General features: G+C 42.0%; 75 protein-coding genes and 1 pseudogene (2 of these 76 cut by a window edge). 55 read left to right on the top strand and 21 right to left on the bottom strand.

Going from position 1 to position 115,343, the window contains the following annotated elements; all coding sequences use genetic code 11:
* From BLU33_RS13350 to BLU33_RS13305, 10 genes are all read left to right on the top strand, one after another.
* Positions 1-1,143, top strand: partial view of a DUF5690 family protein gene (locus BLU33_RS13350; RefSeq protein ID WP_197684502.1) — the 3' portion only. 174 nt of this gene lie to the left of the window's left edge; 1,143 of the gene's 1,317 nt are visible here — the last part of the coding sequence; its start codon lies off the left edge, out of view; the stop codon is at positions 1,141-1,143.
* Positions 1,140-2,270 carry a TIGR03364 family FAD-dependent oxidoreductase gene (locus BLU33_RS13345; protein ID WP_091373601.1) on the top strand — a complete coding sequence of 377 codons (1,131 nt, stop codon included), beginning with the start codon at positions 1,140-1,142 and terminating at the stop codon, positions 2,268-2,270. Before BLU33_RS13350 ends, BLU33_RS13345 begins: the two co-directional genes overlap by 4 nt.
* A 44-nt stretch (positions 2,271-2,314) precedes the next feature.
* The gene (locus tag BLU33_RS13340) at positions 2,315-4,870 is read left to right on the top strand and encodes a phosphocholine-specific phospholipase C (RefSeq protein WP_091373598.1); all 2,556 of its coding nucleotides are present in this window, start codon (positions 2,315-2,317) and stop codon (positions 4,868-4,870) included.
* 137 nt (positions 4,871-5,007) lie between these two features.
* Positions 5,008-6,237 (top strand): hypothetical protein, encoded by a 1,230-nt coding sequence (locus BLU33_RS13335; RefSeq protein WP_091373595.1) that lies wholly within the window; start codon positions 5,008-5,010, stop codon positions 6,235-6,237.
* A 161-nt stretch (positions 6,238-6,398) separates the two neighbouring features.
* Positions 6,399-7,550 carry a Gfo/Idh/MocA family protein gene (locus tag BLU33_RS13330; RefSeq protein ID WP_232009273.1) on the top strand — a complete coding sequence of 384 codons (1,152 nt, stop codon included), beginning with the start codon at positions 6,399-6,401 and terminating at the stop codon, positions 7,548-7,550.
* A 16-nt stretch (positions 7,551-7,566) separates the two neighbouring features.
* The gene (locus tag BLU33_RS13325; RefSeq protein ID WP_091373591.1) at positions 7,567-8,622 is read left to right on the top strand and encodes a sugar phosphate isomerase/epimerase family protein; all 1,056 of its coding nucleotides are present in this window, start codon (positions 7,567-7,569) and stop codon (positions 8,620-8,622) included.
* Between the two features lie 23 nt (positions 8,623-8,645).
* Entirely contained in the window at positions 8,646-9,041 is a 396-nt protein-coding gene (locus BLU33_RS13320; RefSeq protein ID WP_091373588.1) for a c-type cytochrome, read from the top strand.
* A gap of 178 nt (positions 9,042-9,219) precedes the next feature.
* Entirely contained in the window at positions 9,220-9,987 is a 768-nt protein-coding gene (locus BLU33_RS13315; protein WP_091373585.1) for a 3-keto-disaccharide hydrolase, read from the top strand.
* A 150-nt stretch (positions 9,988-10,137) separates the two neighbouring features.
* Entirely contained in the window at positions 10,138-12,312 is a 2,175-nt protein-coding gene (locus BLU33_RS13310) for an outer membrane protein assembly factor BamB family protein (protein WP_091373582.1), read from the top strand.
* Positions 12,313-12,322: 10 nt separating this feature from the next.
* Positions 12,323-13,342 carry a nucleoside hydrolase gene (locus tag BLU33_RS13305; protein WP_091373579.1) on the top strand — a complete coding sequence of 340 codons (1,020 nt, stop codon included), beginning with the start codon at positions 12,323-12,325 and terminating at the stop codon, positions 13,340-13,342.
* 50 nt (positions 13,343-13,392) lie between these two features.
* On the opposite strand, the gene BLU33_RS13300 is transcribed toward BLU33_RS13305, so the two are convergent.
* From BLU33_RS13300 to BLU33_RS13285, 4 genes are all read right to left on the bottom strand, one after another.
* Positions 13,393-14,694, bottom strand: a complete 1,302-nt coding sequence (locus tag BLU33_RS13300; RefSeq protein ID WP_091373576.1) for an MFS transporter — start codon at positions 14,692-14,694, stop codon at positions 13,393-13,395.
* A 78-nt stretch (positions 14,695-14,772) separates the two neighbouring features.
* Positions 14,773-15,531, bottom strand: a complete 759-nt coding sequence (locus BLU33_RS13295) for a ThuA domain-containing protein (RefSeq protein ID WP_091373573.1) — start codon at positions 15,529-15,531, stop codon at positions 14,773-14,775.
* Positions 15,532-15,709: 178 nt separating this feature from the next.
* A complete protein-coding gene (gene xylA, locus BLU33_RS13290; protein WP_091373570.1) occupies positions 15,710-17,041 on the bottom strand; it encodes a xylose isomerase in 1,332 nt (443 codons plus the stop codon).
* A gap of 14 nt (positions 17,042-17,055) precedes the next feature.
* Complete coding sequence (locus BLU33_RS13285; protein WP_091373567.1) at positions 17,056-18,540, bottom strand: xylulokinase; 1,485 nt, start codon at positions 18,538-18,540, stop codon at positions 17,056-17,058.
* Positions 18,541-18,674: 134 nt separating this feature from the next.
* Here BLU33_RS13285 and BLU33_RS13280 point away from each other — a divergent pair, with 134 nt between their 5' ends.
* Positions 18,675-19,703, top strand: a complete 1,029-nt coding sequence (locus BLU33_RS13280; RefSeq protein WP_091373564.1) for a LacI family DNA-binding transcriptional regulator — start codon at positions 18,675-18,677, stop codon at positions 19,701-19,703.
* A gap of 168 nt (positions 19,704-19,871) precedes the next feature.
* On the opposite strand, the gene BLU33_RS13275 is transcribed toward BLU33_RS13280, so the two are convergent.
* Positions 19,872-20,660, bottom strand: a complete 789-nt coding sequence (locus BLU33_RS13275; RefSeq protein WP_091373561.1) for a peptidoglycan recognition protein family protein — start codon at positions 20,658-20,660, stop codon at positions 19,872-19,874.
* Entirely contained in the window at positions 20,660-21,283 is a 624-nt protein-coding gene (locus BLU33_RS13270) for a hypothetical protein (protein WP_157682142.1), read from the bottom strand. The genes BLU33_RS13275 and BLU33_RS13270 overlap by 1 nt, the downstream gene beginning before the upstream one ends.
* Positions 21,284-21,801: 518 nt before the next feature.
* Here BLU33_RS13270 and BLU33_RS13265 point away from each other — a divergent pair.
* From BLU33_RS13265 to BLU33_RS13230, 8 genes are all read left to right on the top strand, one after another.
* A complete protein-coding gene (locus BLU33_RS13265; RefSeq protein ID WP_091373556.1) occupies positions 21,802-22,407 on the top strand; it encodes an RNA polymerase sigma factor in 606 nt (201 codons plus the stop codon).
* Positions 22,408-22,497: 90 nt separating this feature from the next.
* Complete coding sequence (locus BLU33_RS13260; RefSeq protein WP_091373553.1) at positions 22,498-23,703, top strand: FecR family protein; 1,206 nt, start codon at positions 22,498-22,500, stop codon at positions 23,701-23,703.
* 205 nt (positions 23,704-23,908) lie between these two features.
* A complete protein-coding gene (locus tag BLU33_RS13255) occupies positions 23,909-27,283 on the top strand; it encodes a TonB-dependent receptor (protein WP_197684501.1) in 3,375 nt (1,124 codons plus the stop codon).
* Between the two features lie 20 nt (positions 27,284-27,303).
* Positions 27,304-28,965: a RagB/SusD family nutrient uptake outer membrane protein gene (locus tag BLU33_RS13250; protein WP_091373548.1), complete on the top strand. Its 1,662-nt coding sequence runs from the start codon at positions 27,304-27,306 to the stop codon at positions 28,963-28,965.
* A gap of 9 nt (positions 28,966-28,974) precedes the next feature.
* Positions 28,975-30,186, top strand: coding sequence for an IPT/TIG domain-containing protein (locus BLU33_RS13245; protein ID WP_091373543.1), 1,212 nt, complete (start codon positions 28,975-28,977; stop codon positions 30,184-30,186).
* Between the two features lie 139 nt (positions 30,187-30,325).
* On the top strand, positions 30,326-32,035 hold the full coding sequence (locus BLU33_RS13240) for an alpha-L-arabinofuranosidase (RefSeq protein WP_232009272.1): 1,710 nt from the start codon (positions 30,326-30,328) through the stop codon (positions 32,033-32,035).
* A 157-nt stretch (positions 32,036-32,192) separates the two neighbouring features.
* Positions 32,193-33,020, top strand: coding sequence for a formyltetrahydrofolate deformylase (purU, locus tag BLU33_RS13235; RefSeq protein WP_091373538.1), 828 nt, complete (start codon positions 32,193-32,195; stop codon positions 33,018-33,020).
* Positions 33,021-33,151: 131 nt separating this feature from the next.
* Complete coding sequence (locus BLU33_RS13230; RefSeq protein WP_091373536.1) at positions 33,152-33,931, top strand: RMD1 family protein; 780 nt, start codon at positions 33,152-33,154, stop codon at positions 33,929-33,931.
* A 17-nt stretch (positions 33,932-33,948) separates the two neighbouring features.
* Here BLU33_RS13230 and BLU33_RS13225 read toward each other — a convergent pair whose 3' ends face one another.
* From BLU33_RS13225 to BLU33_RS13205, 5 genes are all read right to left on the bottom strand, one after another.
* Positions 33,949-35,226 (bottom strand): metallophosphoesterase family protein, encoded by a 1,278-nt coding sequence (locus tag BLU33_RS13225; RefSeq protein ID WP_091373533.1) that lies wholly within the window; start codon positions 35,224-35,226, stop codon positions 33,949-33,951.
* A 12-nt stretch (positions 35,227-35,238) separates the two neighbouring features.
* Positions 35,239-37,572, bottom strand: a complete 2,334-nt coding sequence (locus BLU33_RS13220; protein ID WP_091373530.1) for a GMC family oxidoreductase N-terminal domain-containing protein — start codon at positions 37,570-37,572, stop codon at positions 35,239-35,241.
* A gap of 55 nt (positions 37,573-37,627) precedes the next feature.
* Positions 37,628-38,518 carry an acetoacetate decarboxylase family protein gene (locus tag BLU33_RS13215; RefSeq protein WP_091373527.1) on the bottom strand — a complete coding sequence of 297 codons (891 nt, stop codon included), beginning with the start codon at positions 38,516-38,518 and terminating at the stop codon, positions 37,628-37,630.
* Positions 38,519-38,528: 10 nt separating this feature from the next.
* A complete protein-coding gene (locus BLU33_RS13210; RefSeq protein ID WP_091373524.1) occupies positions 38,529-39,536 on the bottom strand; it encodes an alpha/beta hydrolase family protein in 1,008 nt (335 codons plus the stop codon).
* 480 nt (positions 39,537-40,016) lie between these two features.
* Entirely contained in the window at positions 40,017-40,907 is an 891-nt protein-coding gene (locus BLU33_RS13205; protein WP_091373521.1) for a hydroxypyruvate isomerase family protein, read from the bottom strand.
* A gap of 208 nt (positions 40,908-41,115) precedes the next feature.
* On the opposite strand from BLU33_RS13205, the gene BLU33_RS13200 reads away from it, so the two are divergent.
* From BLU33_RS13200 to BLU33_RS13150, 11 genes and pseudogenes are all read left to right on the top strand, one after another.
* Positions 41,116-42,267, top strand: a complete 1,152-nt coding sequence (locus BLU33_RS13200) for a permease (RefSeq protein WP_091373517.1) — start codon at positions 41,116-41,118, stop codon at positions 42,265-42,267.
* Positions 42,268-42,295: 28 nt separating this feature from the next.
* Positions 42,296-42,859 (top strand): helix-turn-helix domain-containing protein, encoded by a 564-nt coding sequence (locus tag BLU33_RS13195; RefSeq protein ID WP_091373514.1) that lies wholly within the window; start codon positions 42,296-42,298, stop codon positions 42,857-42,859.
* Positions 42,860-42,890: 31 nt separating this feature from the next.
* Positions 42,891-43,406 (top strand): DUF3347 domain-containing protein, encoded by a 516-nt coding sequence (locus tag BLU33_RS13190; RefSeq protein WP_091373511.1) that lies wholly within the window; start codon positions 42,891-42,893, stop codon positions 43,404-43,406.
* Positions 43,407-43,450: 44 nt separating this feature from the next.
* On the top strand, positions 43,451-43,828 hold the full coding sequence (locus tag BLU33_RS13185) for an HYC_CC_PP family protein (RefSeq protein WP_091373508.1): 378 nt from the start codon (positions 43,451-43,453) through the stop codon (positions 43,826-43,828).
* A 139-nt stretch (positions 43,829-43,967) separates the two neighbouring features.
* Positions 43,968-44,219, top strand: coding sequence for a heavy metal-binding domain-containing protein (locus BLU33_RS13180; protein ID WP_091373504.1), 252 nt, complete (start codon positions 43,968-43,970; stop codon positions 44,217-44,219).
* A gap of 54 nt (positions 44,220-44,273) precedes the next feature.
* On the top strand, positions 44,274-45,548 hold the full coding sequence (locus BLU33_RS13175) for an efflux RND transporter permease subunit (RefSeq protein WP_091373501.1): 1,275 nt from the start codon (positions 44,274-44,276) through the stop codon (positions 45,546-45,548).
* Positions 45,545-47,438, top strand: a pseudogene (locus BLU33_RS13170) (efflux RND transporter permease subunit). The gene BLU33_RS13175 and the pseudogene BLU33_RS13170 overlap by 4 nt, the downstream one beginning before the upstream one ends.
* A 4-nt stretch (positions 47,439-47,442) precedes the next feature.
* Entirely contained in the window at positions 47,443-48,681 is a 1,239-nt protein-coding gene (locus BLU33_RS13165) for a TolC family protein (protein WP_091373496.1), read from the top strand.
* Positions 48,668-49,927, top strand: coding sequence for an HlyD family efflux transporter periplasmic adaptor subunit (locus BLU33_RS13160; RefSeq protein ID WP_172829251.1), 1,260 nt, complete (start codon positions 48,668-48,670; stop codon positions 49,925-49,927). The genes BLU33_RS13165 and BLU33_RS13160 overlap by 14 nt, the downstream gene beginning before the upstream one ends.
* Positions 49,920-51,137, top strand: a complete 1,218-nt coding sequence (locus BLU33_RS13155) for an efflux RND transporter periplasmic adaptor subunit (protein ID WP_091373488.1) — start codon at positions 49,920-49,922, stop codon at positions 51,135-51,137. The genes BLU33_RS13160 and BLU33_RS13155 overlap by 8 nt, the downstream gene beginning before the upstream one ends.
* Positions 51,138-51,214: 77 nt before the next feature.
* Complete coding sequence (locus BLU33_RS13150) at positions 51,215-52,591, top strand: aspartate kinase (protein WP_091373485.1); 1,377 nt, start codon at positions 51,215-51,217, stop codon at positions 52,589-52,591.
* Between the two features lie 312 nt (positions 52,592-52,903).
* Here the strand turns inward: BLU33_RS13150 and BLU33_RS13145 are convergent, their stop codons facing one another.
* Positions 52,904-53,647 (bottom strand): LytR/AlgR family response regulator transcription factor, encoded by a 744-nt coding sequence (locus BLU33_RS13145; RefSeq protein WP_091373481.1) that lies wholly within the window; start codon positions 53,645-53,647, stop codon positions 52,904-52,906.
* Positions 53,644-54,717 (bottom strand): sensor histidine kinase, encoded by a 1,074-nt coding sequence (locus BLU33_RS13140; RefSeq protein ID WP_091373478.1) that lies wholly within the window; start codon positions 54,715-54,717, stop codon positions 53,644-53,646. The genes BLU33_RS13145 and BLU33_RS13140 overlap by 4 nt, the downstream gene beginning before the upstream one ends.
* A gap of 208 nt (positions 54,718-54,925) precedes the next feature.
* Here BLU33_RS13140 and BLU33_RS13135 point away from each other — a divergent pair, with 208 nt between their 5' ends.
* Positions 54,926-57,757: a TonB-dependent receptor gene (locus BLU33_RS13135; protein WP_091373476.1), complete on the top strand. Its 2,832-nt coding sequence runs from the start codon at positions 54,926-54,928 to the stop codon at positions 57,755-57,757.
* A 51-nt stretch (positions 57,758-57,808) separates the two neighbouring features.
* Here the strand turns inward: BLU33_RS13135 and BLU33_RS13130 are convergent, their stop codons facing one another.
* On the bottom strand, positions 57,809-59,266 hold the full coding sequence (locus BLU33_RS13130; RefSeq protein ID WP_232009271.1) for a sialate O-acetylesterase: 1,458 nt from the start codon (positions 59,264-59,266) through the stop codon (positions 57,809-57,811).
* A gap of 243 nt (positions 59,267-59,509) precedes the next feature.
* Here BLU33_RS13130 and BLU33_RS13125 point away from each other — a divergent pair, with 243 nt between their 5' ends.
* On the top strand, positions 59,510-60,223 hold the full coding sequence (locus tag BLU33_RS13125) for a DUF3826 domain-containing protein (RefSeq protein ID WP_232009270.1): 714 nt from the start codon (positions 59,510-59,512) through the stop codon (positions 60,221-60,223).
* 59 nt (positions 60,224-60,282) lie between these two features.
* Here BLU33_RS13125 and BLU33_RS13120 read toward each other — a convergent pair whose 3' ends face one another.
* From BLU33_RS13120 to BLU33_RS13100, 5 genes are read right to left on the bottom strand one after another with little or no spacing between them, the layout of a single operon-like run.
* Positions 60,283-61,854 carry a sodium:solute symporter gene (locus BLU33_RS13120; protein ID WP_091373469.1) on the bottom strand — a complete coding sequence of 524 codons (1,572 nt, stop codon included), beginning with the start codon at positions 61,852-61,854 and terminating at the stop codon, positions 60,283-60,285.
* 20 nt (positions 61,855-61,874) lie between these two features.
* Positions 61,875-63,032: a four-carbon acid sugar kinase family protein gene (locus tag BLU33_RS13115; RefSeq protein ID WP_091373467.1), complete on the bottom strand. Its 1,158-nt coding sequence runs from the start codon at positions 63,030-63,032 to the stop codon at positions 61,875-61,877.
* Complete coding sequence (pdxA, locus tag BLU33_RS13110) at positions 63,032-64,075, bottom strand: 4-hydroxythreonine-4-phosphate dehydrogenase PdxA (RefSeq protein WP_091373464.1); 1,044 nt, start codon at positions 64,073-64,075, stop codon at positions 63,032-63,034. The genes BLU33_RS13115 and pdxA overlap by 1 nt, the downstream gene beginning before the upstream one ends.
* A complete protein-coding gene (locus BLU33_RS13105) occupies positions 64,068-65,006 on the bottom strand; it encodes a dihydrodipicolinate synthase family protein (protein WP_091373462.1) in 939 nt (312 codons plus the stop codon). The genes pdxA and BLU33_RS13105 overlap by 8 nt, the downstream gene beginning before the upstream one ends.
* A 6-nt stretch (positions 65,007-65,012) precedes the next feature.
* Positions 65,013-66,173, bottom strand: coding sequence for an iron-containing alcohol dehydrogenase (locus BLU33_RS13100; protein WP_091373460.1), 1,161 nt, complete (start codon positions 66,171-66,173; stop codon positions 65,013-65,015).
* A gap of 507 nt (positions 66,174-66,680) precedes the next feature.
* Here BLU33_RS13100 and fbp point away from each other — a divergent pair.
* A complete protein-coding gene (gene fbp / locus BLU33_RS13095) occupies positions 66,681-67,730 on the top strand; it encodes a class 1 fructose-bisphosphatase (RefSeq protein ID WP_091373458.1) in 1,050 nt (349 codons plus the stop codon).
* A gap of 74 nt (positions 67,731-67,804) precedes the next feature.
* Here the strand turns inward: fbp and BLU33_RS13090 are convergent, their stop codons facing one another.
* Entirely contained in the window at positions 67,805-69,460 is a 1,656-nt protein-coding gene (locus tag BLU33_RS13090; protein WP_091373455.1) for a pectate lyase family protein, read from the bottom strand.
* Positions 69,461-69,719: 259 nt separating this feature from the next.
* Between BLU33_RS13090 and BLU33_RS13085 the strand changes: the two genes are divergently transcribed.
* The 8 genes from BLU33_RS13085 (at position 69,720) to galB (ending at position 88,004) form a co-directional block, all read left to right on the top strand.
* Positions 69,720-70,736 (top strand): zinc-binding alcohol dehydrogenase family protein, encoded by a 1,017-nt coding sequence (locus BLU33_RS13085; protein WP_091373454.1) that lies wholly within the window; start codon positions 69,720-69,722, stop codon positions 70,734-70,736.
* A gap of 22 nt (positions 70,737-70,758) precedes the next feature.
* On the top strand, positions 70,759-72,306 hold the full coding sequence (locus BLU33_RS13080) for an MGH1-like glycoside hydrolase domain-containing protein (RefSeq protein WP_091373450.1): 1,548 nt from the start codon (positions 70,759-70,761) through the stop codon (positions 72,304-72,306).
* 285 nt (positions 72,307-72,591) lie between these two features.
* The gene (locus BLU33_RS13075; protein WP_091373447.1) at positions 72,592-75,261 is read left to right on the top strand and encodes an alpha-d-galacturonidase; all 2,670 of its coding nucleotides are present in this window, start codon (positions 72,592-72,594) and stop codon (positions 75,259-75,261) included.
* A gap of 5 nt (positions 75,262-75,266) precedes the next feature.
* Positions 75,267-78,104 (top strand): glycoside hydrolase family 95 protein, encoded by a 2,838-nt coding sequence (locus BLU33_RS13070; protein WP_091373444.1) that lies wholly within the window; start codon positions 75,267-75,269, stop codon positions 78,102-78,104.
* 68 nt (positions 78,105-78,172) lie between these two features.
* The gene (locus tag BLU33_RS13065; RefSeq protein WP_232009269.1) at positions 78,173-81,682 is read left to right on the top strand and encodes a malectin domain-containing carbohydrate-binding protein; all 3,510 of its coding nucleotides are present in this window, start codon (positions 78,173-78,175) and stop codon (positions 81,680-81,682) included.
* A 20-nt stretch (positions 81,683-81,702) separates the two neighbouring features.
* The gene (locus BLU33_RS13060; RefSeq protein ID WP_091380507.1) at positions 81,703-84,456 is read left to right on the top strand and encodes a family 78 glycoside hydrolase catalytic domain; all 2,754 of its coding nucleotides are present in this window, start codon (positions 81,703-81,705) and stop codon (positions 84,454-84,456) included.
* Between the two features lie 14 nt (positions 84,457-84,470).
* Positions 84,471-85,595 (top strand): glycoside hydrolase family protein, encoded by a 1,125-nt coding sequence (locus BLU33_RS13055; protein ID WP_091373441.1) that lies wholly within the window; start codon positions 84,471-84,473, stop codon positions 85,593-85,595.
* Between the two features lie 3 nt (positions 85,596-85,598).
* A complete protein-coding gene (gene galB, locus BLU33_RS13050) occupies positions 85,599-88,004 on the top strand; it encodes a beta-galactosidase GalB (protein WP_091373437.1) in 2,406 nt (801 codons plus the stop codon).
* 6 nt (positions 88,005-88,010) lie between these two features.
* On the opposite strand, the gene BLU33_RS13045 is transcribed toward galB, so the two are convergent.
* The gene (locus BLU33_RS13045) at positions 88,011-88,910 is read right to left on the bottom strand and encodes an AraC family transcriptional regulator (RefSeq protein WP_091373433.1); all 900 of its coding nucleotides are present in this window, start codon (positions 88,908-88,910) and stop codon (positions 88,011-88,013) included.
* 417 nt (positions 88,911-89,327) lie between these two features.
* Between BLU33_RS13045 and BLU33_RS13040 the strand changes: the two genes are divergently transcribed.
* The 14 genes from BLU33_RS13040 to BLU33_RS12975 form a co-directional block, all read left to right on the top strand.
* Positions 89,328-89,999 carry a DUF3826 domain-containing protein gene (locus BLU33_RS13040; protein ID WP_091373430.1) on the top strand — a complete coding sequence of 224 codons (672 nt, stop codon included), beginning with the start codon at positions 89,328-89,330 and terminating at the stop codon, positions 89,997-89,999.
* 88 nt (positions 90,000-90,087) lie between these two features.
* Positions 90,088-93,345 (top strand): SusC/RagA family TonB-linked outer membrane protein, encoded by a 3,258-nt coding sequence (locus BLU33_RS13035; protein ID WP_091373426.1) that lies wholly within the window; start codon positions 90,088-90,090, stop codon positions 93,343-93,345.
* A gap of 11 nt (positions 93,346-93,356) precedes the next feature.
* Positions 93,357-95,246: a RagB/SusD family nutrient uptake outer membrane protein gene (locus BLU33_RS13030; RefSeq protein WP_091373422.1), complete on the top strand. Its 1,890-nt coding sequence runs from the start codon at positions 93,357-93,359 to the stop codon at positions 95,244-95,246.
* A gap of 60 nt (positions 95,247-95,306) precedes the next feature.
* Entirely contained in the window at positions 95,307-96,974 is a 1,668-nt protein-coding gene (locus tag BLU33_RS13025) for a polysaccharide lyase (protein ID WP_091380505.1), read from the top strand.
* 17 nt (positions 96,975-96,991) lie between these two features.
* On the top strand, positions 96,992-100,147 hold the full coding sequence (locus BLU33_RS13020; RefSeq protein ID WP_091373419.1) for a DUF6298 domain-containing protein: 3,156 nt from the start codon (positions 96,992-96,994) through the stop codon (positions 100,145-100,147).
* 6 nt (positions 100,148-100,153) lie between these two features.
* Positions 100,154-101,524: a glycoside hydrolase family 140 protein gene (locus tag BLU33_RS13015; RefSeq protein ID WP_091373416.1), complete on the top strand. Its 1,371-nt coding sequence runs from the start codon at positions 100,154-100,156 to the stop codon at positions 101,522-101,524.
* Between the two features lie 15 nt (positions 101,525-101,539).
* Positions 101,540-102,481 (top strand): glycoside hydrolase family 43 protein, encoded by a 942-nt coding sequence (locus BLU33_RS13010; RefSeq protein WP_091373413.1) that lies wholly within the window; start codon positions 101,540-101,542, stop codon positions 102,479-102,481.
* A 5-nt stretch (positions 102,482-102,486) separates the two neighbouring features.
* A complete protein-coding gene (locus tag BLU33_RS13005) occupies positions 102,487-104,331 on the top strand; it encodes a sialidase/neuraminidase family protein (RefSeq protein WP_091373410.1) in 1,845 nt (614 codons plus the stop codon).
* A complete protein-coding gene (locus tag BLU33_RS13000; protein ID WP_091373407.1) occupies positions 104,331-105,797 on the top strand; it encodes a sialate O-acetylesterase in 1,467 nt (488 codons plus the stop codon). Before BLU33_RS13005 ends, BLU33_RS13000 begins: the two co-directional genes overlap by 1 nt.
* An 8-nt stretch (positions 105,798-105,805) precedes the next feature.
* Positions 105,806-108,616 carry a glycoside hydrolase family 2 protein gene (locus BLU33_RS12995; RefSeq protein ID WP_091373404.1) on the top strand — a complete coding sequence of 937 codons (2,811 nt, stop codon included), beginning with the start codon at positions 105,806-105,808 and terminating at the stop codon, positions 108,614-108,616.
* 72 nt (positions 108,617-108,688) lie between these two features.
* Complete coding sequence (locus BLU33_RS12990) at positions 108,689-111,388, top strand: glycoside hydrolase family 78 protein (protein WP_232009268.1); 2,700 nt, start codon at positions 108,689-108,691, stop codon at positions 111,386-111,388.
* A complete protein-coding gene (locus tag BLU33_RS12985; RefSeq protein WP_091373397.1) occupies positions 111,378-112,523 on the top strand; it encodes a sialidase family protein in 1,146 nt (381 codons plus the stop codon). The genes BLU33_RS12990 and BLU33_RS12985 overlap by 11 nt, the downstream gene beginning before the upstream one ends.
* An 11-nt stretch (positions 112,524-112,534) precedes the next feature.
* The gene (locus BLU33_RS12980) at positions 112,535-113,950 is read left to right on the top strand and encodes a DUF4974 domain-containing protein (RefSeq protein WP_157682141.1); all 1,416 of its coding nucleotides are present in this window, start codon (positions 112,535-112,537) and stop codon (positions 113,948-113,950) included.
* A 20-nt stretch (positions 113,951-113,970) separates the two neighbouring features.
* Positions 113,971-115,343 carry the 5' portion of a right-handed parallel beta-helix repeat-containing protein gene (locus tag BLU33_RS12975; protein ID WP_091380498.1) on the top strand. Its footprint extends 553 nt past the window's final position, so the window shows 1,373 of its 1,926 coding nt (coding positions 1-1,373); its start codon is at positions 113,971-113,973; its stop codon lies beyond the right edge, outside the window.

Genomic DNA, 115,343 nt, shown 5'->3' with positions numbered 1-115,343 from the left:
TGGCTGGTAATTGCGCAGATCATAGGCTATACCATGAGCAAGTTTTATGGCATAAAATTTATTGCTGAGTTAAAACCTGGTCAAAGGGCAAAAAGTATCCTGGTTTTAATAGGAGTGGCGTGGCTGGCGCTGTTGTGTTTTGCCATTGTTCCAGCGCCTTACAATATCATTTTCCTGTTTATAAACGGTTTCCCACTGGGCTTGATATGGGGCCTGGTATTCGGATATCTTGAAGGCCGTAAATCAACCGAATTTATGGCGGCGGTATTATCCATCAGCCTCATTTTTGCTTCAGGTTTTGTGAAAACAGTAGCACGCACATTAATGGCCTCATTCCACGTGAGTGAATACCAGATGCCATTTTTGACCGGGGCTTTATTTGTATTGCCGCTGCTTTTATTTGTATTCTGTTTGGAGTTGATGCCACCGCCAACAGCCGAAGATGTTAAGCTGCGTACCAAACGCCTGCCAATGGATGCGGAGGAACGTAAAAGATTCCTGCGAACTTTTTTACCGGGTATTATTCTCACGCTTGTTATCTATGTGCTGCTAACAATAATGCGCGATGTAAGGGATAATTTTGAAGTTGAAATATGGTCGAGCCTGGGTGTAAAGGATAATACCATCTTCACAAAAATTGATTCTATTATATCGGTAGTGGTATTAATAGCCATGAGCTTGCTCATTCTTATCAAGAAAAACCTTAAGGCTTTCAGTGTAATACACTTCATGATCATAGGCGGTTGCATACTTATTGGTGGGGCCACTATATTATTCGCCCTGAATGCAATAAACGCCATGACCTGGATGACTTTAGCCGGCCTTGGGCTTTATTTTGGCTATGTGCCTTATAACGCTGTATTTTTTGAACGTTTGCTGGCATCCTATCATTACAAAGGCAATGTAGGCTTCCTGATCTACGTGGCTGATTCCATGGGATATTTAGGCAGCGTAAGTGTTTTATTGATAAGAGAACTGGGACATCCTAACATTAGTTGGGGAACATTTTTTAAAGAGGGGGTGATGACGGTAGCCATCGTAGGCGGTATTTGCGCCATACTATCGTTAATTTATTTTTTAAGGATAGCCCGCAGTCAGGGTAAAAATAAACCCGCCGACCAGCTTAATATAGCAACAACATGAAACAACCATCAGCAATAGTAATTGGCGCAGGCATTGTGGGCCTGGCAACAGCCCGGGCTTTGGCCATCCGTGGTTATAAAGTAACCATATTTGAACGTAATGAACGTGCGGTAGGCGCATCTATCCGCAATTTTGGGATGATATGGCCCATAGGGCAGGCAACAGGTCCGCTGTTTGACCGTGCCATGCTGTCGCGCAGTATCTGGAAAGAAATTTGCACCGAAGCTAATATATGGCATGATGAGGTAGGCTCGTTACACATGGCTTACCATGATGATGAACTACAGGTAATAAAGGAATATGTGGACGTTAACCACTTACACCGTGACTGTAGCGTGCTTACACCTGAACAAACTTTAGCAAAATCACCGGCGGTTAACCCGGATGGTTTAAAAGGCGCGTTGTTCAGCAGTGAAGAGATGATCGTTGAATCGCGTGTGGCAGTAGGGCAGGTGGCAAAGTACCTGGCAGATAAATATGATGTGGAGTTTCATTGGAACACAGCCATCAGCGAAATACAGCACCCCAAAGTAATATCCGGCAACCGCAATTGGGAAGCTGATGAAATATTTGTTTGCAGCGGTGCAGATTTTGAAACACTTTATCCCGAGCTTTTTTTAAGTTTGGAGATCAGCAAATGCAAACTGCAGATGATGCGCCTGGTTAGTCAGCCCGGCGATTGGCGTATTGGTCCGGCGTTATGCGGTGGTTTATCCATGATCCATTATCCCGGTTTCCAGGCGGCGGCATCATTGCCTGCATTGCGCAAAAGATATGAGGAGCAATATGCCACACAATTAAAATGGGGGATACACGTAATGGCCTCTCAGAATGGTAGCGGTGAGCTTACCATAGGCGATTCACACGAATATGGCCTGGTGCATGACCCATTTGATAAGGAATTTATTAATACCATGATAACAGCGTACTTACATACCTTCGCTAATTTTAAGGATTGGAAACTGATGCAGTCGTGGCATGGTATTTACCCTAAAATGATGAACGGCGAAACAGAACTGATAAGAGATATTGAACCGGGTGTAACGGTAATAAACGGTGTCGGCGGTAATGGTATGACCTTGTCATTCGGCTTATGCGAACAATACTTTGCATCAAGGGAGAAATAAAATTATAAAACGGTAATTCTTAATACAACAACCTCAATATTATAATGGATAACAGGAGAGATTTTTTAAAGAAAGCTGCATTGTTAACTGGCGCGGCAGGTGTTACCAGCGTTTTACCCGCATCAATACAAAAGGCATTAGCTATAAATGCACCTGAAGGCAGCACTTATATGGATGCTGAGCATATTGTAATTTTAATGCAGGAAAACCGCTCTTTCGACCATTGTTTCGGCACATTGAAAGGTGTACGTGGTTTTAATGATCCACGTGCTATTGATCTGCCAAACAAAAATAAAGTATGGCTGCAGTCAAATGCTGAAGGTGAAACTTACGCGCCATTCCATCTGGATATAAAAAATACGAAAGCTACCTGGATGAGCTCGTTACCACACTCGTGGAAAAACCAGGTTGATGCCCGTAACGATGGCAAATTCGACCAGTGGCTTAACGTAAAAAAGAATAGCATAAAGGAATATAGCCACATGCCTTTAACCATGGGCTACCATAATCGCGAGGATCTTCCATTCAATTACGCGTTGGCTGATGCGTTCACTGTTTGTGATCAGAATTTTTGTTCATCGCTTACCGGTACTAATCCTAACAGGCTTTATTTCTGGACGGGTACAGTGCGCGAAGAGCAAAATGAGAACTCAAGGGCCAATGTTTGGAACGAGGATATGGACTATGGTACTTTGAAATGGGCAACTTTTCCTGAACGTTTGGAAGATAACGGCATCAGCTGGAAATGCTATCAGAATGAAATGAGTATTGATGTTGGTTTTGAAGGGGAGGAAGATCCATGGCTATCAAATTTCCAGGATAACCCGCTGGAGTTTTTCGCCCAATACAATATCCATCTGCACAAAAAACATTTGGAAGCATTGGACAAAAGATTGGTGCAATTGCCTGTAATGATAGATGATCTAAACAAGAAAATAGCAGCTCTTCCAGCAGGCGATGCGCATATTGACCACCTGCAAAAACAGGTTAAAGAGATGCAGTATTATCTTGATCAGTTTAAAAAGGAGAAGGAAACTGTTGATCCTAACGGCTTTGATAAACTATCAGATCGTGAAAAAAGCATCCATTTAAAAGCCTTCAATACCAATACAAACGATCCGGATTATCATACGCTTACTAAGTTAACTTATGATGATAATGGCACACAACGTGAAGTGCAGGTGCCTAAAGGAGATGTATTGCACCAGTTCAGGCAGGATGTAAGTAAGGGAAGCCTGCCAACGGTATCATGGCTTACCGCTCCTGAAAACTTTAGTGATCACCCATCAGCAGCGTGGTATGGCGCCTGGTATGTATCCGAAGTGTTTGATATCCTTACCAAAAATCCGGAGGTGTGGAAAAAGACCATCTTCATCTTAACTTATGATGAAAATGATGGCTACTTTGATCACGTACCGCCGTTTACAGCACCACATTCACATAAAGAGGGTACCGGTAAAGTGTCAAAAGGGGTAGATACCCGTGTGGAATTTGTAACGCTTGAGCAGGAACAGGCACGTAAGGATTTTCCTGAGAAATTTGATAAAGAAAACTCAATAGGCTTAGGTTTCCGTGTGCCAATGGTGATCGCTTCACCGTGGAGCAAGGGTGGTTATGTAAATTCAGAGGTATTCGATCACACTTCAACCCTGCAATTCCTGGAAGATTTCCTGAGCAAAAAAACAGGTAAAAAAGTACTTGAACCCAATATCAGTGATTGGAGGCGGACTGTTTGCGGTAACCTTACCTCTGCGTTCAGGCCATATAATGGTGAAGCTATACCTAACCCTGAATTTTTAAAGAAGGACCCTTTTATAGAGGGGATTCATAACGCGAAGTTTAAAAAATTACCATCCGACTATAAGTTGCTTACCCGGGCTGAGATCGACCTGATCAATACCAATCCGGTTAATGCACCTTATATGCCGCAGCAGGAAAAAGGCATTCGCCCGGCATGTGCATTGCCTTATGAGATGTATGCTGATGGTAAATTAAGCGCTGATAAAAAGTCGTTTGAAATAAAGTTTACCGCGGGTAATAAGGTATTTGGTAATAAGGCAGTAGGTGTGCCATTTAATGTGTACGCGCCGGGCAAATACCTGCAGCAAGCAGATGGCGCATTAGGCGATGTACGCACCTGGGCATACGGTTTAACTGCCGGTGATACGCTGGGCGATGCCTGGCCACTGAATGAGTTTGCCGACAACCAGTATCATTTAAGAACTTATGGCCCTAACGGTTTCTTCCGCGAGTTTAAAGGCAATGCGCAGGACCCGGATATTAACATCCATTTTGACTATCAGCGAAGCCTGACCAGCAATAAGCTTACCGGCAACGTGATATTGAAATTGAGCAATGCCACCAAAAGTGGTCAAATGGTAGAGATAATTGACAACGCTTATAAAACCAATAACTACAAAAAGCTGGTATCACCATCTGGCGAAAGCAGCCTGGTTTTAAACCTTGAAAAAAGCCATAATTGGTATGATTTCAGCGTGAAGGTTACCGGTCATAACTCTTTTGAAAAACGCTATGCAGGCAGGGTTGAAACCGGTAAGCCAGGTTACAGCGACCCTTTTATGGGCAGAATAATAGTTTAATGAACTGAAACAAATATAGAAAGGCGGGCTCCGGTATTTATGCCGGGGCCTTATTTTTTGTGAGGTATTCTATATCGGAGAAAATGTATTCAATTTAATGTAAATTAGGCAAGTATATTATTAATAAAATCTTATTTATGCGGCTGAGGCTATTATTTGTTTTACTTCTGTGTGTATTTTTATGCGGATGCTTCACCTCTTATAATAACCAAACCTATTTCAGAAAAGTACAGGTCAAAAACCAGCCTAACCCCACTAATGATGTTATACGTATCTATATTGATAAGTATGGTTATTTCTACCCCAATATAGCCGTTCCAATCAACAGGTCTGTTTTTATGCACCCTTATAATCATGTAAAGGATGCCGATACAACAGGGGCTAATTTGTATTATTATTTCACAACCAACACCAGGCCGCTGGATTCATTAGCAAGATTTTATAAGGTTAACGGTTCGGGTATTCCGGACAGAATATATAACGATGTGGAAAATAAGATAGTAGCCGCTTATGCTGATAAAATCCACCAGATGGTAGTAAGGCTGCATGCTGATAGATATGTTGTTTTTGTACACGGCTTTAATGTAGAGGATGCTACCGAAGATTATGACCTGTTAAAAAAGAAAATAGAAGAAGGGCATTATAATGACCATAAACATATGGTGTTTATTGAGATCTATTGGGATGGCTTAAAGAACTTGAATAATAAAGTAACATCCGCCATAAAAATATGGGAGCATGCGCAAAACAATAGCCGGTACGTAGCCCTGGCCCTGCGCAAATTGCTGGATAATTTACAGGATCCCATCCCGTTGGTAATAATTACGCATAGTTTGGGTGCAAGCGTTGGCACGGGTGCTTTATTCAACTGTACATCAAAATGGGCCCAGATGAAGAATGAACGTGATCAATTGCAATTAGACAATTTGATGAAGCTGAGAACACCAACTTTTCCTGATATCCACCTGGGCATGCTTGCGCCAGCTATGCCCGGGGTTGAAACATTTATTGATTTTAACAAGCGCTCGCCTGATATTGAAGCAAAGGATAACCGTATTTATCCTATTGTTATTGGCTATAACCCTTATGATTTCGCGGTTAGCAAATGGTTCCTGTCGGCACAAATGGGTGCAACTACTTTAGGTTGTAATTACATTACTAAAAACCAGGCAGAGATTGACCGGGTTAAGAAAGTATTGGCCGATAGCCTGAAATATGATACCGCTTATGTCAGTAAATTGATAGTCCCAATTAAATTTAGAACAAAGCAAAAATTCCCCATAATACATTTGGAGGAACATGGTTTGCCTTATTATTTGAAAGATACCGTGAATATTAAGAAGTTTATGGATGATCTCTTTCTGTAGATAAACTCGATTTAGCAATAGTATTGTTACAAGCATTTTCGTTTATTTGTGCAATAATTGCGGCTACAATGGCAGGTATTAATTTGAAATTATACTATCTTGGCTTGCGAAAATAAATGTAGCTTTCCCTCGGGTTTGCGGTATTTCACCAGTATAAACAAATGAAGTTAAAACTAGGAATGATAGGTGGCGGTCAGGGTGCTTTTATAGGCGCTGTACATCGCATTGCCGCCCGTATAGATGATGAATATGAACTGGTTTGCGGTGCTTTCAGCAGCGATCCGGAAAAAGCTAAAGCAAGTGGTGTATTACTTGGCTTACCTGCAAACAGGGTATATACCTCCTATAAAGAGCTTATTGCGAAGGAAAAACAACTACCCGAAGATGAACGTGTTCAGGTGATCAGCATAGTTACCCCTAATCACGTGCACTTTGAGCCAACCAAATTGGCTTTGGAAAATGGTTTCCATGTCATACTGGATAAGCCTATGACCTTTTCACTGGCTGAGGCTAAGGAACTAGAGAAAATAGTTAAAGCCAGCGGCAAGCGCTTTTGCCTTACTCATACTTATACCGGCTACCCTATGGTTAAAGAGGCGAAACAATTTGTAAAGTCTGGTAAACTGGGCAAGATCAGAAAGGTGTATGTTGAATATCCACAAGGCTGGTTAAGCACGTTCCTGGAAGGTGATAATCAAAAACAGGCCTCATGGCGCACCGATCCGGGTAAAAGCGGCATAGCAGGTGCTATGGGCGATATAGGTACACATGCCTTTAACCTGGCTGAATATGTAAGCGGTTTACAGGTTACTAAAATTTGTGCTGATATCAATATTGTAGTGGAGGGCCGCCAGCTGGACGATGATGGCGCGGCACTGCTTAAATTTAATAATGGAGCAAGCGGTGTGCTTATGGCTTCACAAATTGCGGCCGGTGATGAAAACAATGTTAAGGTAAGGGTTTATGGCGAAAAAGGCGGCTTGGAATGGCAGCAGGATGTGGCCAATACCTTATTGGTGAAATGGCTGGATAAACCCGCCGAAATATACCGTACAGGCGGCGGTTATGTGAGTTCGTTCTCCTCTCACAATACGCGTGTACCCGCCGGGCACCCCGAAGGATATTTAGAGGCTTTTGCTAACTTGTACCGGAATTTCGCGTTATGTGTTAAGGCTGATATAGAAGGCAAAACACCAGAGCCGGAATGGCTGGATTATCCCGGCATTGAAGATGGTGTAAGAGGGATGGCCTTTGTGGAGAATGTGATCGCCTCCGGCAAATCGGATACTAAATGGACAGATTTTATTATATAATCTATCATAAAAACAAATGACAACTATTAAAGGCCCGGCCATATTTATAGCGCAGTTTATGGGGCCGGATGCTCCGTTTAACAATTTGAGAAATATTTGTGAGTGGGCAAGCGGCTTAGGCTATAAAGGTGTTCAATTACCTACGCTCGATGCCAATTTTATCGATCTGCAAAAAGCTGCTGAAAGCAAAACTTATGCCGATGAGCTAAAAGGTATAGCAGGCGAATTTGGTTTGGAAATAACCGAACTATCAACCCATTTACAAGGCCAGTTAGTAGCAGTAAACCCGGCTTACGATCTGCTGTTTGATGGTTTTGCACCTGAAGCATATCGTAATAACCCAAAGGCAAGGCAGGAATGGGCCGTACAGCAGTTAAAATATGCAGCTAAAGCATCACAAAATTTAGGTTTAAACGCCAGTGTTACCTTCAGCGGGGCATTAATATGGCAAATGATGTATCCATGGCCGCAGCGCCCTGCTGGTTTGGTTGATACCGCTTTTGATGAATTGGCCAAACGCTGGGAACCAATATTAAATGTGTATGACGAGTGTGGTATCGATCTGTGCTATGAGATCCATCCCGGCGAAGACCTGCACGATGGAATTACCTACGAAATGTTTCTGGAAAAGGTAAACAACCATCCACGGGCATGTCTATTGTACGATCCATCGCACTTTGTGCTGCAGTGTTTGAATTATTTGGAATATATCGACAATTACCATGAGCGCATAAAAATGTTCCATGTTAAGGATGCGGAGTTTAATCCAACCGGTAAACAGGGCGTATATGGCGGCTATCAGAACTGGGTTGACCGTGCGGGCCGTTTCCGCTCATTAGGGGATGGACAGGTTGATTTTAAATCTATTTTCAGCAAATTAGCCACTTATGATTTTAAGGGTTGGGCCGTACTGGAATGGGAGTGTGCCATTAAAAATTCAGCTGATGGTGCTAAAGAGGGAGCCGGATTTATAAAAGATCATATTATAAGAGTTACAGACAAAGCTTTTGATGATTTTGCATCATCAGGCGGTAACGACGATTTTAACAAAGCACTATTAGGAATTAAGTAATTATCAATAAAAAACAAATATCAATGAAAAGAACCTTCATTATTTTAGGACTGGCATTAGCATTTGCCGCTTGTAATGGCAACAAATCAAATAGCAGCACCGATACTACAACTACTACAACCACCACTACTTCAGCAAGTTCATCAACAACTACCGTTAAGGATACTGTTGGTAAAGCACTGATAGCTAAAAATGATTGTTTAACCTGTCATAAGCTTGATCAAAAAATTGTTGGTCCGGCCTACCAGGATGTGGCTAATAAATACACTGCTTCGGCAGATGTTATTGACACTTTAGCTAATAAAGTAATTAAAGGTGGTTCAGGTAACTGGGGATCAGTTCCAATGTCGGCGCACCCTGATCTGTCAATGGATGACGCACGCGAGATGATCAAGTATATTCTATCGTTAAAAAAATAAAATGCCTTTTTGTCATTTCGACGAGGTACGAGGAGAACTCTTCTGCGACTTGCATCCAGACTTTGCATATTAAAGAAGATTTCTCTCTATCGTTCGAAATGACAGAACGTTATTAAACATGCGTATACGCTAAAAGCGTACAGCGCGTTTTATAAGATATAAACCAACTATAATTAACATGAAATATAAAATTGTATTAACAGCATTATTAGCCGGGAGCTTTTTTATGGCTAACGCGCAAAATGCTAAACCCGAAGATACAGAAACGTGGAGCCCTGAACCGGCAGTAGTAACTCCCGGCAAAACAGGTGCGGATGCACCGTCTGACGCTATTGTATTGTTTGATGGAACCAACCAGGAACAATGGGTATCGGCACAGGACAGATCACAGCCGGCTAACTGGATAATTAATAAAGGCATCTGGACGGTAAATAAAAAGGTAGGTAATATTGAAACCAAAAAGCTATTCACCAATTACCAATTGCATATTGAATGGCGTATCCCTGCTGATATAGCTGGCAGCGGACAGGCACGTGGCAATAGCGGTGTATTTTTAGCATCATTAGGCTCAGGCGATTCAGGTTATGAATTGCAGGTATTAGATGCCTACAAAAACAAAACCTATGTTAACGGTATGGCAGGCAGTATTTACAAACAGTTCATCCCGCTGGCTAACCCTGCAAGGCCTCCCGGCGAATGGCAGTCATATGATGTGATATGGACCGCCCCAACTTTTAATACTGATGGTTCATTAAAAACACCAGCACGGGTAACAGTTATCTATAATGGTGTTTTGGTTGAAAATAATGTAGAACTAAAAGGCCCAACCTTATACATAGGTAAACCTGAATATAAAGCACACGGCCCCGCAGCCATTAAATTGCAGGCACATGGTGATGACAGCAAGCCAATCAGCTACCGTAATATTTGGGTAAGAGAGTTGTAAAATTGAATATCATTTAAAAAGAACAAAATGCTGGATGTAAATAGTCATCCGGCATTTTGTTTTTAAGGGATTTAGTATCATTTTTATCGTGAAGTCAGTTTAACCCGACAGAACAATCTTTATAAACCAATTTTTTACCTTTCCTAATAAATGAGAATCTCAAATACCAAAGCTCTTTGCGGGGTATTGCTGGCTGTAGCCGTTATTACTGCTTGCAATAATAGTTCAAAACCAGATTATGGCGGCTGGGGAATGGCCGGGGGGAATTCAACAGGGAATAAATATTCATCACTTACCCAAATAGATACCGATAACGTTAAAAACCTGCAAGTGGCCTGGACCTACCATACCGGCGATGCGGATACCGCGGCATCATCACAAATACAATGTAATTCTATTGTTGTTAACGGCGTTTTGTACGGCACATCGCCCCAACTGTCGTTATTCGCTCTTGATGCCGCTACAGGGCAGCAAAAATGGGTATATAAGCCAGTTATTCATATAGAAGGTTCAAGAGCAGGGCATTTCGGTATGAATAACAATCGGGGCGTAACGTACTGGACAGACGGAAAGGATGATGAACGCATTCTATATGTCACCGGGCAATATTTGCAGGCTGTTGATGCCAGAACCGGGAAACTGATAGAAAACTTTGGGAAACAAGGCAAGGTAGATCTCCATGTTGGATTAGGTGATAATGCAGCCGATCTGTATGTTACCGCTACCTCACCCGGCAATATTTATAAGGATCTGTATTTAACCGGTACCCGTGTATCCGAAAGTATGGATGCGGCTCCGGGTTATGTCCGTGCCTTTGATGTGCGTACGGGCGAAATGAAATGGATCTTCCATACCATACCGCAACCCGGTGAGGCAGGTTATGAAACCTGGGGAAATAAAGATGCCTGGAAACTTACAGGCGGTGTAAACAACTGGATGGGCATGACCATTGACCAGAAAAGGGGTATTGCCTATATCCCGCTTGGTTCAGCTTCCATGGATTTTTATGGCGCTAAAAGGCCGGGAAATGATCTGTATGCTGATTGCCTGGTGGCACTGGATGCTGCAACAGGTAAGGTATTATGGCATTTTCAATATGTGCACCATGATACCTGGGATCGTGATCCATCATCGGCTCCGGTTTTGGTCACCGTAAAGCATGACGGGCAAATGGTTGACGCTGTTGCGCAAACTACCAAGCAAGGCTTTGTGTATTTGTTCGATAGGGTAACGGGCAAATCACTGTTCCCAATAAAAGAAACGCCTGTTGACACCGTAACCGAGCTTAAGGACGAAAAGCTGTCGCCCACACAGCCTATCCCGCAACTGCCAAAGCCTTATGTACGGCAATCATTTTTAGAAAAGGACATTAACCCTTATCTGACCGATTCAGCAAAAGATGATATCAGGAAACAGCTGGCAACTTACCATACCGGGCACCTGTTTACACCGCAATCAAAAGAGGGTACTATCATATTCCCCGGCTTTGATGGCGGGGCCGAGTGGGGTGGGCCATCGGTTGATCCAAACACAGGGCTACTATATGTAAATGCCAGCGAAATGGCCTGGATATTGAAAATGTACGATGTAAAACAAGCCGCCACCGGTGCCGAAAACTATGGGCAGGCAGGAGTACGGTTGTTTCAGCAAAATTGTATGTCGTGCCATGGTGCCGATAGAAAGGGCGGAGGTAATTACCCGTCGTTAATAAATATCGGCCAAAAGCTAAATGAAGCAAGTTTTATCGATTTTATAAATAACGGGCGCAGAATGATGCCTGCTTTTCATCACCTGCCGCAACAGGAAAAGGAAGCGATCGCTAGTTATGTGCTGAATTTGCCCGAGGAGAAGAAGAAGCCATATGTGCAACATATGTCGGCTAAAGAAGAATTCAGAAATGTGCCTTACAGTATATCTGGCTATAACAGGTTTGCAACAAAGGATGGGCTACCGGCTATTGCACCGCCATGGGGTACATTATCGGCTATCGATTTGAATACAGGCCAATATGTTTGGCGGGATACTTTGGGACAGGATGAAAAATTCAAGAACGTGAAAAATACCGGTACCGAAAACTACGGCGGCTCGGCTATAACAAAGGGTGGATTGCTGTTTATAGCTGCCACAAAGGATGGTATGTTTCGGGCGTTCAACAAAAATACGGGCAAACTACTGTGGCAGGTTAAATTGCCGAATGCGGGCTTTGCCACACCATCTGTTTACGAGGTGAATGGTAAGGAGTATGTGGTAATTGCCTGCGGCGGAGGGAAACTAAACACCAAATCGGGAGATTCATACATAGCCTTTGCTTTACAGGCCAAATAGAGTCATCAAAATGAGACATACAACCACAAATAAATTGCCTGGAGTAGTTAAACAAGTAGTGCTGATAATAATATCGTTATATGCGATAAGTACGCATGCCCAGGCAAGTAAAGGCAAGTCTGTACACGTGATCTTTGATACCGACATGGCTACCGATTATGATGATATAGGCGCGATAACTTTATTGCATTATTATGCTGACCAAGGCAAGGTTAACATATTGGCTACCATTGCAAGTACTAAATATCCGCGCGTAGCTGGGGTTTTAAGTGTGATGAATACTTATTTTAACAGGCCGGATATCCCTATCGGCGTACCAACCGGGGCTGCATCAGCTGATCCTGACTGGCAGAAATGGTCGGATACGCTGGTGGCAAAATATCCGCATAAAATAAGATCGAATGATGAGGCGATGGATGCTGTAAAGCTGTACCGTAAAATATTAGCTAAGCAGCCGGATAACAGCGTTGCCATCATAACCATTGGCTTTTTTACCAATGTGGCGAATCTGCTGAGGTCAGCTGCGGACGAGTATTCACCATTAAGCGGACAACAATTGGTTGATAAAAAAGTGATCAAAATGGTTTCTATGGCCGGGAAATTCCCTGTGGGATGGGAGTACAATATGGATAATGATTCCCTGGCCTCGAAATGTGTTTTCTCGCATTTTACAAAGCCAATTATATTCAGCGGATTCGAGATAGGAGAAAAGATCCATACTGGCATACCGTTGATCCATAACGAAAAGATTATCAACGACCCTGTAAAGGATGTGTTCAGGATATCTATACCGCAAGCCAAAGAAGATGTAAACGGACGTATGAGTTGGGATGAAACCGCGGTATACATTGCTGTGAATGGCCCCGCTCCATACTATAAATTAGTGCCGGGGAAAATTCAGCTTAATGCTAATGGAAGTGACAATTGGGTAGAAACTGGAAATCAATATTATTTGCTTGCCATACGGCCACCATCGGAAATGGAGGCTATCATCAATAATATATTGATATACCAACCCACAAAAAAATAGCGATAAAATTATCTTTTACCGCTATCCATATTTTCTAATATACCTGCAAACTATGCTGCAGCCATAGTTGCTTTTTTGCGTGAGCGCATGTACAATACTAATCCTCCAAAAGCTACAATAAGCATAATAGGGATAATCAAAGTAGCGTGTAACACATCAGGTCCTGCCTGACTTTTGGCTTGTGCCAGGGCTTGTGCCATTGGTGTGCCATCGGCGGCTTTCAGGTAGCTGCCCAGGTCGGCGCCCGCAGGTAAATATTTAAGGGTTAACTGATCATAATGACCGCCCATAAATATCATGTATAATGATACCGCGAACATACCCGCGCCACCCATCAGGTTTAGTCCAACTGCGCCTGTACGGGGCAGGTTTTCGGCCACGAAGCCTATCATACAAGGCCAGAAGAAAGCCACACCTAAGCCAAATATAATAGCGCCTAAGAATATAGCATCACCATGTAGGTTAATCAGCAGGTAAATACCCAGTGCTGATAATATCGCCGAAATAAATAAAACACCCTGTGGCGCCAGTTTATGCACAATCGGACTTGCAAATGCCCTGCCCAATACCTGTACCGATGCTACGAAGGTGAGTATCAAAATGGCATTGTTGGTTACAGTTTTAAAGAGTACATCCATCCACTGGTTAGTGAACAGCTCTGTAATAGCTGTACCGAACATACAAAGGATCATAAAGCCAAATAGCGGGTTGAAGAGCGCCTTGTACATATCGCCGGTACTTACACCCGATGCAACTCTTTCCGTTACCGGGAATTCCAGTTTGGAGAATAAATAACCGTATATTAAAGTAGGGATCAACATAACGCCGATTTCCACCTGTGAGATCCAGTATGGTTTAGGTGATATGCCATGTGCCAGCATGCTATCCAAACCAAAAACCACCAATGTACCAATAACAATACCTGCCGGGAACCATAAGTGGAAGTGGTTTAATTTGGTGGTCTTATTATCGGTAAACAGCGATGCTACCAGCGGGTTACAGGTTGCTTCAACAGTGCCGTTGGCAATGCCTATAAGTAGGGTTGATGCAAATAATGTCCAATATCCATTAGCGAAAATGGTAAGCACAATGCCTAACAGGTGAAATATAAAAGCAAATACCAGTAGTTTCTTCATGCCGATGATATCGACAATAAAACCACCAACAATAATGGCCAGAGGAAATCCCCAAAAGGCGGTAGCCGCGATGGTGCCCAGTTCTGAAGCATCCAGGTGGAATCTTACGGCCTGGTCGTTTAATATCCCGGCACGTATACCAAATGATAGGGAGGTTACTAAAAGCGACAAGCAGCTGGCTACAAATAGCTTATTTGTTTGAATGGTTTTTTGCATATAATCGGTTTAATCTGTTTGTTATAATTGGCTGTTATAAATTGCAATATACTATAGTTATTGTTTAAAAGGCAACACCTATTTTACTGTTCCCATGGCATACTTTATCCCGCCCAAAAGGTGCTGTAAATAAAGCGGATCGGAGTAGGATTCATTGGTATGGCCCAGCTCAGTATAAAAAGCCCTGCCACCATCATAGTTGTGGTACCATGCCATTGGATGATAAGCCGGGTTCTTGCCGCCGGTATAGCTAGTCTCATCAATGGTTAACAAGATATGAAGGTTGGGTTCTATCCATTTAAAGTTGTACCATTCGTCAAATCTTTTCCAGTGTGTGGGTAAATGTTTGGTGGCGATATTGTCGGGGTCAACCACATCAATAATGGCATCCTGTTGTGCCGGGTGACTATCAAAATAAGCGCCTACTAAATTACCGTACCATTGCCAGTTGTACTCGCAATCGGTAGCAGCGTGTACACCCACAAAGCCGCCGCCGGCCTCAATGTATTTCATGAATTCCTTTTGCTGGGCATCGTCCAGAACATCATGTGTGGTGCTTAAAAAGATCACTGCCGCATATTGTTTTAGGTTGTCATACGTGAATTTACGGCTGTCGGTAGTGCTGTCGGCTTCAAATCCGTTTTCAGTCCCCAGTTTTTTAATGGCCACAACTCCTGCCGCGATGGATTCATGATGATAGCCCGCTGTTTTACAAAATATAAGCACTTTAAGCTTCTGCTTTGCCGAAACGGGATTGATACTTAGCAATATTAGCGCAGCTATACTGCATAAAGTAACAAGGCAACTATGGAAGTTAATTCTTTTTTGAAGTCTCATTTTTTGCCGGTTTGAATTTATAATAGGTTTATACTACAATCGATTTAGCAGCAGGACATATTTACAGATTATTTTTGTGGATAGCAATAATTATTAAAATTGTTACGCGAGGAAACGATCGGAAATAAAAAAGGCCCGCTTTTCAGAAGGCCTTATAGATATGTAATAAGCTTTAAAACTATATAAAGTTATTAATGATATTCTCATAATATTCCTGTTTGCCACTGATAGCTTTAGGTTCGCCATTGTCAATAGCATACTGGCGCAGGTCTTCAAGGGTAAGTTTCCCGTTCTCAAAGTCCTTACCGCTGCCACTGTCGTAGGAAGCATAACGGTCCTTACGCAGTTTTTTGTAGTCTGATTTTTGCAGGATATTATCCGCAGTGATCAGCGCCCTTGCAAAAACATCCATACCACCAATGTGGGCATAAAACAGATCCTCAGGATCGGTTGAGTTTCTTCGGATCTTGGCATCAAAGTTTATACCGCCGCCACCAAAGCCACCGGCTTCCAGGATGATCAGCATGCCCTCGGTCACTTCATTGATATCATTCGGGAACTGGTCGGTATCCCAGCCGTTCTGGTTATCACCACGGTTGGCATCAATTGAACCCAGGATTCCTGCATCAACAGCTACCTGCAACTCATGCTGAAAGGTATGGCCCGCCAGGGTAGCGTGGTTTACTTCCAGGTTCAGTTTAAAATCATTCAGCAGGTCGTATTTCTGCAAAAAGCCTAATACGGTGGCTGCATCATAATCATACTGGTGTTTGGTGGGTTCGCATGGTTTTGGCTCGATAAAGAAATTGCCTTTAAAGCCTTGCTTGCGGGCATAGTCTTTTGCCGTATGCAGGAATTTGGCGAAATGTTCCTGCTCGCGTTTCATGTCGGTATTTAGTAAGGACATATAGCCTTCTCTTCCTCCCCAGAATACATAGTTCTCACCACCCAAAGCAATCGTAGCATCCAGCGCTGCCTTTACCTGTGCTGCAGCATGGCTCAAAACATGGAAATCCGGGTTGGTGGAGGCACCGTTCATATACCTGCGGTTGCTGAACAGGTTGGCGGTACCCCAAAGCAGTTTTACACCGCTGGCGGCTTGCTTTTGTTTGGCATAGTCAACCAAAGCCTGCAGGCGGCGATCGTTTTCTTTTACATCATTGGTATAGTCCACCACATCCACATCATGGAAACAGTAGTACTCCATACCTATTTTGGTGATGAACTCAAAGGCGGCATCCATTTTATCTTTGGCGCGTTCCACGGCATCTGTTTTTGCATCCCAGGCAAAGATGTGGGTGGGTTCGCCAAAGGGATCGGCTCCATTACCTACAAAGGAGTGCCAGTAGGCGCAGGCAAAGCGCAAATGATCCTTCATGGTTTTTCCGGCCACTACTTTATTCTCATCATACCATTTAAAGGCTAAGGGATTAGCTGATTGTGCCCCCTCGTATTTTACCTGACCTATCCCCTTGAAAAACTCTTTTTCACCTGTTATTATGCTTCCCATAATTTATATACTTGTTAATTATTTAGTAATTGTTTGTTTAGTAGTGTTTTCCATTCCTGGTAAACCGCCTGAATTGATTCTGTATTTGTTGGTACAATAAGCTGTACCGGGTGCATGTGCTCAAATGCAGCCTCCGGTGATGCGAATATCCCCGCGCCAATGCCTGCACCAAGCGCCGCGCCAACGCTGCCGTCATTTTTATAAAGCTCAACCGGTACGCCTGTCACATTCACAAATGTTTGGGCAAAGAGATCGCTTAAAAACAGGTTATTCTTTCCTGCTCTTATGATGGTAGGGTTCATGCCGTTTTCGCGCATAATATCCAATCCGTAGCGGAATGAGCAGGCAATGCCTTCCTGTACAGCCCTGAACAAATGTGCCTGTGTATGTAAATTAAGATCGATGCCATGTAGATGTGCGCCAACCTGTTTGTTATTAAGCATACGCTCGGCACCATTGCCAAATGGTAGTACCCGTAAACCATCGCTGCCAACCGGTGCTTTTGCGGCTTCGTTGTTCATTTGCTGATAGCTGGGGTTTGCACCAAAACTATTTTTTGCCCAGCGGTACATGCTGCCTGTGCCATTTATACATAGCAATACGCCTAAGCGCTTTTCATCGGTTGCATAATTAACGTGGGCAAAAGTGTTTACGCGAGATTGCTTATCATACGCCAACTGATCGCTTACACCGTAAATTACACCTGATGTGCCTGCAGTAGCGGCTACCTCGCCAGGGTTCAATACGTTTAATGATAAAGCATTATTAGGTTGATCGCCTGATTTATAGCTTACCGGGATACCCGCCTTTAATTTCAGTTTTTCAGCAACTGACGCCAGCAGATAACCATGTGGTGAGAATACCGGGTTTATTACCGGGAACAAACCTTCATCAAAACCAAAATAATCAACAATATCTTTTGATACCTGGTTGGTTTTAAAATCAAAGAAAATGCCTTCGGATAGGGCGGATACTGATGTGGTAATATCACCCGTAAGTTTCATGGTGATGAAATCGCCCGGCAGCATTATCTTATCTATCTGCGCGTATATTTTAGGTTCGTTTTCTTTTACCCATGCTAATTTTGATGCAGTAAAGTTGCCGGGTGAATTTAACAGGTGCGATAAACATTTGTCATGGCCTATGACATCAAAAGCTTTATCACCAATCTCCACAGCACGGCTATCGCACCAGATAATACTATTTCGTAATACTTTTTGTTGTTTATCAACCAAAACCAGCCCGTGCATTTGGTAGGCAATGCCAATGGCTGCAATATCATCGGCATTATAAGTGCCTGTGGCATGGCATAAAGCAAGCGCCTGCTGAGCTTGCTGCCACCACATATCCGGCGATTGCTCGGCCCAGCCCGGTTTTAGCGCTATGATAGGGGATTCTTCATCCGGGTATTGAGCCGATGCTACAGATTGTTGCGTAACCGCGTCAACAATACTAACTTTTACCGATGACGTACCTATATCTATTCCTAATAATAACATATTAAAGTTTGCGATTTTGTATAAATGCCTGTAGTTTATAAATTGGTCGATAATTTACTTCACGAAATTATGCTAATTTTTTTATTCTGCAATCGATTGCAGAAATTATTTTTATTATCTTTCACAAATAAGCCATGAGAAAGAAACGGACTACCATTTACGACATAGCCGAAAAGCTGAATATTACAGCCTCATCGGTATCGCGTGCATTAAATAATAGCAATTATGTTAATGAGAATACCAAGAAACTGATCCTTAAAACAGCTGCGGAACTTAATTATAAACGCAATACCATTGCCTCAAACCTGCGTAGTGGCCAGTCAAAAACTATAGGCATTGTTGTGCCGCGTATCAATCAGAACTTTTTCGCGAATGTAATAGCCGGGATTGAAGACGCCACTTATGAAAAAAATTACAACCTCATCATCTGCCAATCCAATGAGCAGGAGGAGAAAGAAGTAAAATGTGTTAATACACTTATAAATCAACAGGTTGATTGTATCGTAATATCTGTATCGGCTGATAGTCACGACCATACACACCTTAAAAATGTAATAGAGCATGGTATTCAACTTATTCAGTTCGACCGTGTAGTTGATGAACTGGAGACCTTAAAGGTTATTAATGATAATGAACAGGCATCGCTTGAGGCCGTATCGCACCTGATTGAGCAGGGGTATAAGCGTATTGCTTTATTGGAAGGACCTCAAAATCTGGATATTTTCAAACAGCGAAAGGCTGGTTATCTTAAAGCTTTAAAAAAGCATAAGATCCCGGTTGTTCATGACCTGATCATTGAAAATGCATGGACAAAAGAACTAGGCGCAGAAGGTACCCGTAAATTGCTGAGCATGCCCAAACCTCCCGATGCCATATTTGCATCCACCTCTGATTTTTCGGCCCTTGGTGTATTGGAGGTTGCTACAGCCATGGGCTTTAAGGTACCCAGCGAATTAGGCATCTGTGGTTATTCAAATGAGGCTTTTACTGAAATAACCAGTCCGTCTATTACTACTATAGATCAGTTTAGTATTTATATGGGCAAAACCATTGCTAACCTTTATTTCCAGGAAATGGAAAATAAGGAAACGGAGGTTATCCCTAAAATTATCAGTATAAAACCTAAGTTAATTATACGTTCATCAACCAGTAGAAAAGGCTGATAAGGTATAATACGCTGGCTGATCCGCACTAGTTCGTGTCAATCATAAAATATCGCTAGTCGTAAGCCTAAAGTCTTGAGTCAAAATTCAAAAAGAACGAAATCTGGCTTTAGACTTATAACTAAAGACTATTGACTTGACACTAGTATATTGCTGGTATAAAGGAGATCACGATGTTATTAATGCCCATGTTTTCGGACCCACAATACCATCAGGAACAGCGCCATGGGCTAATTGAAAAGCACGTACAGCGGCTTCGGTTTTTGGCCCGAAATTGCCATCAGGTGTTACACCAACCTTGGCTTGCACTATCTTAACTAAAACAGGATCATTTGGTATGCCGCGGCGAAGCGTGGCCCTGCCGGGTGCTGTTGGTTCAACCACGGGTATTAATACAGGCGCAGGGGCTGTTCCGTTTAATATAGCGCTTACAGCTGCACGAAAAACAACCATATCAAAATCCGGGTCAGTTTTACGACCTACAGGCAAAGCATATTCTTTATGGCCTGCGCAAAATTCAACACCTTTGCCAATATGTGTTAATATAGCGGCTACCCCACGCTGATAAGCATCCATTTGTACTGCCGGCCATGGAGAGTCATTGCGGCCTCCTGTATTTTCGGCTTCAATGCCTATGAAGCTGGTATTGCCTGTAGTAATACCCTGCCATTTACCTGCACCGGCATGGTAACACCGGCCGGCTGCAACCACATAATAAGTCCCATCCCTGCCAAGGCCAAGCTGTGAAAGCGGACCCGCAAGATCAGGCCTGCCATTAATCAGCACATCTAATGAGGGCATATTTTGGGTTAGATTGGTAGTACCTGTATGATGACAGAGTACGCCCAATACTTTGCCCATATCACCATGTCCCCGGGTTTCCCATCCGGGCTGTAAAGCTACTTTCAGGCCCGCGTTTGTTAAAACATCCGGTAACCATGTTAATGAATAAGCCATTATTGCATTCCTCCTTCCGATGCCGGCAGATCGGCATTCCCTGTTAAAGTTGTTGACTGGATACCGCAACCATCCAAATTTTCATCATTGTAGATGGTTGATACGGGAGGTGTGGCAATTGATGTAATTGGTGATGACATAGTTGATGTGGTTGTTGTTACCGGTGCAGATATTGGTGGAGGTGTTAATGTAGTTGTTGTCATTTGTGTTGATTGAAGGGTAGAGGATACGGCAGCCAATTTGCTTTCAAAGTATGATTGTGTTGCTTTAGCGCCAAAAACGAAGGCTATAACACCCATCCAGTATTCGTCAAGCCCTATAGCTTTTAAATCGTGTTTTTCCCAGCCTATCTTTAGCAGTAACATGCAAATAACATTGATCATCATAAATACCGCAATACGCATAGTGCTTATCCCTTTATTTGAATCGCGTAATAATTCAGGAAAAGCGAATGAAAATCCCAGCATTATAGTGAAAAATACAATTGCAATGTTCGCACCGGTTATTGTGCCGAATATTTGCTCATAAAACATATAAAGTAAGCAGAGCAGGATCGTGCTGAATCCTATGATCTGAAGATAGGAGACTTTATCTTCAGAAACGTGTAATAGTTTTCGCAGCATAAGGTTGGTTTAATATTTGGTTGATAATTAATATAAAAATACCTCTAAAATTTTAATTATCAATTTATTAAATCAATTAATATATTTTTAGAAAAATGTATTAATTAATCCGTGTGGTAACAAGTTTTAAAAGCATTTAGCTTCTTGTAGAAGTAATAATATATATAAATATTTATAATACTTCTATGTAATATTAAATGGCTTTATATATCTTTAACAATCGGTTTCTTTTCAGTTTGTTAAATGAATCAGGCAAAACACATTTAACAAATTTGTTAGAGAACTTAACAAATTTGCTATTGCTTAACCGGCAACAGCTATAATTTTACTTTACAATTATACTGCGTTTTTACAAACAGCAGCAAAACCTATTTAATAAAATTTAAAGAGCTCAAATTTCCAGAGGAGTTGGTATCTCCGTATGGTTTAATCCTTAGCCGTTATTATTTAAGAACGGAGAGGTATTGGCTTATTTAAATAAAACTTATTGATACCAGTGAGGTAATAGATGATTATTTATGATGCCAGTTATACCCTTTGATACAGACAAGGTTGTAGTTAATAATAATCAAATTCAAAAGCTAATTTTGGGTGATGAAGATGCATTTAAAAAAATCTATGATCAGTATGCTCAAAAAGTTTACAGGCTTGCATTCCATTATTTAAAGGGTAAGGACTGGAGTGAAGAAATTGTACAGGAAACCTTTATAAAGCTATGGCTTAATAGGGAATCGCTTGATACCGAAGGTGATATATGGTCATATCTGTCACTTATCTCTAAAAGATTATCGTTAAATTTAATAAGGGAGATCTCCCGGTCAACCAGTCTTACCGATAAACTGATTTCAAATATTGAGGAAGTATATAATGCTACTGAGGAAAATATATATGCAAATGACCTGGAACAGATCACCGAAAAACTAATTAATCAGCTCCCAAGGCAACAACAGCTAATATATAAGCTAAGCCGTGTTGATGGCCTTTCGCACAAGGAGATTGCCGATCAGTTGAGCATATCGCCCAATACGGTAAAAAATCATATGGTACAGGCGCTTAAAACTATAAAGGCTAATCTTAACTTTTCGTACCTCATATCTATTATAATAGTATTATTTTCAAAATAATTTCTAATTCCACTAGTCCTATCCCATAAGTTCCGTGTTCTATATATAACCAGCCCTTCAAAAGGGCCCAATTATAAACATTGAATAATCATGGATGAGGATAAACTTAAGCGTTTACTGTATCAGTATTTTAATAACTCAATAGATCCTGAGGATTGCGTGGAGTTAATTAAATATATAGATGCTAATCCTGAAAAAGTTACTGAACTATTAGACCATCACCGGTTTAACCTTAATAACGGCCCGGCACTTGGTGAAACAGAGGCAACCCAGGTTTTTCAACGCATAAAATCTGATAAAAGATTTCATATCCCTCAAACTGAGTACAGGCAACAATCCCTTGTAATTAAATTTTTTAAAAAACAGTGGTTCAGCGTAGCTGCTATACTTTTAATCTGTATTTCAATTGCCTTATTTAAAACACTTAATACACATCGTACAGACAATAACAAGCTGGCAAGCAATACCAATAAAGCTATTATAGTACCGGGGGGTAACAGGGCTACCTTAACCTTGTCGAATAATAAAATTATAGTACTTAATAACTCAGCAAACAGGGTTCTTGCAAGTTTAGGGTCATCCAATGTCCGCACAATCCATAATGCCCAACTTGTTTACAAAAATAGCCCGGGCAGTAACAGCTCATCAGCCGACGAAAATGCGATAAATACCTTATCAACTCCGAGGGGTGGCCAATACCAGGTTGTATTATCTGATGGCACTAAGGTTTGGTTAAATTCAGCTTCTTCAATAAGTTATCCGGTTGCATTTACCGGTAACGAACGCCGCGTTAAGTTAACCGGCGAAGCATATTTTGAAGTAGCGAAAAATAAGGAGAAGCCATTTTATGTAAGCATGAATAACGTACAGGTAAGGGTGTTGGGTACGCATTTTAACATAGCGGCCTATAATAATGATGATAATATAACAGCTACACTGCTTGAGGGATCGGTACAGGTAACAAAAAATAATTCATTGTCATTATTAAAGCCAGGCCAGCAGGCTGTTGTGCCTGAAGGTAATAATGATATTCATATTTTGCCTGCTGATATTGAACAGGTTATGGCCTGGAAAAATGGTTATTTCAGTTTTAATGATGAAAACATAACCGATATTATGAAAAGGGTTTCGCGCTGGTATGATGTGGATGTGGAATATAAAGACAATATAAAAGATCAGCAGTTTGGCGGGATATATGACCGTTCAAAAAGCCTTGCCGATCTGTTGCATTATCTGGAAAAATTAGGAAAAGTTCACTTTGAGATTGAGGGAAGGAGGGTGATAGTAATGAAGTAACTCTACTCAAAACTCTTCTTTTCTGAATAATAAAACCAGGAGCGTTCGTACCGCCCCTGGCTTAAGCCAATGCTGGCATTCAGACCATTAATCAAATTGTAGTTGAAACAATCAATAATTATTAATCCAAACTCAAATGTATAAAAATTTTACTGAATTTATGTGCAGCAAGCCTCGTAGCTGTATTTATAAAACTCTGCTTGTCATGAAGATAACGCTAATTTTACTAATGACCACTTTTTTGCAGGGCTTTGCCACAACCTATGCTCAAAAGGTAGTTTTGCGAGTTAATAATGCTTCTTTAAAAGAGGTGTTCGAAAAGATACACAAACAAACCAATTACGACTTTTTGTATAATGCCGATGACCTAAAATCAGCAAAAAAAGTAAGCCTTGATCTCAAAGATGCATCACTAAAGCAAGCGCTTGACGAATGCTTTAACGATCAGGCATTAACCTATGTGATTGATAATAAAACCATTTTAATAACAAAAAAGGTAAACGCCACAAATGAACTGCCTGTTGCTATAGCTGTTACAGGTAAAATAACGGATGATAAAAACTCATTATTACCGGGGGTAACAGTAAGGGAAAAGGGTACCCAGAATTTTGTTACCAGTGATAGCCGTGGAAATTTTAAGATCATAGTGGCGAATGAAAATGCTATACTGGTTTTTACCTATGTAGGTTTTGCCCCGCAGGAAGTACCTGTAAATAAAAGCACGCAACTGAACATTATTTTAAAGGAAACCACTCAAAATTTAAATGATGTTGTTGTTATTGGTTATGGCCAGCAAAAAAGGGGTGATGTAAACGGTGCAATATCATCAGTTACGGCTAAAGATATACAGGATGTACCGCAGGTTAGTATTGATCAGATGCTGCAGGGCAGGGCTGCCGGTGTTACAGTTACCGAAGGTACCGGTGCACCGGGTAGTGCTGCTTCGGTGCATATAAGGGGTATAGGTAACCTGTCGGGCTCAAATGAACCATTGTATGTAATTGATGGTATTGAAGTATCAGGCGATGCTAATAATTATTCTACCAGTGGCCAAACTGCCAATCAAAACCAAAATAATGGCGAAAACGCTGTTAGCCCGCTATCGTTACTTAACCCTAATGATGTTGCATCAATTGATGTATTAAAAGATGCATCTGCAACCGCAATTTATGGTAGCCGTGCCTCAAATGGTGTAATTATTATTACTACTAAGCGTGGTAAAAAAGGTAATGCTCATCTTAATTACGATGGCTATTATGGTGTACAGCAACAAGGCCATTTCTTAAAAATGATGGATCTGCAGCAATATGCAAGTCTTGAAAACCAGATGGCTGCAATTTACCAGGTTGCACCCAGAGGTGAATTTGCCGATCCAAGCGTATTAGGCCCCGGAACCAACTGGCAGAAAGCAGTATTCCAGACGGCACCAATGCAAAATCATAATCTGTCTGTATCAGGAGCTACTGATAAGGTTGATTATTACTTATCCGGTGGGTTTCTAAAACAGGATGGAACAATTCTTGGATCAAATTTTAAGCGTTATTCGTTCCGCACAAATGTAAATGCTACTGTAAAGGACTGGCTTAAACTGGGCGAAACTATGGCATTGAGCCGTACTGAAGAAAACCAGGGGTTAAGTGATAATGGCGGTATAGTGTATAATGCTTTACTGAGTGCGCCCGATCAGGCGGTTTATAATCCCGATGGAACATTCGCGGGCCCACAGGCTAACCAGTTATATGGTACAATTAATCCGGTAGCCCAGGCCTTACAAAGAACAAATAACCTGGTAAGGAACGAGGTGAACGCAAACTTTTATGGTGATATCCGTTTTATCCCGGATCTGACCTTAAGATCAGAGCTAGGTGGTGATTTTAATTTCTCAGATAGCCGTTTATTTAACCCAACCTATGTTTATGGTATTTTAACCAATCCAACCGCAACATTGAGCGAAAGCTGGCAGCAGAGCCTGTACTGGTCATGGAAAGAGTACTTAACCTATAACCATACCTTCGGTAAAAGTAATTTAACAGCGTTATTAGGTCACGAAGTAAGTGAATCAACCTGGAATGGTATAAGCGGCTCCCGCCAAACATTTTTCAGCAATGAACTGCAAACACTTAATTTAGGCGATGCCGCAAGCGCACAAAATAGTGAATATAAAGGCAGCGGTGTACTTGAATCAGCATATGCCCGCGGTATTTATACCTATAACAATAAGTATAGCTTAACCGCAACTATCCGTTCTGATAAATCATCAAACTTTGCTCCGGGGCACCAAACCGGTTATTTCCCGTCAGTTGCAGGTTCATGGCGTATATCTGATGAGCCATTTATGGCAGATACCAAAAAGATTGCTGATAACATCAAATTCAGGGTAGGCTGGGGTGAAGTAGGTAACCAGGATATACCCGGTTATGAATACGGAGCGGCACTTACGCCTGTTACCACGGGCCTTGGAACCGGTTTCTTTATTGATAAATATCCAAATCCAAACCTGAAATGGCAAACATCCATCCAAACAGACATTGGTGTTGATTTTAGTTTGATCAACAGAATTGATGTGTCTTTTGACTGGTATAACAAAACTTCTAAAAACTTCCTTTTCCAGGAGCCACTACCAACTTTCTTAACCGGCGATGCTACTTACCTTGGCGGTATATCATCAGAGTATGTTAACGGTGGTCAGGTTAATAATAAAGGGTTTGAATTTAGCATCAATAGCAGAAATATAAATACAAAGGATTTTACCTGGAACACTACTGTAACGTTCTCACATTACACCAATAAGGTAATATCGCTGGTGGCTAATACACCTATTATTGGGCAAATAACTAATGGTTACCTGCAATTACCTGTTACACAAACAGCGGTTGGTGAGCCTATCGGCGAGTTTTATGGCTATAAGGTAAAAGGTATTTTTAAAACTGCGCAACAGCTATTAAGTGCACCTGTACAGTTTGGCCAGCCAATTGCGAATGGCACATCAGGTACATGGTTGGGTGATATACAATATGTTGATGAAAACCACGATGGAAAGATTGATGCAAGTGACCGTACTTACTTAGGTAATCCCAATCCAACTTTTACATATGGCTTTACAAATAACTTCAGCTATAAGGCATTTTATTTAAACATCTTCTTCCAGGGATCGTATGGTGGTAAAATATTAAACGCCCTGGATTATGCTATTGGCAGTTTAAATTCATTATATGTAAACCAGCTGGCTTCTTCAGCTAATTACTGGACCCCTAGCAATCCAAACTCAAATATACCGGCACCAAAAGGCGGACAAAATTATAACCTTGAAATGTCTGACAGGTTTTTGCAAAGCGCTTCTTACCTGCGGCTGCAAAACGTTCAGTTAGGATATAATTTACCCGAGGCCTGGGCAAAATATGTTGCTATGAGCAAGCTAAAAGTTTATTGCAGCGCTCAAAATGTGTTGGTAATAACCGGTTATAAAGGTCTGGACCCTGAAGTAGGCCAACAAAATCAAAATGTGTTCTTAACGAATGTCGACTTAGGACGATACCCTTCGCCAAGAACGATCACATTCGGTATTAACGCTGAGTTTTAACATAAAAAGGAATTTTTGACATGAAAACAAATATAAAATATTTAATCGGCGCCGCGTTGATGAGCATTTTTGCTGTCACAGGCTGTAAAAAGGATTTCTTTAACCGCCCGCCCGAAAGTGCCATAACGCTCGATAACTTTTATCAAACAGATGCACAGGTAGCAGCCAGCACCAATGGCCTTTACAACTCGGTGTGGTTCAGTTATGCCGCTAAAGCAGGTTGGGCAGTATGCGAAATGACAAGTGGAAACGGGCGCAGCTATTCAAGCGACGTATCTGATTTTGGGCAGTTCACGGTAACTAACCTGAATACACAAAACGGAGCTGCATGGGCCTCATTATGGACAGTGGTTGAGCAATCGAACGCTTTGATCAATTACATGCCTGCCAAGGTAGCATCAACTGTTACCAAATCGGTAGTGAATAACGCGCTTGGCGAAGCGCATTTTATGCGTGCAATGGGCTATTTTCATATTGTCAGGTTATGGGGAGCTGTTCCTATAATTGAAAATGGAAGCGATTTTCTAGGTAATTTCCAGGTTCCCAGAAACAACATTGCTGACGTGTACAAGTTCATTATCAATGATCTGAAATTTGCCGAAGCTAATTGTACAGCAATGATCAGGACAGGTTCAACAACCCAGGGCCATGTATCAAGCGGATCGGCATCAGCTATGCTTGCAAAAGTTTACTTGTACATGCAGGATTATACCGATGCACTTGCTGAAGCTCAAAAGGTAATACAAAGCGGCGAGTTTAAATTATATGGGATAGACATTGCTGGCAAAACCTATAATGATTTATACAAAACCGCTAATAATAACAACGAAGAAAGTATTTGCCAGATACAATGGGCCGGTGGGGCATCATATGGCCACGGAAACCCGCAACAGGCTTCCTTAGCTTACAGTACCGTTATTACTGGTACTGGAGACGGTTATGCCGTGCTTGGGCCAACACCCGATCTGCAAAATGCATATGAAGCGGGCGATGCCCGTTTGCACGGTACATTAATGGAAGCCGGTGATTTTTATCCTGAACTTGATGCAGCATCTGGCGGGTACACTGTTCCGGCTACTGTTGATGCACAAGGCGGCGATGGTGCTATAAAAAAATATGTGGTTGGTACGCCTGCTGATAACGGTGGTATTGGTGCAGCTCAGTCTGCAGCCAATAATACCTATTTAATGCGTTACGCCGAGGTTTATTTAATAGCGGCTGAAGCTATAATGGGTAACAATACTACCTCAACAGATCCAAATGCGCTGGGTTATATCAACACCATCAGAAAGAGGGCAAACCTGGCACCTATCACGGAAATCAATAGAAATCATACTGTACAAAACCCTAATTATGATGCGACATACAACCCTACAGTTCCAACAACTATAGTAAGGGATGATATTCTGGCTGAAAGAAGGATCGAGTTTGCTATTGAAAATGACTACTGGTATGACCTTGGCCGTTTGGACGGATGGAATGGTATCCTTACCAATCAGCATCCAAAAGCTATTACCATCATCAGCCAGCAGGAGAGGGGTACTTATGCAAGTGATCGCAAAACTATTTATCACCAGGCATATACGCCAAGTAATGCAGATTTCCAGCTGCCTATACCAGCCACAGAAACCACCAGCGATCCTAAATTATTAGACGCACCAGTACCTTACGTATTTAAATAATTTAAAGACATGAAACAGATGAATATAAAATCAATTATACTTTACCTGGTACTGGCCGCTTCGGCAGTATTTAGTATAGCATCTTGTAAAAAAAGCGGGGAAGGTAATGGCGCACCTGTTATAACACGTGTGCGCACCGTATATAAAAGTGTTACTGATTCAAATGTTGTTCACCAGATCACACTTGATTCAAGCAGTACATATAACCAGGCTGGTGTTACTGCCTTTGATTCAACAACTACCGATGGCCAAATAGGTACGCTATATGCCATAATAGGTGAAAATTTGAATACTACCACCGCGGTATACTTAAATGGTGTTTCCATCTATTTTAACCCGGCATATCTGTCAAATACCACTATGCAGATCACCATACCATCAAATGTACCTTACAGTAGCAGTACTACCAGCAATGTGCTTACAGTGGTTAACCCGCATGGCAGGGCCAATTTTAATTTTATAATTGAGCAGCCCCAACCAATCATTACAACAGCTGATCAGTTGGCCGGTAATCCGGGGGATGTTATTACGCTCACCGGAACTACATTTAACGGATTATCAGGCGTATCTTTTGGTGCCATACCCGCTACAGTAGTTTCAAGCTCACCTACCGAAATAAAAGTTAAAGTGCCATCAGGAGTTACAGCCGGGCGTATCCTGGTTACTACTGTGGCTACAAAAGGCGGTGGTGTTGGAACCGGGCCGTTGTTATCAGCAGGTACAAGTGAATTAAGTAATAATGTATCAGCGAGTCACCAGGCCAACGGCGTATTTGGTTTCAGTACACCAATATTTGAAGATCAGTTTGAAAGCGGCTGGTATGATTACGGCTGGAGTAACTCCCCAACTATTGATCAAACCGTAGCTAAAAGAGGTACATCATCTATAAAAGTAGCCTATGGTGGCGGTTATGATGCCTTTGTACTCGGGCCAAGCAATAACGCTCCCGTAGGGCCTTATACTGCATTTAAATTTTCAATATATGGCGGTAAAGGTACCAACGGCAAGCTTGTTCGCGTTTCGCTTAACTATAATTTTAATGTTTCTGTTCAAATTATACTTACTGAAGGCGCGTGGACTGATTATATCATCCCTATAGCAAATTTGGTTGATTCGAACAATCCTTTGCCATCATCAATAAGCGCTATAATTTTCCAGGAGTTTAGCGGAAATGCCAGCGTATTTAATATAGATGATATTGGTTTGGTTGATGTAAAATAATAAATAACAGTAAGTTAATGGGTTAATATGGCCGCCACCGTGGGTTTCGGTGGTGGCTTTTTTCTAAAAAAAAACAGAATATATGCAGATGATGACGAGGACAGTTAGCGCGATAATGTTTATTGCGTTGATAGCGATAATGGCATGCAAAAAAAGTAACAATAATACGGGTACAACGACGACCACTACAACTACCGATCAGGGTAATGGCGGGGCAATCGGTCCAATTACGTCGCCCACTGATCCGTCAGTTGCGGCAACACAGGGATTTTTTTTGAATGATTGGCAGGCCAGAACTTTTACTGCACCATCTACACAGGCTGCTGCCAAGCCATCGGCAACAACATCAATTACGGTAACAGCCGATTATAGCCAGGTAGTATCAAAAGTTTCAAAGTATATGTTTGGTAATAATATTAATCCATTTACCGGGCAATATACAGGTGCCGGGGTTGTTACCGATATAACCAATCTTTCGCCCAACATAATAAGGGCGCCGGGTGGGAGTTTATCTGACGTTTATTTCTGGAATTCCCCATCAGGCGGGCACCCGGCAGATGTTCCTGCCCAATTATTAAATGCTGATGGAACACCCAACACCACTACCGGGTATTGGAGCGGACAGGTTACCGATAGCTGGTCGCTTAGCCTTGATAATTATTATAGCCTATTACAAAAAACAAAAAGCACCGGCATAATTACTGTTAACTATGCTTATGCCCGTTATGGTACCGGGCCAACCCCTGTGCAAACTGCCGCGCATTTGGCAGCGCAATGGGTTAGGTATGATAAAGGTCGTACCAAATTTTGGGAAATTGGTAACGAGTGCTATGGTAACTGGGAAGCATGTTACCGTATTGATGTAACCAAAAATCAGGATGGGCAGCCCGCAATACTTACCGGGGCATTATACGGGCAACAGTTTTTAGTTTTTGCAGACTCTATGCGGAATGCGGCTGCTCAGATAGGCGCCACCATACAAATAGGCGCAGTATTGCATGAAACTCCAGATGCGAATAACGCAGAGGGAGTGAGCAATTGGAACCCCGGAGTACTTGGCGCAATTGGTAACGCGGCTGATTTTTTCATCGTGCATAATTATTATACAAATTATAATGAAAACTCGAGCGCGTTAACCATTTTTAATACGGCAGCGGCATCATCATCAACATTAATGAATTTTGTGAAAACTTCTATTCAAACAGCTGGTGTAACACAAAAACCAATCGCTTTAACGGAGTGGAATATTTTTTCAACCGGATCGCAGCAGCAAATATCAAATGTTGCGGGTGTACACGCGGTAATGGTATTGGGCGAAACAATCAAAGACCAATATGGTGAAGCCAGCCGCTGGGACCTGGCGAATGGCTGGAGCACCACATCTCCTGGCGATGACCAGGGGCTATTTAGTTACGGACAGCCAAACGTTACGGATTTTACGCCGCGCCCGGCGTTTTACTACATGTACTATTTCCAGAAATTTTTTGGTGATAGGATGATCAGCTCATCAGTTTCGGGCAGCTCAAGTATAGTTAGTTATGCTTCCTCATTCAGCTCAGGGCAAGCAGGGGTAGTAGTAGTGAATACTAGCGAAAGTGATGCGACTGTAAATGTGAGCTTTAAAAACTATTATACGGGCAGTAACTATTATTACTACACACTGCATGGCGGTACCGATAATGGCGATTTCTCGGGCCAGGTATTGGTGAACGGTAATGGCCCGTCAATAAATTATGGTGGCCCGAGCAGTTATGCATCCCTGGCTGCATACTCAACAAGTACAAGCGGAGGTATAAAAGTTACTGTACCCGCAAGGGGAGTAGTGTTTTTAGTGGTCGATAAAAAATAATGGGTTAAATAAATGTGTATGAGCAGGAGGGGAGTTAGTAAAATAACTGCCCTTTTTTTATGATAATATTCCTGAATTATTAGATAAAAATTGAACAGCTAAATACATCGTTTTAATAAATAGCAGTTTATATATTTACAGCTTTCTTATTCATCACATGATAATAGTTATTCAGTGCAAAGACCAGGTTGGCCTGGTTGCATCCATCTCAGCAATCCTGGCGAAACATCAGCTTAATATTATTTCCATGCGCGAACATGTGGACAAGGTAGAAAACATGTTCTTTATGCGCCTTAATATTGATGATGGGAAGGATGAACTATTGCTTGAAAACTATATTAAAGAGGTATTGCCGCCAGATGCAATTGTATCCATAAACCCCAAACCCAGCAAAAAGGTAGTGGTTATGGTAAGTAAGGAATACCATTGCCTGGCTGATATATTGATCCGTAATTATTTCGGCACCTTTGGCGCTACCGTGCAATGTGTAATCGGTAACCATGCCATATTACAAGGCATATGCGAGCGTTTTGATATGCCATATTACACCGTTTCGCATGAAAATATCAGCAAACCTGAATTTGAGGAAAAGGTAGCCGCGATAATTGACCAATATAACCCTGATTATATTGTATTGGCGAAATTCATGCGCATACTTTCCCCGGCAATAGTTGCAAAGTTTTCCATGCGCATCATTAATATACATCATTCGTTTTTGCCCGCATTCATCGGTTCAAACCCGTACAGGCAGGCTTTTGAGCGTGGTGTTAAGCTGATAGGGGCAACCGCGCATTTTGTTTCAGATGAACTGGATGAGGGCCCTATCATTGCGCAGCAGATCATCCCGGTAAACCATTCCTTTACCGCTGCAGATATGGTACAGGCCGGTAAAGAAATTGAAACCGCCGTATTAGCCAAAGCGCTAAAGCTTGTGTTTGAAGACCGGGTATTTGTTTACAAAAACAAAACAGTGGTATTTGAATAACAGGATAGGACATTAAATTCCGTATTAACCGTTTGTGACGAATAGGTTTCGTAACTTTATAGTAATACCGCTTATTTATTATTGCAATTAGTATTGCGTAACAATGCGAGGTATTACTACAACCTAATAATATGTTACAACAAGTTTTATCATATCAGGTGGCTGATGGCATTGACATAAAAATGCTGAAGTCTGTTTTTAAGTCGGAATTATATTTTAGCGATACGGATGAGTTGTTTTATATTACCGGCGACGGGCAATATATCTACGTGTTTAAATATGGCGTAGTTTGCTTTTTAAATTATGATGCGGTTAAGATCTCAGAGTTTTTAAGGCTGATATCGCCCTATTGCAAAAATAAATTTGAGCAGAGTTTGGAAGAGGAATTTAAGATATTGACAAATGCCGGAAGAAATAAGATAGGTTTTAACTCAATTGAGATCATCGGGCATGATATTGAAGTGTTGCGTTTAATTATGCTGAATGTTTCACAATCCGTAGCACTTGATTATTACCATGAGCAAACCACCAAACTCATGGAAGAAACAAACTATCATACCCAGATATTGGAAACAAACGGTCGCTTAAATATATCGGGCACCAGTCTCAAAAAATACATCGGCCGAACACTTTTGTTAAAAAACCGTATCGCCGAAAACCTTTATATATTCGATTCACCTCCCGAAACCTGGGAGGATGAGAACCTTAATAAAATCCACAACGATCTGAAACGCACCTTCGACCTTAAAGAAAGGTTCAGGAACATTCAGGAGGGATTAAATATTATAAAAGATAACTACGAACTTTTCAGGGATCTGCTACAATACAGGAATAGTTACCGGCTTGAGCTGATCGTTATCATCCTGATTTTGATGGAGGTGCTCAATATTTTCGCACAGAAACTATTTTAAGTTATTCTTGCCCTCATTTATTTCACAGCGTCAGTCCAGGGTTTATTGTCAACCGTTTTTAAAGCTGTTGAATCGGGTACATCAATTGATCCTTTAATATCCCCGGTTGTGGTATCTGCCGTCCATAATTCGGAAAAAAGCTTTCCATTTACATCAAAATAACCGATCTCCAACTGGTTGTTTTGTAAAGTAAGAACCGTATATCCATTATATCCCAGTGGATAGGTATCGCTTCCCGGTTGTGGCCTCGTATCAACCATTACCAGTTTTGAGTTGCCGTGACTGTTGCTATTACGTTCAAATGTATTCAGCTCAATAGGCATACCGCCATGCCCTATACATCTTCCATAGGCTGTTATGCCGCCGTTTACCTGTGCTTTTTCATATATGGAAAATTTGTGCTCATGCCCCCAGATCCATACAACCGGGCGGGTTTTACCAATGAGTTTGGCCAATTGCTCAGCAGGTACCAGGTATTCACCTTCGTCCTTAAAAGCGGTGATATATTGCTGATGGGTTAGGATGAGTAAGCCTCTTTTGTCATTTGCATCATTCAGTTTCAGATCTTCATAAAGCCATTGTATCAGTTTTTTGTCGAAATGGGAGTCTGGCCCACATCCTGGCAGCAATTCTATAATAGGTATTTTACCTATGGAGTAGTACCCGGTATCTAAACCCAATATTCGCCAATGTTCATTTTCAAGACAGAAAAACCCTGCTTTCTGCCCTGCATAATTTCCTGTTTCATCTTTTATACCCAAAGTGGGCAACAGCTTCTTGAAAAATGCGATCCCCCTGGCATACATTTCATGATTACCTAAAAGCGCGAAACTGCCTTTACTACCCCTTACCCAGGGTGAGCCGGGTTTGGTAAAGTTCTGTTCAATTTCATGGGGAGCGCCCACATAGTAAGTATCGCCTAAATGGATGGTATAATCGGGGTTATGTTCCTCCATTTTACGGGCTACATCAAAAGATTGTGTAGTGTCAGTGCCCCAATCGGCAACAATGGCAATAGTTACCGTATCGGTATCTGTTGGTTTGATGTTGTAAATGCCTTTATCTGTACCGGTATAAGTTGGGTATGGGTAATTGCGCCCCAGTCGGCTCGAAAAATAATAATAAAACCAGGTCCAAAGCCTTTTTGCAAGGAAGTCACCGATCTTATTGGCAGGTGTTTCGTATTTTGATTTTTTAGTTTCCGTACGCAGATGGTTTAATAGCGGACTATGCGTCATATCAAAATAATCATCCTGCGTACGATTGGGTTGTTTATTTATATCTTGTTGTTCCATTAACGGTTTCGATTAAAAGAATTTCTTGAAATAGGTGTCAATAAGCTCTTCGCTAAAAAACTTTGAGAATGGTTCCATCGCTTTTAGGCTTTCCATCATACTGCTGGTATTCACTGTTTTCATGGTAGTCATTTGCGTTGCGAAGTCCTGCGCGGCTATCTTTAAAATACCTTTTCCTAATACATTGTTTTTGGCTTCATCCTCATAAACTGTTGTATAAAGTACGGTCGTATCATTCCAAAGATCAAACGGAGAATTGCCATCAACCTTTTTATATCCGTAAAAATAAAATTGCTTGCCATCATGCGTATTAAGCGTCATATTATATTTCATTTTCAGATGTTCGGGATTGTCGGCATCTTTTACAAAGAGGTTAAACAGGCCATCGCTTACAGTTAATGGCTTGTCTGACAAAGCAGGGGCAACCACGGTTCCGCTCATATAGCCTTTATGTTCAGGATCGGCAACGAAAATGTCCATGCTTTCTGTTTGGATGGTGAGCGTAAATAATATAGGGGAGCAATGCTGTTCGCCAGCTGTATAACCCACCTCAAAATCATCTTTTTCGCCTACACTGAAAAAGCCTTTCATGGTTTCAGTAAACTGAACTGCCGGTGCTGGAATGGTTAAATTGGAAACCACAGGAGGAAAATCATAAGTCGTTTCAAGACCCATGTTTTTTATGATAATGTTACAGGCGCGTTCAGCAACTGCTGAAATGGTGAATAATGGATTTGTGCCCAGTGGCAGCGGGATTATAGAGCCATCCAACACATATAAGCCTGCATGTGTTGCCTGCCCATCTGTGCCTGAAAATACGTTGCCGATATCATTGGTTACGCCCTGTGTGGCATCTTCGGCCATGCTGCAACCACCGAGCGGGTGTACGGTTACTAATTCATAATCTAATGCCTTTTCCCATACCAGATCCTTAATAAATACGCCCCCTAAAGCTTCGGTTGCATCGGTCATGGCTTGGCTTACTTTCTGGAAAATAGCCTCCTTGCCAACACCGGGCCAGTTAATGGAAAAGTATCCATTATTTAAACTCATTACACCGCTGCAATCATCATGCGTCATAATCAAATAGGTTTGTGTATGGCTGGTAGCGCCATGGTAGGGTCCACTGATGAGGCTTTTAGCCTCTTCGCCGCAATCTCTTAGCCAGTTAGAAAAAACTCCTGTAGTATTATGCCCAATTGTAGCTGATAACGACATCAGGGCTAAATTCAGCATGGAAACAATAGGAGCGGGCACACTTCCTTCTTCAAAGGTCATCCCATCATCCAGTACGGGTTGATTACGCATATCAATAACGCTGGTAATACACGGGCCGACAGGTTCATATTTGTCGTCGTTCCACAAAGTGCCTAAGCCCATACCATTAATGGGTTCTTCGCAGTTATAGGCAAAGCCCAAAACATCGCCATTACCTGTAAAATGATCTCCTAATTTTGATGAAACTGACAAACCGTTTTGTTTTGACCGCAATAAAATCTCTGTACTGCCCAATGCGCCACCGGCAATTATTACGTTAGCCGAGCGTACAAACATTAGCGGCGCTTTAAATTTATCCCTGTCGTTACCAAAAACATCAAAATAGGTAATCCAGTTATTGGCCGACTGTTCAACATGATCAACATTAATATTACAGAATATTTCGGCCCCGTTGTTTACGGCGTCGGGTAAGTAATTCATAATTAGGGTGTTCTTGGCAAAATGATTGCATCCGGTAACACAATCGCCGCAATTAACACATTGGTTTTGCTGAACGCCAACGTGGTTAATGCCTGTTTTAAATGATACATTGATATCTGTATAATAAAAAGGCTGGTTCATTTTTTCTGCGGATATCTGCATAGCCTTTGATTTGGCCAACTCGGGATAACCGGGTGTGTTTGCCGGATAAGCAGATGGTTTTAGCATATCCCATGCCTTGTTATAGCCATCCTGTAAGCTAGCCATATCATTCCTTATTGCCGATGGCCACCTATCATCCAGAAACACACGGTCCTCCGGTTTAATAACCACGCCTGCGTTAACCTGCGAAGTACCGCCCAGTCCGCAGCCTTTAAATACAGATATACCTTGTCCAACATGGATATCATACAGACCATTTTTATCGGCTTTACTAATGTCGGTGTTTAATTGCATCTCACCTTCGGCTTCCATTAAGGTAACCGGGTATTCGCCCGGCTGAAATTCCTTACCCTTTTCAAGCAGACAAACTTTCAGCCCCGCCCGCGAAAAGCGACTTGCCGCTATGCTTCCGCCGTAGCCGCTGCCTATAATTACTACGTCATAAAAGGGTTTAAGATCAGTGATGGATTTAGATAATTTTCTCATATAGATTGTTTTTATCAGGATAGGTCGTTTAATAAATTCATAATAGTTTAGAGATTTATATCTTAAATTGCTGGTAATCGGTGATGCTCGGTGCGGGCAGCCAGTCTTCACTCAAACCCATGTTTATCACGCTTGCAAAGCCTTCGGGTGTTACTTTTTGAGGTTTATCTTTATAGGTGATAAACCAGCACTCAAAATGATCGTCGAGCACACCATTGGCATGCGGCATAAATGCAGTAAAAAGCGGGCTGCTTTCAATTCCCAAATCACGCATATAGCCGGTACGTTTATGATCCCCGATAAATAAACTGCCTTTGGCGTTTTTACCCATTCTTATACCTGCTTTAGCTTTGAAATAGATGTTAGATGCCATCAGCATATTGCGAAAATGACTATAGTTTACTGAGCCCACATTCAGCGGAAAATTACATTTAGCCGGTTTATCAATCTCTATCCTGAAAGCGAAGTGGCCATTCAGCTCATATTGGGCCGATACTTTATCATCAGTGATAATAAAATCAAGACTGGCCTTATGCTTAGGCATTCCCCATATGCCTTTGCCGCCTTTAACTGATATTTCGCTGCTTACAGGGAGTTCAAGTATATATTGCCCGGTGTTGTAGTGACTGGTAAATAAAGCAGGTAGCATTCTGGGCGCTGGTTTTGGGCCCCTGGTACAGGCAATGCCTATGCTATATTCGATATATTTACCTATGTTGGTATGCAGGTAATTTATTACGGTAACCATAAATATGGCTTTGCCATTATGGTACTTTACCGCGTGCAGCTCGTTACCGGGCAGTAAGGCGTTTGCCTTATCGTAATCGCATAAAAAAGCAGCCATTAATGCAGGTGAATTTTCGGTGGCTACCGGCATTTTAAAGGGCACATCATCAACCAATGCATAACGGCCGGTATAGTTCTTAATTCTATCAGGTATTCCCATGGTAATTGGTTTAGTTGTTTAATTCATAGATCATTGCCGGAAAAATGTCTTTATAAGCATCCTTTCCCATAAAAATATCCAGGTGACTGTAGGTGTCATAAACATATAGCTTGTGATAGTTGGGGCGATACGCGTTGAAATAGTTATAAGTATTTACCTGGCTTTCATAGGAAAAACATTTATTAAGCCTTCCGGCGAAAAAGGCAAAGCGTGCCTGTGTTGCCGGTTTTTCAGAAGCATAATTGATCTTACCATCTGCCGATACCAGCGCGCCTGCTGCTATACATTTGGTAATATGATCGAAAAACGACATCGGCACATAGCCAAATTCTCCCCGTATCCAGTTTTTAGTTGTGTTCGATAGATTATCCAGTTCCCATAAGGCAGGGTGACCCACACCATAGGTAAAACTTACAAACTTGCCTACATCGGTATCGTTTTCCCAGTGCGTTAATTTTACAATCGAGCGGAATAGTTTTGCCTTGAAATCAGGAGCGTCATCTCCCCAATGAGGGTTAAGATAGCTGGTCATGAGTTTAACCACCGGAACCAAACTATTCAACTTAAACTGTGAAGCATCCGATACCACCGGGTGTAGCGAAACCGCGTTGCTTACAATAGTAGTAACCTGCGGCACCAGCCCCTTTAATACAGAGATCATAAAGCTTGTTGAGCCCTGGCAATGGATAATAGCCTTTATTGTGGCATAACCTGTAAGCCTGCATATCTCCTGGACGGCAGCTGGATGGTCGTTATCGGCAACTATTTCCAGGTTCCATTGGTTGGGAGTACAGAGCATACTACCCCGCCAGTTCTCTAGCCAAACATCATAGCCATCTTCGGATAGAGAATCCAGTATGTTTTTGTCATTAGGGGCATTAAATATATTGCTTTTTACACCCGCCCCATGCACCAATAATACAGGGCCTTTGGGTGTTGGCCTGTCGGTTTTTAATCGCCACAGATTGCATTTAAAACCGTCAAATGAAGTAAATGGGTATAGGTCGAACTGGTGCACGGTAAAACAATTTAAAATCAGTAAATAATTTCAATTCTTTAAAAGCAGTACAGTAAATTATATTATACGAGGTAGTTTATATTAAAGGTTGTGATGGTCTGGTAATTTACACGGGCATAAATTTCAATAATTACAACTGATAAGTTGCTTATTATTAGCCCATTTATTTAAAAGTAGATATTATTTTGATAATATACCAATAGTATAAATTTTAATAATAATTAAATGTAGAGCAATGGGAAGGGAAGTGTCTTTTTTAGAGTAAAAAATGAATTAAAAAAGAAATAGCGGCATGTCGGCGAGTTTGACTCACCCCGACTTCGCTGCGCTGGTCGCCCCTCTCTACGTTAAAGCGTAAAGAGGGTGGAAAAATAAATGAATGAGCTCGCCCTCTTTACCGTTTACGGCAGAGAGGGCAGGTCGAGCGGCTGAGCGAAGACCGGGTGAGTCGACTATTGAAGCGGTAAGGAAAACAGGCCTTTACACATCACATATCAGTATCCCTTGTTTTAAGGAAGCCAATTTATCTGCGTGTTTAGGAATAAACTCCTGGGCAACATAGCCTTTGAAGCCTGTTGCCACAATTGCTTTCATTACCGCCGGGTAAAATAGCTCCTGTGTTTCGTCTATCTCGTTTCTGCCGGGTACGCCGCCGGTGTGGTAATGGGCAATATATTCGTGGTTATCAGTTATGGTCCTGATCACATCGCCCTCATCAATCTGCATGTGGTATATGTCGTACAATAACCTGAAGTTATCTGAGCCCACACGTTTAACCAGTTCAACACCCCACGCTGTCCTGTCGCATTGGTAATCCTTATGATTAACTTTACTGTTGAGCAGTTCCATAACCAATATTACACCGTGCTTTTCGGCCAGCGGCATTAATTGTTTTAAGCCCTCTGCGCAATTATTCCAACCTGTTTCATCGCTTTTACCACGGCGGCTTCCACTAAAGCATATCAGGTTTTTATAGCCGGCTTTACCCACCAGCGGTATCATTTCCGAATAATTTTTGATGAGTGTTTCATGAAAAGTTTTATCATTAAAACCATCAGTCAAATTTATCTCCGCACCATTGCACATGGCTGAATAGAGGCCATATTGCTGTAAGGTAGGCCATTCTTTTGGTCCAACAAGATCAATAGATTTAATGCCCATATCTTTAGCTGCAGCGCAAAGCTGGTCGAGCGGTATATCGGCATAGCACCATCTGCAAACGGAGTGGTTTATATTACCTTTTAACTTATTATTCATTGTGTTAATTTTTGTAGGTTCAGCAAAAGAGGCTAGCACACCCGATGCGCCTATTGCCGCAGTACCTGCAATCATATTCCGTATAGCCGACCGGCGGCCTTGATTTGTAGCCATTGTTGAAATGTGTTAAATGTTCAGCTCTATTTACTTACCAAGTGATTGAATTATCGGATAAGCAAAATCGCATCGTTATAATTGATCTTCTGTATAAACAAATCTAATGAAACAATTATAATATCATAATCCTATAAATTAAATACGTTAAACTGTAAATTTAAAAAGCAGGGCTGGGGTAATTTTGTATTACAATAAATGAATTTATATGAGCGTAATAACAAACATTTTAACCGAATTGGCTTTTATGGTTTGGGATATATACTGGGGGCTTGCATTAGGGTTTATTCTGTCATCATTAATAAGGGCATTTGTATCTACCGAAAGTATTTCAGCACGTTTGGGTAAGGACTCGATAGCCGCTTTGGGTCTTTCTACTCTTTTCGGTGCCATATCTTCTTCCTGTTCTTATGCCGCGGCATCAATGGCGCGTACACTGATGATAAAAGGTTCTACATGGTCAAACGCGGTAGCATTTATGGTGGCCAGCACCAATTTAGTCTTCGAAATATTTATCGTTATAGTATCACTATTAGGCTGGGCATTTTTTGGTGGCGAAGTAATAGGTGGGCTATTTTTTATTATCATTTCCGCTATACTCATCAGCAGGTTCTTTCCATCAAAAGTAAAGGAAGAAGCTAAAGAAAATATAGCCGCATCCGAAGGCAAAACGTCTGATGATCCGCATGCGCATCATCACATGGAAACCAAAAGTTCCTGCTGCCAGCATGATATGAAAATGGATAAAAAAGACGATCATGCAGACAAATCGAATCTGTTCTCCAAACTAAAAACTGCCAGCGGTCATTATTATATGGATGTAACCATGGTGGGTAAGGATATACTTATCGGACTTGTAGTAGCTTCCATTTTAATGGTTTTAGTGCCTGATGCTTTCTGGAAAGGTTTATTTTTAACCGGGAACAGTTCACTGCCGCATTTTGTAGTATTAAGCTGGAACGCGATAGTAGGGATAGTAATTGCCATTTTTGCCTTTGTTTGTTCAGTAGGTAATATTGTAATGGCTGCTGTATTGTGGAAAGGTGGGATATCATTTGGCGGGGTTATCGCATTTATATTGTCTGATCTGGTTACTATTCCTATGCTGATGGTATTCCGTAAATATTATGGCAATAAAACTATGTGGTATTTATTAGGTATACTGGTAGTTAGCATTTTCGCCACCTCATTGTTTTTGGATTATTCGTTTGCCGCTTTGCATTGGATACCAAAATCATCTGCCAGTGGAATGCAAATGGCTACTGAACATTTTGAATGGAACTATCAAACCTGGCTAAACCTGTTCTTTATACCTGTTTCTGTCATCTATTTTTATTGGGGACGTAAAAGCATGAAATAAGCGCTAATTTTGCGCAAATAATTTGCTAATGCTGATACATATAAAAAACATGGTGTGCGACCGCTGTAAAATGATTGTAGGGCAGCAATTGGAAAGCCTGGGTTTTACGGTTAAACTCGTTGCCTTAGGGCAGGCCGAGGTCACACCCGAACCAACTGAGGAGCAATTGCAAATGATTGCAGCAAACCTGAAAGTTTCGGGCTTTGAGCTGATTAGTAAGGAGATGGATAAAACGGTTGAGGCTATTAAAAATGTGGTTGTTGAACTGGTACATCATTCAGATCTGTCGGAAATTAAGGTTTCTTATTCAGACCTGATCGCCAGTAAATTAGGAAAGGATTATGCACATTTGAGCCGTTTATTCTCCAATTCGCAGGATACAACTATTGAGCGGTTTATAATTGGGCAAAAGGTGGAAAAAATAAAAGAGCTATTGGAATACGGTGAACTAAACCTGAATGAGATAGCTTACCAGATGGGCTACAGCAGCAGCGCGCATTTATCGGCCCAGTTTAAAAGTATAACCGGGTTAACGCCCAGTCAGTATAAAACAAATAAATTTAAGAGCCGTAAATCGCTCGACAGACTATAAATTAATAATACCCGTTAAATAATTAAAACGCATGAAAACTACCAGATCCATATTTATTGCACTATTATTATTGATACCCTTTTCAACAGTAATAGCGCAGAGCGTAACAGCAAACACTGCAATTAATAATGTGCTCACAGCCTACTATGGTGTTAAAGACGCATTAGCTGGCGACAATAGCAGCGCCGCACAAAGTAAAGCAAAAGAGCTATTTACTGCGGTTAACGCTGTACCAATGGACAAGCTAAACCCTGATCAACATAAAATATGGATGGCTTATACTGATAAGCTCCAGTTTGATAGCAGGCACATTAGCGAAAGTACTGCCATTGACCATCAACGCGAGCACTTTACCAGCCTCTCAAAAAATATGTATGAGGTGATAAAAGGTTTAAAATTGAATAGCACCGTAGTATATCAACAATATTGCCCTATGAAGAAAGCTACCTGGCTAAGCGAATCAACAGCCATTAAAAATCCATATTTAGGTAAAAAAATGCTGGATTGCGGCAGAACTACTGCTACTTTAAACCCGGTAAGTAAATAAGTAGCTATTTGTAATTTAAAAATTCAATATCTTCGTATTATTATATGAAACGTACCACACTCATTTTATTAACGGTTATATATCTGCTATCCTGTGTGGGTATGGGTATAAACCGTTTTTATTGCTGTGGTAAACTGGCTTCAGTTACGTTAACTTATGGCGAGGATAACTCCAGTAAACAAGTTGATAAGAACAAATGCTGTCGTCACGAAAAACAAAGCTTAAAGATAAACGACAACCACTTTAACAGTACCGCATTATCTTTAAGCCATCCCGCACCCGCGATAGTTCCATCTTTTATCAGCCTGAACAATGAAGCCGTTGTTAGCCTGTTACACACCAAAATAGTATACAAGGGAAATGCCCCACCGGGACATTCAATTATACCCGTATATACCCTCAATTGTACCTACAGAATCTGATCTGTATTTTCCTGCATTAGCCTTTACGGTCTGTAAACGGCTATCATTCAAGTTGAATCCATCATCTTAATTTATAATCAAGGCATAGGGCTTTTATGGGTCTGATGCTATTTATCCATTTTTTAATTTTTCAATAAACATGAAAAAAGTAACCTTAATGGCTATTGCCATTCTTTTTGCAGGCACAAGTGTGTTCGCTGCTCATTCAACAAATTTGGTAACCGATACCGCTAAAACTAAAAAAGCAAAAGTTGCAAAGGTGCAATATACCTGCCCAATGCACCATGATGTTTTGAGCGATAAACCCGGCAAATGCCCTAAGCCAAACTGTAGTATGACCTTAGTAAAGGTTGATCCTGCCAAGAAAAAACCAGCAGCAATGAAAATGTAAAATCATTTAAGTCCGCTCGGCAATTGGCGGAGCGGACTTAATAAAACTTTTAAGATGATTAATCAACTTATTACCCTGTCGTTAAAAAACAGGTATATCGTTTTGCTTATCGCAGTTGCCCTGTTTGGATGGGGCGCTTATGCGGTCAAGGAAAACCCCATTGATGCCATACCCGACCTGTCGGATAATCAGGTGATCGTTTTCACCGAATGGCAGGGCCGCAGTCCGCAGATTATGGAAGACCAGGTGACTTACCCGCTGGTGAGCAACCTGCAAGGTATCCCCAAAGTAAAAGCCATCAGGGCTACATCCATGTTTGGGATGAGCTTTGTATATATAGTTTTTGAGGATAATACCGATGTATACTGGGCGCGCAGCCGTGTATTGGAACGACTGAACTATGCGCAGCGATTATTACCCGAAGGTATTACCCCGACTTTAGGCCCCGACGGTACAGGCGTAGGTCATATCCTCTGGTACACCTTAAATGCCAAAGGGATAGACCTTGGTGAACAGCGTGCCTTACAGGATTGGTACGTAAAGCTTGGCCTGCAAACCGTGCCGGGTGTGAGTGAGGTAGCCTCATTCGGTGGTTTTGAAAAACAATACCAGATCAATGTTGATCCGCACAAGCTCAATTACTATAACATCCCCTTATCACAGGTTTTAAAGGCCGTAAAAAGCAATAACAATGATGTAGGCGGCCGCAAGTTTGAGATGAACGGTACGGGCTACATAGTTCGCGGACTAGGCTATATCAAATCTTTACAAGATGTAGAGAATATCCCCATCGGCGTAAACAATACCATACCGGTAACTATAAAGGATATAGGTACTGTGCAAATGGGCGGCGATGAACGACTGGGCATATTTGATGAGAACGGCGAAGGGGAGGCGGTTGGCGGTATTGTAGTGATGCGCTATGGTGAGAATGCTGATAAAGTGATCCACGCGGTAAAGGACAAGATGAATGACATTCAAAGGGGCCTGCCGCCCGGAGTTACCTTTAAAATAGCTTATGATCGCAGTGAATTGATTGAGAGCGCGGTGAACTCCGTAAAGCATACGCTGATTGAGGAAATGATAACGGTATCCATTATCGTGATTCTGTTCCTGTTTAGCTGGCGCAGCGCTTTGAGTATTATTATCCAGATCCCTATTACCATCGCCGCCAGCTTTATATTGCTGAATGCCTTTGGTATCAGCTCAAATATTATGTCATTAACCGGTATCGCGTTAGCCATTGGGGTTATTGTAGATAACGGTATTGTGATGGTTGAAAACTCGCACCGGAACTTATCCATCGCGCAACAAAAAGAAAAATCATGACCACAGCAGAAAGAATAAAAATTATAGAAGCATCCTGCAAGCAGGTGGGCCGTGGCGTGTTTTTTTCAACGCTGATTATTGTCGCCTCATTCCTCCCGGTATTTTTACTGGAAGGGCAGGAAGGCAAGCTATTCGGCCCCCTGGCGTGGACAAAAACGTTCATCCTCGCCATTGATGCCATTTTAGCGGTAACGCTGGCCCCTGTGCTGATCTCGTTTTTTCTGAAAGGGAAACTTAGGACCGATGACCGTAACCCATTAACCCGTGGACTGGAAAAGATCTACCGCCCCATACTTAACTGGTGTGTTACCTGGCGCAAAACAACATTGACTATTAATATCGTTGCCTTGCTTATCAGCATACCGCTCTTATTAAGCTTAGGCAGTGAGTTTATGCCGCCGCTTGATGAAGGTACCATCCTGTTTATGCCGGTTACTATGCCGGATATTTCCAATTCTGAAGCCAAGCAATTGCTGCAGGTGCAGGACAGGATCATTAAAAGTGTGCCCGAAGTAGCCAATGTGTTAGGTAAGGCCGGCCGGGCAAATACGGCTACCGATAATTCACCCATCAGCATGGTGGAAACTATCATCCTGCTAAAACCACGGAGCGAATGGCGCAAGGGGCTTAAAAAGGAAGATATTGTTAATGAGCTCAACGCCAAACTGCAAATCCCCGGCGTAGTAAACGGCTGGACGCAACCTATTATTAATCGCATCAACATGCTGTCAACAGGTATCCGTACCGATGTGGGTTTAAAGATCTACGGGCAGAATCTGGATACTATCTATGCCTTATCTAACCAAATGAAACAGGCTTTACAAGGCGTAAATGGGGTGAAGGATCTGTATGTCGACCCGATAACCGGCGGTAAATATCTGGATATACAGATAAACAAAGATGCTATTGGCCGCTACGGTTTGAGTGTTGATGATGTGAACGAGGTTGTTGAAAGCACTTTAGGCGGTATGAATCTCACAACTACAATTGAAGGCCGCAGGCGTTTCAGCGTGAATTTGCGTTTGGCCCAGGATTACCGGAATAACCTTGACGAGATCAAACGTACTTTAGTTCAAACGCCATCATTTGGCCCTGTTCCGCTATCATCTGTGGCAGATATTAAGATAAGCGATGGCCCAGCCATGATACAATCAGAAAATGCCTTATTGCGGGGTACAGTGCTATTTAATGTGCGCGACCGTGATCTGGGCAGCACAGTTAAAGAAGCGCAGGACAGGCTGAACAGTATGGTAAAAACGTTACCCAAAGGTTATTATGTAGAGTGGAGCGGCCAGTATGAAAACCTGATCCGCGCACAGCATACCTTAAAGCTGATTTTGCCCATTGTTTTGGTCATTATATTCACCTGCCTGTATTTCGCTTTTAAATCTATTCGGGAAGCATTTTTTAGTTTGATCTCGATACCGTTCGCGCTCATTGGCGGGGCTTATATGGTGTATTTCTTCGGAGTACACTTATCGGTTGCAGTAGCGGTTGGGTTTATTGCCTTGTTTGGCATAGCGGTGGAAACGGGTATAGTTATGGTGATCTACCTGAACGATGCCATGCAGCAGTTAGTCGCGCTGAAAGGAAACTCAAAGGAAACCATTACCCGTGAAGACCTGCGTATTTACGTGATGAACGGCGCCGTAAAACGTCTGCGCCCCAAATTAATGACCGTTTGTGTGGCGTTATTTGGTCTGGTGCCGGTATTATGGTCGACAGGTACAGGAAGTGATGTTATGCTGCCGATTGTACTGCCGATGATAGGGGGGGTATTAACTTCTTCAACCCATATTTTACTGGTTACGCCACTCATTTTTTTAATGGTGAAAGAATACGAGCTAAAAAAAATATGGCAAGCTTGAAGTATTGGATGTAAAGGAATAAGAACATGAAAACGAAATATCAATTTATATATATAGCGCTCATTAGCATTAGTTTTATAACTCATGCAAAAGGGCAGGTTCAACGCTTGCCGCTGGATAGTGTTATAGCCCGTGTTACCGCTAACCCGGCATTGCAGGCTTATGACGCCCGCATCAGCGCGCAGAATGCCTATGCTACGGGGGCAAAAAATCTGGATGCGCCAAAGATCAGCGCCGGGCAATACCAGGTGCCTTATCAGTTTAGTCCGAATATGGGTTCATTTATGATTAGTGGTGAGCAGATGTTCACCAACCCGGCAAAACTCAAAGCAAAGCAGGAATATATGCAGGGGGTATCGAAAGTAACCTCGGAAGACAAGAATTACCAGAAGAATCAACTCATCGCGCAAGCAAAACAATATTATTATGAAAGGGTGGTGTTGGAAAAGAAACTGGCTTTACTGCAAAACACGCAAAAGCTGCTGGAATATATGCTGAAGGACGCCAACATCCGCCTTACCTATGGCAAGGAAAAATTAAGCAATATTTATAAAGCCAAAGCTGAACTGTATGCGCTGGATAACAGTCGTGAGCAGCTGAACGATGATATCAGTCAAAAAAATATCATGTTGAATACGCTGATGAATCGGGATAAGCAAACCGCTTTTATAGTTGATACCAATTATGTTTTAAAGGATTACGAAATAGCCTTAACAGATACGGCCGCGCTGGCAAATCAGCGCAGTGATATTAAGGGTATTAACCGAAACATAGAGCTGCAACAGTTAAATGCTCAAATGGAGTACAGTAAACGTAAACCCGATTTTGGTATACAGGCAGCGCACATGATAAGTTATGGGGGCTCTGCTAATCAATATGTATTAATGGCTTCGGTTACTATACCTATTGTTCCCTGGGCATCAAAAGAATACAAGGCCAATTTGAAAGGCATCCGCTACGAAGTTGAAGAATTGCAGCAGAAAAGGATGGATGTGCTTAACCAGGCCGAAGGTCAATTGGCAGGTTTAAAAGCGGATATGAACAGCAAGAAAAGGCAGATCAATAACTATCAGCATAATATAATACCGGCATTACAAAATGGCTATAAAACGGCATTGCTGGCCTATGATCAAAATACCGGCGACCTGCCATCGGTATTGGATGGCATTAAAGACCTGCAAGCCGCCCGTATGGAGGCATTAGACCGTTTACAGGAAGTATTAACCCTACAGGTAACTTATGAAAAAGAAAATGAAAAGTATTAAAGGTATTTCGATAGCGCTTTTCGCCATTGCTATACTGATAAGTGCTTGTAACAACCATAAACAGGCAACTGTTACATCGGCACAAATAAACACTAATGCTAAATACACCTGCCCCATGCATCCGCAAATACTGGAAGACCACCCAGGCAGCTGCCCAATTTGCGGGATGACACTGGTTAAAAAATCAGGCCAAGCGAGTGAGGGTTCGGGCATTAGTTTAAGTACGGTTTTGCAGCCCGTTAATTCGTTGGTGATATCATCGGTTAACGCTATTACACCTGAGCAAAAGGAAGTACCTACATCAATTTCAGCTCAAGGTTATCTGGATTTTGATACCCGCACATTTAATAATATCGCATCACGTTTTTCGGGGCGGATAGAAAAGCTATATATCAAATATGCTTTTCAAGAGATCCATCGGGGTGAACGTATTTTTGATATTTATAGTCCGGATATGGTTACCGCCCAGCAGGATCTCATCTATCTCACCAAAAACTCCCCGCAGGAAACCGGCTTAATTAATGCCGCCCGTCAAAAACTATTGTTATTGGGCATGACATCGACCCAGGTAAACCAGGTGGTTAAAACAGGCAATGCCTATTATAGCTTACCGGTTTATAGTCCGTATGAAGGCCATGTGCATGATATGCCGCATAGCCAGATGGATGGGGCTACAAATGAACAATCCTCATCAGATTTTTCCAATAATCTGCCGCTGGCAATTAAGGAAGGTATGTATGTTCAGCAGGGGCAAACCTTGTTTAATGTGGTTGATCCTCACATGCTTTGGGCTATTATTAAGGTTGACAGATCGGCTGTTTCAACACTAAAATTAAATCAGCAGGTTACAATCACACTGCCTGATATGCCCGGCAAGGTAATCAATGCAAAGGTGAATTTTATTGAACCAACCTTGCGCGATGGCGATAAAACAACAAGCATCAGGGTGTATATTGATAACATGGATCATGAGCTGAAAGTAAACAGCCTTGTAAAAGCTGAGATCCAAACCGGGCAAACAGGTGGTTTGTGGATACCCCGCTCGGCAGTGATTGACCTGGGACGAACACAAATTGTTTGGCTTAAAAATGGGCCTGTATTTCAAGCGCACCAGGTAGGTACAGGTGTTATTAATGGGAGTGAGATACAGATCACTAAGGGATTAGTAGTGACTGATAGCCTGGCATCAAACGCTCAATATTTAACCGACAGTGAAAGCTTTATTAAAACAAAAGGCAATGAATAAGATAAAAATATTGGCATTGCTGCTTCTGCTTGGCTTTGCAGCATGTAAACAAAAGCCACAAACTACAGCAGCGGCTAAAACTCAAAACAAGTTTTACTATACCTGCTCTATGCACCCCCAAATACATGAAGATCATCCGGGTAATTGTCCTATCTGTGGCATGAAGCTCATTAAAGTTGAATTAACTGGAATGAGTGGTATGACTGCAAATAAGATTACGCTGACAGCAACTCAATTACAGCTAGCCGGTATTCAAACAGATACGGTACGGGAAGAAAATGTAGGTGCTGAAAAAACACTCACCGGAACGGTAACCACCGATGAAAACACCGCACAGGAATTGAGCGCGAGAATTGCCGGGCGCATACAGCAATTATTTGTGCGTGCTATAGGTGAAAAAATATCAATAGGGCAACCTGTTTACTCTATTTATAGTGAAGACCTGCAGGAAGCAGAAAAGGAATATTTGCTGGCAAAACAGCAGCAAAAAGTACTGCATAATCCCGATGTAGATTACCAGCAATTGATCAGCTCTGCTGAACATAAATTACAATTATGGGGCTTATCACCGGCACAAATAAAGGCTTTAGCAACTTCGGGCAAAGTATCTACTACTACAACCGTACTAAGCAAGGTAACTGGCACCGTTAACGAGATAGCGGTTCATGAGGGAGATTATGTTACCGAAGGTATGTCGATCCTGAAAACGCAGGCATTAAACAATTTATGGGTACAGGCACAGTTATATGCCAATGAAACCGCAAATTATAAAGAAAATGACCGTGTAAGTGTTTCGTTTCCTGATCTGGGTAACCAGGTTATTAATGGCAAAGTTGAGTTTGTTAATCCTGAGCTGTCTGAGGCGTCAAAAGTGAATTTGATAAGGATCAGTATACCTAATCCACAGGGATTGATACAGCCCGGAATGCTGGCTTATATTTCTATAAATAACGGCAATAACCATACTTTGGCGGTACCAGCTTCGGCTGTTTTAACTGATGGCAATGGCAGCAAAGTATGGGTGAAAAATTCAGATGGCAGCTTTTCATCAAAAATGATAAAACCCGGTAATGGCAATCAAAACTATGTGTCAGTTATTTCAGGTTTAAACGTCGGGGATATTGTAGTTACCAACGGCGCCTACCTGTTGAATAGCGAAGCTATATTTAAGAATGGGAATGATAAAAGTATGGGTGGAATGAAGATGTAAAGCATAGAAATTACCATTGATTTGGCACATGACAGATAAATTTAATAGCTTCGGCGCTGATAAAATGTTTTTTACTAATGCTAACAGTTGAGAAAATAGGTGGCACTTCGATGAGTGCATTACAGGAAGTTATCGATAATATTATCTTATTTGAAAGAAGCGGTAAGGCTATATATAACCGGGTGCTGGTGGTATCCGCATTTTCGGGGGTGACTAATCTTTTACTTGAAAATAAAAAAACAGGTGAGCCGGGCGTTTATCACCGCATTGCCAAATATCAGGATTTTCATGATTCGTTACACGACCTGGTTGTTAAATTAAAAGAGATCAATACAAAATATGAAGCACTGGGGCTTGATCTGGCGGTAGCCGATGCGTTTATTGAAAAACATGTTGCCCGTGCCCAAACCTATTTGGAGAACCTGGTGAATATACTGGCATCAGGCTATGTGAGCAAAGAGGGGATACTACAGGCGGCCCGTGAAATCCTGGCGTCCATAGGTGAGACACATTCGGCTTTCAACCTTACTCAAATATTACAGCACAAAGGTATCAACGCCCGTTTGGTTGATCTGAGCGGCTTTGATGATCAGCGTGCATTTACCATCGATCAGCGTATAAAGGAAGCATTTTCAAGCATCGAACTAAAAGATTGCATTTGCATCGTTACCGGTTACGCTAAAGGAACCGAAGGTATTATGCGTGAATTCGACCGTGGTTATTCAGAGGTTACTTTTAGTAAGATAGCGGAGGTGTTAAAGCCACAGGAGGCTATTATCCATAAAGAATATCACCTTTCAACAGCTGATCCTGCGATGGTGGGCCTTGAAAGCTGCAAACCTGTTGGCTATACAAATTATGATATTGCCGACCAGCTTGCTGATGTCGGTATGGAAGCCATACATCCCAAAGCTTCAAAGCCATTGGAAATAAACGGGATCCATTTACGTATTAAAAATACTTTTGAACCGGCGCACCCGGGTACACTTATCACCCGTGAATATATCTCGGCGCTGAAAAGGGTAGAGGTGATCACTGGTACTGATAAGCTCCTGATGATCGATATTTACGACCCTTTAATGGTTGGCAACGTAGGCAGTGACTTGCAGATCATGAAGTTGTTCGCTAAGCATAACATCAGCTATACTTTTAAAGCTACCAGCGCTAATAGTATCTCTATTGTAATATGGGAGCAGGATTTTGATCAGCAATTAATAACAGATCTGGAAGAGGCCTTTGAAAAAGTTACTGTAGAAAAGGTAGCGATGGTTTGTTTGCTGGGAACAAATATGGATCAGCCGGGTTTACTTGCTAAAAGTGCGGCGGCATTAGCCAAACAGGAGATCAACATCAAAAGTGCGGGCTTTGCATTGCGTAAGGTAAATATCCAGTTTTTAATAGACAGGGAAGATTTTAAAACAGCTATTGTAGCGCTGAACAAAGCAGTAGGATAAATATTCAGGTTTAGAAAAAATAAAGGCATCCTTACACTCGCTGTTTGGATGCCTTAAACCTAAACCTTATCATTATAAACAAATAGAATATTTGTCATATGAGACTGCAATAATAGTTCATTTTTTAGCTAAAAGAAGACGAGTATCGATGAATGGGGGGATTGAATAGGCGAAGAGTTATAATCACCCATTTTGACCTAGTATCAAGTCAACAGTCTTTAGTCGTAAGTCTAAAGTCAGATTTCGTTCTTTTTGAATTTTGACTCAAGACTTTAGGCTCATGACTAACGACATTTTATGATTGATACGATACTAGTTCCACTTGCTTACAAACTGGTTAAAGGCATCCTTGTATTGATCACCTACAGTTATATTCAGCTTATTTATTTGTACCGAATTACGGGTGATCGCGCTTATTTTCTCAAGAGATACAATATAGGAACGATGAATACGCATAAAGCGCTTCGCCGGTAATTTTTCTTCTAAAGATTTAAGGCTGGTAAGTGAAAGCAGGGCCTTCTCGCTGCTTTGCAGCCACACTTTAACATAATCCTTTAAGGATTCTATGTACACAATATCATTTAGCGCAATGCGTACCAGTTGATATTCTACCTTTAAAAATAAGTATTCATTTTCAATGGCATCATTTTCGGTTATAGGAGCAGGGGCTGGTTTGTTCACCAGTTCGGCATAAGCCATTGCCTTATGTGCCGCCCTTAAAAATTCTTCGTAATTAAATGGTTTCAGCAGGTAGTCCAGCGCATCAACCTTGTAGCCTTCCAATGCAAACTGGTTATAGGCAGTGGTAAATATAATGCGGGGCCTATTGGGGTTATTGCCATGATCGAGTATACGGGCCAGTTCAAGGCCATTAAGATCGGGCATCTGTATGTCCAAAAATATAAGATCTATTTTTTGCTGATGGATGATCTTTAACGCTTCTACAGCGCTTGAAAACCGGCCAACAAGGTTTAAAAAAGGCGTTTGTTCAATAAAAGTACAAACCAGCCCTAATGCCAGCGGTTCATCATCTACAGCTATGCAGTTTAATATCATGATAGATCAAGCGTTAAATGAACATTATATTCATTGGTTTTATTTAATTGAGTTATCACCAGTTTGTGTTTACCGGGGTATAATAAATGCAGCCTGCGCCTGGTGTTATTAAGCCCTATACCACCATATTCATCAACATTGGAGTTTTGATTGGTGATAATGGTATTTGTTACCGACAGTTCGAGCTGTTTATCCTGCTGCTTTATATTTATATAGATATTGCTGGGTTCAGTGGCACTAACACCATGTTTAAAAGCATTTTCAACAAAGGGCAAAAATAGCATTGATGCAACAGGAAGGTCATTCAGGTGCTCAGGTGCTTCAAAATTTATTTGTACCATATTGGTTAATCTCAGCTGCATTAAACTGATATAGTCTTTTATAAAAGTTACTTCCTGACTTAAAAGCGAATGGGCCTGCGGTGTATCATACAGCAAATAACGCATCATGCGCGATAATTGATGAATAGCCTTTCTTGAAGTTTCCGCATCAGCATAAGTAAGGGCGTAAATGTTATTGAGCGTGTTAAAAAAGAAGTGCGGGTTTATCTGCGCCTTTAAAAAGGAAAGCTCTGATGATGTTTTTTCCTGCTGCAATATCATGTGCGATTGTTTATCAGCCTGCCATTTTTGTATAGCAGTAATACTCGTGCCAATACCTAATACCAAAGCGATCATAATAGGGGTAACAATATCAAAATGTGAACGCTCGTCATGATGTTTAGGCGGCCCGTGGCGCCTTATAGCGATCTCAATTAACTGATGCAAATTAAGCCATTCATCAGCATAGGTATTAATAATTAAAAATACTGCAATAATCAGTATTAGAAAAAGAAGATAATAGCCTGTATGGTTTTTTAAAAGAAACCGCGGCATTAATACCAATGAGTTTGTATAATATGCACCGGCCAGCATCAATAAAACAATTGCCTGCTTTATCCATAACTGGTAAGGGAAAGCGATATCACTTGTAAAAGGCTGATAGAATAATATGGCCAATCCTAATACCAGCCATACCAGTATTTGTATAAGTATAGCAACTAAACGGCTGTTTGATTTTTGAAATAACATACTGGCAATATTACAAATGATAATAGCTTACATCAACCGAAACCGCTCAGCAGTACGTTTTTACCGATGAAAGGATAGGCATAGTCTATAAAAAGTTCTATAACTAAATGTAAACTTTTAAACGGATAAAAATAAGGCTCTGTCTATGTTTTAGTGGTGCCGGTCTATTGCGTTTTTTACTGTTTAAGCTAATAGCTTGCTTTGATGTATGAAACTCAAATATTACTTAGCTATATTGATTTTATTAATAACGGTACAAAGTTATGGGCAAACAGGCCGCGTAATTAAAGGAACAGTTATTGATTCAACAAAACAAACCATACCGGGCGCTACGGTTAAATTATTAGCTGGCGCCGATAGTCTTGTAACCGGCACCGATGCAAACGGCGCCTTTATTTTCCCATCTGTAAAAGCGAGCCAGATCAGTTTGGTTATTAGCTCTATTGGGTATGATCCCATCAGGCGCCGAATTATGCTGGATAACGCGATTACCCCGGTAATACTTAGGCCCATCATCCTAAAAAACTCCAGCACTACGCTTAGTACAGTTAACATTATATCGGTTAATCCTGTTAAAATTAAGGAAGATACTATTGAATTTAATGCTGCGGCATATAAAGTACGTGATGGCGCAATGGTTGAAGATGTTATAAAGAAATTGCCAGGAGCTGATGTAGACAATAATGGCAACGTTACTTTCCAGGGTAAAACGGTGAGTAAAGTAAGGGTGAACGGGAAAGACTTTTTTGGTGGCGATATAAAAACAGCTACCCAAAATCTGCCTGCCGATGCGGTATCAAACGTACAAATGATAAATGATTATGGCGATCAGGCTAATTTAACCGGCATTAAATCGGGCGAGCCGGAAACCGTATTGAATATAAACATAAAACCAAGTCGTAACAATGGATATTTTGGCCAGTTAAGTGCAGGCGATGGTCGGGATGCTATCCCGCAAATCGACGGTACAACAGACCAGAACCGGTTTGTAGGGCAAGCTAACTTATTCAGCTTTAGCGGCGACAGGCAGATAGCTGTATTGGGTAATCTTAATAATACCAATACCAGCCTGTTTAACTTTGGCCCTCCGGGGAGCCAAAAGCCTGCGGACGGGATCACAACAGCTCGTTCTATTGGTTTCAACTATCGTGATTCATGGAGCAAAAAGTTAACGGTTTATGGAAGCTATAGCTTTGCGTCAAACTCTGTAAATCTCACCAGTTCAACACTGCAAAATAATATTTCAGTAGCTGATCCAAGTACAAATACGCTGAAAAGCACGGAGCAGGATACCAAGATCAATCACAGATTTACCTTTAACATGGAATACAAACCGGATACGATTAACTACTTTAAAATAAGCCCTTCCTTTTCCTACGCAGGGGTTAATACATCGGTAACCGGTTCAAATCTGCTGGCGAATGATACCGCTACGCTATCAAATTATAACTATAAAACATTAAGCAACTCATCGGCGCCTAATTATGGTATTAATGTATTGTATAACCACCGCTTTAACAGCCACGGCCGCGATTTTAGCGTAAACTTTGGTGTTGGCCGATCAACAAGCAGGGCGTATGATAACCCGGTATATACCTATATAAATACTGCTGCCAGCGCGCCTTTAGATCAGTTTATTAATACCAACAGCCACACCGATACCGTGGGTGCTTCATTTTCATATATCGAGCCTTTAACCAAAAGGTCATATTTTCAAGCGAATTATATTTATCACCGCGCCTACAGCGTGGCTGATAAAGTAACTGATACATTGGCTACTGATGGTTCAGTAAACAACTACCCGCTACTAAGTAACAATTATAATTTTACGCTTACCACCAACAGGTTCGGTATCAATTACCGCTTTATCGAGAAAAAGTATAACTATGTAATAGGTGTAGTTGCTCAGCCAACTTCGCTTGATGGGTACTCGCCAACTACCGGCCTTTCAACTAGTAAAACAAGTTTTAATTTTACACCTGACGCGCATTTCGTTTACAATTTTTCGCGTTCGCAAACCTTAAGCGCTAATTATACGGGTACAACTAATTCGCCTACTTTTTCTGAACTGCAACCGGTTACCGATTTCTCGAATGCCTCATACCCCATAACCGGTAACCCGGATCTGAAACCTGAGTTTAACAATACCTTTTCGCTACGGTATAACAAGTTTGATTTTGCTAGCGGGAATGTGTTTTTCAGTAATTTATCCTTCATACAAACCGATAATAAGATTGTAGCCAATACCATTACTTACCCGGCTAATTATACACCCAATACCAAGCTGTCAAATACCATTGCCACACAATATTTGAACGCCAATGGTTACTATTCAGCATCGGGCTTTTATGTATTTGCTAAGCCTTTTGATAACCGCAGGTATAACCTGTTCTTTATAGGTAACATATCGTACAATAATAATATCTCCTACATCAGTAATGTTGATGCGACAACTTTTGATATGGCCACAGAGAAAAACATCGCCAAAACATTAGTATACACACAAGGCCTGCGTTTTAGGGTTGACATAACTGATGTAATTGATGCGGAGCCGAATACAAGCTATACTATTAACTCATCACAGAACTCTTTAAATCAGCCGGGGATCAATGATAATTTCAGAACATGGAATTTGGGTGTCACCGGTAAGAACTATGTATGGAAGGATTGGACATTAAGCTATGATTATACCAAAACGTTCTACTACAACTATAAAGGTTCAACAAACCCTAACATACTTAATACGTACATAGAGCGCAGGTTTTTGAAGAGCAAACTGGCCACATTCAGGTTATCGGCGTTTGATTTGTTTAACCAAAATACCGGTTATAGCAGTACGCAAAATGGTAATTACGTTACCCAAACTAATGTTAACCGTTTAGGGCGATACTACATGCTTACGTTTACCCTGCGTTTACAAAAGAACGCGGGTAAAGGTCAGGGCGATCATGGTCCGGGTGATCATGGTCCGGGCGGCCCAGGAGGTGGCGGCCCTCCGCCGGGTGGTGGTGGACCGGGTGGCGGTCCGTCAATGGATTAACCCCTATTATCAAAAAGTCCGGGAAACCGGATTTTTGGCGTTACTTAAATTTTACTGAACGCCGTAATCCCAGTCATCAGTACGGAATGATGATACCGGGAGCCCATCCGTGCCAAAAAGATCGCCAACAACAAAGTCCTTAAAAGCATACCGCACGGCTACGGGTTCTTTTACCTGGTCGCTGCTTACTGTTACAGCACTGCCGGTAATCTGGGCCTTTGCGGGATAGAAATGCTTATCAGCACCGGCAATTTCAAACGTATTTATTTCCTTTAAAAACGAAGTTAAGCCATTAGCTACGTTCTTGAACTTTACTATGGCTGCACTACCTTTTATGCTCAATGATTCGTATGCCGGGCTCTGATAGCCGAAACCTTGTATGCCATAGGTTTTGCCAAGTGCCAGGTAAGCCAAACGAGAGCCAACCTGTTCTTTGCGGGGTGGGTGGATGGTACTTTGTTCCCCAATATCCATTAGCACAGCCATGCCTGTATTTGGTATCTTATCTTCATCCAAACGCTGCACATCCCTTAAAAAAGCCGAGTTGTATTTGCCGCCTTTGTTGTATGGCGGTAGTTGTGCATAATCATAAGGTGCTATCTGCGCATAATAAAAAGGGAAATCGCCAATGTTCCATTTCGAGCGCAGGACTTTAACGAAGGTTACAAACAGGGAATCGTATTGTGCCGGAAAATCGTAGTTCGATTCGCCCTGGTACCATATACTGCCCTTTATCCCATAGCCGATAATGCCATGCAGCATGGCATTATATAAAGTAGTAGGGGTGCGGCTTACTTCTTTTATAGAATCAGTTGGAGCGGGTATCTTTATTTCAGAATAAGGCTTTAAAGTGGTCGGATCCATCCAGGCTTGTATAGATGAGCCGCTATAATTGCAGTTGATCAGCCCGATAGGTACATTCAGCATTTTATTCAATAATTTACCAAAATAATACCCGGTAGCGCTAAATTTTGCTACCGTCTCAGGCGATGCCTGCAACCAGTGGCTTGGTTTAATGTCTTTTTGTAAAGTGGTTTTTGATCCCCTTGGAACGGTAAATAAACGGATATTCGGGTTTTTTGAGTTAAGAATGGCCTCGTTTGAATTTAATATCGGCTGACTTTTAAAACCTTTCATCGGTATTTCCATGTTTGATTGACCTGCGCACACCCATACTTCGCCAATTAATACATCAGTTAAAACTAATGGCTTACCATCGCTGATAATTAATTGGTAAGGGCCGCCCGCAACCGGGGTAGTAATTTTCAAGATGAATTTCCCCGCTGTATCGGTTATAGCCTGATATGTTTTTTTATTCCATGATGTTGTTGCCGTGATATGTGTTCCGGGTTTATCCCAACCCCAAACCGGTACGGTCGACTGCTGCTGCAACACCATGCCATCAGTAAAAATGTTAGCAAGCGTAACCTGTGCAGTTGATCGGGAAGCTGAAAAAAAGATACAGGAAAACAAGATAACAGATGCTATTAAACGTTGCGTTTTCATCATTGCTGAATAATTATTTAAGGGTTTCACTGGCTTTTCGGCCCTTGAAAAAAGCTATAATATGGTTTGTTATTTCAAATGTATATCATCTTTCTTTTATTGTTGATGCCATCACCATCAACTTGATAATATTGTACATTCATTTGATAATTCATTCTAATTTAAGGCAGTAATAGTAAATAACTTTACCATAGTTAATACTCGCCATCTGTAAACCAATTGCAGATAAACCTTTTATACTTAATAATGATGAAAAAAACTTATATCATTTTTGCAGGAGTTATCACCATGATGGTGTCGTTAAATTCTTATGCGCAAACCGGTAATACTGCAAAATGCGAAACGAAAACTGCAGCCAAATCAAAATCAGACCCGGATGTAAAGGCAGAGCAATTTGTGGCCGCGCTTAATCTTACCGATACAGCCAAAGCCTCGCAAGTAAAAGCGATAATCACAACTCATTTAACTGCGGTGCGCGACTGGCATAATAATCATGCTTATACACTTGTACCCGAAGGGCTGAACCCCATAACAGGCAAAACGTTCACAAAGGCTGATAGACAGTTTATAGTCGACTCAACTATTCCTAAAACCGTGCATGAAACGTTAATAGCAGGGCTTCGCCAATGTTTAAATGACGATCAGGTGGAATTGATACTTGATAAATACACCATTGGTAAAGTGGCGTTCACTATGAATGGCTATAAATCAATTGTGCCCGATATGAAGCCAGCAGAGGAAGCATTTATATTAACCAACCTGAAACAGGCCAGGGAGCAGGCTATTGATTATAAAAATGTAGAGGAAATATCAACCGTTTTTAAAATATATAAAACTAAGATAGAAGACTACTTTAACAATAACGGCCGAAACTGGAAAGTAATGTATAAAACCTATGTAGACCAGGTTTTGGCCAAAAAGGCTGGTGATAAAAATGCACCGGCTGCAGATAAGGATTAACCTTGTAAGGTAATAAACGGGGATAAGATTTTGATTGAAAATCCTGAATAAACAGTTGTTTATTCAGGATTTTCAATTTCCTTATTTCTTTTAGCATGGAGCCATCCGCTGTATAAAAGTTTTTTATCAATATCTGGCTTAGGGAAAGATAAACTGGCTATATAGCCCACAATTATTACCACAAAATGACTGTAAACACCCAGCATCAATTTATTGTGCGTGAAGTTGTATTTACCAAGATCAAGCAATAACAGCTTGTGGCTCCCTGTGCCGATTTTGGTAGAAGTAAGGAAAGCATAACCTGTAAATACAATGCAGGCAATAATACCTATAGTAACCCCCTGCCTGTTAGCGCGCGAACTGAACAATCCCAATAAAAATATACCCGCAATACCACCGGAGAATATGGCGTATAAAGTAAATACAATACCCAAAACCCCTTCATTGCCTGCGGACAGGTACAAGGCAGCTATTAATAGTGAGCCAATTCCCGCAAAAACAACAATCCATTTCCCGGCTTTCAGGTATTCTTTATCTGTTTTGTTAGGATAAAAGCGTTTGTAGTAGTCTTCAACACCAACTGCAGCCAAACAATTCAGATCGGCACCCAAACTGCATACTGCGGCAGATACCAGTGCGGCAATAATCAAGCCTACAACGCCTGTAGGGATCTTGCTTACAATAAAATAAGGGAATATAGCATCCGGGCGCATACCTGCAGGCAGCGGATTTTGGTGATAATAGGCAAATAATGCGGTGCCGATAAACATAAACAAAGCCCATACCGGCACCAGCAGAAACACACCCATTAGTGAGGCTTTAATTGCCGACCTGTCTGATTTGGCGGTTAAATAACGCTGCACGATGGTTTGGTCGGTTCCATATTTTTGGATGCCATAAAAGATGCCGTTTATAGCCATTACTATAAAGGTGAGTTTTTTAAAATCGAAATTGTAAGGCCCAAATCCTGTATGGCCGTTTGTACTTGCAATATGCCATACTTCAGCAGGGCCGCCATTTACCGAATAAAGTATGATAATAAGGCAGGCAATGCCGCAGCCGAACAGCATGAATCCTTGTATCACATCCAGCCATATTACAGCCTCAATACCGCCTAATAATGCCAGGATAATGATCACCACGCCAATTACGGAGATAATTATTAGGGTATTAACCCCAGTCATATTAGCCAATGCGAGCGATAACAGGAAAAAAACTGTCCCCATTTTGGAAAAGTGGGTGAGTACAAAACCCAGCGAGCTATAATACCGGGCAAATGAGCCAAAGCGCTTTTCGAAATATTCGTAGGTGCTTAAGCCGATAACCTTTCTATACAAAGGCACAATAAACCATATCATGGTTAACAGTACAATAGGTACCATTAAACCCTGTACCAGTAATATCCAGTTGGATGAATAACCTTCGCCGGGATAGGCCAGAAAGGTTATGCTGCTGATGAGCGTGGCTAATATAGAGAAGCCGATGGCCCATGAGGGGATCTTACCATTAGCCGCAAAATAGCTTTGAGTTGAGTTTTGTCCCTTTGAAAATCTGAAACCGAAGTAAACGGTAATACATAAAAAAACAACAATAATAATATAGTCAGGAATATGCAGGTGTGCTGTATTCATTCTTTATAAGCGTTGTTTTATCAGAAATTCCAGACAAAGGATGGCCAGTTATAGCTGCCTGGTTTTAATGTTAGAAAAAGATCGTCAATTGCATCAACTTTCATTTTTATTACACCGGGTCCAAGTTCCTTTACGGGGGAAAAACTGTTAAATTTTAATCGGTTTATAATTGCTGCGCCTGTTGAGCCGCCTTCTACTAAAAGTTCTTTTATAGCTATTTTCTGGAATACCCTGGCAACAACTTTTGCCTTTTTATTACGTAAATCGGCGGCGGTTATTGTAATACCCTTTGTAGCGTATTCATCAATGGCAATAATAGCTTTTTTATGGCTATTTAGTAAGTGAACTATTTCATCGGCCCAAATTTCAAAAAGGCTGTCAACTGGGTTCTCTGCTTTGATAATATCGCATGGCATATAACTTACCGACCCGCTGTTTTCTTTTATTTTTTTTATCGATTGTCGGCTTTCATCATGTGTGCTGCCACATACAAATAATGCAGGGTAGGTGAGTTCAGTGACGCTGACATCTGCTTCAATTTGTGCGTTCAATTTTAACGATTCAAGTAAGGCAATGAAAAACCCTGAGCCACCGGCCAGTAAAGTATTTTCATCTGCTTTGCTTGCCCAGTAATGCAAGTCATCGGTTGTGCCGCATTCGCCTATCAGGATGCCATAATCAGGTAATTGATCGGTTATACCACGCAGGTGTATTTCCTTTTCATCAACTCTTAGCATATGCTGCACCCGGCTGCTGGTAATTGCAAATTCGGGGTCATGTGCAAAGCTGGTTAAATGAATAGGCTTGTCTTTTATAAAATATCTGCCGTTGCTTATTGTTCGGCCAAAGGCAGGATTTGCGGGAACTAATAATGCTTTCCCCAACCCAAGTTTTTGTAAATGCACTTTGATTTCACTTACCACATGTCCGCGTAATACAGAGTCAACCTTCTTGAAAATAGTATCAGGATTAATCTCTTTTAGCTTTTCCGTTACTGTTTCCATTTCTTTCAGAGCCTGCTCTTCGGGCATTGAACGGGTGTCAGTTGCAATGATCAACAGATCGGCTTTTGATCCGGTGTTAACGGCAGTAATTATTTCTACTGTCAGATCATATCTTAGCCCTATTCCGCCAAGTTCAGCAGCCCCCGTTAAATCATCAGCAATAACAACAATCATTAAACTATGATTTGTTTCCTGTACCTGCTCAACTGCACGGCAGATTCAATGGCCAGCAACATAGCATCTGCGCTGGCAATACCTTTGCCTGCAATTTCAAATGCGGTGCCATGGTCAACGGAGGTACGTATGATCGGCAACCCCAGCGTAATATTCACCCCTTTAACGCTTGCCATTTGCTTCTTCTCAGCATCCCACTGAAAGCCCGAAAGTTTAAACGGTATATGCCCCTGATCATGGTACATGGCTACAACGCCGCCGTAAGCGCCGGTTGCCGCTTTTGCAAACATGGTATCCGGTGGGATAGGTCCGTCAACATTATAGCCGCGTAATAACGCTTCCTGAACAGCCGGTAAAATTTCCTCAGCATCTTCAGTGCCGAATAAACCACTGTCGCCGGCATGGGGGTTAAGGCCCGCAATGCCAATTTTAAGGTTGGTTTCACCCAGGCTGATGAGTCCATTGTATAGCAGTTCAATAACTTCCAATATTCGATCCTTTTTTACCAGATCGCAGGCCTGCCTTAATGATACATGGGTTGAAACGTGTATCACCTTTAAATTGTCTTCAACCAATAGCATAGCGTATTTACGGGTATTGGTAAAGTGCGCGTATATCTCGGTATGCCCTGCAAAGTGGTGTCCTGCTTCGTTAATTGATTTTTTGTTGATAGGTCCGGTAACGGTAGCATCAATATCGCCCATCATAGCCAGATCTATCACCTTTTTTACCGCACCGAAAGCCGCATTACCTGCCATGGCCGATACCTCGCCAAACACCAGCTTGTTCATTTTTACGTTTTGCAGATCGTAAACATCTATATTGCCGAATTCAAATTTCGCTTCCTCAACGTTTTGGATAGGGTTGATCTTCGCATCTAAATGCAGGCGTTTAATAATATCATTAAATACATCGGCATCACCTACAAGTATGGGTTTACAAATGTCATATACTTCTTTATTGAGTAATGCTTTAACAGCTATCTCGGGCCCGATACTCGCCGGATCGCCCATGGTTATTCCTATAATTGGTTTATCAAACATTTGTACTGTTTTTTAGCAGTAAATTTTCCTTCTCCATGTTATGGCGAAAGTGTTTAAGTGTTTTATTTCTTTCCTCGTCGTTTAACGGGTAGAGCGGTGGCATAACAAATTCTTCGCAAAGTTCCAGTTCATGCATACATACCTTTAAGGCCCATAACGACTCTCCCAGCAGCTTACCTTTCTGATATACATCGCCCATCATATCTGATAATTTCTGGAACTTATAGGCTCGTTCATTATCACCATTTTTAACTGCTTTATACATCTCTTCATAAATATGCGGGCATATATTTCCGGTGCTTGGTATCAGTCCATCGCTGCCATCTATCAGGGCTTCGGTTGATTTTGGTGCCCATCCCAAAAAGTGACAAAAATCTTCACGCGCCGACCATAATTTGATTGATTCCTTTAGTCGTTCATCGCTGCGTTCTGAATCTTTTGTGCCGATGACCCTTTCATGAGCGCTTAATTCATCAATCACATACAGCGGGATTGACATTCTTGTGGTGACCGGAATATTGTATATGATAATAGGCCCTGGAACCTGTTCAGCCAGTTGCTCAAAATACCGTATCATTTGGCTGTCCGATAGATTGTAATAGGAGGGCAGGGTAGCTGCTACGGCATCAACACCATGGTCGAAACCAATTTTGGCCAGTGTTACTGATTCTTCCAAACAATTGGCTGAAATGCCGAAGTATAGCATATCGCCCGGATATTTTATTTTGCTTGCAGCTATTACGTAGTCTTTTTTTAGTTTGAAAGGTAATGAAGCGGATTCGCCGGTTGTGCCATTTACAAAAGGCATAACATTATGCTTGTGAAAATTATGGAACATTTTCTCAAGCGCAGTAATATCCAGCTTAAAATCTTTAGTAAGTGGGGTAACAGCCGGAACTACAATACCTTTAAATTTTTGTTTATTGTTCATGCTGTTTTAGTATGCTTCATTGTAAATGTGTATAGCATCTTGTTCGCTTATATGGCGGGGGTTATTCTTTAAAAGCCGCTGTATTTTTAAAGCTTCTTTAGCCATTTCGGGTATGGCATCCGCAGGAATATCAACATCCCGCAATTGTGCCGGTACGTTGCACTCCGCAATCAACGATCGTACTTTCTCTATGCCCATTTTTGCCGTTTCGTGGTCGTTTATGCCTCTTTTGCAGCCCAATGCAATGGCTACATTGGCATAACGGCTAAGCGAGGCCTCCATGTTATATTCCATAACATAAGGCAATAGCAATGCATTTGAGAGGCCATGCGCCAAATGAAAAGTACTGCCCAGTGGGTATGATAATGCATGTACACCTGCTGTATTAACCGGCCCCAGACAAAAGCCACCCAATAAACTGCCCATAGCAACCTGGTAACGCGCGTTTTCATCTGCACCATTTTTTACAGCTTGCACCAGGTTGGCAGCAATAAGTCGTATACCTTCAAGTGCGTATATATCAATAAATGGTTGTGCAAACCTGTTGGTATATGCTTCAAGGCAATGGGTTAGGGCATCAAGCCCTGTAGCCGCTGTGATAGCAGGTGGAACGCTGATGGTTAATAAAGGATCTACATACACAATATCCGGAACCAGGTATGGACTGATGATGCCCTTTTTCTGATTATCGCTGTCATCAACCAAAATAGCATTTGGCGAAACCTCGCTGCCTGTGCCTGATGTAGCAGGTACACATACCAGCTTTATGTTACGGCCTTTTAAAAGGCCGATGCCCACTATTTCAATCAGGGGTTGGTCGTTATCTATTTGTGCGGCAATAAGTTTGGCTATATCCAGCACACTGCCACCGCCAATGCCTATAACAATGTCGGGATTAATGATTTTGGCATCGGATAGTAAGGTTTCAAAATTGCTGAAAGACGGTTCTTGTACTATGGCTGTACTGGTGGAAACCACAATATTGTTGGCGGTTAACTGCGCTATAAAGTCATTTAATGCAGGTAGTAACGGTTCAATAGTTACAATAAAAGCATTTTTGCAGCCGGCATCGATGATTTCAACGGGCAGCCCTGAAAGCGAGCCATTACCGAATACCAGTTTGCCGGGAAAGTTTATAGAAAGGTTTTGTGTATTGTTTATAATCATATATCATCCCGGCGTATCCGCATTTTTAAATTATCAGTTTAAGTTTTATTGAAAGCGGTAGCGCATTATTATCACTTTACAGAATAGTTGCAGTGTTCTGTATAAGCCTTGTAGGGGGTACCACTTTAAATTATTGCTTTTAGATTTATTTAATAACAAATGTATTGGACGAAGCGATAGGAGTGTTGTATAATTTATGCAAGTAATTATAGGATATTATCATCGCATATATTTATTGGTATTTATAGTTAAAAATACTTGTTATGCTGATTATTTGAGCTGAAAAATCTATATATAGCCACAAGCTATTCATATTGTGTATTATTAACTTATGATGTGTATTACGATAACGATTAAGTAAATATTACCGCCATAATGTTTGATGTTGTAATATAGCAGCAATACATTTGTATTTAAGTTAAGATATTATAATCCAACTTAATATATAACTTAGGTGATATAACCAGATCAGCGATATTCCTGATTTAAAACCAAATAGCATTACGTATGACAGCAGTTAGAACTTTAGGGCAATTTATTATTGAAAGGCAAAATGATTTTCCATATGCAAAAGGGGAGCTATCGAGATTATTACGGGACTTAGCCATTGCTGCGAAAATTGTAAACCGCGAGATTAATAAAGCAGGCCTGGTTGATATTTTGGGCGAAGCAGGCACCACTAATGTACAAGGTGAAGGGCAGAAGAAATTGGATGTATATGCTAACGAGCAATTCATAGCGGCCCTGCAAAGCGGCGGCGAATGTTGTATAGTAGTTTCAGAAGAAAATGATGAGCATATTTATATTGATTCAGAAATTTCAAAGGATGCCAAGTACATCGTGGCAATTGATCCTTTGGATGGTTCTTCAAACATTGATGTGAATGTTGGTGTAGGAACTATATTCTCCATATACCGCAGAAAATCAACTGATGGTAAGGCAACACTGGATGATGTTTTACAAAAAGGCACAGAGCAGGTTGCTGCCGGGTATATTATTTATGGTTCATCAACCATGCTGGTTTACACCACTGGTAAAGGCGTTAATGGCTTTACGCTTGATCCTTCAATAGGTGAGTTCTGCTTATCCCATCCGGATATGGCTATCCCTAAAGATGGTGTTATCTATTCAATTAACGAAGGTTACTATACCCATTTCCCAGATGGGGTAAAAAAGTATATAAAATACTGCCAGGTGGAGGATAAGCCAACCAACAGGCCATATACTTCGCGTTATACCGGCTCAATGGTAGCCGATCTGCACCGCAACATGATAAAGGGTGGTATATTTATTTACCCGAGCACAGCAAGTTCTATAAAAGGAAAACTGCGTTTGGTGTATGAATGTAACCCAATGGCTTTTATTATAGAGCAGGCGGGCGGTTTTGCATCTGATGGCTACAAAAGGATCTTAGAGCTTGATGTTAAAGAGCTTCACCAGCGCACCCCGATCTTTATTGGCTCTGAAAACATGGTGAGAAAAGCCGAAGAATTTATGGCCTCCTTTTCACCACAAAAAACGAAAAAAACATTTGAAGGAACTGTTCAAATACAATAAGCCAACCAATCTATATCAAAACAAACCCCGGATGCATAGCATACCGGGGTTTTATTATTAGGGTGGATTTAAAATTATTTTTTATAGCCAACAGGTATTACTGTATTAAGCGGCACCAGGCTGTTCAGGTAAACTTCGATATTGGTATAGCCACCCCCATTTTTTGCAGGTAGTGATGCATCAGCGGCATTATTGGGGTTAAGGCCATGTTTAATTTCATAGACATCGGGCATACCGTCGTGGTCAGAGTCCTTGTAAGGTGTTCCTTTATATTCAGGATAGCCACCAACTTGTGCTATGTCGGTAATAATTCCTTTTTTGTAGGATGAATCAGGTAAGCGGTGTTTAACCCATTTGCTGCCGTTGCTGTTATCGGTGCCTTCGACATAAACTATTTTGCCTGTTCGTACTTCGTTAATAATGCGTGTATCAACCGGATCTCTTTTTGGCAGGAAACAGCCCACATTATCCAAAACATAATCATAAGCTTGTTTGGCTGAGATAAGTGTTATCGGCGCCATCGGGAAAGGTTTATTTACCCGGATGCTGTCGGTATATCTTCCCGCATCAGGCATATCACCAATTTGGATGCCACCATCCCAGTTATCTTTCGTTACCTTTTCATCGCCTTCCATTATATTACCATTAGCGTAAACGCTACCAAACTTACCTCTGCTTTCAGGAGATCTTCCTGATTCAGGTTTCAATATACGGTGGCCAACTGGTTTCTTAATATCAGTAATAGGGCCCGGTTTATAATAATTGTTGATGAAGTTGAAAAACGACTGGTTATCACCGCCATCGGCGCTGCGATCCCACCAGTTGAAGATTACGTTATTGGCAAAACCAAAATCACCATACATACCTACCGATGGATTACGACTGATGTTATTTGCCCAAAGGTTACGTATAAATGTACTGTTCAAACCTCCAAGTGTGCTCCCGAACGCGTGGTTATAAGTATCCAGCCCTTCAGCATACATACAGTTTTGCATGGTGATGTTCACGGTTGGCAACTTATCACCGCCTTTGCTACCCTGGCGATTATACACGTGGCGATACATCGACATTACCTCATCCAGTCCCCAGCTGCCTGATACGTGATCAATCATGATATTCCCTATCGGGTTACCACCAAAGGCATCATCGCGGCGGGTAACATCCGTTGCACCTCTGCGGAAGCGTACAAATCGAACCACAACATCATGCGTATCAACCCAAACAGATTCACCGGCTATACAAATACCATCACCGGGAGCGCTCTGCCCTTCAATGGTGATATAAGGTGCCCTGATGCTGATAGGCTGACTCAAATGTATTATACCGGCAACATTAAATACCACAATACGGGCGCCACCTTGTTCGCAGGCATCGCGTAAGGAGCCCGGTCCATAATCATCCAGACTGGTTACTTCTATTACCCTGCCACCACGGCCACCAAATGAATACATGCCACCGCCTTCAGCACCCGGGAATGCCGGTATTTTAGCCTGTGGCAGATCAGACGGCTTTGCAGCCCATGGGATATATGGCTTGCCGTTTTTCTCGTCCTTTTGTATAGCGGGCATGGCTTTTTCAAATGCCAGATCGGAGCGGTGCTTCTCTATGTCATATATTGAATCTGATTTTTTCTGCATAGCAGGTGGTACACGCGGGTACTGCGCTTGTGCTGTTTCATAACTGCCTAATGCACCCATCAGGATGGATAAAGCAATGAGTTTTCTCTTCATTTTTAGTTTATAATAATATTGGTTAAAGGGTCACATGAGCAAATCATTTTGCGCAATTGCCGTTTTTAATAAATTTAGCCGGGGTATTTAGGTTAATATCCTGGTTTCAAATATGCGCACTACTTAAAGCGGTTTTGTATATGATTTTTTCTAGGTGATATACAATCTTAGCGTATATGGACTGTGTGCTTGGTTTTTAAAGATAAATACCTATAAATTTACCGTAGCTATATAAGCCAATTATAATATCATCAACTTAATGAACACTTTAGTTTGCACTACGCCGGGCAGCTTTGAATATAAATTCAGCGATAAACCGGAACTGATGAAAAATACCGCCATTATAAAAATTAAGCGTATTGGTATTTGCGGTACCGATCTGCATGCTTTTAACGGTACGCAGCCATATTTTACTTATCCCCGTATTTTAGGGCATGAGTTATCTGGCGAATTGGTAGAGTTTGATAATACACCCGGTTTTTCAATTGGTGAAGCGGTAACCTTTATCCCTTATTTTAATTGCGGTACCTGTATAGCCTGCCATAGTGGCAAGCCGAATTGCTGTGTTAATATAAAGGTTTGCGGTGTGCATATTGATGGCGGCATGGTGGAATATTTGCGTGTGCCATCGTACTCGCTGGTACATGGCTCAGGTTTAAGCTATGACGAACTGGCCTTAATAGAACCATTGGCTATAGGAGCTCACGGTGTGCGCCGGGCGGATGTAAAACCGGGCGAATTTGTTTTGGTAATGGGAGCGGGACCGATTGGTTTAGGAACCATGGAGTTTGCCCGCATAGCTGGTGGAAAGGTGATAGTAATAGATGTGAGCGATAATCGTTTAGAATTTTGCAGACATGAGTTAAACATCGAACATACCATAAACCCACTAAAAGAAAACGCTGTAGAAAAAGTAAGGGCAATTACCAACGGCGATATGGCAAGTGTGGTTATTGACGCTACAGGAAATTTAAGGGCCATAAATGACGGGATTAACTATTTAGCGCATGGCGGGCGCTATGTGCTGATTGGTTTACAGAAAGAGGCTTTTAGCTTTAGTCACCCGGAGTTTCATAAGCGGGAATCAACCCTGATGAGCAGTCGTAATGCCACCCGTAAGGACTTTGAATATGTGATTGATTGCATGAAAAAAGAATTGATTGATGCTAAAACATACATTACACACCGCACCAGCTTTAGCCAGGTAAAAGATGAATTTGGCGCATGGCTCGACCCGGCTACAGGTGTAATCAAAGCAATGGTTGAGGCTGATTGATTATTATAGAAAGATAGAGAAGATGAAGATCGGGCTAATTGTATTCGCGTTTTTTACATTGGTAATAAGCAATTATTGCTTTGGCCAAAAGCATTTGCTTAGCACAGAGAAGCTAAAGTCGTATACTAGTTATTTTAATTCCATTGATACCGAAACGGTAAAAAACTATATTACTAACGATCATGCTTATGAATGGCTGGCAGCTAACGTGCCGCTCTTCGAGTGCCCTGATTCAGCTATTGAAAAGATCTATTATTACCGCTGGTGGACGTTCAGGAAACACCTGGTTAAAACGCCAGATGGTTTTGTTTTTACTGAATTCATAACCAATGTAAACTGGGCCGGCGAATATAATACAGTAAGCAGCGCTTTGGGGCACCAGATATACGAGGGACGCTGGTTGCGCGATCAGGAATATATTAAAGGTTATATCAATTTCTGGTTGTTTGATGATCCAAAACAAGCCAAACCGCACCTGCATGCCTTTAGCAGTTGGATGGATGACGCAGTATACAATTTTTACCTGACCAATCCGGATAAGGCATTCATAAAACAAGCACTGCCTGCACTCAATAATGATTATAACCAATGGGAAAAAGAACATCAGCTAGCCGATAAATTATACTGGCAGTTTGATGTAAAGGATGCGATGGAAGAATCCATCAGCGGGGGAAGAAAGGTTAAAAACATACGGCCTACCATCAATAGCTATATGTATGGCAACGCCAATGCATTAGCTAAAATGGCTACTCTTGTTGGTAATAATACCCTGCAAACAAAATATCAGCAAAAGGCAACGGAGCTTAAAAAGCTGGTGCAAGATAGTTTATGGGATGACAGCGCCAAGTTTTTCGAGGTAAGGAAACCCGATGGCAAATTTGCCAATGCACGCGAAGAGCTGGGTTTTATACCCTGGTATTTTAATTTGCCTGATGATAATGCAAAATATGCTGAACAATGGGATCAGCTAACGGATACCAAAGGCTTTGATGCTCCTTGGGGTATAACCACTGCTGAAAGACGCCACCCCTTATTCCGTACCCATGGGACAGGGCATGGCTGCGAGTGGGACGGTGCTGTATGGCCTTTCGCCACTACGCAAACGCTTAAGGCATTGGGTAATTTATTGACTAATTACACCAATCAAAATAACATGTCGGCCAAGGTGTTTTATGATGAATTTCACAAATACGCTATGTCGCATATAAAACGTGGCGTGCCTTATCTGGGTGAGTACCAAGATGAAAAGACTGGTTACTGGCTTAAAGGCGATAACCCACGGAGTAGCTATTATAACCACTCAGGCTTTTGCGATTTGGTGATAAATGATCTTGTGGGATTAAAGCCACGTGCTGATAATGTGCTGGAAGTTTTCCCACTGATACCACAGGATCAATGGGTCTGGTTTTGTTTGGACAATGTGGCGTATCATGGTCATATTATTGGTATTGTGTGGGATAAAACCGGTACAAAATACCATCATGGGGCCGGTTTCTTTATTTATGCTGATGGTAAGATCATATATCACGGTGCTGAATTAAAACACATAACCACTACATTAAAATCCTGAATACGGTAACAAAATCGTTAATGATAAGATAGTACAATATATTGAAAAAAACGAGCAGGATTTATTGACCGAGTAGGGATAGATTTGACTGTTTAGTAAAAACCATCAATTATATTTTACCTAAGTTCAGTTGTATATCAAACGCTGTAACTTTTTGTAATTGCTTTTAATATTTGCACAATCTTATCATCAATGAGTTGTTCCGCCTGTCGTTTTAGGATTAATTTTTTAATTGTTTGCTGCACTCTTTTTCTGAGCGCTTTTGCTTGTGATGCTGCAGGCACATTGCCAAAAAAAACTATCACTATAGTAATTTCCCCCTCAGCGCATGAGCGCGTTAAATATGGAGCACAAAAACTGGAGCAGCAATTAAAAGCTGATGGGTATGCTGTAAGTATTAAATCAGTAATCAATAGCCATAATGAAAATATCATTGTCGGGTTGCTAAAAGATGCCTTAATTAAAAGTTTATACGCATCCGGGCATATCCGTCTTACAAAAGCTCCGGGTAAAGAAGGCTTTGCCATCAATACATCATCCAATAATATCATTATAGCAGGTGCTGATAATTCAGGTGCTATGTATGGCTGCCTTGAACTGGCGGATGAACTAAAAGCCAATCACAAATTGCCTGTAAAGATTAGTCTGGTTGATCAGCCTGAAATGGTATTGCGTGGTGCTTGTATCGGTGTACAAAAGCCGGAACTTCTGCCGGGCCGTGGTACTTATGAATACCCTTACACTCCTGAAAACTTCCCATGGTTTTATGATAAGGCATTATGGCTCCGCTACCTGGATTCAATGGCGCAAAACCGCATGAATTCCTTGTACCTATGGAGTGGGCACCCCTTTGCATCCCTGGTTAAAGTAAAGGATTATCCTTATGCTTTGGAGGTTGATGAAGCCACCTATCAAAAGAATGTGGATATGTATAATTTCCTCACCCGCGAGGCTGATAAAAGAGGCATATGGGTATTACAGGGCTTTTATAACATCATCGTATCCAAACCTTTTGCTGATCATAACCACCTGAAAACACAGGACCGTAACCGTCATATCGTACCCATTATCGCTGATTATACCCGTAAATCCATCGCGGCATTTGTGCAGAAATATCCAAATGTGGGGTTGATGCTCACCTTAGGCGAAGCGATGGAAGGTGTGGGGCAGGACGATATTGACTGGTTTACAAAAACCATCATTCCGGGTGTTAAGGATGGTTTAAAAGCTTTGGGCCGAACCGATGAGCCGCCAATAGTGCTGCGTTCGCATGATACGGATGCGCCCGAGGATATGAAATACGCCATGCCATTATATAAAAACCTGTACACCATGACCAAGTATACCGGTGAGGCATTAACCACCTATACGCCACATGGACCATGGGCGCAATTGCATCAAACATTAAGTAAACTTGGTACGGTGCAGATTGAAAATGTACACATCCTGGCCAACCTGGAACCATTCAGGTATGGCTCGGCCGATTTTATACAAAAATGTGTGCTGGCCATGCACAATGTATATCACTCGAATGGCTTGCATATCTATCCGGAATCATCATACTGGGATTGGCCTTATACTGCCGATAATACCTCGCCGCGATTACTGGAAATGGACAGGGACTGGATCTGGTACAAGGAATGGGCACGCTATTCATGGAATTGCCACAGGGACAGGAAAGATGAAGTAAAATACTGGTCGCAGCAATTGGCTGAAATGTATGGCTGCAGCGCCGAACAGGGAAAAAATATTTTGGATGCCTACGAGCAATCCGGTGAGATAGCACCAAAAATATTAAGACGATTTGGTATCACCGATGGTAACCGCCAAACCATGACATTGGGTATGCTGATGAGCCAATTGGTCGACCCTGAAAAATATGGCTTATTCACATTGCTCTATAATTCCGAAGGCCCGGAAGGTGAAATGCTGAGCGAATACGCCGCCAAAGAGTGGAAACACGAGCCGCATATTGGTGAAACTCCTGTACAAGTGGTTAATGAAATTATTGAAGAAGGCCATAATTCCGTTGAAGCCATCGATGAGGCTGAAAAAGGCGTAACCGCAAACACAGCGGAGTTCAAACGCATTAAAAATGATATGTATTGCTACAACGCCATGGCTAACAGCTATGCACACAAAGTAAACGCGGCTTTGCTGGTTTTGCGCTACAAATACTCTAATGATGTAAGCGATCTTGAAAAAGCCTTACCTGAATTGCAAACCAGCCTGGATTATTACCAGAAACTGGTTGATCTCACCAAGTATAGTTACCTGTATGCCAACAGCATGCAAACCAAGCAGCGCAAAATCCCGGTTGGCGGTAACGATGGTAAAAACAAAACCTGGATTGAGTTGCTGCCTTATTATCAGCGCGAGCTTAAAAATTTTAAGAAGAATATCGACTCGCTAAAATCGCCGCAGGCTGCCGCAAAACAAGCCGAGAAAATACAATTGGTTGATGTGCCGGTAGCCTTAACGGCTGATACTTATAAATTAACAGCAGGCGGCAAAGCATATACTGATTCAGCAGGTATTATTAAAAATATAGCACCTGAAATGATAGGATTAAAAGGCGTTAAAATGATAAAGGCCAAACAAGAAACAGATGGAACAACGTTAACTTTTACAAATGCAAAACCGGTAAAGGTATTGGTGGGCTATTTCGCCAGCAAGGCATCACAATATCTGCAGGAGCCACAATTGGAAAACGATGCCAGCGCCAATGATTACGGTCAGGCCGATATTAAGATAGCCAATGCCATACAAATCGAAGATTTGCCGCCGGTTAATGTGCATACTTACACATTTAAGGCAGGCACTAACACACTAAGCTTAGGCAAGGGAGCGTGCTTGATTTTAGGATTTGTTGAAGACAACGCTCGTATCCCGGTTTATGATGCCGGTTTAAGTAATGAAGGTAATATCAGGGATTTAAGATGGCTGTTTAACTGATTGAAATGAGAGGAAAAATAAAAATATCAGCCATTAAAGCATTCTTTATTGCGGTCGGAATTCTATTGGTGATAAGTGATCCGCAATTATCTTTTTCCCAATCCGGTTTAAAGTTATGGTATCAGCAGCCTGCCGTAAAGTGGACCGATGCGTTACCCATTGGTAACGGGCAAATGGGTGCCATGTTATTTGGCAGGGTTGATGAAGATCATATTCAGTTTAACGAGCAAACATTATGGACAGGCGGCCCAAGGGTCTATGCAAGGGCAAGGGCTTCCAAATATCTACCCATCATACGCAAACTGTTGGTTGAAGGCAAACAAGCCGAAGCGGAATCTATTGCCCAGGAACATTTTATGGGGATGAAGAGCCATGAGCTCACTTATGCAGCGGATTCCATCGCATGGTATAAAAAGATGCGTTTGGATACATCTGCGTCAGCCGCTGAATTTGATAACAGCAAATGGAAATTCATTACCCAACCCGAAGCAAATGGCTGGGAAACATTCCCCGGTTTTGAAGGGCTTGATGGCGCAGTTTGGTTGAGAAATAGTTTTGATCTGCCTGCTAATATGGCTGATAAGGATTTAGAATTGGATCTTGGTCGTGTTCGGGATATTGATTTTACCTATGTAAATGGCAAGCTGATAGGCACAACTAATAATACAACCAGTCGTAAATATCTTATCCCGGCAGGATTACTGCATCCCGGCAAAAATACAATTGCTATACAGGTGCTTAATTTTTATGATAAGGGGGGATTGACTTCGGCAAAGGAAAAACCGGCGATCTATCAAAAGGATGCACCTCAAATCAGCATCATATTAAAGACGGTATGGAAGTATTGGGTGCAAAATGATGAGCCACCTGCGTACCCACGCTATAATGCCGATTACCAACCATTCGGCGATGTTTATTTGCAATTCCCCAAACAACAGGTATCCAATTATACCCGTGATCTTAATTTGAATACAGCCACAGCGCATGTAAACTATAATGCCGACGGTATTACCTATTCTCGTGAATATTTTGCAAGCGCTCCGGATCATGTGATAGCTATACATCTAACCGCAAGCAAACCTGGCAGCATCACTTTTAAAGCACTCCTTAAAACGCTGCAAAGATCCTATAATATTTATAAAGTTGATAATAGCACATTGGCGTTATCGCTCAAAGTAAACGATGGCGTACTAAAAGGCGTGAGCTACTTACACGCAGTTGCGGCAGGAGGCAAAGTTGATGTAGATTCAAATAGCATTACCATTACCAACGCTAATGAGGCAACGCTTTACTTAACAGCTGCCACCAGCTTTAAAAATTATAAAGATGTATCAGGCGATCCGGATGCTATCTGTAAAAATACAATAGCTAAGTTTAGTGGTAAAAACTATTCTGATGTAAAAACTGCTCATATTAAGGATTATATAAGCTACTTTAACAAGTTTGCTATCAATTTAGGCACTACTGCAAATGATACATTACCTACCAATAAACGAATACTGGCTTTCAGTAATACTGCCGATCCGGCTTTGATAGCACTTTACGTGCAATATGGTCGTTATTTGCTCATCTCGTCATCCCGCTCAGGTGGTCAGCCGGCAAATTTACAGGGCTTGTGGAATGATTTGCTTACACCGCCATGGGGCAGTAAATTTACTACCAATATCAATTTAGAAATGAACTACTGGCCGGCTGAAGAACTGAACCTTTCGGCATGCAGTGAGCCATTCTTTAATATGGTTGATGGCCTGGCGCAGGCCGGAAAGATCACGGCCAAAGAACACTATGACGCACCCGGCTGGGTATTGCACCATAACACCGACCTATGGCGCGGAACCGCGCCTGTAAACTCATCAACGCATGGTATTTGGGTAAGTGGTGGTGCGTGGCTTTGTCACCAGTTATGGGAGCATTATTTGTTTACAAAGGATGAGGCTTTTCTGCAAAACCGGGCTTATCCCGATATGAAGGGCGCAGCGGAATTCTTTGTCCATTTCTTAACTAAAGATCCTAAAACCGGGTACCTCATCAGCACACCGTCAAACTCGCCGGAGCATGGTGGATTGGTTGCAGGCCCAACTATGGATCACCAGATCATTCGAGACTTGTTTAAAAATACGATACAAGCTGCTGCGGTATTGGGCATCGACTATAAGTTTAGCGATACGCTTAAAACCATGTACGCGCAAATTGCACCTAACAAAATAGGAAGTCACGGGCAGTTACAGGAATGGATGGAAGATAAGGATGACACAGCCGATACGCACCGCCATGTGTCGCACATGTGGGGTATTTATCCGGGGACTGATATTACCTGGGATACGCCGGAACTAATGAAAGCAGGCCGCCAGTCGTTAATTTACCGGGGCGATGAAGGCACAGGTTGGAGCATCGCCTGGAAGGTTAATTTATGGGCCCGGTTAAAGGATGGTGATCATGCCATGCGTTTATTTGATATGCTGCTTTCACCTGCTGATGTAAGCTCAGGCAAGGAAAAAGGCGGCGTTTACCATAATTTATTCGATGCGCACCCTCCATTCCAAATCGACGGAAATTTTGGCGGCGCAGCCGGATTGGCGGAAATGCTTCTGCAAAGTCAAGGTAGCACTATTGAAATATTACCGGCCTTGCCATCGGCATTACCTGATGGTAATGTAAAAGGCATCTGCGCCCGTGGTGGTTTTGTGCTGAGCTTTAAATGGGATAAGGGACAGCTAAAAAATGTAGAAGTAACCTCCAAAGCAGGCGGCATTTGCAAGCTTCGCTACCACGATAAGGTGATCATTTTTAATACACAAAAGGATAAGACATACCATTTTAATGGTTTTTTGAGTAAAGTATAATGAGGAAGCATAAAGTAAATAGATCTTATAGATCCCGGCTGAGCCATCAGCTGGTTTTTATGCTTTTTATGGTTGTACTATTACTTTTTATAGGTAAACCTGTTATCGCGCAGCAAAATATCCGGCAGGAGACATTATTGAACAACAATTGGCGTACCATTGCCAATGAGAGGGATATTAACGCATACAAAGGCTTTGAAAAAGCAAGCTTCCCCGATAAAAATTGGCTAACGGTTGATGTGCCGCATAACTGGGATAATTATGGAGGATATCGTCGCTTAAAACACGGTAATTTACATGGCTATGCCTGGTATCGTAAAGTATTTACCATCACCGAGCGCAAGGCAGGTAAACGTTATTTTTTATGGTTCGAAGGGGTAGGATCATATGCAACTGTATGGCTGAATGGTACACAGGTTGGCTACCATGCAGGTGGGCGCACCACTTTTACTATTGATGTTACCAATGCCATAAAAACTGGCAATAACTTGTTATGTGTTCGCGCTGATCACCCGGCATTTATTAAAGACCTGCCCTGGGTTTGTGGCGGTTGCTCGGATGATCCCGGTTTTTCTGAAGGCTCGCAACCGATGGGTATTTTCAGGCCGGTACATTTAATAGTTACCGATCCCGTAAGGATAGAACCTTTTGGCATACATGTATGGAATGATACCACTGTTTCAGAACAATCAGCCACCTTGAATTTAGAGACCGAAGTAAAGAATTATACATCAACAGCAGTTACAGCAACTGTTATAAACAAACTTATCGATGCAAAAGGAAATATAGTCGCGCAAAGTAAATCGGAATTAAACCTTGTTGCGGGTGGAACAAGTATCACTAAGCAGATCATGTCAGAAATTAAGCTGGTTCATTTATGGTCGCTGGTCGATCCGTATTTGTACACGGTTTTAGCACAAGTGGTCATTAACGGTAAGATAGCCGACCAAACATCAATTCCCTACGGTATCCGCTGGATCAGTTGGCCTATTGACCGTAATAATGGCGATAATCGTTTTTACCTCAACGGCAAACCCATATTTATTAACGGTATTGCCGAATATGAACACATGATGGGTAACAGCGCGGCATTCAGTAACCAGGAAATTAAGGCGCGGGTAATGCAATTGAGATCAGCAGGGTTTAATGCTTTTCGTGATGCGCACCAGCCGCATAATTTGGAATATCAAAAATATTGGGATAAACTGGGCATACTCTGGTGGCCGCAGTATTCGGCTCATATTTGGTATGACACCCCTGAGTTCAGGGAGAATTACAAAGCTTTACTACGCGATTGGGTAAAGGAACGTCGTAACAGCCCGTCAGTAATTTTATGGGGATTGCAAAATGAAAGTCGCCTGCCGGAAGATTTTGCGAAAGAGTGTTCAGCTATTATCTGCAGTCTTGATCCCACCGCATCCACCCAAAGAAAAATAACCACCTGTAATGGCGGCAAGGGTACCGATTGGGACGTGCCGCAAAACTGGTCGGGCACCTATGGCGGTAATCCATTGGATTATGCACAAGACCTGCAAAAAGACATTTTGGTAGGCGAATATGGCGCATGGCGCAGTATTGACCTGCATACGGAAGGCCTATTCAATGAAACCAATATTTTAAGTGAGGACCGCATGAGCCAATTGCTCGAAACCAAAGTGCGTTTAGCCGAGTCAGCCAAACAAAACGCGGCCGGGCAATTCATGTGGTTATTGTATTCGCACGAAAATCCCGGCAGGGTACAAGGCGGCGAAGGCGAACGTGAATTGGACAGGGTAGGCCCGGTTAATTACAAAGGTTTGTTCACTGTATGGGGGCAGCCACTCGACGCTTATTACATGTACCGTGCTAATTACGCTGATAAGTTGAAGGAACCGATGGTGTACATCGTATCTCATACCTGGCCAAATAGGTGGCTTAAACCGGGTAAAAAGGATAGTATTAGTGTTTATTCTAACTGCGATGAAGTTGAGCTGTTTAATAATGTTAAAAGTGTTTCGCTTGGTAAAAAAACAAGGCAGGGCATCGGTACACATTTTCAATGGGATGGGGCTGATATTAAATATAATGTTCTGTATGCGGTTGGTTATGTAAATGGTAAGGCTGTAGCGCAGGATTATATCATTTTAAATCATCTGCCTGAAGCACCGCATTTAAAGTTATTAACGCAGGCAAATTCATCAATTTTAAAACCCGCAGTTGGCTATAAATACCTATATCGCGTTAACTGCGGCGGACCGGATTACAGAGACAAGCAAGGTAATTTATGGATGGCGGATGCTCATCAAACCAACAAAAATAAATGGGGCTCAACTTCGTGGACGGATGATTATGCCGGTATGCCCGCATTCTTTGGAAGCCAGCAGCGCACTTTTGATCCGATAAGATCAACTGATGATGCAGCGCTTTTTCAATCGTACAGGTTTGGGATGAATAAGCTTAAATATAGCTTCCCGGTACCCGATGGCAATTATAAAGTTGAGCTATATTTTACCGAGCCCTGGTATGGCATAGGTGGCGGGATGGACTGTGCCGGCTGGCGTATGTTTGATGTAGCTGTCAACAATAAAACCGTAATTAAGAATTTGGATATCTGGAAAGAAACAGGTACTGATAATGCCCTTAAAAAAACAGTTGCCGTACACGTAACCGGCGGACAACTGCAAATTTCCTTCCCGCATATAGCGTCTGGTGAGGCTATTATTTCCGCTATCGCGATAAGTACACTTGATCATAAAGTTGTACCTGCACCATCAAGGGGAGGGGTAATAAAAGAGTTGAAAACCGATAAACAAGCCAATTGGTCTGTACAATCATGGCTGGATATAGGGCAGCAGGTTTATGCGGGGGTTGGTATTCGCTTTAGTGAGTTGCCGCCTGCTTTGTATGGCGCTGACTGGATTAAAACATCAACTTCAAAATCAGCCGAGGCAAGTTTTACGCTTGCTGCCGCAAGTGATGTTTATGTAGCCATGAATGTTAAGCCTGAAAACCGGCCAGGTTGGCTAAAAGATTATTTGCCGACAGGTTTATCCATACAAACAGATGAGAACGGCGGGACTGATTTCGCACTGTATAAAAAGAGGTTTGCATCCAATGCAAATGTTGTTTTAGGCGCTTATAAAGATGGACAAAAATATACAGTAGCAGTGTTACCGGTTACCACTCTTGAACCCGCTACCGATCTGAAACGAAGCGTAAATTATGGCGTAGCAAATGCTCTCATACAAGGCGATGGTGCAGTGCAGGATACATTGGATAAGAAAAAGATCATCCATTTTACACAATTGACAGGCGGCAAAGTAATATTAGGCATAAATCCCGGTGTGGCTGATAGCTATGCTTTGCGGTTCAAATATTATAACGCGAGCGCCAAAACATATTCGGTTAATATGCAGTTACAGGCTGCTGATGGCACGATAATGAAAACAGAAGTATTAAGTTTTAAGCCGTTGACAAAAGGTAAATCGGGCGCGGTTAGCATAACAACCGGCAGTAGTATAAATGCAGGAAATTACAAAGTGATATTAACCGCTGTTGACGCGGATGGTTTAATTATATCAGGGTTTGAAATGCAGTAATGCTGCTAAATTATAGTGAAATGAAAAGATTTTATTTGCTGCTTTTACTGTTTCCGTCACAGGTGTTTGCGCAAACGCTGAAGGTAGCCAATTTGCAATGCGAGTATGAGAGCAATCCTATGGGGATTGAGGCCTCATCGCCAAAGTTGAGCTGGAAGCTACAATCTGCAGAACGCAATATTATGCAAACAGCTTACCGTATTTTGGTTAGCGATAATATTGAAAGTTTAGATAAGAACATAGGCAATACCTGGGATTCAAAGCATATCAATTCATCAACATCAATTGAGGTAGCTTATAAGGGTAGGCCGCTTTTATCAGCCAAAACTTATTACTGGAAAGTGACAGTTTGGGATAATCACCAGCATATGTCAGCATGGAGCGAAATAGCAAAATGGCAAATGGGTTTGCTAACACTCGCCGATTGGGCAGGTGCAAAATGGATAGCCTACGCGCAAATGCCCGATTCCATGCGCATGGTGCCTTTTCCGGCAGGTAAAGGGCCCAAAGGTTTGCTGCCTGCTAATGATGTGCTGCCCTTGTTGCGCAAAACGTTTACTATTAGCAAGCCTGTAAAAAGAGCTACCCTATACATATGTGGTTTAGGTCATTTTGATATGAGCCTGAACGGCAATAAGGTAGGTGATCATTTCCTCGACCCCGGATGGACGCAATATAATAAACAGGCTTTATACGTGCCTTTTGATTTAACCGACAAGTTGGTACAAGGTAACAACGCGTTAGGTGTAATGCTCGGCAACGGCTTCTATTATATCCCAAGGGATAAACGCTATCGTAAAATGACCGGTGCTTATGGCTATCCGAAAATGATATGCCGACTGGTAATTGAGTATAAAGACGGCTCGATTACTAATTTAGGGAGCGATAGAAGCTGGAAAACAGCTCCTGGCCCAATAATTTTTACCAGCATTTACGGTGGTGAAGATTACAATGCCAACCTGGAGCAACCCGACTGGAACACTATTAATTTTGATGATACTAAATGGCAAAATGCTATAATAGTAACGGGCTCTCCGCAATTAAACGCGCAGGCAGCTGACCCGCTGAAAGTGATGCAGGAATTTACCCCCATCAGCAAAAAAGACATAGGTAATGGCGCATGGGTTTATGATCTGGGCCAAAATGCATCAGGTATCCCGCAAATCACTATTCAGGGCAAAAAGGGGGATACGGTACGAATTATCCCCGCAGAATTAATTCACCCTGATGGCAGCGCAAATCAAACCGGATCAGGCAAACCACATTATTATAATTATATTTTAAAAGGTGGCGGCCCCGAAACCTGGCATCCTCAGTTTACCTATTATGGATTCAGGTATTTACAGGTAGAGGGCGTAGTTTCGCAAGGCAAAGCTAATCCAAGTCAATTGCCTGTTTTGTTAGATATAAAGGGTTTACATACACGCAATGCTGCCGCTACGGTTGGTAGCTTTAGTTGTTCAAATGAGCTGTTTAACCGCGCATTTAAGCTGATTGACTGGGCCATGAAAAGCAATATGGCAAGCCTGTTTACTGATTGCCCGCACCGCGAAAAACTGGGTTGGCTGGAAGAAGTGCATTTAGTAGGGAATTCAATACGTTATAATTATGATATCCATCGCCTGGCACTAAAATGTATAAACGATATGCGCCTGGCGCAAACATCCGAAGGTTTAATACCTGAGATAGCACCTGAATACACTCAATTCGGCGAGCCTTTCCGTGATTCACCGGAGTGGGGAAGTAATAGCATCATTTTGCCGTGGTATGTTTATGAGTGGTATGGTGATAAAGATGTGTTAGCCAATAGCTACGATATGATGAAACGCTATATCGATTACTTAGGCACGAAAGCCGATCATCACATCCTTACGGAGGGTTTAGGTGATTGGTACGACCAGGGTCCCCAAGCGCCGGGCTATTCACAGCAAACACCAAAAGGAATTACCGCGACTGCTTTTTATTATTATGATCTCGATATTATAGCTAAAGTGGCAAAGCTTTTAGGTAAAACGCAGGATGTTGCAACCTATAATGTTTTAGCAGCAGATGTTAAACAGGCTTATAATAAAGCATTCTTTAATACGCAAACCAAAGAATACGGCACAGGTAGCCAAACAGCAAATTCCATCTCGCTATACATGGGTTTAGTTGAACCACAGGACAAAGATGCTGTTATCAACAATATGGTTAAGGAATTAAAGGATCATGGCAACAGCCTTACTGCTGGCGATATTGGGTTTCGTTACCTGCTGAAAGCATTGGATGATGCCGGGCGTTCGGATGTGATCTTTGATATGAACAGTCGTTCAGATGTGCCGGGATATGGCTATCAGTTGGCACACGGAGCAACTTCGTTAACAGAATCATGGGGAGCTTTGCCGCAGGTATCCAACAATCACCTAATGCTGGGCCATATTATGGAGTGGTTTTACAGTAGTTTGGCCGGCATCCGCTCAGCTCACGGTGCCATTGCCATGAATAAGATCGAAATAAAGCCGGAGCCTGTAGGTGATGTTACTTATGCAAAAGCGAGTTATGATTCACCTTATGGTATTATTGCTACAGACTGGAAGAAGAGAAATGGAGATTTTGACCTAATGGTTCAGATCCCGGTAAATACCACCGCTGTAGTATACCTGCCTGCTAAACCCGGTACAGTCATTACTGAAGATGGAAAACCGGTTAATAAATCACAGCTTTTAGGCTATAAAGATGGTAGGGCTTTAATAAAAACGGGTTCAGGTATCTACCATTTTATTGCGGGTAAATAGAAAATCAGCATCGTATGAAACTTAAACAAATCATATTAACTACACTTATTGGCATAACCACTTTAGGCAGTGTTATGGCGCAATCCGACATCAATAAAGTGCCTGATAATGTAATGCAACAGGTTTATGACCAGGTAAAAACGCCATACAAATACGGCTTGGTTGTAGTGCCGGGGGATAATTCAAAAAAGGTGGATTGTCCAACTATCTTCCGTAAAAGTGGCAAATGGTTCATGACCTATATTGTTTTTAATGGGCGTGGCTATGAAACCTGGTTGTCTAACAGTAAGGACCTTTTGCACTGGGAAACTACAGGCAGGATAATGTCATTCTCCGATACCACTAATTGGGATAATAACCAAAAAGCAGGCTACCCAGCACTAATTGATACCAAATGGGGTGGAAGCTATGATCTGCAAAAATATGATGGCAAATATTGGATGTCGTACTTCGGCGGTCATGATCGTGGGTATGAAAAGGGGATGCTTTCCATTGGTATAGCTTATACTAATCAGGATCCGACTGTTGCGCATGAATGGACACGTTTAGATCATCCGGTGCTGTCGGTGCTTGATAAGGATGTTTCCTGGTGGGATAATCATACACAATATAAGGAAACTGTAATCTGGGATAAATCGAAGCTAACGGGCCATCAATTTGTGATGTATTACAATGCTAACGGGGATAGCGTCGACAAAAAACACGGTGCTGAGCGAATAGGAATGGCAACATCTGATGATATGCTGCATTGGACACGCTATGGAAAAGATCCTGTATTGAACCACGGCCCCGGCATAACTGGCGATCCGGATATTCAGAAGATCGGTAATGTATATGTGATGTTCTACTTTGGTGCGTTTTGGAAAACCGGTCTGGGTGGGGTTTTTAACCGCTTTGCATGTTCTTATGATTTAATTCACTGGACAGACTGGACGGGAGAAAAACTCATCCAGGCATCCGAACCATTTGACAATGAATTTGCCCATAAATCATATGTGGTGAATTGGAAAGGAGTAGTTTATCATTTCTATTGTGCGGTTGATAAAACGCAGCAGCGTGGCATAGCCGTAGCTACATCAAAAGATATGGGTAAAAGTGAAGTGAATTTTGTAGCACCTCCGGTAAAAGTTAAAAAGTAAACTATGCGTTTGTTGTTTATTTGTTTGGTATTAAGCTTATTCTGTTGCAACTATGCATCGGCACAATCGGTGCGTAAAACAGAAAGCTTTGATGCGAATTGGAAGTTTATGTTGGGCGATGATAGCCTTGCAAAACAGCCTGCATTTAACGATGGCAAATGGCGCACGCTTGATCTGCCTCACGACTGGAGCATAGAAGGTAGTTTCGACGAAAAAAATCCTACAACACAGGGCGAAGGTGGTTTACCTGCCGGTATTGGCTGGTATCGTAAGACTTTCAACGTGCCATCATCGGCAAAAGATAAGAATGTATTTATTGATTTTGATGGCGTTTACCGTAATTCGGAAGTCTGGATAAACGGTCATTACTTCGGCAAGCGACCCAATGGCTACATTTCATTCAGTTACGATCTTACCCCATACTTAAATTTTGGCGATCGGGATAATGTAATAGCTGTTAAGGTTGACAATGGAGATCAGCCTAATTCACGCTGGTACAGCGGGTCAGGAATATATCGTAATGTGTGGCTTACTACAGTAAATAAAACTTGTTTTACTAAATGGGGTACTTTTGTTACTACTCCGCAGATCTCAAATAATCAGGCATCGGTACATATAAGCACCACTATAAGGCCGGAAGGTAAGGGGCTTAGCTTAAAAACAACCATCTATAATGAGAAGGGAGAAGCAGTAACTTCTAATTTTTCACCGCTTAAAAATTCAAGCGATACAACTTTAGCTTCCGCATATAATTTAACGATTAAAAATCCGCAATTCTGGTCAACCGATCATCCGTATCTGTATAAAATATCGCTGCAAATTATGCAGGGAAGCCGGGTGTTGGACAATATTACCGTTAATACCGGTATCCGTTCTTTTGAGTTTGATGCACAAAAAGGCTTTTCCTTAAATGGTGTTCACATGAAGATCAAAGGTGTTTGTATGCATCATGATCTGGGGGCATTAGGTGCTACTGTTAATACACAGGCGATAGAACGGCAATTACAAATTTTAAAGGATATGGGGTGCAACGCTATCCGTACCTCACATAATCCTCCCGCACCAGAGTTTTTGGACTTATGCGATAAAATGGGCTTTTTAGTGATGGATGAAGCCTTTGATATGTGGGCCAAAAAGAAAACCAAACATGATTATCACGAAGATTGGGCACAATGGCATAAACGGGATCTGGAAGATCAGATCCTGCGTGATCGTAACCACCCATCTGTATTTATTTGGAGTATAGGTAATGAGATTCGTGAGCAATTTGATAGTACAGGTATATCTATAGCCCGGGAACTGGTGAGAATAGTGAAGAATATTGATAATACACGGCCGGTTACCTCAGCGTTGAGCGAATCAAATCCGCATAAAAACTTTATTTATCAATCGGGAGCATTGGACCTGGTAGGGCTTAATTATCACCAGGAAGTATATGCTGATTTTCCGAAGAATTATCCCGGTCAAAAGTTTATAGCTACCGAAACTATGTCGGCATTGGAAACCCGCGGATTTTATGATACGCCAACCGATACTACAAGGCACTGGCCGCAAAGTTCAAAGGTACCCTTTAAACAAAGTAATTCTGAGTTTGCAGTTACTGCTTACGATAATGTAGCGGCTTATTGGGGTTCAACCCACGAGGAAACGTGGAAGGTCATCAAAAAATATGATTTCCTGTCGGGATTATTCATTTGGACTGGCTTTGATTACATTGGAGAGCCAACGCCATATCCCTGGCCTGCACGTAGTTCTTATTTCGGTATTGCTGATTTGGCTGGTTTCCCAAAGGATGTTTACTATATGTACCAAAGCGAGTGGACAAACAAACCTGTTTTGCACCTGTTTCCGCACTGGAACTGGAAGCCCGGGCAATTAGTTGATGTTTGGGCCTATTATAGTCAGGCCGATGAAGTGGAACTGTTTTTAAACGGCAGGTCATTAGGTGTGAAAGCTAAACAGGGCGATGAGTTGCACATAAACTGGAAAGTTAAGTTTGAACCCGGAACATTGAAGATTGTATCCCGAAAAAATGGAAAGATTGTATTAACACAAGAGATACATACAGCTGGCCTGCCTGCAAAAATCGAGCTATCAGCAGATCGCAAATCCATAAATGCCGACGGTCAGGATCTTTCATTTGTAACAGTAAAAGTACTGGATGCCAGTGGTAATATTGTGCCGGATGCTGATAATCTTGTTGATTTTAAGATCACAGGCCCTGCACAAATAACTGGAACTGATAATGGTTCGCAAATAAGCATGGAATCATTCAAGGCGAACCATAGTAAAGCATTCCACGGTATGTGTTTACTGATAGCCCAGGCAAAAAAGATTGGGGGCACAGCTATTATTTACGCGCAGGCTAAGGGTTTACAACCTGCTAGTTTGGTTTTAAATGTTAAATAAACAACCTTAAGCGCTTTGGGCCACTTGCGGCGCCTGCCCTTTTAAATATCGTCGTTTATATTCAAGCGGCGTCATGTTCGTTACCTTTTTAAAGTGACGGTAAAAGTTGGATATATTGTTAAATCCACACTCAAAACAAAGTACTTCAGTGGGCAGCTTATCTTCAATTAAAAAGCGGCAGGCATGGCTGATGCGTATCTCTGTTAAAAAATCAGAGAATGTTTTTTTAGTCATTAATTTAAAATATCTACAGAAAGAGGTAACACTTAAATTGCCTATAGCAGCTATTTCATTCAGGCTTATTTCCTTTTTATAGTTGCTTAAGGTATAAGCACAAACCTTATTCAGGCGGATAGTATCCGATTCGTTTGATTGATGAAACTCATTGTGTGAGAGTGTAATATGTTCAAAATCGTCATTTTCAGCTAATACTTTGAGTATGGATAGTAATACTATAATGCGGTCGAGGTTATTGGCATTAACTGCACGATGCATTAAGCGTTTCAATTCTTCTTTGGCAGGGCCATTAACGATTATACCATTTTTGGCTTTTTCGAACAGTTTAGGTAATAGATAAGCCTCAGGCAAATTAAGCAAATAGCGTCCCAGGCAATCAGGTAAGAAGTGTATAACTATCACTTCTACATTCAGCCCGGAATCAGGCTGAAAATACTCTTCTTTGCATCGCCAGCAATGTGGTAGTTTTTCTCCTAGCAATAATATTTCTCCGGAAGAAAAGTTGCTGATATTATCACCAATAAAGCGCACACCTTCACCTTTAATAACATAGTGTAATTCCAGTTCAGGGTGGTAGTGCCATATACCCCTGAAAGTAGGTAAAATATCATGTCTGATGCTAAACGAATTTTGTGGTTTTACATCAACTTTGAGAAAATGTGGTTTCATTTTGAACTTAAATCTAATAAAAAATAAATCAATTGCTTGATCTGGTTATTATTGGTTATTCAGGTTTAGAATTTAAATGTACTGAAAAAAAAATGATGTTATCAAGTATTAACCTAAAAACGGCATGTAAAGATGTTGTGATATATTGCAATTAAGCCCATGATAATATCATACAATAAGTTGATAAATACAGGTAGTAATAGCAATTACTATTACTTGATATTTGTTATTGTAGTCTGTTTTAATGATAACAGTTACTGCGCATTATATAAACCGAACTAATAAATTATATTTTTTGCAACTGGTTAAGTCTTAATAATTATTGATTGCTTAATTAGTGTTTGTGGTACAATTATTCGGGCTGATAGATTAGTCTGATAATGTTAAATATATATTCAATTTTATTAAAATAAACCGATGAGAAAATATCTTTTTATAGTAATGATAGCAGCGCTGGGCATGTCATCAGTACATGCACAAACTGCACCAGCTGATGAGCAGGCAAATTATACACAAGTAATAACCAAGCGGGCCGAAAAAATAGTTTCGGCACTTAATATTACCGACTCTGTAAAATTTAAACGGGTAACAGATATTGTGGTTAACCAATACGGCAACCTGAGCGCTATCCATGATAGCCGCAATGAGCAGGTTAAGGATATAAAAGCAAAATATGCCGATGATAAAACTACTGCCAATACGCAAATAGCACTGATTGATAGTAACGTTGATAAACAGTTAAACACCTTACACGCATCTTATTTAACCAGGCTTGGCACTGAGCTTACACCGCAGCAAATAGACGAGGTTAAGAATGAGATGACCTATAAAATATTACCATTAACCTATAACGCATATCTTGATGAATTACCAGCTTTAACCGATCCGCAAAAGCTTCAGATTAAAGCATGGTTAACCGAAGCGCGTGAACATGCCATAGATGCAGAATCATCAGAGAAAAAGCATGCCTGGTTTGGTAAATATAAAGGCAGGATAAATAATTATTTATCAGCACAGGGCTATGATATGAAGAAAGCAGGTGAAGAATGGCAGCAACGCATAAAAGAAAAATCAGCTCAGAAAGGATAAGAAATTATTAATTAATGGGTGGGCCATTAATTAATACATATGCAAACCTAATTATACTAAATACCAATTAAATTAACCTAAAATTTTTATGAGAAAAATTTACCTTTTACTTTCAGTACTACTGCTGCTCAGCACTGTACTAAAAGCCCAAAACAGAACCATTACCGGTACTGTTACGGACGAAAAGAATGCGCCGCTGCCTGGCGTAACCGTACAGGTTAAAGGTAGTACATCATCTACCGCTACAGATGCGGATGGCAAGTATTCAATTAAAGTAACCAATTTACAAAGCGTTGTTATTGGTGTTAAGTTTCTTGGATATAACTACCAGGAAAAAACATTAAGGGAGGGCGAAAGGAATGCCGACTTTAAACTGGTGCCAAATACCAGTAATTTGGATGAAGTAGTGGTAGTAGGTTATGGTACACAAAAGAAAGCAACTTTAACAGGAGCTGTAGTGACCATCTCGCCAAAGGATATTCAGGATATCCCCAGCCTTAATCTTGGTGCTTCATTAGCAGGCCAGGTGGCAGGTTTAGCTGTGGCACAAGATCAACGCCCTGGCCAGCCGGCTACACTTACCATCCGTAACCCGGTGGTTTTAAATTCAAGTGCGGGTGGCTCAACAAATCCACTTTTTATTATTGACGATATACAGCGTTCACAGGCCGATTTTAATTTACTCGACCCAAATGACATTGAAAGCATTTCTATATTAAAAGATGCCGAAGCTGCGATCTATGGTGTATCCGGTGGTTCGGGTGCTATTCTGGTACGTACAAAAAAGGGCAAAATAGGTGCTCCTAAAATCAGCTTCAGCTCACAATTTGGTTCTGCAAATGCTGTACAGCTTCCAAAGATGCTCACAGGCCCACAAATGGCAACCTTTATTAACGATTACCAGCAGATTGGCGAAATGGCGCCTAATGGTGTGCAAACCGGTAATACTATTGATGTCAATGGTTATGTGAATGGTAATGCTTCACAAAAAATTTCAGGCTGGTATACTCCCGATGAATTGGCTTACATCAATAATCCAGCAAACAATTCTAATTTTCTTAAACAGGAATTTCATGCAGCAGATGTTGAGCGTGAAGCCATGAATATATCGGGCGGTACAGACAAAGCTACTTATTTTGTTGGCGCTGATTATGTAAACCAAAATTCGAACTTTTCGGGCATTAGTAACTATAAATGGGGGATACGTGCCAATGTTCAGGCGAAGCCGGCTAAAGGCTTAACTGCCGGGTTAAATGTAAGTTTTGACCAATCATACAACAAAGAGTTTTGGTATAAACAAAAGAGTACTACGGAAAGTTTAAATAATGACGTAGTAACGCTGAACCAGGCATTACCATGGCAAAAATATTTTATCAACGGCAATCCGGTGTATTTATCAAGTACAACATTTGATGATATCAACGTAATGCTTTTCCAAAATTCAAACAATTACGAAGATAATCGCCAGTTCCTTACCAACTTTTTAGGAACATTAAGTTATGAAATACCTGGCGTTAAGGGCTTAACAGCAAACGCTACTTTCAATTACAATATCAATACCAACTTCCCAACACAGTTTGGTACCGGGTTTAATTATTCCCAGTATTCAGGTACCGGTGCTAATAATCACATACCCGGCGGTACTCTTCTTAAAACTATTGAAATTGATAACGGAAACATTATTACGTTTAACCCTTCGTATGCTAAAGCTTATCAGTTAGATGCTTCGCTTAACTATCAGAACAGCTTTGGTAAAAACAACATTACCGGACTGGTTGTATATGAGCAAAGGGAGACTAATGACAATTTTGTAAACGCAAACGTAGCCGGAGTTGTTCCGGGCGGATTGCCAAACTTTAACTTTACCACCGGCTTGCAGCAAACTAACCAGGCAAACGGAAGTTTACTTGGCGAGTCAGGGGCTGAATCTGTTATAGAACGCATCAATTATGATTATAATCAAACTTATTTATTGCAATTAGTCGGTCGTCAGGATGGTACTACCAATTTTGCATCCGGTGAGAGATGGGGTAATTTTGGTGGAGTTTCGGTTGGTTGGGTAGCCTCAAACGAAAAATTCGTAAAAGATCTGGCTCCCTGGGTAAATCAGTTAAAATTCAGAGCAAGTATTGGCATAGTGGGTGGTAACTCAATTGCTTCAGCAAACTATCAATATTATCAACAATATGGTATCGCTACAGGCAGCCCTAATGGTGGCGCTGTGTTTGATGAACAAGTACGTGGTATCGGTATAAAATCGGGCAACCTGGCCGATCCGAATACAACCTGGGATCACAGGACTGAAACAGATTATGGCGTTGATATGCAATTTTTAAAGAACCGTTTATCAATTACCGGTGATTATTTCTGGACCCACGGTTATGACCTATTAACTACATTGAGCGGCGCTGTGCCATTTCTAATCGGCAACACACCGCCCGCCGAAAACTATGGTATTGTAGACAACTTCGGTACAGAAATTACTGTGGGATGGGCTGACCATATCAACTCGGATTGGGGCTATAATGTTAAAGTATTTTATAGCTGGAGCGACGATAAAAATATACGTGAAGACATAGCACCTGGTTTAATAGGTACTGCACAGGATCGTACAGGTAAATCAGATGATGGTGGTGTGTTTGGCTATGAAAGCCTTGGCCTTATCAGAACTCAGTCACAGGCTGACCAGATCATAGCGTCAAGAGCAGCCGCAGCAGGTGGTGCTCAAAATGTTAAAATATTTGGTTTAACGCCTGCCCCGGGTATGATAAACTATGCCGACTTAGACGGGAATGGCATAATAGAAAATAACGATACTAAGGACGAAAAATATCTATCGCACAAAGTAGGCAATCACAACAACGCAGGTTTCAACTTCGGCTTTAGTTATAAAAGCATCAGCTTAAATGTAGTAAGCGGCTTAAGCTGGGGCGGAACTTCATCAATATCAGGTACTGAGCTAACATCAAATGACAATCAGAATGCCAGCTCGGGTGGTGCGGATTTGCAGGAAAACAGGGCAGCATTCTGGAGCGATCACTGGACACCTACAAATACTAATGCTACCTATCCTGCCCCTTATTATTACAAAGAATGGGATGTGGTATCTAACTTCTGGTTTGTAAATAGTTTTAACTGGAATATACAGCAAGCCAATATAAGCTGGGCCCTACCTACAAAGTGGATAAAGGTTGTTGGTCTTGCCAGCGCACGGTTATTCGGCCAATGTACAAATGTATTAAGTTTATATAACCCATATCCGGACCATTACAGAACTGATCAGGTTGGTATAGAAAACTATCCATTGCTCAGAACATTTACTTTCGGTCTTAATGCAGGATTTTAAAATTTAATAAAATGAAAAAATTATATAACATATCGTTCGCAATTCTGATTATATCAGCGTTGCTATATTCGGGCTGTAAAAAAGTGCTTGATAAAGGGCCTTTAACAACTTATACCGGACAACTCGTTTTTTCTGACTCAACACTTGCGGTAGAGTATTTAAACTCTATTTATTCAAATAATTTACCTACATGGGCAGGCAACGGTGGGGCAAACAGCACCATTGCTTCTGCAAGTGTTGGTACACTTACCGAAGAGAATCAAGGAAGCAACATATTTGTTTTGGGTACAGTAGTTTCATCCAGTGTTACTGATATAGGCACCGGCAACAGTGCTACTAATAATTATGGTAAAATACGTGCTTTAAATGATTTTATAAGCAATTTGGCAAGCAGCCCCATTGCTATTGGTACAAAAAACAGGTTTAAGGCGCAGGCTTTGTTCTGGAGGGCGTATCGTTATTTTGACCTGGTTAGATTATATGGCGGCGTGCCACTTGTTTTAACCCCGCTGCCTGTTGTAGGTACGGCTGCTAAACAAGCTGCCCTGTTACCGCGCAATACCACCACGCAAACATTTAACCAGATTGTAGCCGATCTGGATACTGCTATTATGTATTTGCCGGGTAATTGGCCTGCAATTGATTACGGCCGTATAACCAAGGGCGCTGCACAGGCTTTTTTGGGCCGCGTATTATTAACCTGGGCAAGCCCGCAGTTTAATCCAACTAACGATATGAGCCGTTGGCAAGTGGCTTACCAGGCAAGTACTGATGCTATTACAACACTTAGCTCACATGGTTATGGCCTGTATCCGAAGGAGGATGTAACCATGTGGACTACGGAAGGCCCCGGAGCTTCCGGTCCTGCAAATTCAGAAGCCGTTATGGTTACGGAGTTTAATACCGATAACTCATCGAGCAATACGGAGGATAATAACACTTATACCGCCAGCAATATCCCTAAGGCATTAGGCGGCGGCGGCGCCAACAATCCTACCTGGGACGAGGTTCAGGCATTTCCGATGCTGGATGGCAAAGCGCCCGGTGCCTCAACCAAATATCCGTATGACCCGGTACATTTCTTTGATAACCGCGATCCGCGCTTTAATCAAACCATTGCTTACAATGGTTGCTTATGGCCACTTGAGGGTAACGCTACTAACAGGTTGTGGACATATTATTATTTTACCAACTCATCAAACACAGCTACAAAAACTACAGAACCTGTAGGTGCATCTTCTAGCGGTTTCTATTGTCGTAAAGCGGTCGATCCTGCTATAAGTGCAACTAACCTGCCATATTCAGGTACCGACTGGCAGGAGATCCGCTATGCAGAAGTAATATTAAACCAGGCAGAGGCTGCAGCCATGATAGGCAATAGCAGCACAGCTTATGCCGACTTGGTAGCAATACGCCAAAGAGCTGGTATTGAAGCTGGCGATGGTATGTATGGCCTTACTGCGGGCCTTACCGGTACCGACCTGGCTATGGCCGTATTATTTGAAAGGCAAATTGAATTTGCATACGAAGGTAAACGCTATTGGGATTTGAGAAGATGGAAGCTACTGGAAAGCACACTGAACGGCAAAAAGAGGCAAGGAGTTACTTTCTTGCTACAGCCTAGTACAACTTCTGGCCAGGCAAATACAGATTACCTACTAAACAATCGCGATGCAATGGCCCAGGCCAGTCTTGATAATGTTTATACAAATTATTTTAGTTATGTGCCGATGACCGTAGGCGCAGGCAGTACACTTGGTGAGCTAAAATATCTGGACAGTCAAGCTATTACATACCAAACAGCTGATTATTTCTTTGGGATACCGCTTGCTACTATACAGAATGATCCGAACATACAGCAAAATAATACCTGGGGCGGTTCTTTCGATCCCCTTAAATAAAAGCTTAGATGGCGGGTTATTATCCCGCCATCTGTTATAATTGATATGATAAATTTAACTATGAAAAAGAGAACAGGCTTATTTTTACTTGTGGCAGCTTTGGGATTTGCTAACCATGCGTTTGCCCAATACCCGGATGTGCCAAAAGCGGTTAAAGCAGAAAGTGATTCAATGATGGCTGCGGCTAATCGTCATTCAGATTCTGCATGGAAAGTTGCGTTACCTATTGTACAGGCAGATCAGCGCAGGGGAAAAGTGTATGTACCATGGGCAGCACGGCCAACCGATCTGCCACAGGCAAAAATACCTGCTTTCCCGGGTGCCGAAGGTGGCGGTAAATTTACCTTTGGCGGCCGTGGCGGTAAAGTTTACGTAGTAACAAGCCTGGCTGATGATGGGCCGGGAACTTTACGCTGGGCTTGTGAGCAGGGCGGGGCACGTATAATTGTATTTAATGTTGCCGGTATCATCCGTATTAAAACCCCAATTATTGTTAGGGCACCGTACATTACTATTGAAGGGCAAACAGCGCCCGGCGATGGTGTTTGTGTTGCCGGTGAATCATTTTGGGTAAATACACATGATGTTATCATCCGCTATATGCGCTTCCGTCGTGGCGAAACTAATGTAGGCCGTCGCGATGACGCGCTTGGTGGCGATCCGGTAGGTAATATCATTGTTGATCATACTTCTACCAGCTGGGGCCTGGATGAGAATTTCTCGATGTACCGTCACATGTTTGATCCCGAAGATGGTTCAAAAGCTGAAAAATTGGGTACTGTTAATATCACCATTCAGAATTGCATCTATTCTGAATCGTTAGATTATTGGAACCATGCATTCGGCAGTACTACAGGTGGTGAGAATAGTACACTTATCCGTAATATGTGGGCCGATAATACTGGTCGCAATCCGTCAGTTGGATGGAATGGTATTTATACTTTTGTGAACAATGTGGTATTTAACTGGCACCACCGCTCAATGGATGGTGGCGATTACACTACCAACTTTAATATCATCAATAATTATTTTAAACCAGGACCAGTTACCCCTAAGGATGAACCCGTTGGGCACCGTATATTAAAACCGGAGTCGGGCCGCAGTAAGCTTAAGGAAAAGTTTTTTGGCCGTGTTTATGCATCTGGCAACATTATGGAAGGTTATCCTGAAGTAACTAAAGATCCGTGGAATGGTGGTATACAGGTTGAAGGCCCGGGCGGTAAAGAATTGCCGGATGCCGGACCGTATAAAGATTATATGAAATCTGATGATCCTTTTCCAATGGCACCGGTTACTATTATGCCGGCACAAGAGGCTTACAAATATGTAGTTGAAAATTCAGGTGCAACATTACCACACCGTGATGCTGTTGATTTGCGCATAGCAGCACAAGTAAGAACGGGTAAGATCACTTATACTGAAATGAAAACCGACACCGATTTCCAGTTCAAAATACGTAAATTACCTAAAGATTCTTATAAACTAGGTATTATAACAGCACCATGGCAAGTGGGTGGTTACCCTGTATATAAGGGCACGCCATATAAAGACAGTGATAACGATGGTATGCCGGATTCATACGAAATTGCTCACGGCCTTAACCCACATGATGCTAAGGATGCAAGTAAGCTTGCCAAAAATGGCGGTGGCTATACCAATATCGAAGTTTACCTGAACTCGGTAGCAGCAAAGGGACAACATCCTATGCCCAATGGTAAATTAAATTAACAGGGTATATTATTATAATGAGATTATCAAGAGTTAAAATTGGTTTATTGTCAGGAGGTCTATTTGTTGGGGGTATGCTTTTGCATACTCCCGCAATAGCTCAAAAAAACAAAAAATCTGCTCAAGCATCTGCGCCGCTTTTTATAGGTAAGGATGAAAAAATAATTTACCAGGCCGATGAGAACGGCAACCGTATCCCTGATTTTTCTTATTGTGGCTACATGGCATCAGAACAGGCAATTCCTACTGTTCCGGTACGGATAATTGTTCCGCTTAAAAAAGGTGATGCTACTTTGCGCATCCAGTCTGCATTGGATTATGTGGCTTCATTACCCGTTGGTGCCGATGGATTTCGTGGTGCTGTATTACTAAATAAAGGTATTTATGAAGTTGATGGTAGCTTAAAAATAAAAGCTTCAGGCGTTGTGCTTCGCGGCAGCGGCATGAGTGCTGAAGGCACTATGTTACTGGGAGCCGGAAAAGACAGGGCAACCCTGGTACAGGTTTTAGGTAAAAACGATCGTAAAAAAGCAAAAGAAATTAAAATAGCAGATGCTTATGTACCTGTTAATGCTTTAACATTTCACGTTACTGATCCGGGTGATTTTAAAGCCGGTGATATGATCATCATACATCGCCCAAGCACACAGGATTGGATCAGCAAATTAGGCACCGATCATTTTGGCGGGGGCCTTACCGCTTTAGCCTGGAAACCGGGCGAGCGTGATATCAACTGGGATCGTAAGATCACAGCTATAAATGGAAATACTATAACTATTGATGCACCTTTAACCACCGCTTTAGATAGTACCTACGGCGGTGGTATGGTTGCCAAATATGACTGGCCCGGCAGAATTGACCGTGTCGGCATTGAAAATATTCATTTACAATCAACTTATGATGTAAATAACCCCAAAGATGAGGCGCATCGCTGGATGGCTATCACCATGGAAAACGCATCAGATGCCTGGGTTCGCCAAGTGGTATTTGAACATTTCGCGGGCTCGGCAGTTTTTGTATTAGAAACCGCTAACCGCATAACAGTTGAAGACTGCAAATCATTGGCCCCGATATCGGAAATTGGCGGCTATCGCCGTAACACCTTCTGGACAATGGGCGGGCAAACACTTTTTCAACGCTTGTATTCAGTAAATGGATTTCATGATTTTTCTACGGGCTTTTGTGCCCCCGGCCCAACGGCATTTGTGCAATGTTCAGCATGGCAACCTTACAGTTTCAGCGGTGGCATTGATAGCTGGGCGTCAGGCGTATTGTTTGATATTGCCAATATCGATGGTCAGGCTTTAAGTTATATAAACCGTGGTCAGGATGGGCAGGGTGCAGGTTGGAATGCCGCCAATAGTGTATTATGGAATTGTAGTGCCGCACATGTGGATTGTTATCAGCCACCAACCGCGCAAAACTGGGCTTTTGGCACCTGGGCGCAATTTGGCGGCGATGGCTATTGGAATTCATCAAATGAAATACTTTCGCCAAGAAGCCTCTATTATGCACAATTAGCCAACAGACTGAATAAAGACGTCAGCAAACAAGCTGATATATTGCGTATCGAAACCGAACCGTCAAGCAGCCCTACCGTGGCCGAAGCCGCGGCATTAATGGCAGCAGCCAAAAGGCCTGCTACTACCATAAGCGACTGGGTTGATGGCGCGCCTAAAAGGAATCCGATAAGCATAGCCTCATCAGGTGCGAAGAGCATTGATGAGATAGGCTATAAGCAAGCCGCAGCCCCAACTATGGCGCCTAAGATGAGTGTTACCAATGGGTGGTTGGTACGTGGTAATACTGTTTTGCAAGGCAAGCATTTTGAAGCTCCATGGTGGAGTGGTAATATTAAACCGGATTACCTAAAAGAAGCAAAGCCTGATATTACCCGCTGGGTTCCCGGCCGTACAGGTATTGGCTTAACTGATGATTTGGATGATGTGGCCGCCTGGATGCAAAAAGACAACATCATTGTATTGGAACATAACTATGGCTTATGGTATGAACGCCGCCGTGATGATCATGAACGTATCCGCCGTATGGATGGTGATGTTTGGGCTCCTTTTTATGAACTGCCTTTTGCCCGCAGCGGTAAAGAGCTGGCATGGGATGGCCTCAGCAAATACGATCTTACGAAATATAACCCCTGGTACTGGAGCCGCCTTAAACAGTTTGCTGATATAGCAGATGAAAAAGGATTGGTATTATTCCATCAAAACTTCTTTCAGCATAATATTATAGAGGCAGGGGCACATTATGCGGATTTCCCGTGGAGGACTGCCAATAATATCAATGGCACAGGCTTTCCTGAACCAGTAAACTATGCGGGCGACAAGCGCCAGTTTATGGCCGAGCAATTTTATGATGAAACTGACCCCGCAAGGCGTAAATTACTGATAGCATATATCAATAAATGCCTCGATAACTTTGCTGATAACAACGGCGTTATCCAAACCACCAGCGCCGAATTTACCGGTCCGCTGCACTTTATGCAGTTTTGGGTTGAAACCGTTAAGCAATGGGAAGCTCTGCATAAAAAGAAAGAGATCATCGGCCTGAGCGCCACAAAAGATGTGCAGGATGCAATTCTTGCTGATCCAGCAAAAGCTTCAGTTATTAATGTTATAGATATCCGTTATTGGTACTACGAGGGTAACGGCAAAACCTATGCACCTGATGGTGGCCAAAGCCTTGCACCACGTCAGCAAGAACGTATCTATAAACCAAAGGCGTCAACATTTGAGCAGGTTTATCGTGCAGTGCACGAGTACAAACAAAAATATCCTGATAAGGCAGTACTATATTCTGCCGATGGTTACGACCATTTTGGTTGGGCGGTATTCATAGCAGGTGGTTCATTACCGGCCTTGCCGGCAACAACCGACAAGCAATTTTTAAGCGACGTGTCAGGCATGAAAAGTATTGATCTGCCGGGCAACCCGAAAGATCAATGGGCTTTGGGAAATGCTGCGAAAGGATACATTGTTTATAGCAATTCCGATAGCGTCCATTTAGATCTGGCAGCAAATTCTAGTTATAAAGCTAAATGGATCGACCCAAAAACAGGGGAGGTATTACCGGGCGAGGAACAGGTAAAAGGCGGTAATGGTGTTGAATTTAAAAATCCCAAATCAGGCGAGGCTATTTTATGGCTCATCCGTATCTAAATAATTATGTTAAAAAGGATTGTTCTGATAGGTATTATTTCCTGTTTGCTTTTTTCTATCAAAAGCGATGAGGCAGATGTATTGCCCATTTTAAAAGTATCGCCCAATCACAGGTTTTTTACTGCCAGCGGCCAGCCATTCTTTTGGTTGGGCGATACCGGCTGGCTGTTGTTCTCCAAACTTAATCGTGAGGATGCAGAAAAATACCTGGAAATACGCCGTCAACAGGGCTTTAATGTAATACAGGTAATGGTAATTCATAGCCTTTCCGAAACAAACGCCTACGGAGATTCCGCGCTTATCAACAAAAATATAACTACACCCAATACTGGTAATTCAGCAAATAATTATTGGAGCAATATTGATTGGGTACTAAATAAAGCTGCCGAAAAAGGTATGTACGTAGCTATGGTGCCCATTTGGGGATCGGTAGTAAAAGCGGCGCATACCAATAAAATTCAGGCTAAAGCATATGCCACATTTTTAGCAAACAGGTATAAATCCTATAGTAATGTTATCTGGATGAATGGCGGCGATATTGCCGGCAGCGATTCATTAAAAGTATGGAATGCCATTGGCAGTACCTTACATGCTATTGATACTGCCCATTTAATTACATTCCATCCCCGCGGAAGAAAGCAATCATCCATATGGTTTCATAATGAGTCGTGGTTAAGTTTTAACAGCTTCCAATCAGGCCATAAAAATTACAAGCAGGATACTTCGAAAGATGATTTCCATTATGGCGAAGATAACTGGCGCTATGTGCAGGTTGATTATAACAAAACACCCATAAAACCAACATTGGATGCTGAACCATCCTACGAAAAGATCCCTTATGGCCTGCATGATATCAATCTACCCAAGTGGACTGATGCTGATGTAAGGCGCTATGGCTACTGGTCGGTTTTTGCAGGTGCCTGTGGATATACTTATGGTAATTGCGATGTGATGCAGATGCACAATCCTAAAGACAAAGCTATTGGTGCGTATGGTTCAAAAGGCCTTTGGTATAACTCAATTAATGACCCCGGCGCGCAGCAAATGATTTACCTTAAAAAGCTGATGCTATCACGCCCGTATTTTGAGCGAGTGCCGGATCAATCATTAATCGCAGATAATCAGGGCATAAAATATAACAGGCTGATAGCTACCCGTGGTACCAACTATGCATTAGTGTATACCTATACTGGTCGCGATATGGATATCAATACAACAAAGCTGCCGGGCAGTAGGGTAAAGGCCTCATGGTATAATCCCCGTAACGGCAATATTACAGCTATTGGCACTTTTAATAAGTCGAAAATCACGAAATTTAATCCTCCCGGTACCCCGGTGAATGGTAATGATTGGGTGTTGATACTTGATGCTATATAAACCTAAGAAATTGTGATGACGGGATTTAAATATATATATAGCCTGATTTTAACCGGTATGGTTTTGCTCTCCTGCAATACCCGGAAAGACGTATACCTGTTCACCTCATTTAACGAACCTGCCAGTGCTGGTTTGCGGTTGCTATATAGCCATGATGCTTATCACTGGACCGATCTGAACCATATTTTCATCAAGCCCGAAGTTGGCGATGCCAAGATCATGCGTGATCCATCCATACAACAAGGCCCTGATGGTGTTTATCATCTGGTTTGGACAATAGGCTGGAAAAACGATACCGGCATAGGTTACGCTGAATCAAAAGACCTGATCCATTGGTCGGCAGAGCAGCACCTGAATGTAATGGCTAATGAGCCAACCGCGGTTAATGCCTGGGCACCAGAGTTGTTTTATGATGATGTTGCAGATCAGTTCATCATCACCTGGGCATCAACCGTGCCGTTCCGTTTCCCGAAAGGAGAGGAGGATGAGAATAATAACCATCGCCTGTATTACACCACTACTAAGGATTTTAAAACTTTCGCCCCGGCAAAATTATTTCTCGATCCCGGTTTTAGTGTGATAGACCCTGAAATCGTAAAATTTGACAAAGGTAAATATGTATTAGTGATGAAGGATAACACCCGGCCAAACCGCAATATACTGGTGGCTTTCAGCAATAACCCGCTGGGGCCATATACTGATTATTCAAAGCGGTTTACTGAACTGTATTCAGAAGGGCCAACCATAACTAAAACAGGCGATAACTGGCTGATCTATTACGATTCTTATCGCCTTAAAAAGTTCGGCTGCATGCGCACAAGCGATTTTAAAACATTTACCAATATAGCCGATTCTGTTAGTGTGCCGCAGGGCCACAAGCACGGAACCATATTTAAAGTGACTGAAAAAACACTGAAACAATTAAAATTAGCTGCCGCGACGCCGGTAAATCAATAAAAAATATGCTTAGAATTAAGATAACCATATTATTAATAGCAATTACAGGGTATTGTTGCACAACCAGAGCACAGGACACGGTAAGATACACCGGAAATACCGTTGCCAATGTGGATTACCATAACGGTAGGTTAAGTCCGGTGATCGGCGTGCACAGTATGCAGATCTTCCGCGCCAACCGTGAGCATCCCGATCAGGCAGATGCTTTTGGCTTTACCTACAACCACCAGCCCATGCTGGCTTATTGGAATAATACATTTTATGTGGAGTACCTGAGCGATAAAGTGGGTGAAAGCGTACCGCCAGGGCAGACCCTGCTCATCACTTCGAAAGATGGCGCTATCTGGTCAAAGCCGACTGTGATTTTTCCGCAATACAAAATTCCGGATGGTACCACAAAGGAAGATCATCCCGGTGTAGCGAAAGACCTTTACGCGGTTATGCACCAGCGCATGGGCTTTTATACCGCTAAATCAAAACGTTTGCTGGTGCTGGGTTTCTATGGTATTTGTCTGGATGCGCATGATGATCCTAATGATGGTAAGGGCATAGGCCGTGTGGTAAGAGAAGTTTATCCCAACGGGAAATTTGGCCCCATCTACTTCATTCATTACAACCCAAAGTGGAACGAGCAAAATACTTCATATCCATTTTATAAAACCAGCAAGGATAAAGATTTTGTACAAGCCTGCGATGAACTGATGGCAAACCCATTAATGATGATGCAATGGGAAGAGGAAACAGACCGCAATGACCTATTGATCCCGCTGCATAAAGATTATAAAGCTTTTAATTTTTATCATCTACCTGATGGCAGGGTGGTAGGCTTATGGAAATACGCCTTAACCGCTATCAGTACCGATAATGGCAAAACATGGCCTGCTAATGCCAGTCGTGCCCCGCGTTTTGTAACCAGCAATGCTAAAATATGGGGGCAGCGCACATCCGATAGTAAATACGCCACAGTTTATAATCCATCTGAATTTAGGTGGCCTTTGGGTATTTCCGTTAGTCAGGATGGCTTAAACTACACCAACCTGCTATTAGTAAACGGTGAAATCCCAACCATGCGATATGGCGGCAACTACAAATCATACGGTCCGCAATACACCAGAGGCATTGAAGAAGGTAACGGCATACCGCCGGACGGCAAACTATGGGTTACTTATAGCATGAATAAGGAGGATATCTGGGTGTCATCCATCCCTGTACCAGTAACCGATGTTACAACTGAACAAGCCAACGAAGTTTTTAACAACTTACCCGCCGGTAAAGAACTGGAGAAATGGAACACTTATGGCTCATTATGGGCACCAGTTGCGATTGATAAAGCGCCTGATGGTGCTCGTGCCCTGGCGCTTAAAGACTGGGATAAATTTGATTATGCAAAGGCCGAGCGTATCGTTCATGAATCAAAAAAACTGATCGCTGATTTTACCATCATCCCGGCGCAAAACAACACCGGCATGCTGGATATTGAAGTGCAAAATGCCAGTGGAGATGCAGCCTTGAGATTAACGTTTGATTCAACCGGAGTTTTCAGGGCAAAAACAGGCTATCGTTCTAAAAACATGCTGAAATACACGGCAAATACATCTTATCACATCAGCATTAAATTAAATACCGATACCCGTTTTTACACAGTAAACGTGAATGGTAAGGATGTGCTTACCGCTCTGTTTTTCGCGCCGGTGCTAAATGTTAACCGCGTTGTGTTCCGTACCGGCGACACAACGCGTTTCCCTGATGCGGATACTCCCACCGACCAGGATTATGATCAGCCAAAAGCCGGAGAACCTGTAACACCTGCTGCATTTTATATTACATCATTTAAAACTACGGGATACTAATGTCTGGTAAAAAATATATTACGGTCATTCTTCTGCTAAGCTGCATGGCTTTTGCACACAGTACTTATGCCGAAGTGTTATTGCCTAAAATATTAGGTAATAACATGGTGTTGCAGCGCAATAAGCCTGTACCTGTTTGGGGTACTGCAGCGGCAGGCGAAACCGTTACTGTAACTTTCGATAATCAAACTAAAAAAATAACCGCTGATGCTGCCGGTAACTGGCAAATCATGCTCGATCCAATGTCAGCATCGGCAACGCCGCAGGTTTTGGAAATTAAGGGTACTAACACCATAAAGCTCGAAAATATTTTAGTAGGCGAGGTGTGGTTATGTTCGGGGCAATCAAACATGTCGTACGAAATGCGTAAGAACAGTAAAGTACGCAGGCCCGATACCAGTACCGTTAACACGCCTATTGATGAACTCGATAGGGCGCATAACCCGCAGATCAGGATATTTCTGGTTACACAAAAGAACATGAGAAAACCCGATTCAACACACTCAGGCTGGGATATTGCAGAGGGTACAGCACTCAGGGACTTTTCTGCTGCCGGATATTTTTTCGGAAAAAATCTGAATCATGATCTGAAAGTACCCGTGGGTATCATCTGCTCAGCCATAAGCGGCAGTCGTATTGAACCATGGATGCCCCGCGAAGCTTTTGATGATATCTCTTATTTTAAAGATACCAACTACAAAATAGATGGCGACCCCGGCAAATTATATGTAAATATGATAGCCCCTGTCGCGCCCTATGCCTTACGTGGTTTTCTATGGTACCAGGGTGAAAGCGGCTGTTATCTGAGTGAAACTACCAGTTACACCTACAAAATGGAAGCACTTATCCATTGGTGGCGTAAACTCTGGAGTGACAAGGATTTGCCATTCTACTATGTACAGGTAGCGCCGTTCTACTATTCCAGGGCCAAAAGCAGTACCAATATTCCATTTACCATTTATACTGAGCCAGAATTACGCGAAGCCCAGACCATGGCCCTCAAAATACCGCATACAGGGATGATTGTAACTACCGATCTGAATGATTCTCTGACCAACATCCACCCGGCATTTAAGTGGGTAGTAGGCCAGCGTTTGGAACTACAGGCTCTTGCCAATACATACGGCAAAAAAGTTGTTTTCTCAGGCCCGATGTATGATAAAATGAAGATAAAAGGCAATAAGATTATACTCGACTTTAAATACACCGGCAGTGGTTTGGTAAGTCACGATGGCAAGCCGCTCAGCTTTTTCACCATAGCAGGCAGTGACGGGAAATTTGTTGATGCTACTGCTGTAATTAAAGGTGACAGGGTGGAAGTTTCATCCTCCGAAGTATCCGCGCCCATAGCCATACGCTTTGGGTGGACGGAAGTAGCCGAACCCAATTTTTATAACAAAGATGGCTTACCCGCTGTGCCTTTCCGCACGGATAACCCACTCAAATTTACTTTAACTGTTAATTGATCTGTCGCATGAAAAATGCCTGGTTTAAAATATTTATATATAGTCTGCTGCTGATACCAGTCCTAAATACTTATGCCCAAAAAACGGAGATCCAATTCCTCTCCGGCGCAGGCAGCGATCATACGGTAAATTGGCAGTTCTACTGTACCGCTAGCCATAATTCAGGCAAATGGACAACCATACCCGTACCATCCAACTGGGAATTGCAGGGCTTCGGCAAATACAATTACGGTTTGGATAAGGACAGCCTGAAAGGCAAGGAACAAGGGTTATATAAGTACCAGTTTGATGTACCTGCAGGATGGCAGGGTAAGGCTGTAAACATTGTGTTTGATGGGGCTATGACAGATACCAAAGTCATGATCAACGGTCAGCAGGCGGGCGACATTCACCAGGGGGCCTTTTATAGGTTTAAGTATGATATTACCAGATTATTGAAATATGGTCAGCCAAATTTACTGGAAGTAACCGTATCTAAATATTCCGCTAATGCATCTGTAAACGCAAGTGAACGTAAAGGTGATTTCTGGGTATTCGGCGGGATTTTCAGGCCGGTATTTCTGGAGGCCTCTCCGCAGCAACATATCAGTCATGTTGCAGTCAATGGTAAGGCAGATGGTAGTTTTGAGGCACAATTGAAGCTGTCAAACATAAAAAATGTAGAGGCAGTAACAGGTCAATTCTATACTCTCTCCGGGCAAAAGGCGGGTATACCATTTTCAGCCAAAATTAAAGCGGGTGATACGTCGGTATTGATAAAAACACATCTGGCTGTGCCTAAATTATGGTCGCCGGAGTTCCCTAACCTGTATAATGCAGTATTTACACTTACATCAAATGGTAAATCGGTGCATACCGTACAACAACGTTTCGGTTTCCGTACAGTTGAGCTGCGTTTGCACGATGGTATCTACGTAAACAACGTAAAAGTAAAATTCAAAGGCGTTAATCATCATTCGTTCTGGCCAACTACAGGGAGGGCTACCAGCAAAGCTATTAGCATTGCCGATGTTAAGCTAATCAAGGATATGAACATGAACGCGGTGCGCATGTCGCATTATCCGCCTGATGAGCATTTTCTTGATGTGTGCGATTCACTGGGATTATTTGTTTTAGATGAACTTACCGGCTGGCACCATGCTTATGATACACAGGTAGGCTCCAAACTGGCAAAGGAAATGATTGAGAAGGATGCAAATCATCCCTCAATCGTGATCTGGGACAACGGCAATGAGGGCGGTTTTAATTTCAATCTTGATCATTGGTTTGATGATCTGGATATTCAGAAACGCCCACTTATACATCCCTGGGCCGTGTTTAGAGGCACCAATACCCAGCATTATATCAATTACGATTACGGTAATAATACTGCCATACATGGTCACGATGTATTCTTTCCTACGGAGTTTCTGCACGGTATATATGATGGTGGTGCAGGCGCTGGTCTTGATGATTTTTGGGAGCAGATGTGGCATACACCGATTTCGGCAGGCGGCTTTATTTGGGTTTTTGCTGATGAAGCAGTAGTGCGTACCGATAAAAATGGGTTACTTGATTCAGATGGTGACCATGGGCCGGATGGTATCTTAGGGCCGTATCATGAAAAAGAAGGCAGCTTTTATACCATAAAGGAAGTCTGGTGCCCGGTTCATTTAGAACCACGGGAAATTACGCCGCAATTCGATGGGAAATTGCGATTAGAGAACCGCTACCTGTACACCAACTTAAAACAATGCACATTCATTTATAAGCTGGTTAAACTTAGAAATCCTTACCAGGAAACAATAGCATCATCAGAAACGGGAGCGATCGCTTCGCCTGATGTAGCTCCCGGGCAGTATGGTAATTTACAAATGCATTTACCTGCCGACTGGCAAAACTATGATGTGTTATACGTAACAGCATATGATCCTTATAAAAACGAACTTTTTACCTGGAGCTGGCCTATCAGCAGCCATGCTGTAATTACGCAGCGAATGGTGGCAAAAGCAGGCACCAACAAGCCTGTTATTACTGAAACTGATTCGCTATATAACGTAAGCGCAAATGGTATTCAGCTTGAGTTTAACCGTAACAATGGCATCTTAAAGAAAGTAGAGAATACAAAAGGTGAAATTCCATTTAATAACGGCCCGGTATTAGCTGAAGGCCAGGATAAATCGGGCTTTCAAAAACTAAGAAACTATTATAAAACCGATACACTGGTAATTGAAGCTGATTTTACCCCAAAAAGTATCGAAGCGCAATTAAGGTGGATGATCTATCCATCGGGTTTAGTACGACTTGATTTAAAATATTGGCCTGTCGGCGAGGATGGTAAATTGTTAGGCGCAAGCTTTTCTTATCCTGAAAAATATGTACAAAGTGTAAGCTACATGGGTGATGGCCCATACCGCGTTTGGAAAGACAGGCTAAAAGGCGTGAAGCTGAATGTGTGGGACAAAACCTATAACAATACCATAACCGGAGAGGACAGCACTAAATTGATCTATCCCGAATTTAAAGGCTATTACTCCAATTTATACTGGATGAAGATAAAAACCACAGGGCAGCCCATCACCGTGATCTGCGATAGCAGGGACGTTTTTATGCGTTTATTTGCGCCTAAATATCCAAAGCTTACCTACAATAATAACATCGCCCCTGATTTTCCTTCAGGCGATATCTCTTTTATGCATGGCATAACACCCATCGGAACAAAATCACAGCAACCAACACGGTTAGGTTCGCAAGGGCAAGTGAACCAATATTTTAATTATGATAAGCATATCGAAGATGCCTTATCGCTCACCTTGTATTTTGATTTTTCGGGAAAATAAATGAGGCAGACGAGGATATATATAGCTACGGTGTTGACATTCATTATTTTGATAAGTGTTAAAAGTACGAGCATGGCTGCGGTAAGCGTTCAGCATCTGCAATGCGAAATGCTGAATAATCCGCAGGGTATAGGTGCTATCACGCCTAGATTAAGCTGGCAAATAAAAAGCGATCAGCGAAATATTATACAAACAGCCTATCAAATCATTGTATCATCATCCCCACAAAAACTGGCCTTGAATCTTGGCGATCTGTGGGATTCTCATAAAGTTATTTCCGACAGGTCCATCATGATAAATTATGCAGGTAAGCTATTGGCTAGTCGCACTGCCTGCTACTGGAAAGTTAAAGTGTGGACTTCCAAAGAAGAAAGTGGCTGGAGCCAACCCGCATTATGGAGTGTTGGCTTATTAAATGCCGCCGACTGGAAAGCAAAATGGATAGGTTATGAGTATGGTTTTCCCTGGGATAGTGTTTCTAAGTTCTCAAGGTTATCTGCAAGGTATTATCGCAAGCAGTTTCAAACTACTCAGCAGGTTAAAAAGGCTGTGGTTTATATAGTTGGATTAGGTCACTACGAACTATACATCAATGGAAAACCTGTCGGCGACCAGGTTTTGGCTGAAGCGCCTACGGATTATACCCAATCCGTGTTATACAATACGTTTGATGTTACCACGGATATTCAGCAGGGCGAAAATGTTATCGGCACTGTATTAGGCAACGGTCGCTTTTTTACCATGCGGCCAAAATACAAGCCTAATAAGATCAAAGAATTTGGTTTCCCAAGAATGTTGCTGCAACTGGAACTCACCTATCAGGATGGCAGTAAAAAAGTTATCACAAGTGATGATAGTTGGAAATTTACAGCTGATGGACCTATTCGCACCAATAATGAATATGACGGCGAGGAATACGATGCTATCAAAGAACTTGTCGGCTGGAATGTTACCGGTTATGACGATAGCAAATGGCTAAAACCTGAACTGGTTGAATCACCTGGTGGTAAAGTTGAGGCACAGATGAATGAGCCAATCAAAATAGTGGATACCATTCATCCCATCAGCATAAAACAACTGAAACGCGGCATCTGGATAATGGATATGGGCCAGAATATGGCAGGCTGGGTGCAGATGAAAGTGCAAGGTAAGCGGGGCGATAAAGTCACACTGCGCTTTGCTGAAACGCTTAAAGAAGACAGTGACCTGTACATAGCTAACCTACGCGACGCTAAAGTAACTGATGTTTATACCTTGAAAGGCGGAGGCGAAGAAGCATGGCACCCGGTATTTGTATATCACGGGTTTAGGTATGTGCAAATCACCGGGTATCCGGGTGCACCAACGGTAAACGATTTTATAGGTCAGGTAGTTTCTGATGGTATGGCGAATACAGGCCATTTTGAAACTTCAAATCCTTTGATCAATCAGATCTATCATAACGCTTACTGGGGTATTTTAAGCGATTACAAAGGCATGCCGGTGGATTGCCCGCAGCGTAATGAGCGTATGCCATGGCTCGGCGACAGGGCGATTGGTTCATTAGGTGAAAGCTTTGTATTTAACAATGAAAACCTGTATGCCAAATGGCTGAATGATATTGAACAAGCGCAAAAGCCTGATGGCTCCATACCTGATGTAGCACCCGCTTACTGGAATTATTATAGCGACAACATGACCTGGCCCGGCACCTATATCCTTATTGCCGATATGCTTTATAACCAGTTTGATGACAAAGGACCTATTGAAAAGCATTACCCATCCATGAAAAAATGGCTCGGTTATATGCGCCAGAAATACGATAAGGACAACCTTATGACCAAGGATAAATACGGCGATTGGTGTGTGCCGCCCGAATCGCCGGAATTGATCCATTCGCGGGATTCGTCTCGCAATACCAATGGGATATTGATCGCAACTGCTTATTACTATCACATGCTGCTGTTAATGCAGCACTTTGCCCAAATTTTGAATAGACCCGCGGATGCTCAGCAATTTGCTGCACAAGCAATGCAGACTAAAAACGCCTTCAAGCAAAAATTCCTGGATAAAAAGACTTTTCAATACGACAATAATACAGTTACCGCTAATTTATTACCGCTGTACTTTGGTATGGTGCCTGCGGAAGATAGAAAAGCGGTGTTCAATAATATAGTAGATAAGATCACCATTGATGCAAAAAGCCATATCAGTACCGGCGTTATCGGCACGCAATGGCTTATGCGGGGATTGACAGACTTTGGTAGACCTGATATTGCGTACCACATAGCTGCTAACGATGACTATCCGAGCTGGGGCTATATGGTAAAACGGGGCGCAACCACTATTTGGGAGCTTTGGAACGGAGATACCGCTGCACCAGCCATGAATTCCCGCAACCATATCATGCTTTTGGGTGATCTGATTGCCTGGTTTTACCAGGATCTGGGAGGTATTAAGGCTGATGAACCCGGTTTTAAAACCATCATAATGAAGCCATCTATAGCCATAAATAGGTTGGATAATGTAAATGCATCCTATAATACACCTTATGGTTTAGTAAAAAGCGACTGGAAAAAGCAAGCCGGGCATTTTGATTGGGCTATAACTATTCCTGCAAATTCAAAAGCAATAGTGTATTTACCTGCAGGTAGTGTAAATGATGTTAAATGCGATGGTAAAAGTTTATCCGCATTAAGCGGAGCAAAGCAATTACCGGATGTGAATGGCAAAGTGAAAGTAGAAATAGGTTCGGGCGATTACCATTTTGAAATAAATAATTATGGCAAATAGAATTTATATAAAAGGATTATGGATGTTGATTTTGTGCCTTGTATTTGCTGCAAGCGCATATGCCCAGCCTAAACAATGGAGCAAAGGCATCATCACCAATGAGTTTATTTTTGAGAAAGCGCCGTATCCGGAGTGCCATTCCGCGACGATAGCCGAAACTAAAACTGGCCTGGTAGCCGCGTGGTTTGGTGGTACAAAAGAGCGTAACCCGGATGTTTGTATTTGGGTGAGCCGCCTGGTAAATGGCAAATGGACCGAAGCGATTAACGTTGCTAACGGCATACAAAATGATACACTACGTTATGCCTGCTGGAATCCGGTGCTTTTCCAGATTTCAGGCGGTGATCTGCTGTTGTTTTACAAAATAGGTCCTTCTCCAGCAAAATGGAAGGGATTTGTCAGGAGGTCTAAAGATGGCGGCATTACCTGGTCGGCGCAGGAGGCTTTGCCTGATGGTATTTTAGGCCCGGTTAAAAATCAGCCAGTAACATTAAACAACGGCAACATCCTGTCTCCATCGGGTACGGAGAATAATGGTGCTAAGGTTCATTTTGAACTATCAACCGACAACGGCCAAACCTGGCAAGCCACAGACCCGCTTAATGATGGCAAAACTGTAAAAGCATTACAGCCCACCATTTTATTTCATAAAGGAGATAGTTTACAAATGCTTTGTCGCACCCAAAACCGGGCGATATATGAATCATGGTCTGCGGATAATGGTAAAACATGGTCGCCGCTCGATAAAACATCCCTGCCAAATAATAATTCAGGCATTGACGGGGTAACGCTTAAAGATGGCCGCCAGCTGTTGGTTTACAACCACGTATTGCCACCGGGAAACCTTGCCAAAGGTGCACGTACACCGCTTAATGTGGCCATATCCAACGACGGTAAAATATGGTACGCCGCGCTGATATTAGAAGATTCACCCATCAGCCAATATTCCTATCCAACTGTAATACAAACTGCTGACGGTATGGTGCACGTGGTTTATACCTGGCGCCGGCAACGCATAAAATATGTAGTTATAGACCCGAAAAAACTTGTTTTAAAAGAGATAATTAATGGCGAGTGGCCCAAAGTTGAGGGCTACACACCGCCGGTTGTAACAGGCAATACAAAGGATTTATAAAGGATAAAGGGATGAGAAGATATAAAGTATATGCGCTGTTGAGCTTTATGTTGCTGCCACTCATGATATGGGCGCAACAAGATACCGACCATGATTACAGGCGGTCGTTAAAAGACGTATTGGATGAAATACAGACAAGGTATCATGTCAAAATAAAATATACCGACGACCAGGTAAAGGATAAATATGTGAATTATGCCGACTGGCGTTTTCGCAATACGGTTGATGAAACATTAGCTAATGTATTGGCCCCTGTGGATATGAAGGTGAATAAAACCGGACCGTCATCTTATAAATTAAAAGATTATGAATACAATGTATGGTCGGTTGAAGATGGTTGGGCAAAACTGGATAGCATAGCTAAGTTATATCATGATGTAAATAGCTGGGAGCAACGTAAGGCTATACTCCGACCGGCATTATATAAGGCGCTTGATCTTTCACCATTACCTTCCAAGCCTGATTCAAAACCCATCATTACCCCAAAAAGAATTTATAACGGTTACACGGTTGAAAACATCGCTATCGAAATTTTACCAGGTTTGTATATCAACGGCTCATTGTATAAACCGTTGCATTTTAAAGGGAAGATTCCGGTGATGCTTAGTCCAGATGGGCATTGGGACAAACAACGTTACCGTACTGATTGTCAACTGCGTTGTGCTTCATTAGCACGTATGGGTTGCATGGCCTATAGCTATGACCTGTTTGCATGGGGAGAGTCGTTATTACAATTTAAATCTGAAGATCACCGCACAAGTATTGCCCAGGTTGTACAAACACTTGGAGCTATCAGAATCATAGATTACTTATTGAGTTTAAAGGAAACAGACCCTGCCCGGTTGGGTATCAGCGGAGGGTCAGGCGGTGGTAGTCATACCGTATTGATGGCTGCTATTGATCCGCGTATTAAGCTGAGTGCGCCTGTGGTTTCGGTATCATCTTATTTCTATGGCGGCTGCCCTTGTGAAAGCGGCATGCCTATCCATATGTGCGATGGCGGAACTGATAATGTGGAACTGGCCGCTATGGCAGCGCCAAACCCACAGCTTTTGATCACTGATGGCAAGGACTGGACAGCCCACATGCCCGAACATGATTTTCCATATCTGCAAAAAATTTACGGTTATTATGGCAAAAGCAATTTAGTAGAAAACGTACACCTGCCAAATGAGGGCCATGATTACGGCCCATCAAAGCGTAACGCGCTATATAAATTCGTTGCTAAAAATTTCAAGCTGGATATCCATAAGATAGAGGATAAGAGCGGCAACATAGATGAATCAGAAGTGACCATCGAAAAAGAACCGCTGATGTATGTTTTTGGCGATCACGGTCAATACCTGCCTAAGGATGCCATAAAGGGATATGCCAAATTATTAGCTGTTTTTGCAACGGCTACAAGAGAAAAGAATCCAGCTTATTAATGCCATTTTCTAACACTGAAATGAAAATATTTTGTATCCTGTTGTTAAGCGTTTACACCCTGCCTTTTATCAGTCTAAATAGCTATGCTGCTGATATTTGGGTGGCTGTAAACGGCAATGATAATAATACAGGTACAAAGAATAGCCCTAAGCGAACCATAGCTGCCGCTTTAAGACAAGCGCGTGAATTGCGTAGGCTGAATGACCCATCGATAACCAATGGTGTCCATATTATTGTTGAGGATGATGAGTACGTTTTGGATGAACCCTTATTTATCCGTCCGGAAGATTCGGGAACAGCTTCTTCACCAACAATAATTGAAAATGCGCCGGGTGCAAAGCCCGTAATTAGTGGAGGTGTAGCTATTGCTAACTGGAAGAAAGTTTCGGTACCTATTACAGGTTTGCCAAAAGAAGCGCAAGGCAAGCTATGGGAAGCGCCGATACCTGAAACAGGTAGCAGTCCTTTATTATTCAGGCAGTTGTGGGTTAATGGTAATAAAGCCATCCGCGCCAGGGAAAGCGATACTGATGAAGGTATGAACCGCATCTTGTCACTGGACAAGCAAAAACAGGAGATCTGGATCCCTGTACCTGCCAGTGGTTTACCAAAATATCCCGGGCAGATGGAAATGGTGATCCACCAAATGTGGGCCATTGCTAATTTAAGGGTGAAGTCTATAATGATTGATGGTAACAAAGCCAGGTTAACCTTTTATCAGCCTGAAAGCAAAATAGAATTTGAGCATCCATGGCCTGCCCCCGTGATTGATAAGGAGCATAAAATGAATGGTAACTCGGCTTTTTATCTAACTAATTCCCTGTCGTTTTTAAATAAGTCTGGCGAATGGTATGAAGATATGAAAGCCGATAAAGTTTATTACTGGCCCCGTAAAGGTGAAAATTTAGCTAACGCGAAGGTAATAGCCCCATCACTTGAAAAACTGGTACAGGTAAATGGTACCATGGAAAGGCCGGTAAGCTATGTGTTTTTTAAGGGCATCAGTTTTGAATATACCACATGGCTACGTCCATCGCAGCAGGGCCATGTGCCCTTACAGGCCGGTATGTATTTGCTGGATGCTTATAAATTGAAAGTAAAAGGCACACCTGAAAAAAGCGGACTGGAAAACCAGGCATGGGTTGGTCGCCCACCTGCTGCTGTTGAACTGGCTTACGTAAATCATACCGGTTTTGAGAGTTGCACATTTACACACCTGGCATCAACCGCTTTGGACTATACAAGAGGCACGCACGATGATGAGATAAAAGGCAACTTGTTTAAAGATATTGGAGGCACAGGCATACAGGTTGGTGTGTTTTCAGATGAAGGTTTTGAGGCGCATTTACCCTATAATCCACCAGATCTACGGGAGGTTTGCACCAATGAGTA

The sequence above is a fragment of the Mucilaginibacter mallensis genome (assembly GCF_900105165.1).
GTDB lineage: Bacteria > Bacteroidota > Bacteroidia > Sphingobacteriales > Sphingobacteriaceae > Mucilaginibacter > Mucilaginibacter mallensis.
Note: the sequence above shows the minus strand (reverse complement) of the source record. Positions and strands in the feature narration are given on the sequence as shown.

Excerpts from the sequence above, each read along its gene's own strand:
- BLU33_RS13300 (WP_091373576.1), bottom strand. The coding sequence starts at position 14,694 with ATGCAAAAAACCATTCAAACAAATAAGCTATTTGTAGCCAGCTGCTTG.
- BLU33_RS13285 (WP_091373567.1), bottom strand. The coding sequence starts at position 18,540 with ATGTTATTATTAGGAATAGATATAGGTACGTCATCGGTAAAAGTTAGT.
- BLU33_RS13080 (WP_091373450.1), top strand. The coding sequence starts at position 70,759 with ATGAAGATCGGGCTAATTGTATTCGCGTTTTTTACATTGGTAATAAGC.
- BLU33_RS13200 (WP_091373517.1), top strand. The coding sequence starts at position 41,116 with ATGAGCGTAATAACAAACATTTTAACCGAATTGGCTTTTATGGTTTGG.
- xylA (WP_091373570.1), bottom strand. The coding sequence starts at position 17,041 with ATGGGAAGCATAATAACAGGTGAAAAAGAGTTTTTCAAGGGGATAGGT.
- BLU33_RS13125 (WP_232009270.1), top strand. The coding sequence starts at position 59,510 with ATGATGAAAAAAACTTATATCATTTTTGCAGGAGTTATCACCATGATG.
- BLU33_RS13030 (WP_091373422.1), top strand. The coding sequence starts at position 93,357 with ATGAAAAAATTATATAACATATCGTTCGCAATTCTGATTATATCAGCG.
- BLU33_RS13305 (WP_091373579.1), top strand. The coding sequence starts at position 12,323 with ATGAGACATACAACCACAAATAAATTGCCTGGAGTAGTTAAACAAGTA.
- BLU33_RS13220 (WP_091373530.1), bottom strand. The coding sequence starts at position 37,572 with ATGAGAAAATTATCTAAATCCATCACTGATCTTAAACCCTTTTATGAC.
- BLU33_RS13240 (WP_232009272.1), top strand. The coding sequence starts at position 30,326 with ATGGCATGCAAAAAAAGTAACAATAATACGGGTACAACGACGACCACT.
- BLU33_RS13180 (WP_091373504.1), top strand. The coding sequence starts at position 43,968 with ATGAAAAAAGTAACCTTAATGGCTATTGCCATTCTTTTTGCAGGCACA.
- BLU33_RS13035 (WP_091373426.1), top strand. The coding sequence starts at position 90,088 with ATGAGAAAAATTTACCTTTTACTTTCAGTACTACTGCTGCTCAGCACT.
- BLU33_RS13155 (WP_091373488.1), top strand. The coding sequence starts at position 49,920 with ATGAATAAGATAAAAATATTGGCATTGCTGCTTCTGCTTGGCTTTGCA.
- BLU33_RS13000 (WP_091373407.1), top strand. The coding sequence starts at position 104,331 with ATGTCTGGTAAAAAATATATTACGGTCATTCTTCTGCTAAGCTGCATG.
- BLU33_RS13120 (WP_091373469.1), bottom strand. The coding sequence starts at position 61,854 with ATGAATACAGCACACCTGCATATTCCTGACTATATTATTATTGTTGTT.
- BLU33_RS13260 (WP_091373553.1), top strand. The coding sequence starts at position 22,498 with ATGGATGAGGATAAACTTAAGCGTTTACTGTATCAGTATTTTAATAAC.
- BLU33_RS13160 (WP_172829251.1), top strand. The coding sequence starts at position 48,668 with ATGAAAAGTATTAAAGGTATTTCGATAGCGCTTTTCGCCATTGCTATA.
- BLU33_RS13040 (WP_091373430.1), top strand. The coding sequence starts at position 89,328 with ATGAGAAAATATCTTTTTATAGTAATGATAGCAGCGCTGGGCATGTCA.
- BLU33_RS13115 (WP_091373467.1), bottom strand. The coding sequence starts at position 63,032 with ATGATTGTTGTTATTGCTGATGATTTAACGGGGGCTGCTGAACTTGGC.
- BLU33_RS13225 (WP_091373533.1), bottom strand. The coding sequence starts at position 35,226 with ATGGAACAACAAGATATAAATAAACAACCCAATCGTACGCAGGATGAT.
- BLU33_RS13215 (WP_091373527.1), bottom strand. The coding sequence starts at position 38,518 with ATGGGAATACCTGATAGAATTAAGAACTATACCGGCCGTTATGCATTG.
- BLU33_RS13055 (WP_091373441.1), top strand. The coding sequence starts at position 84,471 with ATGAAACTTAAACAAATCATATTAACTACACTTATTGGCATAACCACT.
- BLU33_RS13270 (WP_157682142.1), bottom strand. The coding sequence starts at position 21,283 with ATGCTGCGAAAACTATTACACGTTTCTGAAGATAAAGTCTCCTATCTT.
- BLU33_RS13150 (WP_091373485.1), top strand. The coding sequence starts at position 51,215 with ATGCTAACAGTTGAGAAAATAGGTGGCACTTCGATGAGTGCATTACAG.
- BLU33_RS13340 (WP_091373598.1), top strand. The coding sequence starts at position 2,315 with ATGGATAACAGGAGAGATTTTTTAAAGAAAGCTGCATTGTTAACTGGC.
- BLU33_RS13295 (WP_091373573.1), bottom strand. The coding sequence starts at position 15,531 with ATGAGACTTCAAAAAAGAATTAACTTCCATAGTTGCCTTGTTACTTTA.
- BLU33_RS13085 (WP_091373454.1), top strand. The coding sequence starts at position 69,720 with ATGAACACTTTAGTTTGCACTACGCCGGGCAGCTTTGAATATAAATTC.
- BLU33_RS13130 (WP_232009271.1), bottom strand. The coding sequence starts at position 59,266 with ATGATGAAAACGCAACGTTTAATAGCATCTGTTATCTTGTTTTCCTGT.
- BLU33_RS13065 (WP_232009269.1), top strand. The coding sequence starts at position 78,173 with ATGGTTGTACTATTACTTTTTATAGGTAAACCTGTTATCGCGCAGCAA.
- BLU33_RS13245 (WP_091373543.1), top strand. The coding sequence starts at position 28,975 with ATGAAACAGATGAATATAAAATCAATTATACTTTACCTGGTACTGGCC.
- BLU33_RS13015 (WP_091373416.1), top strand. The coding sequence starts at position 100,154 with ATGTTAAAAAGGATTGTTCTGATAGGTATTATTTCCTGTTTGCTTTTT.
- BLU33_RS13280 (WP_091373564.1), top strand. The coding sequence starts at position 18,675 with ATGAGAAAGAAACGGACTACCATTTACGACATAGCCGAAAAGCTGAAT.
- BLU33_RS13005 (WP_091373410.1), top strand. The coding sequence starts at position 102,487 with ATGCTTAGAATTAAGATAACCATATTATTAATAGCAATTACAGGGTAT.
- BLU33_RS13320 (WP_091373588.1), top strand. The coding sequence starts at position 8,646 with ATGAAAAGAACCTTCATTATTTTAGGACTGGCATTAGCATTTGCCGCT.
- BLU33_RS13265 (WP_091373556.1), top strand. The coding sequence starts at position 21,802 with ATGATGCCAGTTATACCCTTTGATACAGACAAGGTTGTAGTTAATAAT.
- BLU33_RS12990 (WP_232009268.1), top strand. The coding sequence starts at position 108,689 with ATGGCTGCGGTAAGCGTTCAGCATCTGCAATGCGAAATGCTGAATAAT.
- BLU33_RS13025 (WP_091380505.1), top strand. The coding sequence starts at position 95,307 with ATGAAAAAGAGAACAGGCTTATTTTTACTTGTGGCAGCTTTGGGATTT.
- BLU33_RS13010 (WP_091373413.1), top strand. The coding sequence starts at position 101,540 with ATGACGGGATTTAAATATATATATAGCCTGATTTTAACCGGTATGGTT.
- BLU33_RS13175 (WP_091373501.1), top strand. The coding sequence starts at position 44,274 with ATGATTAATCAACTTATTACCCTGTCGTTAAAAAACAGGTATATCGTT.
- BLU33_RS13105 (WP_091373462.1), bottom strand. The coding sequence starts at position 65,006 with ATGAACAATAAACAAAAATTTAAAGGTATTGTAGTTCCGGCTGTTACC.
- BLU33_RS12980 (WP_157682141.1), top strand. The coding sequence starts at position 112,535 with ATGAGAAGATATAAAGTATATGCGCTGTTGAGCTTTATGTTGCTGCCA.
- BLU33_RS13250 (WP_091373548.1), top strand. The coding sequence starts at position 27,304 with ATGAAAACAAATATAAAATATTTAATCGGCGCCGCGTTGATGAGCATT.
- BLU33_RS13070 (WP_091373444.1), top strand. The coding sequence starts at position 75,267 with ATGAGAGGAAAAATAAAAATATCAGCCATTAAAGCATTCTTTATTGCG.
- BLU33_RS13230 (WP_091373536.1), top strand. The coding sequence starts at position 33,152 with ATGTTACAACAAGTTTTATCATATCAGGTGGCTGATGGCATTGACATA.
- BLU33_RS13145 (WP_091373481.1), bottom strand. The coding sequence starts at position 53,647 with ATGATATTAAACTGCATAGCTGTAGATGATGAACCGCTGGCATTAGGG.
- purU (WP_091373538.1), top strand. The coding sequence starts at position 32,193 with ATGATAATAGTTATTCAGTGCAAAGACCAGGTTGGCCTGGTTGCATCC.
- BLU33_RS13310 (WP_091373582.1), top strand. The coding sequence starts at position 10,138 with ATGAGAATCTCAAATACCAAAGCTCTTTGCGGGGTATTGCTGGCTGTA.
- BLU33_RS13330 (WP_232009273.1), top strand. The coding sequence starts at position 6,399 with ATGAAGTTAAAACTAGGAATGATAGGTGGCGGTCAGGGTGCTTTTATA.
- pdxA (WP_091373464.1), bottom strand. The coding sequence starts at position 64,075 with ATGTTTGATAAACCAATTATAGGAATAACCATGGGCGATCCGGCGAGT.
- BLU33_RS13090 (WP_091373455.1), bottom strand. The coding sequence starts at position 69,460 with ATGAAGAGAAAACTCATTGCTTTATCCATCCTGATGGGTGCATTAGGC.
- BLU33_RS13190 (WP_091373511.1), top strand. The coding sequence starts at position 42,891 with ATGAAAACTACCAGATCCATATTTATTGCACTATTATTATTGATACCC.
- BLU33_RS13045 (WP_091373433.1), bottom strand. The coding sequence starts at position 88,910 with ATGAAACCACATTTTCTCAAAGTTGATGTAAAACCACAAAATTCGTTT.
- BLU33_RS13325 (WP_091373591.1), top strand. The coding sequence starts at position 7,567 with ATGACAACTATTAAAGGCCCGGCCATATTTATAGCGCAGTTTATGGGG.
- BLU33_RS13060 (WP_091380507.1), top strand. The coding sequence starts at position 81,703 with ATGAAAAGATTTTATTTGCTGCTTTTACTGTTTCCGTCACAGGTGTTT.
- BLU33_RS13140 (WP_091373478.1), bottom strand. The coding sequence starts at position 54,717 with ATGTTATTTCAAAAATCAAACAGCCGTTTAGTTGCTATACTTATACAA.
- BLU33_RS13020 (WP_091373419.1), top strand. The coding sequence starts at position 96,992 with ATGAGATTATCAAGAGTTAAAATTGGTTTATTGTCAGGAGGTCTATTT.
- galB (WP_091373437.1), top strand. The coding sequence starts at position 85,599 with ATGCGTTTGTTGTTTATTTGTTTGGTATTAAGCTTATTCTGTTGCAAC.
- BLU33_RS13165 (WP_091373496.1), top strand. The coding sequence starts at position 47,443 with ATGAAAACGAAATATCAATTTATATATATAGCGCTCATTAGCATTAGT.
- BLU33_RS13335 (WP_091373595.1), top strand. The coding sequence starts at position 5,008 with ATGCGGCTGAGGCTATTATTTGTTTTACTTCTGTGTGTATTTTTATGC.
- fbp (WP_091373458.1), top strand. The coding sequence starts at position 66,681 with ATGACAGCAGTTAGAACTTTAGGGCAATTTATTATTGAAAGGCAAAAT.
- BLU33_RS13275 (WP_091373561.1), bottom strand. The coding sequence starts at position 20,660 with ATGGCTTATTCATTAACATGGTTACCGGATGTTTTAACAAACGCGGGC.
- BLU33_RS13195 (WP_091373514.1), top strand. The coding sequence starts at position 42,296 with ATGCTGATACATATAAAAAACATGGTGTGCGACCGCTGTAAAATGATT.
- BLU33_RS12985 (WP_091373397.1), top strand. The coding sequence starts at position 111,378 with ATGGCAAATAGAATTTATATAAAAGGATTATGGATGTTGATTTTGTGC.
- BLU33_RS13185 (WP_091373508.1), top strand. The coding sequence starts at position 43,451 with ATGAAACGTACCACACTCATTTTATTAACGGTTATATATCTGCTATCC.
- BLU33_RS13315 (WP_091373585.1), top strand. The coding sequence starts at position 9,220 with ATGAAATATAAAATTGTATTAACAGCATTATTAGCCGGGAGCTTTTTT.
- BLU33_RS13205 (WP_091373521.1), bottom strand. The coding sequence starts at position 40,907 with ATGGCTACAAATCAAGGCCGCCGGTCGGCTATACGGAATATGATTGCA.
- BLU33_RS13135 (WP_091373476.1), top strand. The coding sequence starts at position 54,926 with ATGAAACTCAAATATTACTTAGCTATATTGATTTTATTAATAACGGTA.
- BLU33_RS13100 (WP_091373460.1), bottom strand. The coding sequence starts at position 66,173 with ATGATTATAAACAATACACAAAACCTTTCTATAAACTTTCCCGGCAAA.
- BLU33_RS13345 (WP_091373601.1), top strand. The coding sequence starts at position 1,140 with ATGAAACAACCATCAGCAATAGTAATTGGCGCAGGCATTGTGGGCCTG.
- BLU33_RS13255 (WP_197684501.1), top strand. The coding sequence starts at position 23,909 with ATGAAGATAACGCTAATTTTACTAATGACCACTTTTTTGCAGGGCTTT.
- BLU33_RS12995 (WP_091373404.1), top strand. The coding sequence starts at position 105,806 with ATGAAAAATGCCTGGTTTAAAATATTTATATATAGTCTGCTGCTGATA.